Here is a 112,123-nt window from a genome sequence, read left to right on the forward strand (position 1 = left end):
GATCGGCGTCGAAGGCGTGGTCTGGACTTATACCGGCATCTATTTGTTCGGCGCGGTCCTGACGTTTTTCATCAATTTCCGTCAGCCCGGCTTGGAGACACCGCGGCCCGAGGCAACGGATGCACAACAGGTGACTCAAAAATGAATATCTTTGATCAATTTCGTCTCGATAACCGTGTCGCCGTCGTCACTGGTGGCGCCCAGGGCCTCGGTCTGGCCATGGGCGAAGCCCTGCTATCGGCCGGGGCGTATCTGGCCATCGTGGATATCGACGGCGACAAGGCGGCGATCACCGCCGAAAGGCTGTCGGCCGAATATGGCTCTCGGGTTCGGGCCTATGACGTCGATCTAACTGATGAGGCCGCTGTGGTGGCGATGACAGAGCGATTGATTGTCGACCACGGGCGGATCGACATCCTGTTCAATAATGCCGGCATAGCCCATCACGCCCCGTCCGATTCGGACAATTACAACGATTGGAAACGCGTCATTGATATCGATCTGAACGCGGTCTATCTGCTATCGCGCGAGATAGGCCGGCACATGCTTGCTGAAGGCGGTGGTTCAATCGTCAATACTTCCTCAATGTCGGGACTGATCGCCAACGTCCCTCAGCCACAATCAGCCTACAATGCCGCCAAGTCGGGTGTGAACATGCTCACCAAGAGCTTGGCTGCGGAATGGTCTGATCGGGGGGTGCGCGTCAACGCAATTGCCCCTGGGTATATGAAAACCGAAATCACGCGCAAATTTTTTGATGAGGGCGGGCCGATGATCGACCGTTGGATGCAAATGACGCCCATGGGCCGGGCAGGTGAACCGAGCGAGCTGGGCGGTCTGGCGGTTTATCTGGCTTCGAATGCGTCCAGTTTCGTGACTGGCGCAGTATTTCCGGTGGACGGCGGCTATACGGCGATATGAAACCCGGTCTCTCGATATCCCTGCAGCCTGTCCGGAATATGCTTGTCTTCAAGGGGAATAAATACAGCTTTCGCCAAGCAGGCCGAGTAACGCATCACTGCAGTTATAGCACTGACCAATCCGCTTGACCGCCCATATATCCAAAGGAGTCAACGACAGCCGAGATGCATTCAGAACACTGGTTGAGGAAGGCAGCATCCGTGCCGCGTGCCCGTATGTATCTTGACAAGACCGATCCCGTAATCGCCTAAAACAAGTTACCGCGGAGCAAAGCTAGGTTGTTCTACAAGCCGGAGGCTGCCCAGTGGTGTTTCTCGCTTCCGATATAGCGGCCTGTGTTACCGGGGCGCTGCTGGTCAACGGCGAGCACGTGCCCAATCCACCGCCAGCAGGGCCAACCCATCTGCAGGCAGTTGCATCCTGCTACAGCGCGCTCGCCACCGCCGCGCGTCAGTGAGCTAACAAGAAGCCGAAACACAACACTGCAACTCACTGAAGATTACACGCCCATCGATAGGAGCTTCATAATGACCCAAGAGATCAAGCACTATCAAAACTACATCAACGGCGAATTCGTCACCGCTCGTGATCATCTCGACGTCTATAACCCCGCCAACGGGGCCGTGCTCTCCCGCGTGCCGGATTCTTCCTCCGAGGAAGTGGACACCGCTTTGAAGGCAGTGCGCGCAGCGCAGAAATCCTGGGCGGCGCGCCCGGCGGTAGAACGTGCCGGCTATCTGCGCGCGCTGGCCGAGAAGATTCGCGGCGAGGCCAAAAGGATTGCGCAGGTCATCACTCAGGAGCAGGGCAAGATCGCCTCGCTTGCCGAGGTCGAGGTCAACTTCACCGCCGACTATCTGGACTACATGGCCGAGTGGGCGCGGCGCATCGAAGGCGAGATCATTGAGAGCGACCGTCCGGGCGAGAACATCTTCCTGTTTCGCAAGCCGCTCGGCGTGGTGGCGGGCATTCTGCCGTGGAACTTCCCGTTCTTTCTGATCGCCCGCAAGATGGCGCCGGCGCTGGTGACCGGCAACACGGTGGTGATCAAGCCCAGCGAGGAAACCCCCAACAACTGCTTTGAGTTCACCCGCCTGCTCGATGACATCGGCCTGCCGCCAGGGGTATTCAACGTGGTCAGCGGCGGCGGCGCCGGTACCGGCCATGCGCTGAGCGCCAGCCCGCTGGTGGACATGATCAGCTTTACCGGCAGCGTGGCGACCGGCACGGCGATCATGAAAGGGGCGGCGGAGAACATCACCAAGCTCAATCTGGAGCTGGGCGGCAAGGCGCCGGCCATCGTGCTCGATGACGCCGATCTGGACCTGGCCGTCAACGCCATTCGCGCCTCGCGCATCATCAATACCGGGCAGGTGTGCAACTGCGCCGAGCGGGTCTATGTCCAGCGCGGCGTGGCCGAGGCCTTCAGCCGGAAGGTCGCCGAGGCCATGGCCGACACCCGCTACGGCGACCCCTCCGAGCAGTCGGATATCGAGATGGGGCCGCTGATCAACCAGCAGGGGCTCGACAAGGTCGCCGCCATGGTCCGCCGGGCCGTCGACGAGGGCGCCGAGCTGGTGACCGGCGGCGAGGTGGCCGATCTCGGCGCCGGGTTCCATTACAAGCCCACGGTGCTCTCCGGCTGCCGGGCGGACATGGAGATCATGCGCGACGAGATCTTCGGCCCCGTCCTGCCGATCCAGATCGTCGAGGATCTGGATGAGGCGATCGCCCAGGCCAACGACTCCGACTACGGCCTGACCTCGTCGATCTACACCCGCGATCTGGCCAGTGCCATGCGCGCCTGCCGCGAGCTGAATTACGGCGAGACCTACATCAACCGCGAAAACTTCGAGGCGATGCAGGGCTTTCATGCCGGCGCGCGCAAATCGGGTATCGGTGGGGCGGACGGCAAGCACGGCCTCTATGAGTACACCCGCACGCACGTGGTCTATCTCGAGACCTGAGGGCGGTATTTGGGAGACGCTTCCAGAGGACAGCCACGGCTGACGGGCTACTGGTTCAGGGCAGGAGCAGGAGCGGGGTGTTTGAAAGGCCGCGCCTCTTGTTCTGATCCCTTCTGACTATTGTGAAAAAACGCTTTCTGACGACACGCTGGCGCTCGCCATTGTCGATTGTCATCTTCCAACGAGCACTGCCATGATCATTTCCGCCTCGACCGACTACCGCCGCGCTGCCAAACGCCGGCTGCCGCCCTTTCTCTTTCACTACGCCGACGGCGGGTCCTACGCCGAGCACACGCTCGAGCGCAACGTCAGCGATCTGGCTGACATCGCCCTGCGCCAGCGGGTGCTGACCGACATGTCGGAACTCTCCCTTTCGACCGAGCTGTTTGGCCAGCAGCTGCCCATGCCGCTGGCGCTAGGCCCGGTGGGGCTGACGGGGATGTATGCCCGGCGCGGCGAGGTGCAGGCCGCGCGCGCCGCCGAATCGAAGGGCATGCCTTTCACGCTGTCGACGGTCTCGGTCTGTCCGATCGAGGAGGTGGCCCGGGCCACCAATCAGGCCATTTGGTTTCAGCTCTATGTGCTCAAGGACCGCGGCTTCATGCAGCACGTGCTGGAGAAGGCATGGGCGGCCGGCGTCCGCACGCTGGTCTTTACGGTGGACATGCCCACCCCCGGCGCGCGCTATCGTGATGCCCACTCCGGCATGAGCGGGCCCTTTGCCGCCCAGCGGCGCATGTTGCAGGCCGTAACCCATCCGCAGTGGAGCTGGGATGTCGGCATCAACGGCCGCCCGCACGATCTGGGCAACATTTCCGAATACCGCGGCCAGGTGACCGGCCTTGAGGACTACATCGGCTGGCTAAGCAAGAATTTCGACCCGGCGATCTCGTGGAAGGATCTGGAGTGGATTCGCGAGTTCTGGAAGGGGAGCATGATCATCAAGGGCATTCTCGACCCCGAGGATGCCCGCGACGCAGTGCGCTTTGGCGCCGACGGCATCGTCGTCTCCAACCACGGCGGGCGTCAGCTCGACGGCGTGCTCTCGAGTACCCGCGCGTTGCCGCCGATTGCCGATGCCGTCAGCGGCGAGCTGAAAATTCTGGCGGATTCCGGCGTGCGCAACGGCCTGGACGTGGTGCGCATGATTGCCATGGGCGCTGACGCCGTGCTGCTCGGACGCTCGTGGATCTTTGCGCTCGCCGCCGCCGGCGAGGCGGGGGTGACCAATCTGCTCGAGCTGTTCGAAAAGGAGATGCGGGTAGCGATGACCCTGACCAGCAAGCGCTCGATCGAGGAGATCGATGAAAACGCCCTGGCCAGCGCACTGGAAACGCTCAGGCAGTAAGCCGGCGCGCCGCCGTCGCCGCCCGAGGGATTGCTTCGCCATCCATGCCGGCGGCGCTTTATCATGGGGACATCCACGCGCCGCCGGGTTTTGCTCGAATGCCTTTTGACCGAACGTCGGGGCGGCGCTATACCTGGCCCATCATTGATATCGAGACCCCGTCTCAAGGAGAACCCATGCCGGCCCAGTTTCCCCAGGCCCGTCTTCGTCGCCTGCGCTCAAGCGACGCCCTTCGCGACATCGTGCGTGAAACCTCGCTCAAGGCAGAACACCTGGTCTACCCGATCTTTGTCGAAGAAGACACCGATGAATTCACGCCGATCGAAGGCATGCCGGGGCAATACCGCATTCCGGAAAGCCGACTGGCGGATGAAGCCCGACGCCTGAGCGCGCTGGGGCTGAGAAGCATCATGCCGTTCGGCATTTCCCACCACAAGGACGAGACCGGCAGCGACGCCCTGAAAGCCGACGGCATGGTGGCGCGCATGGTGCGCATCATCAAGGAAGCCGCGCCGGAGCTGGTGGTAATTCCGGATGTGTGCTTTTGCGAGTACACCAGCCACGGCCACTGCGGCATTTTGAAGGGCAACACCGTCGATAACGACCGCACCATCAGGAACCTCGGCATTCAGGCCGTGCAGGCGGCGAAGGCTGGCGCCGACATCATCGCGCCGTCGTCGGCACAGGACGGTCAGGTCGCCGCGATTCGCGAGGCGCTGGATGAGGCCGGTTTCAACGAACTTCCCATCATGGCGTACTCCACCAAGCTCGCCTCCGCGCTCTACGGCCCGTTCCGTGAAGCCGCCGGCACCGAGCTGAAAGGGGATCGCAAGACCTACCAGATGGACCCCATGAACCGCCGTGAAGCGCTCAGGGAATCGCTCGCCGATGAGGCCGAAGGCGCGGATTTTCTGATGGTCAAACCGGCGCTGGCGTATCTGGACATCATGGCCGACATCCGCCGCAACAGCCTGCTGCCGCTGGTGGCGTATCAGGTCAGCGGCGAGTACGCGATGATCAAGTTCGCCGCGGCGCAGGGCGTGATCGATGAATCCGCCGTGGTGCGCGAAACGCTCGGCTCCATGCGTCGCGCTGGCGCCGATCTGATCATGACCTACTTCGCCCCGCAGCTGCTGGAAGAGGGGCTGTAAGGTCGGCCGCTATTAATTGACTGAAATCAGAACCGCGCTCCGGCGCGGTTTTTCATGGCGTTGTCTTCGGACAACCCTGACAGGATGATGGGGACGGTGCTGTCTACGCTTGTTTTGATCAGAGCGGGCAGGGGCCCTGTTGTTGGTGCTGACGCGGATGGCGACCCTGGTCTCGATCCGAGAGGGCCAGGCTCACCCCGGTTGGAATGCTCGAAAAGGGCGTTCGGCATCGTCCCGGTGCGCCGCTCCATAACGGCACAGGTGCTGCCCGGGACGCCGTTCCAGCCGGGCGAGCGTCGCCGCTAACCATCTGAACTGTGTTGACTGGCATACGTTCCGGGAAAGCTGAATATTTCCCGGACACTGACGAAGGGATTCATCATGGAAAAGTTGAGAATTGACCTGGTATCCGATGTCGCCTGCCCGTGGTGTGCGATCGGCTACCGTCGCCTGGAGCAGGCACTGGAAACCCTTGATGGCGAGATCGATGTAGAGCTCGTCTGGCAGCCCTTTGAGCTCAACCGGGATATGCCGCCCGAGGGTGAGCCGATTCTGGAGCACCTGTGCCGCAAGTATGGCAAGGACGCGGCCACCATGGAGCAGTCCCAGCGTGAGATCATGGCGGTGGCTGAAGAACTTGGATTGAATTTCCGTGGCGCCGTTGAACGTCGAGCGAACAACACGTTCGATGCCCACCGCGTGCTGGCGTGGGCCGCAACCCAAAACCGAGCGACATCCCTTCAATTGGCACTGTTTGAAGCCTACTTCGGTGAGGCGAAAAACCCGTCAAGCCCGGAGGTTCTGCGCGAGAAGACGATTGCGGTTGGACTTGACGGTGACACTGCCGAGGCTATCGCACGCTCTGATCAGTACGCGGACGAGGTTCGAGCAGCACAGCAGCAATTCATGGAGGCAGGGGTGAGCGCCGTGCCGGGATTCATCCTTGATGGCCGCTACCTGATTTCGGGTGCCCAGCCCGCCGAGGCGCTGGTCGATGCGCTGCGTCAGGTGGCGGAAGAAAACGCTAATCGCCAGTGATCCAGAAGCGCTGACCCCCTCCCAAGACACACCCTCCTCAAATCCGGATAATGGCGGGCAATTCGCCGCGTGCGACACCCGTCACCAATCCGGTTCTGCCTCATGGAAATCAAGGTCAACTATCTCGACAACCTCCGTCAGGAGGCGAAGTTCGATGACTTCACCGTCCTCACCGACCAGCCGATTCGCTACAAGGGCGATGGCTCCGCGCCCGGGCCGTTTGACTACTTTCTGGCCTCCACGGTGCTGTGCGCGGGGCATTTCGTGCGCGTGTACTGCAACGCCCGCGACATCCCGACCGAGAACATCCGGCTGTCCCAGAACAACATCGTCGACCCGGACAACCGCTACAACCAGATTTTCCGCATTCAGGTCGAGCTGCCGAGTGATCTCTCCGAGAAGGATCGCACCGGCATCCTGCGCTCGATCGAGCGCTGCTCGGTCAAGCGGGTGATCCAGAACAACCCCGAGTTCCAGATCGAGGTGGTCGAGAACATCGACGAGGACGCCCAGGCGCTGCTGATGGGCGGCACGGTGGCAGGGGAGAGCACCTGGATCGAGGGCAAGGACCTGCCGCTGGAGCAGACCATTGCCAACATGACCGGCATTCTCGAGCGCCTGGGGATGAAAATCGAGATCGCCTCGTGGCGCAACATCGTGCCCAACGTCTGGTCGCTGCACATCCGCGATGCGGCCTCGCCCATGTGCTTTACCAACGGCAAGGGGTCGACCAGGGAAGCCGCGCTGTGCTCGGCGCTGGGCGAGTTCATCGAGCGGTTGTCGTGCAACTTCTTCTACAACGATCAGTTCTTCGGCCCCGGGATCGCCGGCAGCGAGTTCGTGCACTACCCCAGTGAGCGCTGGTTCCAGCCGGGCGCAGATGATGCCCTGCCGGACGGGCTGCTGGATGATCACTGCCTCGAGATTTTCAACCCGGACGGCGAGCTGCGCGCCTCGCACCTGATCGACACCAACTCCGGCCGTCGTGATCGCGGCATTGTCGCGCTGCCGTACACCCGCCATTCGGACGGTGAGACAGTGTGGTTCCCCTCGAACCTGATCGAGAATCTCTACCTCAGCAACGGCATGAGCGCGGGCAACACGCTGGCGGAAGCCCAGGTGCAGTGCCTGTCGGAAATCTTTGAGCGGGCGGTGAAACGCCGGATCATCGAGCAGGAAATCGCCCTGCCGGACGTACCGGAAGAAGTGCTCGCGCGCTACCCCGGCATCAAGGAAGGCATCGACGCGCTGGAAGCCCAGGGCTTCCCGGTGCTGGTGAAGGATGCCTCTCTTGGCGGGCGCTACCCGGTGGCCTGCGTGACGCTGATGAACCCGCGCACCGGCGGCGTGTTCGCCTCCTTCGGGGCGCATCCGAGCCTGCAGGTCGCGATCGAGCGCAGCCTGACCGAGTTGCTGCAGGGTCGCAGCTTTGACGGCATGGACGACCTGCCCCAGCCGACCTTCAACTCGCAGGCGGTGGCGGAGCCGAACAACTTCGTCGAGCACTTCATCGACTCCTCCGGCGTGGTCTCCTGGCGCTTTTTCAGCGCCCGCGCGGATGTCGAATTCTGCGACTGGGACTTCTCCGGCGAAACGAACGAGGAGGCCGAGCGGCTGTTCGGCATTCTGGCCGAGGACGGCCATGAGGCGTATGTGACCCACCATGAGGATCTGGGCGCGCCGGTGTGCCGCATTCTGGTGCCGGGCTACTCCGAGGTCTATCCGGTGGATGATCTGGTGTGGGACAACACCAACATGGCGCTCAACTACCGCGAGGACATCCTCAACCTGCATTCGCTGGAAGACGATCAGCTCGCGGACCTGCTCGAGCGGCTGGAGGAGAGCGAGCTCGACGAGCAGATGAAGATCGTAACTCTCATCGGCATCGAGTTTGACGACAACACCGTCTGGTCGGAGCTGACGATCGCCGAGCTGAAGCTGCTGATCAGCCTGGCGCTGGGGCAGTACGAGGACGCACTCGACCGCACGCAGATGTTCTTGCAGTTCAACGACAACACCCGCGACCGCGGCCTGTTCTATCAGGCGCTCACCGCGGTGCTCGAGATTGCCCTCGATGACGCACTCGAGTTCGAGGACTACTACAGGAACCTCTCGCGCATGTTCGGCGAGGAAAAAATCCACGCCGCGGTCGGCTCGGTCAACGGCGACGTGCGTTTCTACGGTCTCACCGAGACCAGCATGAACCTGGAAGGTATCGACCGGCACCAGCGGCTGATTACCAGCTATCAGAAGCTCCACGCCTGGCGGGCGGCCAATGCCGAACGCTGATTAGAGCGTCATCGTTGTGTATAGCGCCCACTTCGAGTGGGCGTTTTTTGTTTCCGGTTTTATTGGAATGGGGTTTAGCTGATTTGATTGATGCCATCAGGATGCTTAAAAAAGGAATCAGTTTTGAATGATTTTTGGCTTTGCCATGTATTCGATAAAAAAGGTAGGTTAAAGAAATCTGGCTGAGTGCCGATTTTTAAAATTTGGGCGTTCACCATTCATGGGTGAAATGAACGCTAAATAGAAAATATTAACGGCCTGATGAGGGTAAATATCTTGAAATATACGACCTATTGGCATATGCAGATGCACCCAGATGATAAAAGCGTTGCAGATAAAAACGTATACTGGATTCTGGAGCACAAGCGAATTATCGGACTCGGAACATGGGAGGAAGGTGAGTCAATAATCAATACTTTTCGTAATGAAATGAAAGTCAATGATATTGTAGCAGTAAAAAATGGTAGTCGTTTAATTGCACTGGTTCAGGTGGTTGGCGGAGCCTATGAGGTAAAAAATGATGCTACGGAAAAGGAAAAGGAAAAGGAAAAGGAAAAGGAAAAGGAAAAGGAAAAGGAAAAGGAAAAGGAAAAGGACATCGGATGGATAACGAACCGACGTCCCATTCGGATTTTAGACTGGGAAATTGAGAATAAAAGCCTCCCGCAGCCTCGGGGCACGCTTGCACGCTGTGCCAGCGACGATGCAGAAACTACAAAAGTTATTAAAAGCTGGCACGAACGGGTAAATAAATCACTGGAGCTGCGTGAACTACCTTTAGACGTTTAGAGCTTGGCATCTAATAGGAAGCTTTTAGCTGACGATCATGGCCAGTTCTACCAAGCGCTTACTTCTGTATCTGAAATTGCGTTCGAGGGCGAGCTGGGGTTGAAGGCTATCTTAGAAAAGATCAACGCCGCCGCTAGCCCCGTAAAAGGCGGCGTGATCTTTTATTGCTTTGCCGAGACCAGTATGAACTTGGAAGGCATCGATCGCTACCAGAGGTTGATTATCAGCTACCAAAAGCTGTATGCCTGGCGGACTAAGTGTCACTATCGTAGTAGCAAGTGTTCTACCGAGCATCGACGATGAGGGCCAAAATATTAACAAGCGTTTTGATGCGGAAGGCCGACTTGACGTCCTGAATGGGCTCAATAATGCTTTTGATAACCCAGCTATTCGAATGGCTCGCGAGCTTCAAGATTCGCCGGCCATGCGTGCGGTGCGCGATCTTGAGTCACCGCTGATGAGATTAGTTCGGGAATTTCAGGACTCACCGACAATGCGTGCGGTGCGCGATCTTCAAGAGTCGCCGCTGATGAGGTCAGTTCGGGAATTCCAAGACTCCTCTGCAATGGGCGCGATGAGGGAACTCCAAGACAGTCCCATAACGCGTGCTCTTCGCGGGCTTGAATCTTCCTCACTTATGGCCTCGCTGACGCGGCTTTCGGGGACACCGTTTGACTCTGAACTCATACACCAAGCTGTGGCTATTGCCCATTACGCCGGTCATCAAGGCCAGAGCAGCTACGAGGATGTACCAGAGGAACTAGCAGCGGCAGACGCGGAACTGAACTGCCTGAGTGATGATAACTTTGATTTTTCATCGCTTTCCGAGGGCGGGCGCCGTGCACTGCTTTGGCTATTCTATTGGATAGTCTTGCCGTTCTTGGTAAATATGGCCGCAGCGGCGGCTTGGGAGCAGTTCGAAGAAAGAGCAGCTGTGGGCGGGGATGTCACCACCCCTCACGAAGCCAAGAGGCTTGCCCAGTGTGGCAACGAGCTGGAAAGGGAAATATTCGCTGGATGTCGCGTGGTGACGGGTGGCGAGCTCCGGCTCAGAGCTGCGCCCGGTATGAAAGCGCAAATCATTACTAATCTCCCGCTGGGCAAGCTCTTAGTAATATTGGACTCCTCTGAACGGGCGTGGCTTCTGGTAGAAGTCGATATTGAGGGTGAACTAATCGAGGGGTGGGTCGCGCGCAGGTACACCACACAGTTCAGGTAGTCCTGTGGATTTTGCGGCGGGTAAATTGGCTAGCGTCCTTTGGCGTCGTCTTGAGGTTGCGCCTAGGTGTATGACCCCATGAAGTAACGTCTCGCGTCATGCACTGGCTCCAAGTCCCTACGCTCCGAAGCCCCAGAGCACCAGCCCAACCCCTACCTCGCCGTATACCCCCCATCGATCGGCAGACACACCCCGCTGATCATCCCCGCCCCATCGCTGAGCAGAAAGAGGATCGGTTCGACCACATCGGCAAGCTCCGCAAAGCGGTTGAGCGGAATGGCCGCGAGCATCGGGTCGCGTTTTTCCGGCGCGGACCACACCTTCTGCGCCATGGGCGTGAGCGTGATGGTCGGGTTGACGCTGTTGGCCCTAATGCCGTGCGCGCCCCATTCCAGACACGGCGACCAGGTGATGGCGTCCATCGTCGCCCTGGAGGTAGGCGCTTTGATCGCCCGGGGCTACACCCTTAGCGATCCGCTGGGTGACTGACCCCGTCGTTGACCGGAATCTCGCCCAGATCATACGGATTAATCCCCTCGAGACAGCCGATGTTGTAGCCATACTCATTGGGATTCGAGCGGCGTCGATGATGGGTGTAGATGCCGCAATTGCCACAGAAGTAGTGCTTCGCCGCCATGGTGTTGAACTGATAGCACCGCAGCACGTCCGCCCCCTTGATCACGTGCAACGCCTCCAGCGGCACCCCGGACGTGATGGCGCCCTTGCGTCGGCACAACGAACAGTCGCAGCGATGTGGGTCGACCACACCATTGGGCAGGTCGAGTTCGAGCACCACTGCACCGCAGTGACAGCTCAGGCGGTGGCGCGGCTGGATATCGGTGTCACCGATGCGTGCGAGTCCGGTCTTTTTCGAGCCAGAGGGAATTGTCGTCGTCATGAGTCGCCTGCCGGCCAGGTGTTATGGCTGCGCGATGTCGTGCGCAGGGCGTTCGATGATTATCCACAGAGCGGATGTCTGCACTCCGAAGCTTCTGCCCGGGGCAACAGCCCGACCGCTACCTCGCCGTATACCCCCCATCGATCGGCAGGCACACGCCGCTGATCATTTTCGCACCGTCGCTGAGCAGAAAGAGGATCGGTTCGACCACGTCCTCAAGCTCCGCAAAGCGGTTGAGCGGGATGGCCGCGAGCATCGGGTCGCGCTTTTCCGGCGCGGACCACACCTTCTGCGCCATGGGGGTGAGCGTCACGGTCGGGTTGACGCTGTTGACGCGAATGTCGTGTGCGCCCCATTCCAGACACAGCGCCCGGGTGATGGCGTCCATCGCCGCCTTGGAGGCGCTGTAGGCCAGATGATCATCCAGCCCCACTAATGATGCCTGACTCGAAACGTTGACGATGCTGCCGCTACGGCCATCACCGATCATGCCGCGTGCCACGCAGCGGGCCGCCATGGCGGCGGCGCGGGCGTTGGTCTGGAAGACCTGATCGATGGTCTCCGGCGGCAGAGTGAGCGCGGGTTCCACATGGGTGGTGCCGGCGCTGTTGACCAGGCCATCAAAGGGGCCGTATTCACTGATCGCCTGCTCGAGCGCGTCGGTGTCGGTCAGCTCCAGCGTGCAGGTGGTGCAGCCGGCCTCATTCAGTGCTGCCAGCGCGTCCGGGTTGCGGCCGAGGGCGACGACCTCGGCGTGCTGCTCGCGCAGTGCCAGCGCCACGGCCTGGCCGATGCCGCTGGTGGCGCCGGTGACCAGATAGCGCCGGCCCCTGAGGCCGGCGTATTGCGTGGTAGTCAGAGTCTCGCTCATGGTGTCCTCATCGTTGGCCGGCGTTCAGGCAGGTCACGGCATGCCGGACCTACCAGAGAAAGTTGGGGGCGTTGTCGGCGGTGACCAGGGTGATTGCCACCGAGACATCATCGGGACCCTGTTCACCATGGTATTTCTGCACGGCCAGCGCCAGTGCCCGGGTGGCAATGTCGGCCGGGTGCTGCGCTGCCATGGCGATCAGGGGCGAGTTGGGCCGGGTCAGCATTCTGACCGCCTCCGGGCTGCCATCCACGCCGGCCAGTTTCACGTCCCGGCCGGCGGTCTGGATGGCGACCAGCGCGCCGAGCGAGCCCGTGTCGTTGACGCTGAAAATGCCGGCAAGATCGGGATGGCGTTTCAGCAGCGTTTCGGTGGCGCTCAGGGCCGTGGCGCGTTGTTCATGGCCGTTTTGCCGGTCGACCACCTCGATACCCTCGAAATCGGCCAGTGCCTTCTGACAGCCCTCGATGCGCTGTTGCGACGCCTCACCCATGGGGCCGTCGAGCAGGGCAATCTCGCCCTTGCCGTCAAGCTGTTCGGCCAGATAGTGGCAGGCCTGCCGGCCGGCCTCGAGATTGTTGGAGCCGACCAGACCATCGATCGGCCCCCCGGCCCGGGCGCCAATGGCGATGACCGTGACGCCGGCCTCGTGGGCGGTCGTGACGGCGGGCTGAAGGCCGGCCGGGTCAACCGGGGCGAGCAGCAGGATATCGATATCGCGCTCGAGCATGCCCCGGATGTTATCAAGCTGGCTGTCGAGGTCGTGGCCGGCATCGGTGAATAGCAGCGTGGCGCCCATGTCATTGATCGCCTCCTGCAGCGCGCGCTGCAGGGTCACGAAGTAGACGTTGTCGAGCGTCTGAAAGGACATGCCGATAACAAGCTCGTCATCGCGCTTGTCGTGAGGACTGTCCGCCCGGGCCGCGGGAAAAGTGAACAGCAGGCTGAGCAGTACCATGCACAGCAGCCCCCCTGTGCGTTTGATCATGATGGGCATGGCGGTTTCCCGGCGGTCGTGGCGGCAGCGGCGCTGACGTCGTCATTGATCATTGAGCGAGGTTTTACGCACACTGACAATGCCTCTTTGGGTGATTGAATCAAGAATAGCCCCTGCACGGTGGCAGGGCGCGCCACGCCATTATCAGGAGCCGTCATGAGCGCCTATTACCTGGGAATCGATGTGGGGTCGGCCAGCGTCAGGGCCGGTGTGTTTGACGCGCGCGGGCGCTGTGTGGCGCAGGCGGCATGCGAGATCGCGCAGTATCGACCGCGCCCCGGCTTTGTCGAGCAGTCCAGCGACAACATCTGGTCGCAGTGCGTGGCGGCGGTGCGCGCGGCGGTAAGCGAAGCCGGCATCAACGGCGAGGCGGTGCGGGCGATCGGCTTTGATGCCACCTGCTCACTGGTAGCGCTGAATGATCAGGGCGCGCCGGTGTCGGTGTCGCCGGACAACGACGATGACCACAACATCGTGATGTGGATGGACCATCGCGCCATCGAGGAGGCCAATGAGATTGCCGGGACCGGCCATCCGGCGCTGGACTATATCGGCGGGCAGGTCAGCCCGGAGCTTGAGCTGCCCAAGCTGTTGTGGCTCCACCGTCACCGGCCGGATCAGTTCGAGCGCGCCGCGCTGTTTCTCGATCTGGCCGATTTCATGGTGGCGCGCGCCATCGGCGATCTGGACGGCGCCCATGAGCCGGAGCGCAGCGTCTGCACCCAGGTGTGCAAATGGCTCTATCTGGCCCACGAGGGGCGCTGGCCGGAGGACCTGCTCGAGCGCCTCGGCCTCGATGAGCTGATGTCGCGCCCGGCGATGCAGGGCGAGATTCGTGCGCCCGGCTCCCGGGCCGGCACGCTTTCACCGGAGGCCGCCGAGGCAATGGGGCTGTCACCGGAGACGGCGGTGGCCACCGGGCTGATCGATGCCCACGCGGGGGCGCTGGGTATGCTGGGCGGTGACCCGGAGGGCAGTCTGGCGGTGATTGCCGGTACCTCGGCCTGTCATATCGCCTTCTCGCAGGAGCCCTGCTTCGTGCCCGGCGTCTGGGGGCCCTACTGGGGCGCGGTGCTGCCGGATGGCTGGATTAACGAGGGCGGGCAGAGCGCGGTGGGGGCGCTGATCGATCACGTCATTGCCGACAGCGGGGCCAATGAGGCGCTGATGAGCGAGGCCGAGCGTGACGGGGTCAGCCATTTCGAGCTGCTCAATCGTCGGCTGGACGCGCTGGAAGAGGACAGCCGCGACGAGCTGACCCGGCACCTGCACCTGCTGGACTACCACCACGGCAATCGCTCGCCGCTGGCGGATGCCTCCCTCAAGGGGATGGTCAGCGGGCTGGATCTGGACAATGACATCGATGGCCTCGCGCTGCGCTATCTGGCCACGCTGCAGGCGGTCAGCCTGGGAACGCGTCATATCGTCGAGACGCTCAATGCCCACGGTCATGCCATCAAGCGGCTGCGCCTGTGCGGCGGGGCGCTCAAGAACGCGCGCTGGCTCAAGGAGCTGAGCGATGCCACCGGGCTTGTGATCGAACTGCCCGAGGAGGGCGAGACGGTGCTGCTGGGCAGCGCCATGCTGGCGGCCACGGCCTGCGGCGATCAGTCGGGGCTGCGCGAGGCGGCCGCGACCATGAGCGCCACGGCGCAGACCATTTCGCCGGATACCACCCGGCGCGGTTTTTTTGACGCCAAGTACCGGGTCTATCGCCAGATGCACGCCGATCAGCTGCGCTACCGCGAGCTGATGGACGAACGCGCTGATTGAGACGGCGCGTTGTCAGGTGGCGGCCGGGGCGTTGCCGGCCAGTACCTTGCGCAGGAAGCTGCGGGTGCGCTCATCCTTCGGGTTAGTGAAAAGCTCCGACGGCGGCGCCTGCTCGACAACGCGGCCGCCATCCATGAACACCACCTGATCGGCGACCTCGCGGGCAAACTGCATTTCGTGGGTGACCACGATCATGGTCTGCTGCTCGGCGGCGAGCTGCTTCATCAGGCCCAGCACTTCCTCCACCCACTCCGGGTCGAGCGCCGAGGTCGGCTCGTCAAAGAGGATGACCTCGGCCTTCGCCGCCATGGCGCGGCCGATGCCGATGCGCTGCTGCTGCCCGCCGGACAGCGCCGCCGGGTAAGCCTCGGCCTTGTCGGCCAGGCCGATGCGCTCGAGAATCTCGCGGGCGCGCGCGTGCGCATCGGCCTTTGACAGCCCTTCGACCACGATCATGCGCTCGGCGATGTTCTCCAGCGCCGTCTTGTGAGCAAAAAGCGCATAGTTCTGAAACACGAACGCCGTGCGCCGGCGCAGCCCCAGAATGTCGTCCTTGCTGGCGCGGGCAGCATCCACGCTCAAATCACCCACCTTGAGCTGCCCGGCGTCGGGGCGCTCGAGAAAGTTGACGCAGCGCAAAAGCGTCGACTTGCCGGTGCCGGAGGGGCCGATCACCACGATGATCTCGCCGCGCTCAAGTGACAGGTCGATGCCATCGAGCACGGTGTGCTCGCCAAAGCGTTTGGTAATGCCCTTGAGTGCAATCATCGCTGGTAGGCCCGGTTGAGACGTTGTTCCAGCCGCTTCTGGCACCAGGAGAGCGCCTCGACCACGATCCAGTAGATCACCGCGACGACCAGGAAGGCCTCGAAGTAGAGAAAGCTGCTGGCGGCTTCCTTCTGGGTGGCGCCCATCAGCTCGGTCACGCCCAGCGTAAACGCCAGTGACGTCGACTTGATCATGTCGATGAAGTAGTTCATCAGCGTCGGCGTGGCGACCCGCGTGGCCTGGGGCAGGATGATGCGTCGCATGGTCTGGGCGTTGGTCATGCCGATCGACTGGGCGGCTTCGGTCTGGCTGCGATCGATGCCGGTAATCGCGGCGCGAATGGATTCGGCCATGTAGGCCGAAAAGTGCAGCGTCAGCCCCATGATGGTGGCGGTCACACCGTTGATGGAGACCAGAAAGGAGAGAAACTGCGGCAGCCCGTAATAGAACAGAAAGAGCTGCACCAAAAGCGGCGTGCCGCGAAAGAACGAAATGAACAGCTTCGCGGCCTGATCGAGCCCCGGCAGGCGCGAGACGCGAATGACGGCCAGGGCGCAGGCCAGAATCAGGGCACAGACCATGCCGGCGGCGGCCATGCCCAGGGTCAGCGGGAGATAGCCCAGCAGGACGGGCACCAGCCCGGCCATGTAATCAAGATTGAGTGCTTGCATGGCGATGCGCTTTAAAACGGGCGATTCGCGTCAACGGGTTGCGAACTGCCCGGGAGTGTGAACCACGAAATGCCCCGGACAGGCCGGGGCCGGATGGGCAGAGCGTAGCGTCGATCAGGCGTCGCTGCTGTTGCTGTCTGCGCTTTCTGTCTGCGGGGCTTCGGTGATGTCGCTGTCGAACCACTTCTCGGAAATCTCCTGGAGCGTGCCGCTGTCGCGCAGGGTCTCGAGCGCCTGATTCACGCGGTCGCGCTGGGCGCGGCCTTCTTCGCTATCGCGAAACGGCAGGGCATTTTCGATCTTCGAGAAGGGCTGGCCGGCGAGCTGTAGCGGCAGAGGCTTGTCCTTGATCACCTGGGTGGCGCTGGTGCGGTCCATTACGAAGGCATCGGCGCGGCCCAGGGCGACATCCTGTTCGATGTTGGACTCATAGGTCTTGAGGTTGATCTCGTCGGCGTAGGGCAGCTCCCGGAGCAGCGTTTCATAGTTCGAGCCCAGGTTCATGATGACCGTCCTGCCGCGCAGATCCTCGACGCCGTGAATGTCGTCGTTGCCCTTTCTCACCACCACCTGCGCGCCGTCATACACGTAGGGCTCGGAGAAGGCGTACTTGGCTTGGCGCTCCGGCGTAATGGTGATCTGGTTGGCGATGGTGTCGATCCGGCCGGAATCCAGCATGCCGGCCAGTCCCGAAAAGCTGGCAGTGACGAACTGGATGTCATCGCCGGTCTGCTCGCCGATGGCGTTCATGACATCGACCTCAAAGCCCTGCAGCTTGTCTCGCTCGACAAAGGTGAAGGGGTAGTAGCCCCCGGACATGCCCACGCGCAGCGTATCGGCCTGAACGGCCGTTGCCGTGGCCAGCATCGTGGTCAGTCCCAGCGTGGTGAGGGCCAGCGTCCGGGCCAGTGTCTTGAAAGTCGTCATGCCATACTCCCTGGAAAGCGGATGCGCCCGCGGGCGCCGGATACGCCCAGCGTACCGCAACCTGTCTTAAAGGAATAAGAAAAAGTTTTTATATGCCGGGAAGGTTTTAACCATGATGCAGACGACCAACGGCATGGGGTGCGGGAATACCCTGTTTCCGGGGGCTTTCGCTCGGTGAAAAGCGCCGCGGAAACCGGTGGTCACTGCCGGAGGAAACGAAGGGGCGCGGTCAGAAGGAGGCCAGACTGGGGTCGGATTCGTTGTCGATCTGATTGGCCAGCACCACCTCAATGAAATCCGCGATGATGTCCTGCATCCGGTCCTGGGTGAGATCGCCGCAGGAGATCCAGGATTCCCCCTGCTCTTCATGGCGATGATGCTTCATGAAACTTCGATCGATGCGCAGACCGTCATGATCCGGATCATGGCTGATGCGCAGATGATTGAAGTTGGTGAAGCCCTTTTTCATGGTGACATGCTGCACTGGCAGCAGATGGAACTCCACCGACTCGATGTCACGGCTGTTGGCTTCATCCTGACACTGGACGTGGATTTCGCTGGCGTAATGGTTACTGCCGGCGATATCGCGTGCCCACTCCATCGCCGGGATCAGAACGCGCTGGGCAATTTCATCAAAGCTTGCCGGCTCTTCGGGGTCAGCATCATTGCCCTGCTCCTGAACGGGATGAGGACGCAGGGGGGTCCTGCTGCTGACCTGCTGCTCATAGTGTTTGAATACACGATTCAGGTCTTTCATGTTCCTCTGCCTTCTGTGCCGCGCCCGCGGGTCGAATGTCTGATAGAGAAGTGAGGGGAAACTGCCGGGATCGAACGCTTCAACGCCTGTCGAAGGGAGTGAAGGCTCCCTTCGGGGCACAGGGAGGCGTCCGGGCATTGATAGCACGCTTTGGGGAGAGAGGCTACCGCTAACGGCTTCCGTCATTCCTTAATCCAGGTTATCAAGCCATGTCATATTGAGCGGCATCAAGCACCGCGCACCCGGGAAGATGGGGGCCCTGCGGGCTTTTTCAATTCGAAGGCCTCGATGCCGCAAAAACGGGCGGGCTGGCCGGACTTTTTCAGCTATCAAAGAAGATGGTGATGACATCATCCAGATGCACGGCCATGGCGCGTCGGGCGCGTTCCGGGGCCTGCTGGCGCAGGGCATTGAGAATGCGAAGGTGCTGCTCGCGCGAGCGGGTCTTCATGTCGGTGGTCAGGTAAAGGTCCTGCAGGCGGCGAAACATGGCACCGTACTGGTGCCCGAGTATATGGCGAATGAGCAGGGCATAGGCCGGGTTGCCGCTGGCCTGGGCAATGCGGACATGGAAAAGGCGGTCGCCGGTATGGTTGGCCGTATAGGGAATGCCCTGATGACGCTCGTCGACCTCCGCTTCGTTGTCGGCCACATGACGTTCATAGGCCTCTTCGATCCCCGCGAGTACCTCTGGCGTCATGTTGGTCGCCGCCAGCGCGGCCGCTTCAGGTTCGACCAGACGGCGCGCCTCCAGCAGCGCATAGGGCGGAATCTCTTCATCGCCCTGGGGGGCAAACTCCTGTTCGAGCTCCGGGTCCAGTGACCAGGGATGCTGCTGCACGGCCGTATGCAGAATGGACTCGCCGCCGCGCGGTACCAGCGGATTAACCAGCACGCCGTGGCCGACCCGGACTTCCACCTGACCGATAACCTCCAGGGCGATCAGGGCTTCGCGCACGGAGGCGCGACTGACGCCCAGCGTCTGGGCCAGCTCACGCTCCGGGGGCAGCAGGCTGCCGGGCGGAAACTCGCCGGCCTCGATAAGGTCGTGCAGTTGATCGGCAATCTGACGATACAGGCGCGCGTTACGAATGGTCTTGAGTGGCATCGGAGGAGGGTCGTCCAACAGCAGAAAGCATGAATATAGAATAATAGTACACGACGCTGCGACCAATGGTTAAAGGTCAGTCCATTGGTCGTTTTGCTTTAATCGCTGTGTCATGTCATCTGCGCCGCGGATGACGGGTTCAGGGATGACGGGCCATGAACACAAACAGAATGTCTGCTGCGGGGCGGTTACAGGGCAAAACGGCGCTGGTGACGGCGGCCGGTCAGGGCATCGGTCGCGCCGCGGCGCAGCGCCTGTCGGATGAGGGCGCGCATGTGATTGCGACCGATCTGAACGTCTCGCACCTGAACGGGCTTGACGGGGTAACGTCGCACCAACTGGATGTGCTCGATCGTGACGCCATCAACGCCCTGGCCGCCGAGACGGGGCCGGTCGATGTGCTGTTCAACTGTGCCGGCATCGTGCATCACGGCAGCGTGCTGGCGTGCAGCGACAGCGACTGGCAGATGGCCATGGCACTCAACGTCACGGCCATGTTTCACACCATTCAAGCCTTTCTGCCGGCCATGCTGGCCCACGGCGGCAGCAGTATCATCAACATGGCCTCGCTGGCCTCCAGCGTGAAGGGCGTGGCCGATCGCTGCGCCTACGGCACCACCAAGGCAGCGGTTATCGGGCTGACCAAATCGGTCGCTGCGGATTACATGACCCACAATATTCGCTGCAATGCCATATGCCCAGGCACCGTGGAATCACCCTCCCTGCACGAGCGCATCGAGACGCAGGCGCAAACCCGGGGCCTTGCGGCATCGACGGTGTTGGCCGAGTTCGTGGCGCGCCAGCCCATGGGCCGACTGGGGCGCGTCGACGAAATCGCGGCGCTGGTGGCCTGGCTGGCCTGCGATGAGGCCGCCTTCATTACCGGCACCACTCAGATGATCGATGGCGGCTGGTCCAACTGACCGCTGTCTCACGCGGTATCACTTCACCATGGAGAACGGCATGAAACTATTGCGCTTCGGCCCCCAAGGCGCTGAAAAGCCGGGCATCGTGGCCCCTGATGGCAGCCTGCGGGACCTGTCCGGCCACGTGGACGACATTGCCGGCGAGACCCTCTCGCCTGACCGGCTTGCCGAGCTGTCGCGGCTGGACATGGAGCGTCTGCCCAGGGTGGAAGACAGCGTTCGCATCGGCCCCTGCGTGGGGCGGGTGGGCAAGTTTATCTGTATCGGCCTGAACTACGCCGATCACGCTGCCGAAACCGGCGCCGAGCTACCGGCAGAACCGGTGGTATTTAACAAGTGGACCAGCGCGATCTGCGGGCCCAACGATGACGTCGAGATTCCGCGGGACTCGCGCAGTACCGACTGGGAGGTCGAACTGGGCGTGGTAATCGGCACCCCCGGGCGCTATATCGATGAGGCCGACGCCATGACCCATGTGGCCGGCTACTGCGTCATCAACGATATCTCCGAGCGCGAATTTCAGCTCGAGCGCAGCGGCAGCTGGGACAAGGGCAAGGGTTGTGACACCTTCGGCCCGCTCGGCCCCTGGCTGGTCACGCCCGACGAGATCAGTGATCCGGGCGATCTCGGCATGTGGCTGGAGGTGGACGGCAACCGCTATCAGAATGGTTCGACCAATACCATGGTCTTTGGCGTGGCGCATCTGGTGGCGTATCTCAGCCGCTTCATGAGCCTGCAGGCCGGTGATGTCATCTCGACCGGCACGCCGCCCGGCGTGGGCATGGGGCAGACCCCGAAGGTCTATCTGCGCCCGGGGCAGACCATGCGGCTGGGGATCGACGGGCTGGGGGAGCAGTCTCAGCGCACCGTGCAGGCCTGACGCGGCGCTTGAAAACACGTCTGACAGACGGCGCTTCCTTTCCCGGAAGCGCCTTTTTTATTGCCCGCGTATCGGGTGCCCGCCGCCTCGCACGGGCCTTTTGCTCGCCCGAACCCATAGCCTTCATGCCTTCGTCTCATAGCCTATCGGTGAATTGAGTTTCGAAACGACCAACTTATTATCGGTTTAAAGGTCAGGCCAATGATTATGTGGCCCTGACACCGCTTTGGAATCATCGGGAGAAGGACATGCAGGTACTGGTCTGTGCGGCACCAGGGGAGATGAGACTCGAGGAGACCGATACGCCGCAGTGCGGACCGGGGCAGGCGCTTTTGCGCATTCGCTGCGTGGGTATCTGCGGCACCGACATCCATGCCTACGGCGGCCGCCAGCCCTATTTCAGCTATCCGCGCGTGCTGGGTCATGAGTTCTCCGGCGAGGTGGTGAGCACCAGTGATGACGTGGATGCCGCGCTGGTCGGCCAGCGCGCCTATGTCATTCCCTATCTGCACTGCGGCGAGTGCAATGCCTGCCAGCGCGGGCGCACCAACTGCTGCCAGAACGTTGAAGTGATCGGTGTGCATCGTGATGGTGGCATGGCGGAGTACCTGGTGGTGCCGGCCTCGCATTTGGTGACCTCCGAAATACTGTCGTTTGAACAGCTCGCGCTGGTCGAGTGTCTGGCCATCGGCGCCCACGCCATCCGGCGCAGCCAGCTGGAAGCGGGCGAGCTGGTGGTGGTGGCCGGCGCCGGCCCGATCGGCATGGGCGTGGCGCAGCTGGCGCTGGCGTACGGTGCCCGGGTAATGGTGCTGGATAACCATGACGGGCGGCTGGCGTTTTGCCGCGACACCCTGGGGGTGGAGACCTTTAATGTCACCGAGGGCGACAGCCTCGAGGCCATCGCCGCCTTCTCCGAAGACGCCATGGCCGATGTGGTGTTCGATGCCACCGGCAATCCGCAGGCCATGAACCGCGGCTTTGATTTTGCCGGCCACGGCGGACGCTACGTGCTGGTCAGCGTGGTGCGCGCCGACATTACCTTCAACGACCCGGACTTTCACAAGCGCGAACTGACCCTGCTGGGCAGCCGCAACGCCACGCGGGAAGATTTCGACATGGTGACCCGCCTGATGGAGGCCGGGAAGCTCCATGAGCAAGCCATGATTACCCACCGGGCGCCCCTGGCCGACATGCCGGAGATCATGGCGCATTGGTGCGAGCCGGCCACCGGCGTTATCAAGGGCATGGTGAGCCTGACCGGCAGCACGGAAAGCGACTCCCGGACGCCGGAGGCCCTTCATGAGTGATGTCATCGCCACCCAGCATCTGCGCCGCACGATCAGGATTCATCGCCTGGACAACGTCAGCGTCGCGCTCGTCGATCTGCCCGCAGGGGCAGAGGTGCCGATCGAGGGCGACGCAGCGGTTGTGACCCTGGCCGAGAGCGTGGCGCGCAAGCACAAGTTTACCCACCAGGCGCTGGCCGTTAATGATCTCGTGATCATGTATGGCGTCACGGTCGGGCGCGCCACGCAGGCCATTGCCGCCGGTGGCCGTATTACGACCAACAACGTCGAGCACGTCACCGACAGCGACCGGAGCGAGGTGCGTCGCACCAGCTGGCAGGCGCCGGATGTTACCGCCTTTGAAGGGCGCACCTTTGACGGTTTTCATCGAGGTGATGGCAGCGTGGGCACGGCCAACTACTGGCTGGTGGTGCCGCTGGTGTTCTGCGAAAACCGCAATATCGAGGTGCTGCGGACCTGCATCAACGATGCGCTGGGCAACGATCCGCATCGCCATTACAAGCGCATGGCGCGGGCGCTGCTCAACGGCGAGCCGCTGACCGAAGAGCACATCAGCGAAGAGGTCATGGACACCCCCTTCCCCAATGTCGACGGGGTGCGCTTTCTGACCCACTCGATGGGCTGCGGCGGCACGCGTGAAGACGCGAAAGCGCTGTGCCAGCTGCTGGCGGGCTATATCTGTCATCCCAACGTGGCCGGCGCCACGGTGCTGAGTCTGGGCTGTCAGAATGCCGAGGCCTCGCTGCTGCAGGAGGTCATCGCCGCGCGCGACCCCAACGGCACGCGCGCCGTCCATTTTTTCGAGCAGCAGGCGCTGGGCGATGAACAGACCTTAATGCAAGAGACGCTGAGCGCCATCTTTGACGGCCTGCGACAGGCCAATGAGATCACCCGCCGGCCCGCGCCGCTGTCGAAGCTGGTGCTGGGCGTGGAGTGCGGCGGCTCGGACGGCTTTTCGGGCATTTCGGCCAATCCGCTGGTGGGCGGTGTCATGGACCGGCTGGTGGCGCTGGGCGGGTCGGGCATTCTCAGCGAATTCCCCGAGCTGTGCGGTGTGGAGCACGAGCTGGCGGCGCGCTGCACCAGCGACGAACTCGCTACGCGGTTTCGCGAGCTGATGAGTGCCTATCAGCGCCACGCCGGCGCCGTGGGGGCGGATTTTTCCATGAATCCGTCGCCGGGCAACATTCGCGACGGCCTGATCACTGATGCCATGAAATCGGCAGGCGCCGCCAGAAAGGGCGGCGACAGCCCGATCGTGGACGTGCTCGACTACACCGAGCCGGTCACCCGGCCGGGCTTGAGCCTTCTATGCACGCCCGGCAACGATGTGGAATCCACCACGGCGATGGCCGGCTCCGGCGCCAACCTGATGCTCTTTACCACCGGCCTTGGCACGCCCACTGGCAACCCGGTGACGCCGGTGCTCAAGATTGCCAGCAACAGTGAGCTGGCCCGGCGCATGTTCGATGCCATCGATTTCGATGCCGGTCCGATCGTGGAGGGCAGTTCCTCCATCGATACGCTGGCCGATGCGCTGCTCGAGCGCTGCATCGACACGGCCTCGGGGCGCTATCAAAGCTGCGCCTCCCGACTGGATCAGCAGGACTTCATTCCCTGGAAGCGGGGGGTCTCCCTGTGATCTCTACCGATGACATGACCGGCGTCGACCTGACCGGTATCGATGTGGCCAGTGCCGAAATCCTCCAGTTCGGCACCAGCCGCTTTCTGCTGGCCCACGTTGACGCCTTCGTGAGCGCCTCGCTGGCCGCCGGCCACACGCAAAAACGCGTTGTGGTGGTGCAGTCTTCCCCGCGGCCGGCAGGGCGTGAGAAGGCGTATGCCCTGATGCGTCAGCCCATCTATCCGCTGCGGATCCGCGGTCGCCGGGAGGGTCAGGAGGTTGATGAGACCCATCAGATCGATGCGCTGGCCGGCTGCCTGATTGCCGATGAGCAGTGGGCAACGCTCGAGGCGTTGTTTGTCGGGCATATTACCCACGTGGTCTCCAACACGGCCGATCGCGGCTATGAAGTGCCAGAGGGAGACAGCCCGGTCGAGGCGCTGCCGCGCAGTTTTCCCTGCCGGCTTTTGAAACTGTTACGCGCGCGCTTCGAGGCGGGTGGCGCGGGCGTTACGCTAATGCCGTGCGAGCTGATCAGCGACAACGGGCAGGTCCTGCGCCGGCTGATGCTCGACCTGGCCGCCGAGCATTACGGTGATGACGCCTTTACGGACTGGCTGGAGACGCGCTGTGCCTGGGTGGACACCCTGGTGGATCGCATCGTCTCCGAGGCTATCGAGCCGGTCGGTGCCGTGGCCGAGCCCTACGCGCTGTGGGCGGTGCGTCGCACACCGGGGCTGGAGATGCCCTGCCAGCATCCGGATGTGCATCTGGTCGACGAGGTCGAGCCGTTCGAAAAACAAAAGCTCCACATCCTCAATCTGTCCCACACCTTTCTGGTGCATCGGTGGCAGTCGCTGGCGCTGGTGGATGAGATCACGTTCGTGCGTGAGGCCATTGATGATCCTCGCCTGCGCGCGCCGCTCGAGGCCCTGCTGGAAGAGGTGATGCCGCTTTTGTCGCGGGCATGGCCGGCGCTGGACCCGGCGGCGTACTGCGCTACCACCCTCGAGCGGTTTGAAAACCCCTTTCTGGACCATCGGTTGTCGGATATCGCCGACAACCACGAGGCCAAGTGCCAGCGCCGCGTCATGCCGCTGCTGGCCCTGGCCGAACAACATGACATGAACATTCCGCTTCTGCGTGCCTGGGCGGCGGAGATCGACGGCCGCCGGTAACTGCTGGCGTCTTCACCGATAGGGAGTCTGCATCATGCGTCATTTTATTCTGGGCTGTGTCGCAACACTTGGCGTGGCATCACTGGGCATGAGTGCCACGGCACTGGCGGCGACGGACATTCGCGTGGCCTATGGCAACCAGCCGGGCGAGCCGATCGATGTGGCCGTGAAACAGTGGGCCGAGTGGGTCGAGGAGGAGAGCAACGGCGACCTGGTGCTGCATCCGTTCCCGGCCAGTCAGCTGGGGTCGGAAACCGAAGTCATGGAGCAGGCGCGCTTTGGCTCGGCGCTGATCGGCATCAACGCCTACAGCAACTTCATGGACTCGGTACCGGATCTGAGCGTGCTGGATGCGCCCTATCTCTCCGAGACCTTCGAGGACAAGCTCAAGGTCTTCGAGTCCGACTGGTTTGCCGAGCAGCGTCAGAAACTGAACGCCCAGGGTTATCGCATCGTGGTGCCCAACGTGATCTACGGCGAGCGCCAACTGCTCTCCAGCAACGCCGTGCAGACGCCTGACGACCTGCAGGGTGTGAAGGTGCGGGTGCAGAACTCGCCCATGTATGTGGCCGCCGTTCGCGCCATGGGCGGCATTCCTACACCGATGTCGCTCGGGGATGTCTACCCGGCGCTGGCCCAGGGAATGGTTTCGGGCGTCGAGAATCCGCCATCGGTGCTCTACGGCGGCAAGTTTTATGAGGTGGTCAAGGAGCTCAACCTGACCCGCCACATGCAGACCGTCACCCCGTTCGTGACCGGTGAGGCCTTCTGGCAGAAGCTGGATGACGAGCAGCGCCGCATTCTCACCGAAACGGGTGAGCGCTTTGCCGACTACGCCAGTGAGCTGGTGATGGCGCAGAATGACAAGGATATCGAGCGCATGAGAGAGGCCGGTGTGCAGGTCAACGAGGTTGATATCAAGCCCTTTCAGGAGCGTGCCCGCCGAGAGATTCCCGAGGCCTTCCCGCAGTGGTCGCCCGGGCTTTACGAGCAGATCAGCGACATCATCAATGGCTGAGCCGGTACCGCGCCCCCGCTACCAAGGGGGCGTCGATGCCGTTGATCGCAAACGTTGCATCGCACACAGGCGCCCGGGGTTCGTCGGCTCCGGGGCAGGAGAGAGATGATGAAGACCCTCATGGCCGGGCTGGATCGTCTGATGCATCTGGATGAGGTGGTAGGCAGCCTTGCGCTGTTTGCCCTGTTTCTGATCGCGCTGGCCAATGCCCTGATGCGCTATTTCCTCAACGCGCCGCTGGCCTGGGCCGAAGAGGTGCTGCAGCTTTTGCTGGTGTGGGCCACCTTTCTGGGCGCCAGCGCCCTGGTGCGGCGCAACGAACATGTACTGATCGATCTTTTCGGCGAGCGCCTGCCAAAGCCGCTTGAGCGCTGGCGCGAGCGGATTTTCAACATCGTCATGATCATGATTGCTGCCGGCGCCATGCTCTACTGGGGGCTTCAGTTGCTGCCCTTTTCGGCCTTTCGCAGCACGCCGATGCTCCAGATTCCCTATTTCTGGGTGTATCTCGTCATTCCGCTGAGTGCCGCCATGATGCTCTATCACGGCGCGCGTCGACTGTTTACGCGATAGGAGAGTGACGCCATGGCAGTTCTTGCCGCACTTGGCGCCCTGTTGGTGCTGTTTTTCATGGGCACCCCGGTGGCCTTTGCCCTGTTTCTTTCGACCTTTCTATATTTTCTGATCGGCGCCGAGCAGCCGCTGGTGCTGCTGATTCAGCGCCTGGCCGGCGGCCTTGAATCCGTGTCGCTGCTGGCCATTCCCTTTTTCATCATGGCCGGCGTGTTCATGAACTACTCCGGCATTACCAGCAGGCTTTTGAATCTGGCCGAGCTGTGCACCCGGCGTCTTCACGGCGGGCTGGCCCAGTCCAACGTGCTGTTGAGTACCTTCATGGGCGGGCTGTCGGGCTCCAACATTGCCGATGCTGCCATGAACGCCAAGCTGCTGGTGCCGCAGATGAATGCGCGCGGCTATCCCACGCCCTTTTCATCGGCCATTACCGCGGCGTCATCGCTGATCACCTCGACCATTCCGCCCGGCATCGCGCTGATTATCTACGGCTACGTCAACAATGTCTCGATCGGGCGGCTGTTCATGGCCGGCGTGGTGCCCGGCATCGGCATGGCGCTGGCGATGATGGTGATGGTGTCGATCATGTGTCGGCGCCGGGGCTATCAGCCGCCGCAGCGCGAGAAGGTCTCACGGCATGAATGGATCAGTGTGACCCGCGCCGGACTGATTGCGCTGGCGCTGCCGGTGCTGGTCATCGGCGGGATTCGTATCGGCGTGTTTACGCCGACCGAGGCCGGCGCCATGGCGGTGGCCTATGCCCTGATCGTGGGGGTGTTCGTCTACCGCGAGCTGCGCCCGACAACCATTGCGCTGGCCACGCGCGAGTCGCTGCTGTCGGCGGTGAACGTGCTGTTCATCATCTGCGTGGCCTCCGGCTTTGCCCGCTTTCTCACCTGGGAGCAGGTGCCGCAGACGATCACCACCTTCCTGTCTGCCGAGGTGGGCGGGGCCATCGCCTTTTTGCTGCTGGCCAACCTGATCCTGCTGGTGCTGGGCATGTTTCTGGAGGGCAATGCCATTTTGATCGTGCTGTCACCGCTACTGGCGCCGGTAGCCGCGCAGTTCGGCATCGATCCGGTGCACTTTGGCATCATTTTCATCTTCAATGCCGCGATCGGCACCATCACACCACCGCTCGGGACGGTCATGTTCACCACCGCCAGCATTACAGGCGTGAAGCTGCCCGACTTCATCCGGGCGGTGGTGCCCTTCTGGCTGCTGCTGGTGGCGATGCTGCTGCTGGTGACCTTTATTCCGGCGTTGTCGCTGACGCTGCCGGCGCTGGTGTTCTGACCAGCGCCGTGGCGGGGGCTAGTCGTTGGTGCCGATCTCGATGATCTCGCCCCGGGGCGAGGCGTTATCGGCGGCGTCGGCATGCGGGGAGAGGCATACCACCAGCATCAGGGTCAGGGACGTGATCCAGAGCAGGGCCGCTATCAGAGCGGAAGAGAAGCGGCGACCCGGCAGGGTGCGAACATGCGCGCGTAGCAGTCGAACCATGAGATGTGTTCCATCGCAGATGCATCCGGTCATGGGGACCGGACAAACAGGGTGTCGACGCGCGAGGGTACGCTGATTAAGGCGCGTTGGCGACCCTGCTGATACCAACGATCAAGGCTGGTGTAGTCGCGCCATTCAGCGGGGGCAATGGCGCCCGACCAGCGTCACCGACACTGGTTTATCCACAGGAGGTCATGCGCCATGCGCCATGCTGAACTCTCGAAATACCTGCCCGAGGACCACGACAGCGCTGCCCTGGTCGGGCGCGTCTGGCGCGGCGACGGCCCGCGAATTGTCGCCCTGCGCGGCAGCGAGCTGGTCGATATTACTGCGCATGTGGGCACCATGAGCGCGCTGCTGGACCGCGACGACCGGCTGGCACTGGCGCATGAGGCCAGCGGCATATCGCTGGGCGCGGTCACGCCCTGGCTGTCACAGTCGCTGGCCGACAGTGCCACCACGCCCGATGAGCGCAGCAACCGATTGCTGGCCCCCTGTGACCTGCAGGTCGTGAAAGCCTGCGGGGTGACCTTTGCCGTCAGTCTGCTGGAGCGGGTGATCGAGGAGCAGGCCGCCGGCGATGCCTCAAGGGCCGGCGACATCCGCGCCCGCCTGCGTGAGTTGATCGGTCAGGATCTCTCGAAGATCGTGCCCGGCTCCGAGGCCGCCATGACCCTGCGCAAGGAGCTCATGTCGCGCGGGCAGTGGTCACCCTATCTGGAAGTGGGGCTCGGCCCCGATGCGGAAGTGTTCAGCAAGGCCGCGCCCCTGTCATCCGTAGGCTTTGGTGCCAACGTGGGCCTTCATGCCGGCTCGAACTGGAACAATCCGGAGCCCGAGGTGGTGCTGGCCATGGACGGGCAGGGGACGCCGCGCGGCGCGACACTGGGCAACGATGTCAATCTGCGTGATGTCGAGGGGCGCAGCGCGCTGCTGCTGGGCAAGGCCAAGGACAACAACGGCGCCTGTGCCATCGGCCCGTTCCTTCGCCTGTTTGATGATGACTTCACCATGGATACGATTCGCCGGGCGCAGGTCACCATGCGCATTGAAGGCGGCGATGACGGTTTCGTGCTGGAAAGGCGCAGCGACATGCGCGAGATCAGCCGTGACCCGCTCGACCTGGTCGAGCAGACCTGCGGGCGCCACCACCAGTATCCGGACGGCTTCATGCTGTTTCTGGGTACCATGTTCTCCCCGGGCGAGGACCGTGACGCCCCCGGGCAGGGCTTTACCCATCATGTGGGCGACCGGGTCAGCATTCATACCCCGGCACTGGGCACGCTGGTCAATCGGGTTGATCGCAGTCACGCCATCGCGCCGTGGCAGTTCGGCATCGGCGCGCTGATGCGCTATCTGAACCACTGAGCCGCCTCGACATCCCCATACCAAAAGGCCGCCCGGCGCTGACGCCGGACGGCCCTTCAAGGTCGAGAAGCCCTCACACCACCCGGAACTCGATCTCCTCACCGCTTTCCGAGCAGCGGCCGATCTGGACCCGAAAGAGGCCCGGTTCCTGCACGCGTTCCAGCTCGGCGTTCAAAAAGTGGCGCATGTCGGGGGTGATCCGGAAGATCACGCGCTCGCAGGCGCCGGGTGCCAGTGTGAGGCGCCGAAAGTCCTTGAGCTCGCGGATCGGGCGCACCACGCTGGCGTGCATGTCCTGCAGATAGAGCTGCACCACCTCGATGCCGTCACGCTCGCCGGTGTTGGTGACGGTGAGGCTCACCTCGAGCGTGTCGTCGGGTCCGATCTCTGAACACGTCGTCTCGAGCGCGCCGTATTCGAAGGTGGTGTAGGAGAGCCCGAAGCCGAAGGGGTAGAGCGGGGCGTTGGGGATGTCCAGATACTGCGAGGCGTATTTGGGATCGACGCCCTTGGGACGGCCGGTGTTGAAGGCGTTGTAGTAGACCGGGATCTGGCCGACGCTGACCGGAAAGCTCATCGGCAGCTTGCCGGAAGGGTTCACGTCGCCGAACAGCACGTCCGTGACGGCGTTGCCGGCTTCGGTGCCCGGCCACCAGGCCTCCAGTATGGCGGGGGCCATGTCGTCGAGCTCGGTCAGCGTCAGGGGCCGGCCGTTGAACAGCACCGTGGCGACGGGCGTGTCGCCGGCCTCGGCCAGCACACGGCGGGCGAGTTCGAGCTGCGCGCCGGGCAGGCCGATATCGGCGCGACTGGCGGCCTCGTCGGCGTAATCCTCGTCCTCGCCCAGCGCGAGCACCACGGCGTCGGCCTGGCGCACCAGCTCCAGGGCGTCGTCGATGCCGGTGGTGTCGTTCTCGCCGATCTGGTTGGAAGCACCCTGGGCGTAGAGGATGACCGCGTCCTCGCCGAGGCGGTTGGCCAGGCCGTCACGCAGCGTCACGGTGTCGTCGTGGTCGCCGTCGCCGCGCCAGGAGCCCAGCAGACGCGGCGTGTTGCCCAGCGGCCCGATAAGGGCGACCTTTTTGTGCTGATCGGACAGCGGCAGCACACCGCCGTCGTTTTTCAACAGCACCATCGACTCCGCGGCCTGTTCGCGGGCGGCGCGGCGGTGCTCGTCGGTAAGAATGCACTGCGCCTCGCGCGCCTCATCGGTGTAGCGGTACGGGTCGTCGAAAAGCCCCAGCGCGGCCTTGAGCCACAGAATCCGCCGCACCGCCTCGTCGATGCGCGCCTCCTCGACCTGCCCGCAGCGGACCAGCGCCTCCAGTGTGTCGAGGAAGTAGCCGGACTGCATGTCCATGTCGACGCCGGCGTTGACCGATTTGCGGGCCGCCTCGGCGGCATCCGCCGCCACGCCGTGCTGCTCGAGCTCCATGATGGCGGTGTAGTCGGTGACCACCATGCCCTCGAAGCCCCACTCGCGGCGCAGGATCTGATCCAGCAGCAGCGGGTGGCAGGTGGCCGGAATGGCGTTGAGGGTGTTGAACGCCGTCATGACGCTGGCGCAACCTTCCTCGAGCGCGGCCAGAAAGGGCGGTAGATAGTGCTCGCGCAGGCGCCACTCGGACATGTCCACCGTGTTGTACTCGCGCCCGGCCTCGGCCGCGCCATAGGCAGCGTAGTGCTTGACGCAGGCCGCCAGGGTGTCGGTGGCGCTCGGGTCAGCGCCCTGAATGCCGCGCACCTGGGCGCGGGCGATCAGCGAGGTCAACAGCACATCCTCGCCGGCGCCCTCCATGACCCGGCCCCAGCGCGGGTCGCGGGAGACGTCCACCATCGGCGCGAAGGTCCAGTGCACGCCGGCGGCGGCGCCTTCGACGGTCATGATGCGGGCGGCCTTCTCAATGCCTTCCAGGTGCCAGCTGGCCGCCTGCGCCAGCGGAATCGGGAAGATGGTGCGAAAGCCGTGGATGATGTCGTAACCAAACAGCAGCGGGATGCCCAGGCGTGAATCCTCCAGCGCCTGCTGCTGCAGCTCGCGGGTGAACGCGACGCCGAAGGCGTTGAACACCGAGCCGACCCGGCCGGTGCGCACGTCCGCCTCGATCTCGGTATTGGCCGGTGCCCCGGTGGAATCGCGGCTGCCGGAGACCTGGTTCATCTGGCCGATCTTCTCGGGCAGTGTCATCCGACACAGCAGGGCCTCGACCTGTTCCCGCAGCGCCCGGTTGCGCTCGCGATCCACCCCGAAGGGCAGACCGGCTCCCGGATTTGAACTCATTGCTGACATCCCTTCCTCCTTCAGGCCGCGCGTTCGAAGTAGTGCACGTCAAAGAGCTGCTGATCGTCACACCAGTGATCACGCAGGGTGAAACCGGCCCGGCCGGCCAGCGCCTCGAACCCTTCGCGGCTGTATTTCCACGAGTTTTCGGTGTGGATGTGCTCACCCGCGGTCAGCGCGATGGTCTGATCGTCGAGGCTGAACTGCTGATCGCGCTGGCTGACCAGGTGCATCTCGATGCGCGAGGCGGCCTCGTTGTAAAAGGCCAGATGCTCGAAGTCATCGGGGGAGACCGCGGCGCCCAGTTCATCGCGCAGGCGGTGGATCAGGTTGAGATTGAACGCACGCGTCACGCCCGCGGCGTCGTTGTAGGCGGCCTCCAGCCGGTCGCGATCCTTGATGCGATCCACCCCGATCAGCAGCCCGCCGCCGGGCGGCAGCTGGTCATGCACGCGCTTGAGCAGCTCGCCGGCCTCGCGGGGGGTGAAGTTGCCGATCGACGAGCCGGGGAAGAACACCACCGGACGGGCATCGCCTTCCAGCGCGGGCAGGGCAAACGGTGCGGTGAAGTCGGCGCACAGGGCATGAACCGGCAGCCAGGGGTAGTCATCGGCCAGCCGTCGGGTGCTTTCCAGCAGGAAGTCACGCGAGATATCCACCCCCACATAGTGGTGCGGGCGCAGCGCATCGAGCAGCAGCCGGATCTTGCGGGATGCGCCGCTGCCCAGTTCGATCAGGTCGATATCCGCGCCCACGCGGGCCGCGATGGCCTCCACCGAGCGCTCGAGGATCGCTTCCTCGGTGCGGGTGGGGTAGTACTCCGGCTGCTGACAGATGCGGTCAAACAGCTCGGAGCCGCGGTGATCATAGAAGTGCTTGGGCGAGATCCAGCGCGGCGAGTCGGTCAGCCCGACCGTGAGCGCCTCCAGCAGGCTCTGCTCATGGGTGGCATCGGCAAGCTGGTCGTGAAACTGCACCCGATGACGATTGCTCGGTGAGGAAAACGCAGAGGAAAGTGCCTGTGACATGACGGCCGGTCCTTTGTTCAAAAGCTCCGGTGTTCAAAAGTTGCGGAGCTCAGGGGTTCCAGATCGGGCCACCCTGCAAGGGGCAGCCCGGACAGGGTCAGACATCGCGCGCGAGACGGATGCCGGAAAAGGCCCAGCGCGCCTGGGGCGGGAAGAAGTTGCGATAGCTGGCCCGGATATGGTCGCCGGGCGTGGCGCAACAGCCGCCACGCAGCACCATCTGGCCGGACATGAACTTGCCGTTGTACTCGCCGAGGCTGCCCTCCAGCGGCGTAAAGCCCGGATAGGGCAGAAAGGCGCTGCCGGTCCACTCCCAGACATCGCCATAGAGCTGCTGCGGCCCCTGGCTCGGGGCGTCGGTAGCGCCCAGCGGTTGCAGCGCGCCGTCTTCCACGAAGTGGCCGTCAGTGGGCTGGTCGACGGCGGCGGTTTCCCACTCGGCCTCGGTGGGCAGGCGGGCGCCGGCCCAGCGGGCGTAGGCGTCGGCTTCATAGAAGCTGACATGACACACCGGCGCATCGGGGTCGACCGGCACCAGCCCGCCCAGAGTCATGGTGTGCCAGCGGCCATCGACCTTCTGCCAGTATTCGGGCGCCTGCCAGCCGGTGCTGTGAATCGTGCTCCAGCCATCGGACAGCCACAGCTCGGTGCGCGAGTAGCCGCCATCCTCGATGAAGTCGATGAACTCGGCGTTGGTGACCGGGCGGTCGGCCAGCTCGAACTCGGCCACGTACTGGCGGTGGCGCGGCGTCTCGCTGTCAAAGACGAAGCCGTCACCGTCGTGTTCGCGGGCCGACTCGGTGGGGTAATCCACCCCGATCTGGCGCACGCCAGCGGCATAACGATGCCAGCGCGGTTCGGCGGGCGTCGAGGTCTGCTCGCCGCGGGCCAGCAGCCGCTCGCGAATATCGTCGCGATAGACCGGGTGCAGCGGGTTGCAGGAGAGGATGTGCTTGATGTCCATCACCAGCAGCTCCTGGTGCTGCTGCTCGTGGTGCAGGCCGATCTCGAGACGGTCGATGATCTCGTCAAGATGCTCGGCAGGCGGCGCGCTCAGAAGCCGTTCCATTTCACGATCGATATGGGCGCGAAACTCATACACCTGCGCCACCGTCGGGCGCGAAATGGTGCCACGCAGATGCCGCGGAAAGGGCGTGCCGTGGGTCTCGTAATAGGAGTTGAAGAGGAAGTCATACGCCGGGTCGGGCGTTTGATAATCATCAAGCCAGGGCGAGAGGATAAAGGCTTCAAAGAACCAGCTGACATGGGCCAGATGCCATTTGGGCGGGCTGACGTCCGGCATGCTCTGGACCATGTAGTCCTCGGTCGCAAGCGGCGCACACAGCGTTTCGCTGGCACTGCGCACGCGCTGAAAGCGGCGCAGCCACTCCCGGGTATGCGCATTTTCGGCGCGCTCGATCGGCGCTCGGGTCGTCTGGGTCATGACGGGTCCTCGTAATGCGTTCGCATCAAAAATGAGACGGAAAGCGGCCCGGCGCGGATACCGGCGCGAGGTCGCACTGTTCTTCAGCGTAGCAAGGCCGTCCCGGTGTGCCCGGTCCGGTATCGGAAAATTTGTGACGGTGGGTAAGGTACGCAGCAATGTGCGTGCACACCGGGGTGCTAGACTGCGCCTTTCGTGACTTTTCCTGTCGGTGTTCCAGCGCTCATGTTTCGCACGCCTCGTCTGTCTGTTTCCCTGCTGTGGCTGCTGGTCTTTGGCCTGGCCGCCATCAACCTGCGCGCCCCCATCGTGGTCATCGGCCCGGTGCTGGAGCCGATCATGGCCTCCCTGCATATCGGGGCCGGGGCGGCGAGCCTTTTGACCACCGGCATGATTCTCTGCTTCGGGCTGCTGTCACCGTTTGCCCCGGCGCTGGCCGCCCGGCTGGGACTGGATCGGGCCATTGCACTGGCGCTGGTCGCGGTGGCCATCGGCAGCGTGCTGCGCGGCATCGAGCTCTTTCCCGTCATGCTGGCCGGGACACTGTTCGCCGGTCTGGGCATCGCCTTTGGCAACGTCTTCATGCCGAGTCTGGTCAAGCGCGACCGGCCCGAGCGGCTCGGGCAGACCATGGGGCTCTACACGGTGGTCATGGGCATCGGTGCGACGCTGGCGGCGGGCACGGCGGTGCCACTTTTGCAGGCCAGCGGCCACTGGTCGACGCCGGTGCGGCTGTGGGCGGGACTGGCGGTCGTTGCGGCACTCTGCTGGCTGTGGCGCGCTTTTCGCCAGGGCGCCGAGACCGACGGCGGCGGGGCGGTGCGCATGACGGCGCTGTTCAAAAGCCCGGTGGCGTGGACGCTGACCATCTTCATGGGCATGCAGTCGCTCGGGTTTTACACCCTGCAGACCTGGATGCCGTCGGTGGCCATCAGCGCCGGGGTCTCCACCACCATGGCCGGCAACATGGTGTCGCTGCTCAATCTGGTGAGCATTCCGGCCAGCTACGTGATCGCCCGCATCGCGGCTCGAATGAATCATCACAGCCTGCTGGTGCTGGGCCTGTGCCTTTTGATCGCTGCGGGGCTTGCGGGGCTGTTGCTGGCGCCGACGCTGTCGCCCGCGCTGTGGGCGATGCTGCTGGGTGCCGGACAGGGCGGCTGTTTCAGCTTCGCGCTGACCATGATCGTACTGCGCACGCGCCAGTCGCAGCACGCCGCGATGCTCTCGGGCATGTCGCAGAGCGTGGGTTATCTGCTGGCCGCCAGCGGGCCGCTGCTGTTCGGCGCGCTGCATGGCGCAACCGGCGGCTGGGGCGTGTCGCTGGGGCTGTTGCTGGTACTGCTGGGCGTTCAGACCGTGACCGGCCTTCTGATCGGCCGGCCACGGATGGTGACGCTGCGCGACCGGGATCAGCCCGCCGGTTGAGCGCGGCTGCTCTCGGCGCACTCATCGATGCTGGTGGCGATGTGGGTGATGAGTTCGTCGTAGAGCTCCGGACCGGGGTCGATGCCGGCGCCCAGCGGGTCGAGCACGATCGAGGTGTTGATGGGCATGTCGCCGAAAATGCTGTCGATCATGCGCGGGTTGTACTGCGGCTCGGAGAACACGCACTGCACGTTCAGCGACGTTACCCGGTCCTGCAGCTCGCGGATCCGCGCCGGCCCCGGGCTTGAGGCGTCGCCGATCGAGATGGCACCGGCGGCGTGAACGTCAAAGCGTTCCTCGAAGTACTGATAGGCGTCGTGGAAGACGATAAAGCGGGTGTCATGATCGTCCTGCAGGCGCTGCTCGGTGTCGGCAATCAGCGCATCAAGACGCTGCTGTGCTGCTTGAGCGTTGTGACGATAGGTGTCGGCATGCTCCGGGTCGGCCTCGGCCAGCGTCTCGGCCATGACGGCCAGCCACGCCCGGGCGTTGTGCGGGTCGAGCCAGGCGTGCGGGTTCAGACCGGTATGACTGTGGCCGTGCTCGTCACCATGAGCGTGGCCGCCGTTGTGGGCATGATCATGGTCGTGTCCCTCGGCGTGATCGTGCTCGTCGTCATGGCCATGCCCGTGATGCTCATCGTGATCGTGATCGTGACCGTGGGCCTCGAAGGTCGCGCCGTCGCGGTAGTCGAGACGGTGGGTGCCCGGGGCGTCGAGGAGCATGATGGCGTCGGCATCACCGGCCAGCGTCTGGATCGAATCGGCCAGCCAGGGCGTCAGCGCCGGGCCGATCCAGAACACCACGTCGGCGCTGTCCAGCGTCGAGGCCTCCGAGGGGCGCATCGAGTAGCCGTGCGGCGAGGCGCCGGGCGGCATCACCATTTGTGGCGAGCCCAGATCGCCCATGACCTGCGATACCAGCGAGTGGACGGGGGCGATATCCACCGCCACGCGGGGCACATCGGCCAGTGCCAGGGATGGGACAAACAGCAGCGGCAGCAGCCAGCGACGAGAAAGTGTCATGAAAGGGGCTCTCAATGGACAGTGAAATGGCGTTAAATGTTATGTTATAACATGACACATTAGCGGCCGGCTTATCGAATGACAAGCCCGGCCGACGCATGTTCTGTCATCACCGCAAAGAGGCCTGTCCTTGTTAACGCTTGAAGAGATCGGTGTGGTCCGCAACGGCAACGTCATCCTCGATGACATCAGCCTTGAGCTTGCCAGCGGCGAGATCGTGACCATCGTGGGGCCCAACGGCTCGGGCAAGTTCACCCTGCTCAGGGTGATCATTGGCGCGCTGGCGCCTTCCCGCGGCCGGATCCGCCGCGACGAGCACCTGACCATCGGCTATGTGCCGCAGCGGCTTCAGATCGACCCGACCCTGCCCATGACGGTCGGGCGTTTCATGGCGCTGCCGCGCCGCCGCCGCCAGAGCGACATCGAGGCAGCGCTGACCAGTGCCGGCGCCGGGGAGCTCATCAAACGCCAGCTCTCGGCGCTGTCGGGCGGTCAGCTGCAGAAGGTGCTGCTGGCCCGGGCGCTGCTGGAGCGCCCGAGCCTGCTGGTGCTCGATGAGGCCAACCAGGGGCTGGATCACCGCGCCACGGCGGAGTTCTATCGCCACATTGATCGGGTGCGCACCGAGCTGGGCTGCGCGGTTTTGATGGTCAGCCACGAGCTGCATGTCGTCATGAAGGCCTCGGATCGGGTGATCTGTCTCAACGGCACCATCTGCTGTCAGGGGCGCCCGGAGCGCGTGGCCGCCTCGCCCGAGTGGCAGTCGCTGTTCGGCATCGAGGAGTATGATGCGGTGGCGTTGTATCGTCACAGCGAATCGGGCCATGCCGGCCCGGAACAGGCCATCCGGGACATGCCGCAGCAGGAGAGGGCCTGTCGCCATGCTGGATGATTTCATGATGCGCGCGGCGCTGGCCGGCACCGGTGTGGCGCTGGCAGCGGCGCCGCTGGGCTGTTTCGTGGTGTGGCGGCGCATGGCCTATTTCGGTGATGCCACTGCCCACGCCGCGATGCTGGGCGTGGCGCTGTCGCTGGTGCTGTCGGTGTCGCTGCTGGCCAGCGTGCTGGTGGTGGCGCTGATCATGGCGCTGGTCGTTTCGCTGCTCAGTGACCGGGGCTACACCATGGACACCCTGCTGGGGGTGATGGCGCACGCCGCGCTGGCCTTCGGGCTGGTGGCGGTGTCGCTGGTGCAGGTCGCCCGGCTGGATCTGATGAGCTATCTGATCGGCGACATTCTCGCCGTCGGCCGGCGCGATCTGACCCTGATCTGGGGCGGCGCGATTCTGGTGGTGCTGATCATCGCCCTGCGCTGGTCGGGGCTTCTGGTATCGACGCTGAACCCGGATCTGGCCCGCGCCAGCGGCGTGGATCCCAGGCGCGAGCAGCTGTTGCTGACCCTGTCGCTGGCCGTGGTGGTGGCAGTGGCGCTCAAGGTGGTCGGCGTGCTGCTGATCGCGGCCTTTCTGATCATTCCGGCCGCCGCCGCGCGGCCCTTCAGCCGCACGCCGGAGGGCATGGCGGTGCTGGCCGCCGTGATCGCGATCATCGCCGCCAATGGTGGCCTGGCGATCGCCTGGCAGCTGGATACGCCCGCCGGCCCGTCGATGGTCAGCCTGGCCGCCGTCTGTTTTGTGCTCACGACGCTGGCGGGGCTGGTGCATCGCCGCCTGGGCCAGCGCCACGCTTGAACGCCCTGACAGGCGAACCGTGACACCGCTCGCCGGTACCCTGCCACCAGGGGCTCCGGGCGGGCCGCGACCAAAGACCAGGCGCCAGCGCGGGCGTTATTGATCACGATCAAGTCGGGCCGGTCGGCGCCGCGTCATGCTGGCCGGGTCCGGTGGCGCACTCCGGCGCCACCGCGGTCACTGGAGGATGCGCCATGTTCACGTCACTGCTGGTTCCCGTGGATGGTTCGGTTCATGCCCTCAAGGCCCTGAGCATCGCCGCGCAGCTGGCATCGCCCGGGGCCACCCTCCACCTTCTTCACGTCCGCGAGCTGCTGCCGCACCTGCATTACGGCAGCCTGCTCAGCATTCATGAGGCCATCCAGGCCTCATCACCGGAACATGCCGAAACGGAGATTCTGGCCGTCCTTGAACGGTCACAGGCGCACCTTCGCCGCCGCTTTGACGGGCCCATCGAGACCCATGGCCGCCACGGCGATCCGGCACGGGTGATCGCCCATGAGGCCGAGGCGCTGGGCACACAGGTCATCGTGATCGGCAGCCGCGGCCTGAGCGACTGGAGCGGCATGCTGATGGGCAGCGTCTCCCACAAGGTCAGCCATATCGCCTCCTGCATGGTCATCAGCGTGCATGACGATGAGGATGCCGCCCTGCCGGACGGGATCGATGACACCCCATACCAGGGGCTGTAGTCACACCGGGGCGGCCATGGCGAACAGGCCGATACGGACAGATCCTCAGAGGGTGGGCGCCAGCCCCAGCGCCTCGAGACAGGCGGTGAGCGAGCGTTCGCTGCGGCGCTCGTAGAGGGCAAACTCATCCTCCACTGCCACGCCGAGCGCCGCTTCGAACGCGCTGTGGCTGTCGGTGGCGGCGTAGTGCTGGGCGCTGCTCTCGCCCAGGTTGGACTGGAAGATGCCCGCGGCGCTGACCGGCAGAAAATCCTCGTAGGTGATGGGCCGCGCCCGGATCACGCCCCGGGTAATCAGCGCCTCGATGAGTGTGCGTCGCTCGTTCGGCAGGCTCTGCGCCTCCACAGCGCCTGCCCCTTCGACGAGTTGATACTCGAACCAGGCCAGCCCCTCACGGCGCAGGGTCGCCTCGTCATCGGGGAAGTCCTGAAAGGCGTCACGCAGCGCGCGCTGGTGTGCCGCCCCTTCCAGACCATGGGTCGCCTCGCGGGAAGCGGCCAGCAGCTCGTCATACAGCCGGCGACCGCGCCGGGTGAGGGCGGCGCCGCGCTGCTCGATCTCGCCGAAGCGCGCCGTGTGGGTGCCGGCCTCCTCGCCGTCGCCCGAGGGGAAGAGAATCGGCTCCTCCAGCGCCCTGAAGCTGGTCTGGCGCAAAAGGATCGGACAATTTCGCCGCGGTGGCCCTTCGATGGTGGCCTTCGGGCTGATGCCCCACTCGGGCATGGCCTGCTGGGTGGCGTCGATGTCCAGCGTGCGAGGGGTGAGGTGGTTGATGTGCGGGCCGTGAAAGCACACCACATCGGCGATCAGTCGGTGGGCCTGATGAAAGGCGTGATAGGTGTCGGCATCGACCGTGGCGTGGCGGTGCCAGCGAAAGGTCTCCAGCGCCTCGATCACAAACGCAGTGGCGTCCTCATCGCTTAGCCCGCCGTCGGCATCGAACCGGTCCAGCAGCGTGAGCAGTCGGTCGGTGAAGATCCGGCGCTGCTCGAGAATGGCCGCGGCGCGCTCGCGCAGGTCGTCATCCTCGATCAGCTCCAGACGCAGCAGCGAGGTGAACACCCGAAACGGATTCCGGGCCAGGGCGTCATCATCGACCGGGCGAAACGCCGTGGCGTGCACCGGCATGCCGGCCGGTGCCAGATCGTAATAGCCCACCGGGAACATGCCCATCACCGCGAACACCCGGCGCATGGTGTGAAGCTCGCCCGCCGTGCCCAGGCGAATCGCGCCGTGGCGCTCGATCTCGATGCGCGCCATCTCGCTGCCGCCCCGAGTGGCCAGGGCCTCCTCGTCCGGGGTGTGGTGATAGAGCGTCTGCGCATTGATGTCGGCAACCAGCTTCAACAGCGTGCCGTACTGGGGTACCTCCGAGCGGTACATGTCGGACATGGCGCTGGAAAAGCGGGTGCGAATATCGTCGGGACTGACGTGCCGGGCCATGAGGGTGCTCCGTGGCAGCAAAAAGGGTCTCCCGATTTAACGCCCGAGGGTGGCCGGCATTCAAGCGCCGTGAGGGCGGGCAAGGCCGCTGGTCCGCCCTCATCGGTTACGCTGTTGTCTCGAAAGCCGCCAATGCTGAACAAGGAGTGACCATGACAAGCGTCGAATATTATCTGCTGGATGTGTTTACCGACGCGCCATTTTCGGGCAATCAACTGGCGGTATTCATGGATGCCGAGGGGCTTGAAACCGCCACCATGCAGGCAGTGGCCTGCGAGCTCAATCTGGCCGAAACAGTCTTTCTGGGAACCGCCAGGGCCCCTGGTCACTACCCGATGCGGATCTTTACGACGACCAGAGAGCTGCCATTTGCCGGGCATCCCACCGTCGGTACCGCTCAGCTTCTCGCCGAGCTGGGTCTGGTCAGTCGCGAACAGACGCTGATCCTTCAACCCTCGGTAGGCGAACTGCCCATCGACTACGCGGACAGCAACGCCACCTTCACCACGGCTCGGCCTGCCAGTATTACTTCAAGCGTGCTGGACCAATCCACTGCCGCCGCCCTGCTGGGTCTGCAGGATCATCAGATTGTCGGCACTCCTGTGGTCTCTTCCTGTGGACTGGCGTTTCACCTGATCGAACTCAACGACCTCGCAGCGCTGCAGCACCTGGAGATATCCGAGACCGTATGGACCAACGTGGTGGCGCCGAGTGGGGTCGAGCAGGTGTACCTGTATGTTGCCGGCGTGTCAGCGGGCGAGGACACCGTACTTCGCACCCGGATGTTGTCTAGAGAGCACGGCCTGTGTGAAGACCCTGCCACCGGCAGCGCCGCGGCCGCGCTGAGCGGCTATCTGGCGACGACGGACAAAACCGAAAGCTGGATCATTCATCAGGGGGTGGAAATGGGGCGGCCCAGCGTGATCGAAACCGCCATGAACAACGAGCGAGTGCAGGTCGGCGGCAACGCTGTGCTGGTCGGTAAAGGCGAGATTTATCTACGCGATTAAGGTCGCCCTGCGTAGCAAGCAAAGGCGCATTTGCCGCTCGTATTCAACCACTGTTCAGAGCAGCAGCATGTTGATGCGGGCAAGTAGCTCGCCGTGATAGAGCACGCTCACCGCCAGGCTCAGGCCGATCAGGGCGATGGCCAGCGCCGCCACGCGGATCGCCCAGGTGGCCGGGACGGTGATCGGGGCATGACTGATCGTGATCACCCGCAGGCGCACGCCCGCCCAGGCGTACGTTGCCCCGGTGGCGATCAGCAGCGCCAAACCCGTCCAGGCAAGGCCATGCTCGTGATGGACAAACCCGCCGCGCAGCAACAGCGCCGAGATCAGCAGCATCACAAAGGCGGTGCGCGTCCAGGCAAGGCCCGTACGTTCGGGCTGCAGGCCGGGGTCGCGCTCAGCGGCCGGTTCGGGCCTGGTCATGGCGTCATCCCCACATCAGCAGCACGCCCAGCACCAGCGCCACGACCGTGACAAACAGCGCCAGAATCAATAGAAGCCGCGTGTAGGGCAGGGCATCATCGCTGCGCATGGCGCGCTCGTTGCTCGCCCAGCGGTGATAGGCGGCCAGCGACAGCACCGCCCCGGCCAGCGCCAGCAGCACCGCCACCGCCTCGCGCGCCCAGGGCGTGGCGATGTCCGGCGCGAACTGATAGATGCCCACCGCGCCGGCCATGAAGGCCAGCGCCGTGCGAATCCAGGCCAGGAAGGTGCGCTCGTTGGCCAGCGAGAAGCGATAGTCCGGATGGTGGCCCTGGCGCTGCCAGCGGGGGCGAAAGGCGCGGCGGCGGTTGGGGTCTGAAGACGGTGTGGTCATGGTCGAGACGGCGTGATCGGTGGCGTAAACTGAACGCATGATTCTCATGGGCGCCGGCGGGACGGCGGCGAGCCCTTACGATAACGGTTCACGGTCGCAGGAGACAGGCATGACCCTTCTGACACGAAGCTGCGCCCTCGGCGCACTGATGCTGCTGGCGGGCTATCTCTTTGGCGCCCTGTTGCAGAATGACTGGGCCTTCATGCACTGGCCGCTGCCGGTGCAGCTCACGGTCATCGTGTTTGCCCTCGCCGCCGTTGCGGTGTGGCTGCTGGTGCACTGGTTCGTGCGCGATCAGGACTGAGACTGATACCCCACCATGATAACCAGCGCCCCGGCCAGCGCCAGCCCGCCGCCCAGATAGTCACTCATCTGCAGCGGCTGACCATCCACCAGGCGCAGCCACGCCAGTGCGGTGATGAGATAGACCCCGGCATAGGCGGCATAGATGCGCCCGCTGGCGGCCGGGTGCAGCGTCAAAAGCCAGGCAAACAGCGCCAGCGACACCGCCGCCGGCACCAGCCACCAGGCGCTGCTGGAGAGCACCCACCAGCGATAGACCAGATAGCAGCCGACGATCTCGGCCAGCGCCGTGACGATAAAGAGCAGGGTGGTGATGACGGGGGCCATGGGCGCTCCGAAGTCGAACAAGGGGCGCCTACTCTGACACAGGGGCTGGGCAAGGCCACAAGGGATGGCTAGAATATGGGCCGGGTTCGCCGGTATAGCTCAGTTGGCAGAGCAACGCATTCGTAATGCGTAGGTCGGTGGTTCGAGTCCACTTACCGGCACCCGCAGGATTTTAAAGGCCCGGCGCATATGCGTCGGGCCTTTTTTTGTTTTGTAGGGTGGTATGGTCGTTTTGCTCTTGCTACAGCTGAATCTGAGAGCTTGAGCACTTTTTTTAATTAAGGACTGATCAGTACGTATCCGCTATTCAGTTCCTAAAAGTCTGGCTCATCAAGGCATACAGTCGGGGTTCGATGGCCAATACTATTGATGGGGAAGACGTGATACTGGTCGATCGCTCACGTACGAAGCCTGATGGTGTGTTCCTAGTACAAGTAGGGGGTGCACTGAGGGGCAAGCGTGTGCAGCGGATGATCGGCAGCGCCCTGTCATTGGTGAGCGATAACCGGAAGTACGAGCCTTGATTGATCACACCCGAGATGCTGAGTAGGGGAAAGGTTGAAGTGAGTGGGCAGGTATTTGGGCATTTGGGGCGGGTAAGCTAGTTGTGCTTTTCTCCTTTATCAGATAAAAATAATGCTTAATGTTTTAAGCGTTATGTTTTCGTTTTAGGAGTGTATATGGGCTACGAAAGCTGGAAGCATACAAAAATATCACCTAGCTCTATAGAGCTTGATCCAAAGAATCCAAGACTACCTAATCTTCCAGAAGGGGCGAACCAGCCCGATGTTAGGTCTAACTTGTTAGCATCATGCAAAGTCCGGGAGATGGCAAAGTCTATTTCTACTTCAGGATTTTATCCTGACCAGACTGTCGTTGTGATAAGGAAGCCTAATAAAAATAGTAGATTTATAGCTATCGAAGGGAATAGAAGGGTATGTGCTTGCCAGCTATTGCTAAAGCCAAACTTGGCTCCGGCCGAACATAGTAGGTATATAGAAAGACTTTCTGTTCAAGGCGAAAGTTACAAGGCCAGCTTTGAAAAAATCCCAGTTGTAATTGCACCTGATAGATTGGCAGCGATTCGGTTAGTCGTATCTAGGCATCTGAACCAAGCGCCTGTTATAAGCTGGTCTTTATATGCTCAAGGGCAGTTTGCTATTAATGCTTTTAACGATGGCAAAACTATGGAGCAGGTTATAAATGAAACAGGACTGAGTAGTTCAGATATACGAAAAGCGGTGCAAGATGCTCGTATTATCGATTTGTTTATGGGGCTAAAGTGGGATGAGGGTGAGAAAGAAATAATTTATGACAGCGTCGACGACTTTCCAGTTGGTGTTCTAAGGCGAATACTTACCAGTAGCGTGACAAAAGAAAAATTTGGCAATATTTACTTTGATGACTCTGGATGGCTAAATTTTGAATGGGATCAAGAGATAATAGAAAGTGTCTTGAAGAGATTTATGTATGATTCGTTACCGGCACTTACGGGGAGTAGCAAAAAAGCAGTTTTGACAAGTAGAACTATTAACGATAAAGAGGACGTGAAAAGATATTACAAAGAAGACTTTATTCTCGATGTAAAAAATGTTGGAAATAGTAATGCTGTTTCAGCTAAAGACCTGATTGAGCATGTTGATAGGCCCTCTTCTAATAATGATAGTAAAGGTAAAAATGAAGGTGAATTGGGTGCGAAAAAGCCTAGCCGTCCAAAAAAGAAAGTAAATCCTAGAGCATTGCCTGCCAATCTTGAAATAAATATTAAAAATGACAAAGCAGGGCGAATTCTTCAAGAGTTGCAAATTATTGAGCCGCAAAAATATCCCTATGCGACGGCCTTGCTTTTAAGAAGCTTACTAGAGGTATCTTTGATAGCTAGAATGAAGCATGTGGATGTCTGGAAAGATTTTATGATTCAACATCAGAAAGGCAGTGGTATACCGCCTTTAGAAACTATAGTCAAATTTGCAGGATCTTGCTCTAAAACAGTGCCTGATCAAAGTTTGAGAAACTCTATGAGTAATCAGCATACGGTACCTAGAAAGCTACTCAACTTTGTTACTCATAACGATCAGCATGTTTTTACTTCTACTGATGCTAAAGACGCTGCTGAAAAAATGACTCCATTATTTAGAGCTTTACTTGAGGCAAAATATTAGCGCCTCAATGTTGGTTTATTTTCAAGAAAAAGGTTTCCATAAAAGAGCACTTCTTTAGCTTTTGGGCGTTTTAAGTGAGTTGAGTAGTGGAGAGAAAATTCTTCACACTCAGCTCCTTGATAAAGCGCCTTGATCTCTTCGCAATTGTCGTAAGTAACAAGCCACGGGGTTTCGAGCGCCACCACCTTCTCAGCAATTTCTGCATGATCTTCGGGTTTGTAGAAATTGCGATAGAGCTGGTTGGCTTTATTGTAGTAGGGTGGATCGAGATAAATCAGGGAGCTTTCCGGGGTTTCAAGAAAGCCCGGCTGGATCAGTTCCATGGCGTCTACATCATAAAGCGAAATGTCTTCCCGCCGTGCGGCAATATCCTTGATGCGTTTGCACAGCCCTTCAATGTTGTATCGCGCATCCAGCTTGTAAGTGCCACCTTGGCCTTTCCCGCCGATGACGCCGCCGGAAATAATGCCTGACCGGTTGGTACGGTTCATAAAGAAAGTGGCAAAGCCAAGGATTGTGGTATCAACTTCGCCCGGCACGTCCACGATTGCACGCTGCTGGTACCAGGTATCCATGGTGACAGGTGTTTCTCTGATCAGCGATACAAGACGCTCACTGTCATTAAGTACAGCCCACCAGAAAGCGTAAATCGCTGGATCAGCATCGTTGATCACGATACTGCTCACATGTTCTTTCAGCAGCAGATACATGGCTGCGCCTGCACCACCTGCGTAGGGCTCTACGTAGCAGCCTTCTTGCAGGTCGTTATGCCGGATAACTTCAGCCAGCCATGCGCCAAGTCGTCCTTTGCCGCCTGGGTAGCGTAGAGGGGTAACGAATGAAGAAGACATGGCACTTCCAAATAAAGATGCATCTAATTCTAACTGCTTGTTCATAAGATGGCCACCTCCAAAAAGACATTTATTATCAATAAGATAAATTTTTGATAGATGGCTTGATGTCGGCATTGTACTGGATTTGCATCCAGTAACAAAGTTTGGAAGTAATGTGTGTTTTGCTTTGAACAAATGTTCATGCTTTCGATTGACATGAAGTTCTTTCAAGAGCGGTTTAGCGGCTTCCTATAGATAGTAATTTTTTATTTTATTCTGCTTGTCACCTGTCCGGCAGTAGACGAATTGTACCTCTTGGGTTGGTGCGCAAGTCACGAGAGCGCTCTCCGAGCTTGGTAAGGAGCTTTGCAAATCTTCTACTTGGGTGGCATCGTCCAAGAGATACGTCAGCGTTGAAAACGTCAGGATTATTACCTTTACTCTATCTGCCGGTCACATGGTCGTTAATTCGGCCCGCCCTACGCTTTCCTTCCACTCGCCCCATACACCTCCGTATATCTCGTTGCCCCATCACTCCTGCACGACGCCATCAGTTCCTTCACTACACGCCTCTGCCGGGTCCTGATACTGGTTTCCTTGTCCCGATAGTGCGCGTTGGCCAGCCAGTTGAAGCTGCCAACGATGGCGTACTTCTTGTCCACAATCAGACACTTCTCATGCGTGGCGCGCTGCACAATGGTCAGCCGGCCCTTGCGACTCTGTTCGCCGGTTTTTTTCAGATTCTCCAGTGCCCTGATCGCCGTGTCGGAAAGCCGGTGCTGCCGGTCGCGATCGCTGGCGCCGTAGGCGATGTGAACGTTGACGCCGCGTTTTAGCGCACTCGCCAAAAGATCACAGAACTGATCGTTCACGACCCGATCGGACAGCCAGCCGGAGACGATCATCAGGTCCTTTCGGGCAATCTCAAGCGCGTGGATCAGCTCACTATGATGGTCACGCCCCTGGATCAGCTGGTTTTGGGTCGCGGTGCTTTTGGCGCCGGGCGCCGCCCTGCTGTCGGCAGTTTGAGTCGCCTTGCCGGCTCGCGCTTTCTGCCTGAGGAAAAACCGAGTGCCGTACCAGCTGATCCACGCGGTGAAGGTCTGGACAGCCAGCACGGGCAGCCACCCGAGCGTCATGAGTGACCACAGCGTCCAGCCCAGTGCGGCGACCGCGCCCACCCTGCGATGCAGCCGGGTCAGGCACAGCACCGAGATAAAAATCACCAGCTGGTAATGCAGAAACGTCATCAGAAATGCCTATCAAAAACAGCATGTTATCCGGTGCTGTCGAAACAGGCCATGCCTGACGTTATCCGGGGCGTGAATTTCTCTCTTCACCGCTCGTGACTACACTCCCGTCATGTGCGGACGATACGTATTGTTTACCCAGCGCCGGAAGGCAGCTCGAGAGCTGTCGTTTGACGTGCGCGATCACGTCGATGATGCCGAGCGGCCTCGCTACAACGTGGCGCCCGGCACCCATGTGCCCGTGGTGCTGCATCGCGAAGATGAGGAGGCGGCGAGCTTCGAACACGTCTGGTGGGGCTATCACCCGCACTGGGCGGGCGATGACGCGCCGACGCCGATCAACGCGAAGGCCGAGAAGGTCGCGACGTCGAAGTACTATGCCGGCGCGTTTTCCCGTCACCGCTGCCTGGTGCCGGCCGATGGCTGGTATGAATGGCTCAAGACGGGGGATGGCAAGCAGCCGCATTTCATCTGCCGGGCGGACAGGGCGCTGATCTGGCTGGCCGGCATCTGGTCAACGCGGCCGGATGGCGAGCCGGGGCTGGCCATCATCACCCATGATGCCCGCGGGGCGGCCCGGGACGTCCATGACCGGATGCCGCTGGCACTGGCGGATGACTGCCTCGCGGACTGGCTGGACCCGCACATGACCGAACGGGAGACGATCCGTCAGCTGATCAAGCCGGTGCCGGCAACGGCCATCACCCACTGGGCGGTGTCGAAGGATGCCAACCGGGTCGGCAATGACCACGCCGAGCTGGTCGAGCCGTTGAATCCGGCGTAAAACCGCGACCGGTCATTTTCCCTTTACCCGCTGCAAGGAGGCGTCATGCGCGTGGCGTATCGAATGCCCATGCCCACCATGGTGCCCCGAGGCGAGCAGGACCCGGCCTACACCCCGGGCGCTGACCGCTGGCAGCAGTTTTTGCCCCGCATTCGCATCTCTCCTTTCTGGCAGAAGTGGTGCAGGACGATGACGCTATCGATCCGTGGCAGGAGGGCGACTGGCTGGTCGTCGATCAGATGCGGTCACTGCGCGACGGCGCGCTGGTGGTGGTCAATGTCGACGAGGCGCTGTACGTCTATCGCTATGCCCATCGCATCAACCTGCCCGTGCTGGAGGGGCTGGACGGGCAGCTGTGGACGGGCGATCTGACCAACGTGGATATGGTAGGCGTGGTGTCGCATCAGGTGCGATCGGTGTACTGACGCAGCCCTTGATCGGCGACCGGGCCTGACATGGCGGTATCGGGTCATGACGCCGGGCACTCCCGCTTCTGCTGTCCCGGCTCGATCAGGCCTCCGGCGGGAGGCGATTACTTTCCCGAAGCGCTTTCCGCAGAAACGTTGCCCTCGGCGTCAGCCGGTCAGGCGCTTGTCGGAGGCGGTATCGTTTTCCAGGGGGGAGGTTGTGGTATCGGTATGCTCCCTGTCGGCTTCAACCAGCCGATGAATCTTCACCGCGTGGCGCGCTGTTTCCGACTGTTCTGTTTCCAACAGCTGCTGTTCCGTGCGCCGGGCCTGATCGTCCGCGCGCCGGGACAGGACAAAGGCGCCCAGAAAAAAGCTCACCAGCAGTAGATAAAATGCCCCAAAAATCAGCCAGACCATAAGGCCTCCAATTCAGTCACCATGGGATACGTTAAGTATTAATTCCATAGGTTACCGAATGTAAAGTCCTTGGCCTAAAACTTGTTAAGCGGCAGCCAGGTCTGGAGAAGCAGAGAGATCATTCCTTTTTATGGCCTCACGCATGGGCGGTCACGGACTGTCCTCCTTGTCGGCGGGTGCCTTGCGTTTTTCGAAGTGCCGGTAGAGCCGCCACCAGGCCAGCGCGCCTGTAATGCCGACTATTAATGCAAAAATAATCATCGTCTTTACCTATTGGTTGCCTCGATATTTAACATGGATCACGTTTTTGATTTTGGCAATCAGCGTCGTGCTCGGGTTGTGGCGGGCCGACCTGCTAGATGATGCAGGGAGGGCCGGGTTGAAAACGGGGCAGGCAACGGTAGCGATCCGCTCCGCATCAGGACATGGAGCAGACCTCCTGAAAAATGGCTGCGCGCTCGGGGCGGCAGTCATGCCTGAAAGGAGCGCCGGACGTTCGTTATCTCGCCGGCATCACCCGCAGTACCCGCCCTTCGGGACTATCCGTCAGCAGATACACTGCCCCTTCCGGGCCGGTGCGTACGTCGCGAATGCGCTCGTCGAGCCCGCCAAAGAGCCCCTCGACGTCTTCGGCCTGCGTGGCGTCGTCGGCAAGCGTGACGTGACGGACCTCGCGATCGACCAGTGCGCCGACCAGCAGATCACCCTGCCACTGAGGGAACAGCGCGCCGTCATAGCGCGTCATGCCGGAGGGGGCGATCGAGGGCGTCCATTCCAACAGCGGCGGTTGCGTGCCGGGATAGGTGTCGAAGGGCGTGACGCGGGCGCCGGTGTAATCCAGTCCGGTAGTGGCGATCGGCCAGCCGTAGTTGCCGCCCGGCTGGATGAGGTTGATCTCGTCGCCGCCCTTCGGGCCGTGCTCGTGAATGATGATGCGGTCCTTGTTATCCACGACCAGGCCCTGCACGTTGCGGTGGCCGTAACTCAGAATCTCGGGCCGGGCGGTATCATCACCCACGAAGGGATTGTCTTCCGGGACGCTGCCGTCCGGGTTCAGGCGCACGAGGGTGCCGATGTGGTTGGCGGTGTTCTGGGCCTGCTCGCGGTAGTCGAAGCCGTCACCGAGGGTGAGGATCAGCGTGCCATCCGACAGCCAGGCCAGCCGGCCGCCAAAGTGGGCATCGCCATACTTGGCCGGGTCGACACGAAAGATCTCCTCGACCTGCTCGAGCCTGTTCTCCCCAAGGCGGGCACGCGACAGGCAGGCGTGGTTGGCACTGGGTGTGCCGCAGGCGTAGGCGAGAAACAGCGTCCGGTCCTGCTCGAAATCGGGCGACAGCAGCACGTCGAAAAGCCCGGACTGGCCCGAGGCAAACACCGCCGGCACGCCGTCGAGCGAGGCGGTGAGCGTGTCGCCCTCGGCGCTCAACAGCCGCAGCCGCCCCGGGCGTTCGGTGACCAGCATGCGCCCGTCGGGCAGAAAGGCCAGCGACCAGGGGTGTTCCAGCCCCTCGGCGACGGTCTCGATCCGGTAATCGGTGGCCTCGGGCTGCGCCAGCGCGTCGGGGGCAGGGGCCAGACCGGCAGTGCCGGCCGCCAGTAGCGCCACTGTCATCGTGCCGGTGGCGCGGTTTGCCGTGCGTTGCTGGCCGGCGCCGCGCAGAAACGCCAGCACTACGCCCGCAATACCGGCACTGATCAGCATCGCGATCATGCCGGCGGTGGTGCGGGTGGCGGCGATCAACGTCGGCATGGGGGCGAACAGGTTGACCAGCTGGAAGGTGAGCCACAGCGCCACCATGGCAGCCAGCGCGCAGAGCACGGGACGGTGCTGGCCGCTCCAGAAGTGGTGCGAGATCAAAAGCGCCAGGGCCTGCGAAATCACAAACCCGACCGAGAAGAGCGCGGCATAGACCGGCGCGAACCGGATCAGATCGCCAAGGGTCGTCGTCAGGCGCTGCATGACCGAAATATCCACACCCATTTGCTGCAGGGCCGCCAGGTTCATCTGGGTCTGCACGATGCTGCCCAGCAGCGTGCCGACGAGCAGGGCAATGAGAAAGTGGATGCCAATGGTGAGCCAGGCCGGCCGATTGCGCATGGTGTTGACCCTTGAGCCGTGAGTGGTGACAGGGGCAAGGCCACCTCTGCCGTTAATGGGCTCAAGCGTACCCTGCGTTCCTCAGCTCGGGTTTAAGGCGAGGGGGGCCACCTGCATCGGCGGCCCCGGGCGGGCGCTTAGTGCGCCATCATGGCGTCAACGACCTCCCGGTCGCTATAACTGGTGGGATAGTAGGTCGGCCAGTTGACCACGTTGTCCAGCAGTGCCTGGCGGTCATCGCCCATGTAGAGATGGTAGTGATGGGCATCGGTGGGGGCGATGTCGTGATCGCTGAACTGGATGAAATCCGGTGCCCGGTCGTCGCCTTCGGTCTTTTGAAAGATAAAGCGCACGCCGCGATTGCCTGCTTCGTAGTTCAGAATCTCGTAGCCGTCATCGGCGTAATGGCCGGTATAGGCGTCGCCGTCGGCGTGGAAGGTGACGTCCTGATCGTGAATCTCGATGCGCTCGACGTCGGTGCGATAGCCCTCGCGGTAGTACATCCTGTATTCCTCGACGCTTTTGTCGCCTTCCTCCGCCTTGTGGGCAAGGACTTCATCCAGCGTGCCGTTTTGCAGCAGCGGGTAGACGGACTGCCAGTCGCCTTCCCAGTCGGAAAGCGCCCGCGCCTTGACCTGATCGTCATCGAAATAGCCCGAGTGGATGTCCTCGTCATGATCGTGGCCGTGTTCGTGATCATGGCTTTGGTCGTGATCGTGGCTGTGGTCATGCCCGTGGCCGTGTGTGTCGGATGCGAGCACGGCCTGAGTGCTGCTGGCGGCGAGCAGGCCCGCGGTCATGAGCGCGGTAGCGGTATAGCGAATAAAGACAGGTGTCATGGGGTGCGTTCCGGGTAATGATCGAGTGGTCTTTTATAAAACGTTATAACGTAACATTTAAGAAGTTTTTGGCGATAGGTGTTTTGCACCGGCCTGGCCGGCGCGATCTCTGGCCAGCCCGGATCTGCTATTTTGAGCCGCTTATAAACCGTGACCCGGGGGCTACTGGAACAAGGCAATGAAAATCAACGTGGTCGGGACGACCGGTGCCGGCAAGAGCACGCTGGCGCGCCGGCTGAGCGAGGCGCTGTCACTGCCCCATATCGAAATGGATGCGCTCTTGTTTCTGCCGAACTGGCAGGAGAAGCCTGATGCGCAGTTTCTGGCAGAGATCGAGGAGGTACTGACCACCTCACCCGGCTGGGTGCTGGATGGCAATCTTGATCGCACCCGCGCGATCAAGTGGCGCGACGTGGACATGGTGATCTGGGTCGATACCGGGTTCTGGCGCACGATGGTGCAGGCCGTCACCCGGGCCGTGCATCGCGCCTGGACACAGCAGGAGCTGTGGCCCGGCACCGGCAACCGGGAGAGCTTCAAGGGCACGTTCTTCAGCCGTGACTCTATCCTGCTCTGGACCCTGAAGACCTGGCGACGCAACCGCCGGCGCTACGTTACGGCCATGGCGGACCCGCGATATCGGCATATCCGGTTTGTGCGGCTGTGCCGTCGTAAGGAAATCGACAGGTTTGTCCGGGTGCTCAGCGGGCAGGGCGAGTACATGGATTAATGCGCCTCCCACGGTCGTCTACCTGTTTTCTCGCATGCCGCATGACACGCTTTCCTGACAGTAGCGGATGAGCGTCTGCCTGGATGGCGACTTGTCAGCAGTCATCCCTCGTCTGTAACCCCGTGTCGTCTCCGGTGTCCGTGCGTCATTCAGGGCTTTTGAGTGCGACGCTCAATGTTCCGAGAGCGACGCTTTCAACTAACGGAGGGCGATACATTGTCCATAAAACCGTGTATACGTGTCTGTTAGCGACAAATTAAGAGGCGACTGTTGCAGTAGAAATGATGCATGATGCATGTCATGGCAATCGTGCTTCGACAGATCGCAGACGAGTCTGCCAAAACAATGACAAGAGCAGGAAAAGTTGAGGAGGCATGACGACCATGTTACCTGATCATAAGGCAGGCCCCGTAACGGGAGCCAGCGGCCTGGGCACGCCGCAAACCATTGGCTTCCTGCTGCTTGATAACTTCACGCTGATTTCGCTGGCCTCGGTGATCGAGCCGCTGCGCATGGCGAATCAGCTGGCCGGACGCGAGCTCTATCGCTGGTACACCCTGACCCAGGACGGCGCGCCGGTGCGGGCCAGCGATGGACTGCAGGTGACCCCCGATGTCTCGATCACCGTGCCCCTGTCGCTGGACTGGGTGGTGGTCTGCGGCGGGGTGGGGCCCCAGCACAGCGTTACGCGTGAACACGCGCACTGGCTGCAGGCACAGTCGCGTCAGCTGCGGCGCATCGGTGCCATCTGTACGGGCAGCTGGGCGCTGGCCCGGGCCGGACTACTGGATCATTACGAGGCCAGTATCCACTGGGAGTGTCTGGCGTCCATGCAGGAGGCCTTCCCCAACGTCACGCTGACCACGCGGCTGTTCTCGATCGATCGCGACCGGTTCACCGCCTCCGGCGGGACGGCGCCGATGGACATGATGCTCAATCTGATCGCCCGCGATCACGGTCACGAGCTCTCGGCCGGTATCTCCGAGATGTTCATCTGCGAGCGGGTGCGCAACGAGCAGGATCACCAGCGCGTGCCGCTCAAGCACGTGTTGGGCACTACCCAGCCCAAGCTGCTGGAGATCGTGGCGCTGATGGAGTCCAATCTCGAAGAGCCGATCGAGCTGGATACGCTGGCGCGCTACGTCAATGTCTCCCGGCGTCAGCTGGAGCGGCTGTTCCAGCGCTATCTGCACTGTTCGCCGTCGCGCTACTACCTCAAGCTGCGTCTGGTGCGGGCGCGTCAGCTTCTCAAGCAGACGTCGCTGTCGATCATCGAGGTGGCCTCGGTCTGCGGCTTCGTGTCGACACCCCATTTCTCGAAATGCTATCGCGAATACTTTGGCGTGCCGCCCAGAGGCGAGCGTTCGGGCAGCAACAGCTGGCAGAGTCGCAATGCCAGCGCGGCCAATGCGCTGCAGCAGGGCAAGATCGTGGCGTTCGAGCCGGCCACGAGCGAGCCCATGTCCAGCGCGATGATGTCGCTGATGCACGCCCAGGGAGAACCGACGTTCGCCAGCGTACCGCTGTCACGCTGACCCCCCGTATTCCGCGCTGTTCGCGCCATGAAAGGAGCTGCCCCGACCGGGGCAGCTCCTTTTTCATGCCCGCCTGTCCGGGGGCTGACAGGGGGGAATTACGGCAGTGATCTGATTCGCCGGTAGTTTATCCGTGGGCCGGTGTGCGGGGTCGACTCGTGACGTCGCTCTTTGGCAGGTCATGACGCTTTTGGAATTTTCCCCGTCGTTTCCAGGCGTCGGACGATGTCGGGGCAGGGATATGCTCGTCGCATTAGTCACCATCTGGAGCCTGACCATGACCCCTGCCGAACTGCATGACGACGCCATCGTGATCGACGGCCTGATCATCGCCAAATGGAACCGGGAGCTTTTGGAAGACATGCGCCGCGGCGGTCTGACTGCGGCCAACTGCACCGTCTCGGTCTGGGAAGGGTTCAAGGCAACGGTCGATAACATCGTGGCGTCCAAAAAGCTGATGGACGAGTGCAGCGACCTGGTCCGCCCGGTCCGCACCACCGCGGACATCACCCGTGCCAAGGAAGAGGGCAAGACCGGCATCATCTTCGGTTTCCAGAACGCGCACGCCTTTGAAGACCAGATCGGCTACGTCGAGGTCTTCAAGAACCTGGGCGTGGGCATCGTGCAGATGTGCTACAACACCCAGAACCTGGTCGGTACCGGCTGCTATGAGCGCGACGGCGGGCTGTCCGGCTTCGGTCGCGAAATCGTGGCTGAAATGAACCGTGTCGGCATGATGTGCGATCTCTCCCACGTGGGGGAAAAGACCTCTCAGGAAGTCATTCTCGAATCCAAAAAGCCGGTGTGCTACTCCCACTGCCTGCCGTCAGGCCTCAAGGAGCATCCGCGCAACAAGTCCGATGAAGAGCTCAAGTTCATCGCCGATCACGGCGGCTTCGTGGGTGTGACCATGTTCACGCCGTTTCTCAAAAACGGGGTCGATTCGACCATCGACGACTACTGCGAAGCGATCGAATACATCATGAACATCGTCGGTGAGGACGCCATCGGCATCGGTACCGACTTCACCCAGGGGCACGGTCCGGAGTTCTTCGAGTGGCTGACCCACGACAAGGGCTACGCCCGTCGCCTGACCAACTTCGGCAAGATCATCAATCCCGAAGGCATCCGCACCGTCGGCGAATTCCCCAATCTGACAGAGGCGCTGTTGAAGCGCGGCCTGAGTGAATCCCAGGTCAGAAAGATCATGGGCGAGAACTGGATGAGAACCCTGAAGGACGTCTGGGGCGAATAACCGCCCGACAGGGCCGGGGCGGTGCCTGACCCGCTGCCCCGACCCGGTTTCCCATCGCCTATCGGGACCGACACCGGCCCCTGACCTGAATAACGACAAGCTTGAGGAAGACGACCGTGACGAAACAAGCTCCCGAACTCCCGATTGAAGTCGACAGTGAAACCGGCATCTGGACCACCGATGCCCTGCCGATGCTTTACGTACCGCGTCATTTCTTCATCAACAACCACATGGCCGTCGAAGAGGCCCTGGGTGCCGAGAAATACGCGGAGATTCTCTATCACGCCGGCTACAAGAGCGCCTGGCACTGGTGCGAGAAGGAAGCCGAGCTTCACGGTCTGGAAGGCGTGGATGTCTTCGAGCACTACATGAAGCGACTGTCACAGCGCGGCTGGGGTCTTTTCATTACCGAAGAGATCGACCTGGAGGCCGGCACGGCCCGCGTGCGACTCGAGCACAGCGCCTTCGTCTATCAGATGGGCAAGGTGGATCGCAAGGTCGAGTACATGTTCACCGGCTGGTTTGCCGGCGCCATGGACCAGATTCTGGGCGCCCGTGGCAGTGACCTGCGCACCGTTGCCGTACAGACCCAGAGTGGCGCCCAGCAGGGCCACGATCACGGTCTGTTTGTTGTCACGCCCGCGTAACCGAGGATCCTTGCAATGGCATTCGAAGCTCTGTTCAAGCCGATCCAGATCGGCAAGCACACCATCCGCAACCGTGTGGTCAGCACCGCTCACGCCGAGGTGTACGCCACCGACGGCGGCATGACCACCGACCGCTATGTCAAATACTACGAAGAGAAGGCCAAGGGGGGCTGCGGCCTGTGCATCTGCGGCGGCTCGTCGATCGTGTCCATCGACAGCCCGCAGGCCTGGTGGAGCTCGGTCAACCTGTCGACCGATCGCATCATCCCGCACTTCCAGAATCTGGCGGATGCCGTGCACAAGCATGGCGGCAAGATCATGATCCAGATCACCCACATGGGGCGTCGCTCGCGCTGGGATGGCTTTAACTGGTCAACGCTGGTGTCGCCGTCCGGCATCCGCGAGCCGGTCCACCGCTCGACCTGCAAGACGATCGAGGAAGAGGAGATCTGGCGTATCGTCGGTGACTTCGCCCAGGCCGCGCGCCGGGCGAAGGAAGGCGGCCTTGACGGCGTCGAGCTGTCCGCCGTGCACCAGCACCTGATCGACCAGTTCTGGAGCCCGCGCGTCAACAAGCGAACCGACCAGTGGGGCGGCAGCTTTGAAAACCGCATGCGCTTTGGCATGGAAGTGCTCAAGGCCGTGCGTGAAGAGGTCGGCGATGACTTCGCGGTGGGCCTGCGCATCAGTGGTGACGAGTTCCACCCGGACGGTCTCGATCATGACGAGATGAAGCGCATCGCGGCCTACTACGACGCCACCGGCCAGATCGACTATTTCGGTGTGGTGGGCTCGGGCTGCGATACCCACAACACCCTGGCCAACGTCATCCCCAACATGTCCTATCCGCCGGAGCCGTTTCTGCATCTGGCCGCGGGCATCAAGGAGATCGTCAGCGTTCCGGTCATTCACGCCCAGAACATCAAGGACCCCAACCAGGCGCAGCGTATTCTGGAGGGCGGTCACGTCGACATGGTGGGCATGACGCGCGCCCATATTGCCGACCCGCACCTCATCGCCAAGATCCAGATGGGGCAGGTGGATCAGATCAAGCAGTGTGTCGGCGCCAACTATTGCATCGACCGTCAGTACCAGGGCCTCGATGTCCTGTGTATCCAGAACGCGGCTACCTCGCGCGAATACATGGGCCTGCCGCACATCATCGAGAAAAGCGAAGGGCCAAAGCGCAAGGTCGTGGTGGTCGGCGGTGGCCCCGGTGGCATGGAAGCGGCGCGCGTGTGCGCCGAGCGCGGCCATGATGTCACGCTGTTCGAGGCGCTGGACCAGATCGGCGGTCAGATCACCATTGCTTCGAAAGCACCGCAGCGCGATCAGATTGCCGGCATTACCCGCTGGTATCAGCTCGAGCTGAATCGTCTGGAAGTCGATCAGCGCGTGGGGACGAAGGCCGATGAAGCGACCATCGCCGATCTGCGACCGGACGTGGTGATTCTGGCCACCGGCGGGCAGCCGTTCCTCTCCCAGGTACCGGAGTGGGGCTATGACGAGGACACGGGCAAGAGCCTGGTGGTCAGCACCTGGGCCATCCTCAATGGCGACGTCGAGCCGGGCAAGAACGTGTTGATCTTCGACACGATCTGCGAATTTGCCGGCGTCTCCGCCGCGGATTATCTGGCCGACAAGGGCGCCCGCGTCGAGATCGTGACCGACGACATCAAGCCCGGCGCTGCGGTGGGTGGCACGACCTTCCCGACCTACTACAGAAGCCTGTACGAGAAGGAGGTCATCATGACCTCGGATCTCGCGCTGCATAAGGTCTATCGCGAAGGCGATTCACTGGTGGCTGTGCTGGAAAACGAGTACACCGGCGCCCAGGAAGAGCGGGTCGTGGATCAGGTGGTGGTCGAAAACGGGGTGCGTCCGGACGAGGCGCTGTACTACAGCCTCAAGGAGCAGTCGCGCAACAAGGGTCAGGTCGATCTCGAAGCGCTCTATGCGATCGAGCCCCAGCCCTGCCTGTCCGAGACCGGTGACGGCTTCGTGCTGTTCCGTCTGGGCGATTGCACCGCACCGCGCAACACGCACGCTGCCATCTATGACGCGCTGCGGCTTTGCAAGGACTTCTGAAACAATAACGCTGTAAGAAGCTGAACGTCATGGACCAAAGGGCCCGTGACGTTCGGTGCTTACGGTGTCTCCGAGAGGAGAGACGCCATGCTTGATATCCTTTTGCCGATCCTGTTGTTTTCTGCGCTCGCGCTGGCCGTCATCGGCGCGGTTCGCCGTATCCGTCTGTGGCGCCAGGGGCGGCCCTCTCCCGTGCCCATCGTCAAGGGGCTGATGCAGGTGCCCAGGCGCTATCTGGTCGATCTGCACCACATCGTCGATCGCGACAAGTACATTTCGAAGACCCACGTCGCCACGGCCGGCGGCTTCGTGCTGGCGGCCCTGCTGGCCGTCGTGGTGCACGGCTTCGGGCTGGACAGCGTTATTCTCGCCTGGGTGCTGCTGGTCGCCACGGTCAGCATGTTCGTGGGCAGTCTCTTCGTGGCCAAACGCCGTAATCCGCCGCCCTCGCGACTGTCGAAGGGGCCCTGGATGCGCCTGCCCAAAAGCCTGATGGCCTTCTCCATCGGTGTGTTCATGGTCACGCTGCCCACGGCCGGCGTCCTGCCGGCCGACGCCGGCGGCTGGCTGATCGCACTGGTGCTGGCGGCGGTCGTCACCTGGGGGCTGGGCGAGATGTTCTTCGGCATGACCTGGGGCGGGCCGATGAAGCACGCCTTTGCCGGCGCCCTGCATCTGGCCTGGCATCGTCGTCCCGAGCGCTTCAGCACGCCGCATAACGCCAGTGCCGCGCGCTCCAGTGGCCTCAAGGCGCTGGATCTGGAGGCATCCGACAAGCCGCTGGGCGTTGAAAAGCCCACCGACTTTACCTGGAACCAGCTGCTGGGCTTTGACGCCTGCGTGCAGTGCGGTCGCTGCGAGGCGATGTGCCCGGCCTTCGCTGCCGGTCAGCCGCTCAACCCCAAAAAGCTGATTCAGGACATGATCGTCGGCATGCGCAACAGCACCGACGCCGACTATTACGGCTCACCCTATCCGGGCAAGCCGATCGGCGAGCACGGCGGCAGCCCGAACGGGCCAATCGTGCCCCGCGAGGGTCGCGCGCTGGTGGATGCCGAGACGTTGTGGTCCTGCACCACCTGTCGCGCCTGCGTCGAGGAGTGCCCGATGATGATCGAGCACGTCGATGCCATTGTCGACATGCGCCGCTTTCTGACGCTCGAGCACGGCAACACGCCCAACAAGGGTGCCGAGGTGCTGGACAACCTGATCGCCACCGACAACCCCGGCGGCTTTGACCCGGGCTCGCGCCTGAACTGGGCGGCGGATCTCAATCTGCCGCTGATGGCCGACAAGGGCGAAGCCGAGGTGCTGCTGTGGCTGGGTGACGGTGTCTTTGACATGCGCAACCAGCGCACGCTGCGCTCGCTGGTCAAGGTGCTGCGTGCCGCCGACGTCGATTTCGCGGTGCTCGGCAACGAGGAGCGCGACAGCGGTGACGTGGCGCGCCGTCTGGGCGATGAAGCCACCTTCCAGGCGCTGGCGAAGCGCAATATCCGCACCATGAGCCAGTATCGCTTCTCGCGTATCGTGACCTGTGACCCGCACAGCTTCCACGTGCTGAAAAACGAGTACGGCGAGCTGGGCAGTGCCGACATGCCGGCCGACTACGAGGTCTATCACCACAGCACCTATATCAATGAGCTGGTCAAGGCCGAGCGCCTCACCTTCAAGGCCTGGAAGGGCGGCAGCGTGACCTATCACGATCCGTGCTATCTCGGTCGCTACAACGGCGAATACGAGGCCCCGCGCGATGTGCTCAGGGCGCTGGGGATCGAGGTGCAGGAGATGGCACGCTCCGGTTATCGTTCGCGCTGCTGTGGCGGTGGCGGCGGTGCGCCGATCACCGATATTCCCGGCAAGCAGCGTATCCCGGACATGCGCATGCAGGATGTGCAGGCCACCGGTGCCGAAACGGTCGCGGTAGGCTGTCCGCAGTGCACGGCCATGCTGGAAGGCGTGGTGGAGCCGCGCGCCGACATCAAGGATATCGCCGAGCTGGTGGCCGATGCGCTCCTCGCCGATGCTCAGACGGAGAAGGGCGCGTCGAAGGGTGCCACGCAGACCGAGCGTAATGTCGAGGAGGTAACGTCATGAGCGAGCTTGTTCGTCGCGACCCCCGCAAGGAGTGGATCGCCCGCAACCGTCTGCACCCGCAGCATCTCGAGGTACTGGCCGAGAGCGGCGGCGCAGTAGCCAGTGAATGGATGGGGCCCAACGGGGTGATGCGGCGTAATCCGCACGCCGTCGGCTTCACCGGACCCAACGGCATTCGCCGCATTGACCGCAGCGGTGCCCAGCAGGCGTCGCAGGCGCCGGGGCGCAGTGCCGAGGCGAAGGACAGCCGTCGCCGCGTCACCATCGAGTCGCCGGCCTTCACGGTGGCTGTGGTACCGGACATGGCCGGCGGCCGCCTCTCGGGGCATGATCGCGATGTGCTGGGCCTGGCGCGCCAGCTGGCCGACGCCGATCCGGACAACCCCGGCGCGGTGCTGGCGATCCTCTATGGCGAGCACAAGGAGGTCACCTTTGACGAAGCCGGCATCGATCAGCTGCTGACGCTGGAAGGCGAGCAGTTTGACGGCTACACCCCCGAAAACCGGATTGCGGCCCTTCAGGGCGTGGACCGGGAAATCTCGCCGCGCTACTGGCTGCTGCCCGACTCTACCCAGGGCGGCGGCGAGCTGGGCCGACGCCTGAGCGTGCGGCTGGGCGAGCGGGCGGCCACCCAGGTCTGGCAGGTCGAAGCCGACAGCAACAGCGCCACCGGCTGGCGCTGCACCACCCGCGGGGCGGCCGGCACCACCGATATCGTTCGCGATCTGCCGCGCGTCGTGATTGCCCTGGCCGAATGCGCCGATCCGATCACCGAGACCCGTCACGCCGCCGAGCCCATCGAGCTGTCGCAGCCGTTGCCCAACGTGCTGGGGCGTATCGAGGACGTCGGTGAGGTGGCGGTCGACCCGGCCAGCGTGTCGCTGGCCGAGGCCGAGTTCATTCTCTCCGCCGGCAACGGCGTCAAGGACTGGGACAACTTTCACCACGCCGCCGACGTGCTCGGTGCCACCAAGGGCGCCTCGCGCGTGGCGGTTGACGATGGCTACATGCCGCGCGACCGACAGGTCGGTGCCACGGGCACTTGGGTGTCGGCGAAGGTCTACGTGGCCGTGGGCATCTCCGGGGCCATTCAGCACCTGCAGGGCATTCAGACCTGCGAGAAGGTCGTGGCCATCAACCTCGATGAGGGCTGTGACATGGTCAAGCGCGCCGATCTCGCCGTGATCGGCGATGCCAACGCCATTCTGGCCGCCCTGGTCGAGCGTGTGGAACGCTACCGTGCCGAACAGGAGGGCAGCCGCGATGCCGCTTGAAGCACAGTCCCCCAACGCTGCCGGGCTCAACGTGGCCGTACTGGTGTCGATCGGCCGTCACCCGCTGACGGCCCGCACGCGGCGCGCCGATCAGGATGCCCGCGCCGTGGAAATGGCGCTGGGCCTCAAGGGCGCCTCGGTCAATCTGATGCATGCCGGGCAGCATGACAGCGACCACGAGGAGGCCATCCGCGGCTATCTGGGCATGGGCATCGATGAGGTGCGGCTGCTCGAACAGACGCCTCAGGCCGATGTCGTGCCGGCGCTGACCGATGCCCTGCGCGCTGGTGCGCCCCAGCTGGTACTGACCGGCACGCGTGCCGAGACCGGCGAGGCCTCCGGCATGCTGCCCTACCTGCTGGCCGAGGCACTGGGATGGCCGGTCATCAACGGACTGGCCGCGGTCGAGTCGGTCGAAAAGGGCGTGGCCACGGTGCTGCAGGCCCTGCCCCGGGGCAAGCGCCGCCGCCTGCGGGTGCGTCTGCCGGCGATTGCCACCGTTGATACCAGCGCCCCGGCGGCGCGCCAGAGCGCCTTTGGTCCCGCCAGGCGTGGTGAGCTGGACATCCAGCCACAGACCAGCGAGGCCGATGAGGCCCTGGCCCAGTGGCGCATTCAGCCGGCGCGCAAGCGGCCCAAGCGTCTCAAGGTCGTCAAGTCCTCCTCCGCCCGCGACCGTTTCAAGGCGGCCGCTGCCAAGGCCGAAGGCGGTGGCGGACAGACCCTCAACGATGTGACCCCGGAGCAGGGCGCCGAGGCCATCTTCAAGCTTCTCAGGGAAGAGGGCGTGCTGCGCTGATCGTCTGCCATCGGCAGACACAGGATCGCAGACACCGGTTAAAAAAAGGGATTAAAACGCATTGTGCCCCGCCTTTTGGCGGGGCGTTTTATTGCGTTGAAGAAACGGAAATCGGGCGGCGCTGACAGGCTCGCGCGCCCACGAAGCGACCGGCCCTGGCGGCCGGTCGAAGGCAGGCATCAGGTGGTGCGGGCCGCCTGGTCGCTGTCGGCGGCCGTCTGCCGTCGCTTGCTCACCACCCAGTAGCCTGCGCCGCCGGCGGCCAGCAGCATGGTGCCGCAGCCGATCGCCAGCGCGTAGGCCCCCGTGGTGGCCTGTTCGGAAACGTTGAACTGCCCCGCCAGTGCGGCCAGCGTGTCGGCGTACTGCACCCACAGAAAGATCCCCACGGCGATGCCGGCCAGCATGGTGCAGGCGGCAATGACGCGCGTGCCGGAGATCCAGTTGGCACTGACCTCACGATCGTATTCGTGCAGAAAGTTGCGATACGCCCGCTGAATGTCGGTGACCCGGGTCATTTTGGAGGCCACGATGATCGCCACCAGCGCCGCCAGGGTGCTGAGCACCACCGGGTGCAGATAGACGGGCAGCGAAATCCACTGCGCCTGATCCATTAGCGACAGGGCGATATTGCTGACAAAGCCGACCGTCAGACCCCAGCCGGCACCGGCGGCGGTAATCCGGCGGCTCCAGACGCTCATCAGCGCCACCGGCCCCCAGGAGGAGGCAAAGAGCGTGGCGGCAAACCAGACCACCGCCATGACCGCCGGCGACTGAAACAGCGCAATGATCAGCGATACCACGCCGGCGCCCAGAATCGACAGGCGGCTGGCACGCATGGCGGCCTTCTCGCTGCGATTGGGCGGCAGGATGTCGTTGGAGATGCTGAAGCCGATGATCGACAGAAAGGTCGAGCACGACGACAGCCCGGCGGCAAAGACGCCGGTGAGAATCACCACGCCCAGCCAGGTCGGCAGAACGTTGAGCGAGGCCCAGACCATGGCCCGCTCGCCGTCGAGCCCGCTGTCATACAGATTGACGGCGGCGCCGGTCATCATCATCAGCGCATAGAATACGGCCAGCGCCACGGCGGTGAGCATCGCCGAGCGCATCACCACGTGCTCGTTGCGGGCCATGAGATAGCGGCTCGACTGCCACGGGCTGGCGGCCAGTACGGCGGCCCACACCAGCCCCAGCGTAATGCCCCAGGTCAGCGCCTCGCCCGGCGTCGAGAAGGTGGCGTCCGGTCCGTCCAGCATGCCGTGCCACAGTGCGATATCGGGCTTGTCGGTCTGGGCCAGCAGGCCCTCGATGACGCCGTGCCAGCCGCCCAGGTCCTGCAGGATATAGACCGAGCCGCCAAGGGCGGCCAGCGAGAAGATCACGAACATGATGGTGTCGGTGATCATCACGCCCTGGGAGCCGGAGTAGAGGATAAAGCCGGTATAGGTCAGCCACACCAGTACCAGCCCGGTCCAGTAGGGCAGGCCGGTCAGTTCCGAGAACATGATGCCGGCGCCCTGCATGACCCCGATCAGATAGGCGCCCAGGCCGATGATGGTGGTCAGTCCGGCGATCATCTGCACGCGCCGGGAGTCAAAGCGCTTGCCAAAGAACTCCGGCACCGTCTTCGCCTCGCTGCGCCGCAGGTAGCGGCCGAAGGCCAGCGCCCCCAGCAGACACCCCGAGGTGCTCATGGCGGCGAAGATCAACATCACGAAGGGGTAGCCGTCATAGGCAAAGCCGGTTTCGCCCAGGAAGGCGCTGGTGCTCAGATAGCTGGCCACCAGCGTGCCGAGGATAAAAAAGGTCGGTGCGTTGCGCCCGGCCACCAGGTAGTCGTCGAGATGCTTGACGCGCCGCCCGGCCAGATGACCGATCAGGAAATAGCCGACGAGACTGCACAAAATGGCGATGGTGTAGACCATGGAAGGCTCCAGCGTGGTAGGTCTTGTACTACTTGTCCGAAAAGCATGTCGTGAGACGGCCGGTCACTCATGCTCGCCAGCGTCACGGGAGATGGCATTTACGACATGGCCATGTGGAAAACGACAGGGCCGCCCCGCGGGGCGGCCCTGTCATGTCACGCTGGTTTTTCGGGGCCGGGCTTTCGACCCGGCGCCACGGGCTCATGAGACGGCCGCCGGCCGTCCGGGCGCGGCCGGGCCGTAGTGCTCGCGGTGCAGGCCCATGTAGAGGCTGGCGCACATCAGAAGCAGCACGACGGTAAAGGGCAGTCCGGTGGCGACGGCGCCGGCCTGAAGGGCGCTCATGGCGGTGGTGCCGCCGCCGTAGAGCAGCACCCCGGCAATCGAGCCCTGCATGGTGGCCCAGAACACCCGCTGGCCGCGCGGCGTGTCGGTCTTGCCGCCGGCGGTGATGTTGTCGATGACCAGCGAGCCCGAATCCGACGAGGTGATGAAAAACACCAGCACCAGAACGATCGCAAGCGTTGAGGTCACACCGGACAGGGGCAGCTGCTCGAGCATGTGAAACATGGCCAGCGAGACATCGTCGATACCACCGGCCAGCTTGCCGATGTTGTTGGTGACCTGATACAGCGCCAGCCCACCGAAGGTGCTCATCCAGATCAGGGTGACCAGGGTCGGAATGACCAGTACGGCCACCAGGAATTCACGCACCGTGCGCCCTTTCGAGACGCGCGCGATGAACATGCCGACAAAGGGCGACCATGAGATCCACCACGCCCAGTAGAAGATGGTCCAGCCGTGATACCAGCTGCCATCGTCACGACCGATCCAGTTCGACAGCGGCAGAAGGTGGGTCATGTAGGCCGACGCCGTGGTGCCGATGCCGGCAAGGACGGTCAGCGTCGGGGCGACCGCAATGACAAATGCCAGCAGCAGTGCGGCGATGACCATGTTGAGGTTGGAAAAGAGCTTGACGCCGCCATCGATACCGCGCCAGACCGAGATCAGGGTCAGTACGCTGACCACGATGATAATGGCCAGCTGGGTGCCCAGCGTATTAGGGACATCAAAGAGATAGGCCAGCCCGCCAGCGGCCTGGGAGGCGCCAAAGCCCAGCGAGGTGGCAAGGCCGAAGACCGTCGCCAGCACCGCCAGGATGTCGATGACATGGCCGGTCCAGCCGCGGGTATGCCTGCCGAGGAGGGGATAGAAGGCCGAGCGCAGCGTCAGCGGCAGGCCGCGGTTGTAGGCAAAAAAGGCCAGCGACAGTCCCACCACACCATAGATGGCCCAGGGGTGCAGCCCCCAGTGAAACATGGTGGCGCCCAAGGCTGCGCTCGCCCCTTCGGCGGTGCGGGCCGGGGCGTTGAGCGGGGTACCATACCAGTCGGTGTAGTAGGCTACCGGTTCCGCCACGCTCCAGAACATCAGCCCGATGCCCATGCCGGCGGCAAAGAGCATGGCAAACCAGGACATGCGCGAAAACTCGGGTCTGGCCCCGGGCCCGCCCAGCCGAATACGGCCGACCGGCAGCACGATCAATGCCAGACAAAAGAGGACGAAGACGTTACCGGAGATCATGAACAGCCAGTCGAAATGCGCGATGGACCAGGTCTTCGCCAGTCCCAGCTGTGCGTTGGCCATATCGGGATAGATCAGGGCGTAGACCAGAAAGGCAAGAATGGTGACGGCAGAGAGCGGAAAGACGGGATGGTGAAAGTCCATGCCCATCATCTGTTTGTTGTCCTGGCCCGACGTCAGCAATGGGGCACGGTCATCCATACGCGGTCCTCTTTGTTGTTATACAACCAGCCCCCTTCGGCTGTAGCGCATTCTTGTGCGCTCCTTTAGAAGACATTTGTTTAAAAGCGACGTCGACATATCCATTGCCGCTGGGGCGGGCGCGCCATTGGTCTATTGCCTTTAATATCGACTGGCAGGCAGACCAAAGGGCAACAGGAGGGCGTTGGGATGATGATTGTCGATCTGATCGATGGCGATGATTTTCGGGAGCGGCTGGTAGCGCTTGGCGTCCATATCCCCGAGGGCGCAGGCCCGGATACCTGTGCCCGCATGGCGCTGTGCAAGCACCGGGGCGAGGGAGTTGATGGGCTGAAAGAGCTCGTGGATGAGATGGTCAGACGGTCGGATATTCTATTGCCGTCGGTGCGACAGGCCATCGAGAAATATCTGCTGCCGGCACTGAATTGAAATACCCCTGCTGACATGAAAAAGGGACTGGCGCACAACACGTGGCCAGTCCCTTTACCGTCATGCCCTGTCTTTCAGACGCCTCCGGGGCAGAAAATTACCCCTTGGCCAGATGCAGGGCCGGCGCCTCATGACCCATGTGGGTCAGCATGCGCTCGCTGTACCAGTTAACGAAGTCGATGACACCGAATTCGTAGGTCTCGGAGTAGGGGCCGGGCTGATACGCCTTCGAGTTGATGCCGCGCTGGTTCTCTTCGGCCAGCTGACGATCCTGATCGTTGGTGGCGTCCCAGACGTGGCGCAGGCGTTCGGGATCGTAATCCTCGCCTTCCACGGCGTCCTTGTGCACCAGCCACTTGGTCGTGACCATGGTGCGCTGCGGGCCGAGCGGCAGCACCCGGAACACCACGGCGTGATCGCCCATGAAATGGTTCCATGAGTTGGGCAGGTGCAGAATGCGCAGCGAGCCCATGTCGGGGCTGGTCAGACGACCCATGAGCTTCTTGCTGCCCGGCTTGCCGTCCATGGTCATGGAGACCACGTTATCCAGTAGCGGGGTACGGGTCAGCCGGTTGCGCTTGCCGAAGCGCTTGAGCTGCCAGGGCACCTGTTCGCGGTTCCAGTCGGCCTGCTTGCGGGTGACCAGCTCCTTGTACTTCTCGGTAGCACGCGGGTCTTCGGTGTCGTCAAACTCGATCAGCGAGTTCAAAAGCTCCGGGTGTGCGCCGTTGCAGTGGTAGCACTCGCGGTTGTTCTCGATGACCAGCTTCCAGTTTGCCTGTTCGACGATGGAGCTCTGCGTCGCCACCTTGACGTTGTCCATGTCGTACGGCTCGAGATAGTGCTCGAGCGAGACCAGAAAATCATCGATCGCGGGCGGCTCTTCACTGAGATTGATGAAGATAAAGCCACCGGCCGTGCGGACGTTGACCGGCTTGAGACCGAACTGGTTCAAATCGAAATCGGTGCCCATGTCGCTGCCGGCAAACAGCAGGCGACCGTCGAGTTCATAGGTCCACTGATGGTACGGGCAGACCAGCTTGGCGACCTTGCCCTTTTCACTGGTGCAGAGCCGTGATCCGCGGTGGCGGCAGACGTTGTGGAAGGCATGGATCACGCCTTCGGCACCGCGGACGATGACGATCGGATTGTCGCCGATCTCCAGCGTCATGAAATTGCCCTTGGCGGGAATTTCACAGGTCATGCCGGCGAAAAGCCACTCCTTCTCGTACACCTCCTGCATGTCGAGTGCGAAGAATCGGGCGTCGTTGTAGAACGGCTGAGGCAGTGAGTAGGTGGGGTTTCGGTTCTGAAGCAGGTCGGTTGCGGCCTGGCGTGCCTGATTCAGAGCGTCATCCGGTCCATAAGAAGCTGTCATGTCCATACCAAAAATCCTTTTCATTGTCGCCTGTGCGCGAAAACGACAATACGGTTGAGCGGATATTATTTGTGTTGTCTGACCTGGTATTCATGCATGGAGAAAAAATTCATCCTGATGGTTGGCGATTGTGATACAGGGTCATGCCCCCCCGGTTGTCTACCCGCGACATGAAAGAGTGTCACGACGACCTGACACTCTGGTACGGGAGAAAAAGTGGGGATGAAAGGTATGTGTGTGTCGCTGACAGACAAGCTCGGGGTGGGAGGCGTCACCAGAATGCCAGTTGGAAAGGGTGTCGACCCGTGTCGTCAACACGGATCGACGAGCGCATAGCTGCGGCACTGCCAGGCAGAGATCATCATGACAATGAACTTTTACAACCCGGTTACCACTCAGACCTGGACCAATGGCCGCCATGAGGTGCGTTGCGTCAAGATCATCCAGGAAACCTGGGATGTACGGACCTTCTGCTTCATGGCGGAACAGCCCGTTCTCTTTTTCTTCAAGCCGGGTCAGTTCGTGACTCTGGAGCTTGAGATCGAAGGTGAGCAGATCATGCGCTCCTATACGATCTCCAGTTCACCCTCCATCCCCTACAGCTTCTCGATCACCGTCAAGCAGATTCCCGGCGGCAAGGTCTCCAACTGGCTGCATGCCAATCTGAACGTCGGCGACAAGATTGCCGTACACGGCCCCGTTGGCAACTTCAACTCGATCGATTACCCGGCCGACAAGGTGCTGCTGCTGTCCGGTGGCGTCGGCATCACGCCGCTGATGTCGATGACCCGCTGGTTCTTTGACACCAACGCCAACGTGGATGTCGAGTTTATCCACAGTGCCCGCGCGCCGCGTGATGTCATCTATCACCGCGAGCTGGTGCACATGTTCTCGCGTATTCCGGAGTTCAAGCTGCACATCGTCTGTGAAAAGAAAGAGGATATCGGCGAGGCCTGGGCCGGCTATCGCGGCTTTCTGACCCAGCCCATGCTGGAGCTCATGGCGCCCGATTTCATGGAGCGCGAGATCTTCTGCTGCGGCCCCGTGCCCTACATGAACGCCATCAAGAACATCCTGCGCCAGAACAACTACGACATGGATCACTACCATGAAGAGCTGTTCGGGGCGACGCCGGCCGACGTCAAGGAAGATGCGCTGGAGCTGGCCGAGCGGGCCGAAGAAGCGGCCGAAAACATCGACGAGTCGGATCTGGTCAATATCGAGTTTGCCACCTCCGGCAAGAGCGTCCAGATTCAGCCCGGCGAAACGGTGCACAGCGCCGCCGCCCAGGTGGGGCTGCATATTCCCAAGGCCTGCGGCATGGGCATCTGCGGCACCTGCCGGGTCGGGCTCAAGTCGGGCGAAGTGGACATGGAGCACAACGGCGGAATTACCGACGAAGACATCGAGGAAGGTTACATCCTGTCGTGCTGCAGCCGTCCGAAGGGCGATCTGGTCGTCGATTTCTAGACCGTTTGACCTGCGGGTGGTGGTGCGCCGCCATCCGTCTTTTTATCTTCGGGACATTAAAAAACGCTCATGGTCATGGCCATGAGCGTTTTTGCGTCTGCCTTCAAATGGATCAGGCAGCGCCCAGCATGCCGTGCGGGTCGAGCACAAACTTGCTGGCCACGCCGGCATCAAACTCTTCGTAGCCTTTCGGCGCATCTTCGAGCGTGATGATCTGGGCGTTGACGATTTCGGCAATGTTGAGACGACCGTGCAGGATGGCCTGCATCAGCTGACGGTTGTACTGCACCACCGGGGTCTGACCGGTATGGAAGGAGTGGCCCTTCGCCCAGCCCAGACCAAAGCGCAGGCTCAGACTGCCGGTCTGTGCGGCCTTTTCGGTCGCGCCCGGGTCTTCGGTGACATAAAGCCCCGGGATGCCGATGGAGCCGGCCTCGCGGGTCACTTCCATCATCTGGTTGAGCACCACGGCCGGCTGCTCCTTGCCACCATGACCGACCGCCTCGAAACCGACCGCGTCGATGGCGCTGTCGACCTTGGGCTCGCCGACGACAGCGGCGATCATTTCACCGAGACGGTCGTGCTTGTTCAGGTCGATCGGCTCAAAGCCCATCTTGCGGGCATGCTCCAGACGCTTGTGGTTGAAATCGCCGATCATGACCACGGCGGCACCCAGCAGACGGGCCGAAGCGGCCGCCGCCAGACCCACCGGGCCGGCACCGGCCACATAGACGGTCGAGCCTGCGCCAACGCCGGCCTTCAGTGCGCCGTGGAAGCCGGTCGGGAGGATGTCGCTCAACATGGTCAGGTCGCGAATCTGGTTCATCGCCTGATCGCGGTCCGGGAACTTGAGCAGGTTAAAGTCGGCGTAGGGCACCATGACGTAGCGCGCCTGACCGCCGACCCAGCCGCCCATGTCGACGTAGCCGTAGGCGCCGCCGGCACGGTCATCGTTGACGTGCAGGCACAGGCCGGTATGGCCTTCCTTGCAGGTCCGGCAGCGGCCACAGGCCACGTTGAAGGGCACGGAGACGATGTCACCGATGTCGAGAAACTCGACATCACTGCCCTTTTCGATCACCTCGCCGGTGATCTCGTGACCCAGCACCATGCCCTGGGGCGCCGTGGTACGGCCGCGCACCATGTGCTGGTCGGAGCCACAGATGTTGGTGGACACCACCTTCAGGATGACCCCGTGATCGATGGGCTTGCCGTTGGGCGTTTCCATTTTCGGGTAGGCAATGTCCTGGACCTCGACCTTGCTCGGGCCCATGTAAACCACGCCGCGGTTATCTGACATGCTGGAACCTCCTGGTGCCATCACTTGCGTTTAAAGAGACCAGGCCAGCAGGTCGCGTATTGCACTAGAATGGTGCATTAGAACGGCCTGAACGGATGCCTGGAAGGCTAGAGTGGAACAGGGGGGCCGGGGAGAGTTATCCGTGGGCGACGTTTCAAGGTGCCCGGGCGACCTCGTTATCCCATGGTCTTATGCCCTGTGGCCGATGACAGGCATGTCGCAAATACACCAGGCAGTGACGTGGGCAAGCATTCCGGGGCGGGGGAGCAGCGATACCATCGCTACAGGATAGCGCGCAATGCAGGGTTCCGGCACCGCGCTCGACCGGATTTCGCATAATAAACGACCTGATGACAAGGAGGCGTGATGCTTCATCATGGTTTCTCCCCCAGCGCTCAACTGTCGGAATACGACACGGACCTGGCCGAGGCGATCGCTGAAGAGACACAGCGACAGGAAGCGCATATCGAACTGATCGCTTCCGAAAACTACACCAGCCGCTACGTCATGCAGGCGCAGGGCACCCAGCTCACCAACAAGTACGCCGAGGGCTACCCGGCGCGGCGCTATTACGGCGGCTGCGAGTTCGTCGACAAGGTCGAGGCCATGGCGATCGAGCGCGCCTGCGAACTGTTTGGCTGCCACTACGCCAACGTGCAGCCGCACTCCGGCGCCCAGGCCAACGCCGCGGTGTTCATGGCGCTGGTCAAGCCCGGCGATACCATTCTCGGCATGAGCCTGGCCCACGGCGGTCACCTGACCCACGGTGCGGCGCCGAACTTCTCCGGCAAGTACTACAACGCCGTGCAGTACGGCCTGAACCCGGACAACGGCCAGATCGACTACGACGAAGTGGCCGCGCTGGCCCGCGAGCACCAGCCGAAGATGATCATCGCCGGCTTTTCGGCCTATTCGCGTGTCATCGACTGGCAGCGGTTCCGCGAAATTGCCGATGAAGTCGGGGCTTATCTGATGGTCGACATGGCGCACATCGCCGGTCTGGTCGCCGCGGGTCTCTATCCGAGCCCGCTGCCTCATGCCCACGTCGTGACCACGACCACCCACAAGACCCTGCGCGGCCCGCGCGGCGGATTGATCCTGTCGGCCGACAGTGACGAGACGCTCTACAAAAAGCTCAACGGCGCGGTTTTTCCGGGCCAGCAGGGCGGTCCGCTCATGCACGTGATCGCCGCCAAGGCGGTGGCCTTCAAGGAAGCGATGAGTTCGGATTTCATCGACTACCAGCGTCAGGTGCTTGCCAACGCGCGCGCCATGGCGGATGTCTTCATCGAACGCGGCTTTGACGTGGTCTCCGGCGGCACCGATGACCATCTGTTTCTGGTCTCGCTGATCAAGCAGGGCGTGACCGGCAAGGACGCGGATGCCGCACTCGAGCGCGCTCATATCACCGTCAACAAAAACGCCGTGCCCAACGATCCGCAAAGCCCGTTTGTCACATCGGGGCTGCGTATCGGCACCCCGGCGGTCACCACGCGCGGATTCATGGAGCAGGACTGCCGCGAGCTGGCGTCCTGGATCTGCGACATCCTGGATGTGCTCGAGGCGCAGGAGGATACCGAAGCGGTCGAGAACGAGGTGCGTGCCAGGGTGGAATCCCTGTGTGCCCGGCATCCGGTCTATGGCCAGAGCACCGACCAGGCGGATCAGCGACTCGAGAGTGAAGCCTCCGTAGTCTGAACACGGTCGACAGCAGGCTCCATCGGGGCCGATCAAGGAGAAAGTCATGCAACGTTATTCCGGCTTCGGCCTGGTTAAACATGCACTCGGTCACCATGAGAACTGGGAGCGCCAGTGGCGCAACCCGGAACCCAAGAAGAAATACGACGTCATCATCGTCGGTGGCGGCGGTCATGGTCTGGCCACGGCCTACTACCTGGCCAAGGAATTCGGCGTCAGAAATGTCGCCGTGGTTGAAAAGGGCTGGCTGGGCGGCGGCAACACCGCCCGTAACACCACCATCGTGCGCTCCAACTATCTGTGGGACGAAGCCGCACGCCTTTACAACCACTCGCTGGATCTGTGGAAGGGCCTGTCGCAGGATCTGAACTACAACGTGATGTTTTCCCAGCGCGGTGTGCTCAACCTGGGCCACACCCTGCAGGACATGCGCGACATCCAGCGCCGCGTCAATGCCAACCGTCTCAACGGCGTTGACAGCGAGGTGGTGACACCGCAGCAGATCAAGGAGATCGAGCCCGAGATCGATATCTCCAACCGGGCGCGCTATCCGATCATGGGTGCCTCCTGGCAGAAAAGCGCCGGTGTGGCGCGCCACGATGCGGTCGCCTGGGGCTTCGCCCGCGGCGCCGACTCCTACGGCGTGGACCTTTTGCAGAATACCGAAGTGACCGGCTTCAAGATTCGTGACGGCAAGGTGCTGGGCGTGCACACCAACCGCGGCGACATCGAGGCGCCCACCGTGGGCTGTGTGGCCGCCGGCAACTCGGGCGTACTGGCGGAAATGGCCGGCATCAAGCTGCCGCTGGAGTCGCATCCGCTGCAGGCGCTGGTGTCCGAGCCGCTCAAGCCGATTCTCAATACGGTCACCATGTCCAACCACGTTCACGGTTACGTGAGCCAGTCCGACAAGGGCGATCTGGTCATCGGCGCCGGCATCGACGGCTATCTCGGCTACGGTCAGCGCGGCAGCTACCCGACCATCGAGCACACCCTGCAGGCGATCGTCGAGATGTTCCCGATGTTCTCGCGGGTGCGCATGAACCGTCAGTGGGGCGGCATTGTGGATACCTGCCCGGACGCCTGCCCGATCCTGTCCAAGACGAAGGTGAAGGGGCTGTATTTCAACTGCGGCTGGGGCACCGGCGGCTTCAAGGCCACCCCCGGTTCGGGACACATCTTTGCTGCCAGTCTGGCAAAGGGTGAGATGCATCCCATCGCAGCGCCCTTTTCCATCGACCGTTTCCATACCGGCGCGCTGATCGATGAACACGGCGCGGCCGGCGTGGCGCACTGAGGAGAGCCATCATGTTTTATATCTTATGCCCCTACTGCAAGGAGCACCGCGAGGAAGAGGAGTTCCATCCCCGCGGTCAGGCCCATCTCCTGCGCCCCGAAGATCCGGAAAATGCCAGCGACGAAGAGTGGGGCGACTACCTGTTCTTCCGTGACAATCCGCGCGGCATTCATCACGAGATGTGGGTGCACTCGGTCGGCTGTCGCAAGTTTTTCAACATCACCCGCAACACGGTGACCTACGAAATTCTTGAAACCTATCCGATGGGTGAGCAGCCGACGATCACGGCAGACAATCCCGATGTTCGTCACGAGCAGGGGACCCAGACGGCCGATGGTGGCTGGCAGACCGTTGGTGCCCAGCCCGAGAACAAGGCGCTCAACGAGGAGGCCTCGTCATGACCCAGACCAACCGAATCTCGGCAGGCGGGCGCATCGATCGCTCGCGCGGTCTCGAGTTCACCTTCAACGGGCAGAGTTATCAGGGCTTTGCCGGCGATACTTTGGCCTCGGCACTGCTGGCCAACGGCGTGGATATCGTCAACCGCAGCTTCAAGTATTCGCGTGCCCGCGGCATCGTCGCCGCCGGCGCCGAAGAGCCCAACGCGCTGGTACAGCTGGGCGCACGTCCGGACACCCAGGTGCCCAACGTGCGTGCCACGCAGCAGGCGCTTTACGATGGTCTGGTGGCGCGCAGCACCAACGGCTGGCCCAACGTCCAGCGTGACGTGATGAGCTGGGTCGGCAAGCTGGGCGGCAACTTCATGCCGCCGGGCTTTTACTACAAGACCTTCATGTCGCCGGCCTCGATGTGGATGACCTACGAGAAGTACATCCGCATGGGGGCTGGTCTGGGGCGCGCGCCGACCGAGTCCGACCCGGACATCTACGACCACATGCACCATCACTGTGACGTGATGGTCGTCGGTGCCGGCCCGGCCGGTCTGTCGGCCGCCCTGAGCGCGGCTCGCAGCGGTGCCCGCGTGATTCTCTGCGATGAGCAGGAAGAGATGGGCGGCTCGCTGCTGGACAGCCGCGAAACGCTGGATGATATTGCTGCCGTGCGCTGGGTCGAGCAGACGCTGACCGAGCTGGGCTCGATGGACAACGTGACGCTGCTGCCGCGCACCACCGCCAACGGCTATCACGATCACAACTTCATCACGCTGCACGAGCGTCGTACCGAGCATCTGGCCGATACCGCCAGCGATGCCGGCTTCCCCGGCATGCCGCGTGCCCGCATGCATCGCGTCCGCGCTACTCGTGTGGTGCTGGCCACCGGCACCCACGAGCGTCCGCTGGTGTATGCCAACAACGACCTGCCCGGCAACATGGTCGCCGGCGCCGTGTCGAACTTTATCCGTCGCTATGCGGTCGTGCCCGGCAACAGCCTGGTGCTCACCACCAGCAACGATCATGCCTACCGGGCCGCGCTGGACTGGCAGGAAGCCGGGCGCAAGGTCGTGGCCATCGTCGATGCGCGTTCCAACCCCGACGGCGACCTGGTCCGTCAGGCCCGCGACAGCGGCATCCGCGTCATCACCGGCAGCGCGGTGATCGAGGCGAAGGGCACCCAGCGCGTCAGCGGCGCCCGCGTCTCGGCGATCGATCTGGATCACTTTGTAATCACCGGCCGGATCGAGGACCTGGAGTGCGACACCATCGCCAGCTCCGGCGGCTACAGCCCGGTGGTTCACCTGGCCTCGCACACCGGTACCCGTCCGCAGTGGGACGACAAGCTGCTGGGCTTTGTGCCCGGTGAGGTCAAGGGCATGTTGACCGCCGGCGGCGTGGCAGGGCACTACGGTCTGGGCGAGACGCTGGCCGACGGCGCCCGCGCCGGTCGTCAGGCCGCCATCGACAGCGGTATCGAGGATGCCGAGGAGCTCAAGCTGCCGACGACCCGATCGCGTCGTGATGGCCCGGCCTGCGCCATCTATCAGGTGCCGCACGAGAAGAAGGGCCTGCGCGTTCCCAAGCAGTTCGTCGACATGCAAAACGACGTGACGGCCTCGGCCATCGAACTGGCCATCCGGGAAGGCTTCGAGTCCATCGAGCACGTCAAGCGTTACACCGCGCTGGGCTTTGGTACCGATCAGGGCAAACTGGGCAACATCAACGGCATGGCCATCGCCGCGCGCTGCCTGGGCCGGTCGATCCCCGAGGTGGGCACCACGGTCTTCCGCCCGAACTACACACCGATCACCTTCGGTGCCATTGTGGGGCGTCACTGCGACGAGCTGTTCGATCCCAAGCGCTACACCGCGCTGCATCAGTGGCACGTCGAGCACGGCGCCGAGTTCGAGGATGTCGGCCAGTGGAAGCGCCCTTGGTACTTCCCGCGTCATGCCAACGGCAAGAAGGAGAGCATGCACGACGCGGTCGCCCGTGAGTGTCTCGCCGTGCGCCAGGGCGTGGGCATTCTGGACGCCTCGACGCTGGGCAAGATCGACATTCAGGGCCCCGATGCGCGTGAGTTCCTGGGCCGCGTCTACACCAACAAGTGGGCCAAGCTGGCACCCGGCCGCGTGCGTTACGGCCTGATGTGCAAGGACGACGGCATGCTGATGGACGACGGGACCACCAGCTGCCTGGGCGACAACCACTTTCTGATGACCACTACCACCGGCGGGGCGGCCTCCGTACTGGAGTGGCTGGAAGTCTGGCACCAGACCGAATGGCCGGAGCTGCAGGTCTACTTCAACTCGGTGACCGACCACTGGGCCACCATGACCGTGACCGGGCCGGACGCGCGCAAGCTGATGTCGGAAGTCACCGACATCGACCTTGATCGCGAACAGTTCAAGTTCATGGACTGGAAGGAAGGCAACGTGGCCGGTGTCCCGGCGCGCGTGTTCCGAATCTCGTTCACCGGCGAGCTGGCCTACGAGATCAACGTCCAGGCCAACTACGCCATGCAGGTCTGGAAGACCCTGTTCGAGCACGGCGAGAAGTACGATCTGACCCCCTACGGCACGGAAACCATGCACGTGCTGCGCGCCGAGAAGGGTCTGATCATCGTCGGTCAGGACACCGATGGTTCGGTCACGCCCGAGGATCTGGGCATGCACTGGGCGATCGGCTACGACAAGCCGTTTCACTGGATCGGCAAGCGCGCCCTGAGTCGCCCGGACACCATGCGCGGTGACCGCAAGCAGCTGGTGGGCCTGAAGCCGAAGGATGCCAGCGTGGTACTGGAAGAGGGCGCGCAGATCGTGCTCGACCCCAGCGAGGGCATTCCCATGAGCATGGTGGGCCATGTGACCTCGAGCTACTACAGCCCGGAACTCGAGAGCGGTTTCGCGCTGGCCGTGCTGAAAAAGGGCCGCGAGCGCATGGGGGAAACGGTGTATCTGCCCATGTCCGACGGCAAGGTGCACGAGGCCGAAGTGGTCAGCACTGTCTTTATCGACCCCAAGGGAGAGCGCCAGAATGTCTGACGTCCAGCAATTCCAGAGTCGCCCGGCCGACACCTCAAGGGCAGAGTCCCCGCTGGAGTGGTCGCTGCACGAACAGAAATCGCTGCCGCACGCCTCCAATCCGGGCGTGATCCTGAGCGAAAAGCCCTTCATGGGCCATCTGATCCTGCGCGGCGGCGCCATCGTGCTCGACGAGGCGGTGCGCGAGGTGATGGACCTGGCCCTGCCGTCGAAGCCGCTGGCACTGGTCAGCGATGACAGCGGCGAGCGCTCGATCCAGTGGCTCTCCCCGGATGAGTGGCTGGTCATCGTACCCGGTGGCGAGGAGTTCGAGCTGGAGCAGAAGCTGCGCAAATCGCTGGGCCAGGCGCATTTCAGCATCGTCAACGTCAGCGGCGGTCAGACGGTACTGTCGCTGACGGGCAATCGGGCCCGTGAGGTGCTGATGAAGTCCATCTCCTACGACGTGCATCCGCACGCGTTCCCGGTCGGCAAGGGCGTCTCGACGACCTTTGCCAAGGCCACCATCATCCTGCGCCGGGCGCGGGAGGATGGCTGGGAGCTGGTGGTGCGCCGCAGCTTTGCCGACTACTGCTACCGCTGGCTGCTGGATGCCTCGAAGGAATACGGGGTCAGCGTCACCCGCTAATCAGGCATGAAAGGGCCGGAGGCACTCGCCTCCGGCCCTTTTTCATGGGCTCCATAGAAACCAACAAGAGAAACGCCATGACCCGAACCGCCGATACCTGGATCCTTGCGGCGCAGTGCCCCAGCCTGCTGGGCACCGTTGATGTCGTCACGCGCTTTCTCAAGGAGCAGCGCTGCTATATCACCGAGCTCAGTTCCTTTGACGATCGCCTCAACGAAGGGTTTTTCATCCGCGCCGAGTTTCGTCCGCTGGAAGACGGCTTCAGCAGCGAGGCCTTCGAAAAGGAGTTTGGCGAGCGCGCGCAGGCGTTCGACATGTCGTTTGAACTCACACCGCCCAACAAGCGGACAAAAGTCGTGATCATGGTCTCGAAGGCCGATCACTGCCTGAACGATCTGCTCTATCGCTACCGCACCGATCAGCTGCCGATGGAGATCTGCGCGGTGGTCTCCAACCATCCCGATCTGGAACCGCTGGCGCAGTGGCACGGCCTGCCCTGGTATCATCTACCGGTCACGCCGGAGACGCGCGAGCAGCAGGAGCGCGAGATCCTGCAGATCGTCGAACAGACCGGCGCCGAGCTGGTGATCCTGGCGCGCTACATGCAGGTGCTTTCGGCGCACATGTGTGACGTGCTGGCCGGACGGGCCATCAATATCCATCACTCCCTGCTGCCCGGCTTCAAGGGCGCCAGGCCCTACCATCAGGCCTACGAGAAGGGCGTCAAGCTGGTGGGGGCCACGGCGCACTACATCAACAACGACCTTGATGAAGGGCCCATCATCGCCCAGGGGGTCGAGCCGGTGGATCACGCCCACTACCCGGAAGACCTGGTGGCCAAGGGGCGCGATATCGAATGCCTGACGCTGGCGCGCGCGGTGGGCTATCACCTCGAGCGGCGCGTGTTTCTCTACTCGGGGCGCACGGTGGTACTCGGCCACTGACGGGTTGCCAAAAAAGCCGTCTGGCGGAGTCATGCCGGACGGCCTTGGATAGCCCTGATCACTTATTCGCTGTCGGGCACATCTTCCAGCTCACGCCGCCAGCGCTGCAGGGTGCGACGCTGGCGGCGCTGCCGGTACTGCTCGGTACGGGCGTCATCCGGCACCAGCAGGACGCGACCGTCATCGTCGCTTTTCTTGATATAAAACGTCCGGCGCGCCCCGACCTGATGGCTTTCCGAGCCAAAGATGGCGATCAGACTGATTTCGATGGCAACCAGCTCGTCTTCACCGGCAATATCGTAGTTCTCGTCAAGTTCGACGCCCTGTGCCATGCCGGCCTGGCGAATCATGTTGCCGAAGGTGCCGGCCTCCATGTGCCCCCCTGATACCATGGGGCCCTGGCGGGTGAACTCGTTGAGATTGGCATCGACCCCTTCTTCCTGACGAACGATCGCTACCGGCTTGCCGGTGTTGTCCACGATGTCGGTGACATTGCAGACCCACTGCGTCTTCGAGGTGGTGACACGCACCATGACAAGGTCAATAAAGACGCTCTGCTGGCTCATGTTGCTGAACAGACAGACCGAATTGATATCACGCCCCTTGCCGCGATTGATGATGATCTGCGAGCGGCGCTGAAGGCGGAAGTTATGCAGCAGCAGCTGCAGGTAGGTCGCCCAGATGATCAGCATGCCCACGCTGGTGATACCGCTGAACGTGGAGGCGTTTTCGGTCGTCCACTGCCACAGGCCATCCAGCGAGGAAAACATTCAGAGGCTCTTCGGGTTATGGAGTGTAAGGCAGAGACATCATGACGCCAGCCGCAGGCTGGTCGGCGGCGTCCCGCCAAGGTGTAGATAATTATTGTCGAAACCGGCAAATTCGGCCAGCTGCGGCCAGTCCATGATGGTCAATGTCCTGCGACACAGCGATATCAGCTTCCTGCGCCTGAGAAGCTGCAGCGAGCGGTTGAGATGCACGGGCGACAGCCCCAGGGCTTCGCTCAGGGCGACCTGGGTCAGCGGAAAGTACATGCTGTTGCCCTCGGTCCTGCCGATGATGGCGCAGCGGGCAAACAGCTCACACAGCAGATGGGCCAGACGCATGACCGCCGGGCGACGGGTCACGTTCAAAAGCCACTCGCCCATGATGGACCGGTCCACGGCCGAGGCCCAGGCCAGCCCCTGTGCCAGACCGGAATCCGGCGTCAGCTGTGACAGAAGCCTGCGGCGGTCAAGGCGGGTAATACGAATATCCGACAGCGCCCTGATGCCGTGATCGAAGCGGCAGGGGACGGGGGAAAGATCGTCACACAGATCGCCCGGCAAAACGAAGGCGATGACCTGGTCGCTGCCGTCATGGGCGCTTTTCAGGCGACAGGCCCAGCCTTCGGTAACGATATCGACACTTTCCGGCGTGTCGCCGGGTCGGGCCAGCGTCTGGCCTCTGGAAAAATGATGCTTGCTCTCCACGCACTCCTGCAGGGCGGCCTTCTCGTCATGGGTGAGGGCGGTGTAAAAATTCATTTTATTGATGAATGGATACATGAACCGACGGCCTCCTGAGCCCTTGAAGGATATTTGTTTGAGTAGAGCGAGTCAGCGTCTTCTTTTATTGGACTGATCCCGCTATCCATTGCTGCCCCGGGCGTTATCGGATATGACCGCCCGGGAAGTCATCGCTTTTGCCACGCTGGATACCGTGTCAGCATCGCCTGAATCGCCGCCGGGTCCAGCCCGGGGTAGCGCCTTCTGATGCGGCCATCATGCCGTCAGCACCTCGATTCAATGTATTGTTCAAGGCGTGAATCGTGCGGTTCCAGCCCTGATCGATGGCGTTATGGCGCACGACTGTCAGCATCCAGTATAACTTTCGGTCGGTATTTCATATCCATAACGCATGTTGTTGATGAGTGCCCTGCGGTGCTTTCTGGACCTTTAATTTGTAAGGTAAACAGGGTGTTGTGTAAGTATTGATGCGAAAGGGCGTCATTATTATTACTTCACGACTGTCATTGATGACGAGATGATTCAGGTTAATTTTTAATGGCCATCGATCGGCAGCAAGATAACGGGTCGCCGTTCTTTGAATCGTTGATTCGGGTTATTTTTCGAGAAAAATGATCGTCAAACTCGAGGCAAAACATGCTTTTATTATTATGGCATTCATGTTGCAATGATCGGAATTTTTCAGGGTGTTTCCGATGATCGAGCCACTGGTTGCCAGGCTTCAGCACTACACGGAACTGAAAAAGGACGACGTCAATATGCTGCGTTCGATACCGGAGCGCACGACGCGTTTTGACAGGGGCGAGTACATCATTACCGAGGGCGATGACCCCGTTGCGGTTCATTTGATGCTCGAGGGGTGGGCCTGTCGCTGCAAGATGCTGTCCGACGGGCGCGAGCAGATCATGGGCTATCTGATGGATGGCGATCTCTGCGATCTTCATGTCACGCTGCTGTCGCACATGGATCACTCCATACGTACCCTGACCCCCGCCACCGTCGCCATGATTCCCGAAGAGAGCATCAACCGGATTTTTGAAGATTATCCGCGTCTGGCTCGAGCGCTTTCATGGTATACGACGGTGGATGAAGCCATTACCCGACACTGGCTTCTCAATGTCGGATTGCGCAGTGCCGAGGCGCGCGTGGCGCATCTTTTCTGTGAAATGGTGGTGCGATTTCAGGCGGCCGGCCTGACAGAAAACACAACCATTGCCATGCCTCTGACACAGGTCAATCTGGCCGAAACGCTCGGTTTGACTTCCGTTCATGTCAACCGGGTACTTCAGCGGCTTCGTCAGAAAAATCTCATTACACTGGCGCAAAAAAGACTGGTCGTGCTGGATTTCGAGGGACTCAAGGCAGTGGCCGAATTCGACGCTGGCTATCTGCATCTCAAAAAATAACCCAGGGTGTCAAAAGAAGCCGATCCTTCGATCCGTCCGACATGGGTTGTCATTTTTCCTCGCTCGATATTTACCGCAATAATCCTGTATTTCGTGAAATAATGAATTATATGGCGTTGCCGGGCCTGGTAAAAAGCAGTAAAAAAGGGCGAATCCTTTCGCCCGAATGTTGATCATCCCTGATACACCTGCCGTATCGCCGTTTTGTGCCGACTCACCTATAAAGCAGGTCAGTTTTGCATCATTATTGTCTGCTGACAGTCAATTATTTGATGCAAACCAGCGGGTGGCGCGGTGTCGCTTGCTCAATGTTGAAGCGACAGCATTGCCTGAGTGCCTGTACGCCTATCCCCGCTATCAGGTGGCTTGTGCTGATGGAACGTCTCAGGCGCGCTGGGCCCGCCAGGCTCTGGCGCCCAGGATCACCAGTGTGACCGCGGTCAGGGGCAGGGCGTACAACAACACGGCGTCGGCCAGCAGGGCGGCGCTGTCCTGCCCCGTGGAGTACAGCACCAGGTAGGCGGTGTAGGCGACGTAATAGGCAAAGAACAAAAGCCCCTCCCAGCGCTCGATTCGATAACCGGTAAAGAAGATCGGCAGACAGGCCAGCGACACGGCAATCATCACCGGGAAGTCGAACACCAGCGCGTTGGCGGGTACGGGGATGCCGTTGGGCGCTACCAGCGAGGCCAGGCCCAGCACGCACAGCAGATTGAACAGCCCGCTGCCCACCACGTTGCCCACGGCGATATCGCGCTCGCCCCGTGCGGCAGCCATGATCGAGGTGGCAAGCTCCGGCAGGGAGGTCCCCACCGCCACGACCGTCAGCCCGATGACCAGATCGGACAGTCCCAGCGCCCGCGCCAGGGCCGTGGCGCCCTCGACCAGAAAGTGGGAGCCGGCCACCAGCAGCACCAGACCGGCCACGATCATGACCAGATACAAAAGCCAGGCCATTGGCGCGCGCGAGGGGGCCGGTTCGGCATCGGGATTTTCCGAGGCTGACTCTTTTCTGCTTTCGCGCAGGCTGCTGATTACCATGTACAGCGTGTAGGTCACGATGCAGGTAAAGAGCAGCGCGCCATCGAGTCGGCTCAACACGCCATTGGCGCCCAGCGCCCAGACCAGCAGCCCGGCGACGATCAAAATCGGCACATCCAGTCGAATCAGCTGACGCGACACGATCAAGGGCGCCACCATCGCCGTCAGGCCCAGAATCAGCAGCACGTTGGCGATATTGCTGCCCACCACGTTGCCCAGTGCCAGATCACCGCTGCCGCTGAACGCCGATTGAACGCTGACCGCGGTTTCCGGCGCGCTGGTGCCAAAGGCCACCACCGTCAGGCCGATCACCAGCGAGGGGATGCCAAACAGGGCGGCCAGTTTCGACGCGCCGCGCACCAGCACTTCGGCTCCGCCCATCAAAAGCACAAGGCCGGCAACAAGGTAGACAAGGGTCATCAACGTCATGGAAGGCACTCCCGGCAGAGAATTGTCACGGTTCGATCCTGATACGGCGATCGTGGCTGCGATAATGGTCGAGGCGCGCCGGATACGCCAGAAGATGACGCCTTTATTGACGGGGCGCCCGGGTCGATGGCGCAGGACCGACAGGGAAAGTGGGGCTGCCGGGAAAGCAGGGCTGACAGAAAAAGGGGCCCGATACCGTGGTATCGGAACCCCGAGTGCACCGGCTGACAGAAAGGACGTCAGCGTTTGGCGGTGGTGTCGTCCTGTTCGGCGCGCTCCAGGAAGGCCTGTGTGATCGAGGGAAGATGGTCTTCCAGCCACTTCGCCATGGCCTCTTCCTCCTTGAGAATGCGCTCAAGCGTTGCGCGCACCTCGGGTTCGCCCAGATAGTCGGCTGCGCCGATCAGCGCGCGATAGTTGGCGATTTCGAAGTGCTCGAAGGCATAGCTGGCCGCGCCGCCCTTGACCACTTCATCACTGGTGAACATGCCGCCCATGCCCTGGGCGGTCGCCGCCATCTTGCCGCCCATGTCCTTGACGCCGGACGTGCTGCCATCGAGGCGCTCGATGCACTCTTCCAGCAGCGCCGACTGGCCCCGGGTCTCCTCGATATGCTGCTCGATGCGCTCATGGAGTTCCGGGTAGTGCTCGATACGTTTGGCCTGCGCCTTGAGCATGGTTTCTGCCTGCTGCTCCATGGCATGGGCATCACGCAGCCAGTCCATGAAGTGGGCTCTTGCATCCGTTGCCATGTTACTTCTCCTTGTTTCTGACCAGATACCTGACCAAAAGGTGACTGCCGGGCTGACGCCGATATCGCCGTCAGGCGGCGATATCGGTTTTCAGACATCTTCGCGGTCTTTAGAGCTGCTCTTTCTGCGCGCCCGAGCCGGGTCTGGCCTTGCCCAGGCTCGGCACCTGTCCCAGCGGTTCGGGCTGCTGCTTGAAGCTGAAGCTGCTGCGACCATCCAGCGACGGGCCTTCGCTCCAGCGCCCCTGCGGCGCTTCCTTGTCGAGCAGCGTGTTGAGGAAGTAGTACGAGTGCTCGGTGGCCTCGTGTTCTTCCGGCGTGCTGTTGGGAATCGGCAGGTTCTCCTGCAGACCGCCAAGATCCTCGATCACCGCCAGCCACTGCTGCTGGTGATAGGTGTCGCGGGCGATCAAAAACGACAAAAAGTCCTTCATGCCCTTGTCATCGGTCCAGTTGTATAGACGGCTGGCCAGCACGCGGCCGCCGGCCTCGGCGGCCACGTTGGCCTGCATGTCGGCGGCGATGTTGCCGGTGGCGTAGACATGGCTCATGTCAAAGGGCACGCCGTTGGCGTTGACCGGCATGGCCGAGAGCCCGGAAGAAAGCAGGTGACGCGGGTTGGCACCGCCCAGGATGGCATTGATGACCGGGTCCTTGGCGGATTCTTCCTGATAGGAGACCGGTGCGCCCTCCAGGTTGAGCGCCACGGCATGGCCCAGCATCTCGATGTGGGCGAGCTCTTCGGTGGCCGTGGACATCAGGAGATCGCGAATCCGGTCATCGCCCCGGGCGCCCATGGCCTGGAAGAAATACTGCATGGCGACACGGATTTCCCCTTCGATGCCACCGATCGCCTGCTGCAGCAGCATGGCAAACTGCGGATCGGGCGTATCGACCCGAACGGGATATTGAAGCTTTGAAGAGTGATGAAACATGGATGCCTCCCTGCATGAATGGTCAGGTCACAAAAGACCCGCTGGTGTCATCGATAAGCCCGTATGGCAGCTCATGTTCCAGTGTGATGACACGGCAGAACCGGGCCGCCTGCAGGGGCATGAATGCCCTCATGGCGGTGCGGGCTGCTGTATCAAGCGTGAGCAGAAAGGCAGGAAACAGCAAAAAATACAGGGTGTTTTAATATGATGAAATGTGTCGTTTTGAACCGGATTAACCGATATCAAGGCGCGTTTGACAAAACGGGCTACGCCGCCTGTGTCATCGGCAAATGCATGAGAATTGTCTGAAAAAGGCAGGCGTGATCTGCCGGATCGAGCCGGCGATGCCGGTGGCGCATGGGGTGATGCCGGACACGGCAATGGCCGAAGCGAGCGTGCCCCTACAGGCCCCTGATGGTAATGTCCTGTCGCCAGCGGTCGAGCCGGCGGCGCGCGCGCCGGGAGGTGAGCAGGTGGGTGTGGTCCCTTTCCGGAGCCAGCATCAGCTGGTTGTCATCGCCGCGCACCAGATTGAAACGGCGCCGCGCGCCGATGGGGCGTTTTTCCGTGGCCTGAATGACGATCAGATTGATCTCGATGGCCTTCAGGGTCTCGTCACTGTTGTTGAAGGTGTAGTCGCGGTTGAGCGTCAGGCCGTACTGCTGCGCGGCGTGGGCAATGATGCGGTCAAAGCGGCTGGCCTGCATGTACTGCATCGAGTGGAGCGGCCCCAGGCGGCTGACCAGCTCGCCTTCCTCTTCACCGCCGCCCTTGTCGGTGTCGCCCTCGTCGGTGGTGTCTTCATCGGCGGCGGGCTGTTGCTGCCGGGTATCTTCATCCGTGAGTTCGGTGATATCGCAGGCCAGCGTCTGCCGATCGGTCTCCAGACGCGCCAGAACGGACTCCACGAAAATGACGCCATGGCCCATGTTGCTGACCAGGCAGGGGCCTTCGACTCGACGGGCCTTGCCGTGCTTGATCAGGATGGACGGCTGACGCAGGGCGCGGGCCGTGCTGACGGCAACCTGCATGGCGATGCCCCAGATCAGCACGTGGCCGACACTGGCCAGCCCGCTGACAGCGGTCGCATTGTCGGTAATCCAGGCCCACAGGGCACTTGACTGGCTGATCATGCCGTTCTCTCCCGACAGGCATGGAGGGTATTGAAAGACAAGGGTAGCAGAGCCCGCCGGTCGGCCCGTTATTGATCACACGCGCTTTTGATTCGATGCCGGGGCGGGCGATGGGCAGCACTGCGATGAGCAAGGGCATTTCGATAGTAAAACCTCATCAGGTCAGGGCTATCGAGCCATCCGGTTTCGACTGATTCTGGATGGCGGCTTCAGGATCGTTTCAACTGGAGGTCAACAAAACGTCAAGGATGCACCACTAAAGTGCAAGCCGGCACCGGGGGATTACATTTGATCCAGGTGTTAACCTGGGCTAATTTCAAATTGTCTTCAGGCTGGTTTCAGTTATCGCCGTGTCAGCGTCATGGCGCGCCTGCAGGGCATCTTCCGATACCAGTGATGACGATCTCAATGAAAAGCAAAGGAGTGCCTGCCCATGTCATCCGGCGTACAACTGTCCTTTACCATTGGCTGGATCGCGATGCTGTTGGGGGGCGTGCTGTTCTGGCTCACCAGTCGCCGCCTGCCAACGTTTGAAAAACGTCATGGCATTGCTGCCATGACCATCGTCTTCGTGGCCTTTGCCAACTATTTCGCCATGGCGCTGGGTCAGGGCGATCTCTTCTTCAATGACCGAACGGTGTATTTTGCCCGTTATATCGATTGGGCCATCACCACGCCCATTCTGCTGGCCAGTCTTGCCATGTTTGCCGGTCGCTCGCTGGGTCGCATCTCGACGTTGCTGGCGGCGCTGGTCGCGGCCGATGTCTACATGATCGTGACCGGTCTGGTCGGCAATCTCTCCAGTGCGCCCTACAACTATTACTGGTGGGTGATCAGCATGGCGGCCTTTCTTGTCGTGCTGGCGCTGGTGTGGGGGCCACTGCGTCGTCAGGCCAGCGAAGAAGGACAGATCGCGCCCTACTCGAAGCTGGCCGGCATGCTGACCGCGCTGTGGGTGTGCTATCCCATTGTCTGGCTGGTGGGCAGCTCCGGCGCCGACATGATCTCGGTAACCGTCGAAAGCTGGCTCTATCTGGTGCTGGACGTGACGGCCAAGGTCGGTTTTGGTGCCGTCGCCCTCAACGCCGCTCGTCAGGGCCAGGCGCGCTGAGGTCATGACCGGGCCGCCCCGTGCGGCCCGGCCGGTACGCTTTTGGCGTTCAAAAGGGGATAGAATCATGACCTCCATCAGAGCGCTGCACGCCTCAAATACCGAGACCGGTGCCCTGCGCGGGAGACTCGTCTGGCTGATGGCCGCTGCCCTGGTACTGGCGCTGCTGGGAGAGCAGGGGGCCTCTGCCGGTGTGCTGTCGCTGCTGGTGCTGACGCTTGGCGTGGCGCTGCTGGGACTGCCTCATGGTGCCTTTGATCATCTGACCGGAGCGCGGCTGATCGATCACTACCTGCCGGGTGCGCGGCATCCGCGTGCCTGTCTTGGTGTGTTCATGCTGGGCTATGGGCTATTGTCGATCTCGCTGCTGTGGTGCTGGTACCACTGGCCCACGCTGGGTCTGACCGTGTTTGTGCTGCTGTCGGCGGCGCATTTCGGCACCGACTGGCGCGGCCAGCAGTCGCTGATCTGTCGGCTGTGCTGGGGCGCGCTGGTGATTGCGCTGCCGTTTTTCTGGCGCCCGGATGAGGTGGCCGACATCGTGCAGAAACTGGCCGTTCCCGAGCCTGCGCCCTTTCTTCTGGCGGCGCGCCCGGTGGTGGCGCTGGCGCTGGGCATCGTGCTTGTGGGTGTTCGACATCGCGGCGTCGCGTTTTTATCAGCGACCGGAGTGTTGCTGCTGGGCGCGGCACTGCTCAATCCGCTGGCCTACTTTGTCTGCTATTTCTGCTGCTTTCATAGCCCGCTGCATCTATCCGCCATTCGACGCGAACACGACCTGGCCGGGCGCCGGCAGATGCTGACGGTGGCGGCGCCGGTAGTGCTGTTGACCTGGCTGGCAGCCGGCGGTGGCTACCTCTGGATGACCCACGAGCATGTGGCGGGTGCTCTGGTCAAGACGATCTTTATCGGGCTGGCCTGTCTGACGGTGCCGCACATGCTGGTCGAGTGGCTGGGCGAGCGTGTTCAGCGCCCGGCAGCGACAGCATCGGGTCCGGGATACCCATCGCGTTGAGGGCACCCCTGCATGCAGGGGCGTACATCATGAGCCATCATGAAGGTCTCATCATGGCTTGACGCCTCGCAGACGCAACGGAAACAACAGCTCATGACGCAGGATCACCACCACGACCCCCATCATCACGGTCACGGCCATCACCACCACGGCACGGACAACGAGCGGCGCCTGCTCTGGGCGATGGTGCTGACCGGCGGCTTCATGGCACTCGAGGTGGTGGGCGGTGTGGTCACGGGGTCGCTGGCCCTGCTGGCGGATGCCGGCCACATGCTGACCGACAGCGCCTCGCTGGCGCTGGCCTGGGTGGCTGCCCGGCTGACGCAGCGCCCGCCCAACGCCCGCAAGACCTACGGCTATCACCGCGTGCAGGTGCTGGCCGCGTTCGTCAACGGGCTGGCGCTGCTTCTGATCGTGGCCTGGATTCTGTTTGAAGCCGTGCGTCGACTGCTGGCACCGCCCGAAGTGGCCGGCACCGGCATGCTGGGGGTTGCCGTGGTCGGCCTTCTGGTCAATATCGGCGTGTTCTGGCTGTTGCACAGCGGTGATCGGGGCAACATCAATATTCGCGGCGCGCTGCTCCACGTGCTGGGCGATCTGCTGGGGTCGGTGGCGGCCATTGTCGCGGCGGTGATCATCATGGTGACCGGCTGGATGCCGATCGATCCGCTGCTCTCGCTGCTGGCGGCGGCACTGATCGCCCGCAGTGCGTGGAAGATTACCGCCCAGTCGGCGCACATTCTGCTCGAGGGCGCGCCCGCCCATATCGACAGCGAGCAGCTGGTCCATGATATCCCGCACGCGCTGGACGATATCCACAGCGTGCATCATGTCCACATCTGGTCGCTGACGCCGGAGCGGGTGATGGTCACCCTGCACGCCGTACCCCATGAGGGCGTGGACCCGGACCGGGCGATCGTGGCCATCCGGACCTGGCTCAAGACACATTGTGATGCCGACCACGTTACGGTCCAGATCGAGCGCCGGGTGCCCTGCGTCGAGCAGGGCCGCAACGAGTCTCACCACGCGCCCCTGTCCTGATCACGGCAGATGAGCGGCTCGGGCGCACCATCAGGCGTTCCGGATAACCCAGGTGATGGATGATGGCCGGCCGGTTGTTTTTGAATGCGCGCCACCTTGATGCGCCAGGCAACGCATCGAAGGTCCATCAACCGTGCGGCGACCGGATGTCGCGGCATGACCATCATCATGAAAGGAACGAGATACCGTGTCTGAAAGTGGCCAGAGCGCCAAATGGGACAGGATCGCCGGACAGCTCAAGGAGACGTGGGGCGTCGTTGCCAACGACCTCTCGGCCTATGAGCACGGCGAGGTGCAGCGCATCGCCGGCCTGCTCAAGGAGCAAAAGGGTTTGAGCGACGAAGACGCCAAACGCGAAGCCGAGCGCATTATGCGCAACTCCTGATCCGTGTGATGTGTGTCACACTGCATGGCGCAACCGATAAAGCCCGGCGTTTGCCGGGCTTCTTGCGTTTACGGGTGCCGGGGCGCAGATTCAGCAAGGGCAACGGTGGCGTAATGGAGGGCGAGACAATGAGTGAGATCAATACCCTGAACACGGCGACAACGACACGCCCGGCGCCGGTGACGCTGGTGTGGATCGTGCTGGTCGTGGCCTGGGGCGCGTTTCTGCTGCCCCGGGCGGGCTCCGGGCTGCTGGTCGGCTGGCCGTTGAATCTGGTCGCCTTTTGCCTGGCCATCGTGATCGTGGCGCGCGGACGCACGGTAGCCGGCATTCTGGCCCTGGCGGCCTCCGTGGTGGTGTCGCCACTGATCTATCTGCTGGGGCTGGTGCTTTTGATGCTCACCACCGCCTTCAGCGATGTCGAGATCGACATTCAGGAGTCCGGCCCGGTGCCCGAGCATCACGCGCCGCCGCCCCGGACTGACAACACGCCACCGCTGCAGATGACCGCGCTGTCACCGGAGCGAAACGTGACATGACAACAGGCGCCATATCGATGGCGCCTGTTGGCTCACCTCACTTGGCAGGAGCGGGACGTCACTGCTCGTCAACGGGATAGTCCGTGTTGGCGCTCACTTCGCACCACTGCTCGCTTCCGGTGACATCCAGCCTGCCGATGCATCCCTGTCTTGACGCCGACCACATCGAGCGGATCTGTCAGGCCGTCAAGGAGGCCAGCCATGTACGCTAGCCCGCGGCACACCCTGCACGTGGCGGTGGCCGGGAGAGGGTGCCAACGTTCCCGGCGGGCGCCGCTGCGTTGTATCGTACGGTAATACTACATGGCGTGCTTGATGCCCCGCCGGACCAGCCACTCGTTGGCCGGACAAGAGGTCAGAAGCCCCACCAGCATGGCGATCTGCATCATGAACCAGAATGTTGGCGTGGTGGCATCCATTCGCCCTCCCAGAAACAGCGGTGTGGCGATCAGCATCCAGAGAACCATGCCGGCCTGAAACGCGATCAGCGACAGCGTATCGGCCTTGATGGCGTTGAACAGCGCACGTTTCGGCGAGGCCTCGCCCATCTCGCGAATGGGCAGATACTGAAACAGGATGCCGAAGGCGTAGGCGGCCACAAACGCCAGCAGAAAATGGCCGGCCATGTGTGAGCCGAGCAGGGTGAAACCCAGCGCCGTGGCAAGCGGCGCGGCGATGATATCGCCCAGGGTGCAGCCGCCGCCGCAGTGGGTGGCAGAGACCAGCACCCCCTGCCATCGAGGCTTGTCGCCGTGGTGATGATGGTCGGAAGTTTCACGGTTCTGATGGGCAGGGGCTGCCCGCCCCAGCTTCTGATAGACCCACCAGCCCACCACCGGCATGTAAAGCCCGGTGATCGGCCAGGTCACGTTCATGATGGCCATGTGCTGCGGGCGTCGGCGCACATCCACGGCGATCAGCGCGCAGGTCACCACACCCAGCAGCAGAACACTCCATGACAGAACGGTCAGCATTGGCACACTCCCTGTTGCCTTCAGTTTGAATTCACCTGATGACACAAGGGTCTAGCGCAGTCGGGGGAATCGAGCAAACCCTGGGGTAGGGCGCGGCTGAGGCTGAAGGTGTGTTCGGAGGTCACTTCTCAGGCTGTCCCCACCCGCCGCTGCGCCCGCAGGGTATCCAGGGTATAAAGCGCCAGGCCGGCCCAGATGCAGGCAAAGGTGACAAGACTTGCCTGGTTGAAGGGTTCGCCAAACAGGAACACACCGGTGAGCAGGTGCAGGGTGGGGGTCAGGTACTGGATCAGCCCCAGCGTGCCGAGCTTGAGCCGCCGTGCGCCCATGGCAAAGAGGACCAGCGGCAGCACAGTAATCAGGCCGCAGCCGATCAGCAGCGCATCGGTGCCGACGCTGCCCTGCAGAAACACCGCCTGCTGCTGCATGTAGAGCGCGCCCAGCCACAAAAGGGCAAACGGCAGCAGCAGCATGGTTTCGATATAAAGTCCGGTGATGCTGTCGACGCCGATGCGCTTTCGGATCGCGCCGTAGAAGCCGAAGCTGCCGGCCAGCATCAGCGACACCCACGGTACCCGCCCGAAGCCCACCACCATGATCATCACGCCGGCCGCCGCCAGCAGTACGGCGGCCATCTGCAGCGGGCGCAGTCGTTCGCGAAAAAAGACCACGCCCAGCACGACGTTGAGCAGCGGGTTGATGTAGTAGCCAAGGCTGGCCTGCAGGACGTGATGGCTCGATACCGCCCAGATGAACAGCCCCCAGTTGGCGCTGATCAACAAGGCCGTGGCCACCAGGGCCAGCAGCAGGCGGCGATTGCGCAAGACGGCCATGGTGCGTGCCCCGCGATGGGTGAGCACCACAAACAGCGTCAGCAGGACAGCGGCCCAGATCATTCGATGAGCCAGGATTTCCCAGGGCGTGACCGACGGGCCGATCAGGTGAAAGTAGAGCGGCAGCACGCCCCATATCGAAAAACAGCCCAGCGCGGCCAGCAGTCCCGCACTCTGTTCACGCTTGTCCGTCATCGCACCGGCCCTTCAGGTAAAGAACAGCATCATACGCGGGATGGCACGCGGCGGCGACGCCTGGTGGTTGACTTGTAATAAATATGTCTATATTTTTGGACATATGGACAAGACAAGTGCTATCGAACTATTTTCGGCCCTGGCCCAAGAGACGCGTCTGGACGCCTTTCGCCTGCTGGTGCGCCATGAACCCGACGGCCTCGCAGCAGGGGAGCTGGCGCGCTGTCTGGACGTGCCGCACAACACGCTGTCGGCCCATCTGAATGTGCTGTCACGGGCGGGTCTGGTGGTCTCGCAGCGTCAGAGCCGCTCGATCATCTACCGCGCCAGCCTTGAGCAGATGCAGGCCATGATGGCCTTTCTGGCCCACGACTGCTGCGCCGGGCGTCCCGAACTCTGTGCGCCGCTGCTGGACGCCCTGTCATCCGAAAGCTGTTCCGATCAGGAGACCCCCTCATGAGCTGCGTGATCTATCACAACCCCGCCTGCGGCACCTCGCGCAATGTACTCGAGATGCTGCGCCAGTCCGGCGAGACGCCGGAGATCATCGAGTATCTGGAAACGCCGCCCACGCGGGCACGGCTGGTCGAGCTGCTGGCGGCGATGAACATGACGCCCCGCGAGCTGCTGCGCCGCAAGGAGCCGGTTTGCGCCGAGCTGGAGCTCGAGGACCCGACAGTGAGTGACGAGCAGCTGATCGATGCCATGATGGCGCATCCGATCCTGATCAATCGGCCCATCGTGGTCACCGACCGGGGCGCGCGGCTGTGCCGGCCTTCCGAGCGGGTGCTGACGCTGCTGGATCATCCGGTCAGCGAATTCACCAAGGAAGATGGCGAGGTCGTACGCCCGGGAGCGCCTGACGCATGAGTGACACGCTGCCCCATGTCGACAGGGACCGGCTCCAGCCCATCGATATCGAAACGTTGATCGGCCCCGACGAGCCGCGCCATGCGCCGCGCATTCTGGTGCTGTACGGCTCGCTGCGCGAGCGATCCTACTCCCGGCTGGTCGCCGAAGAGGTCGGCCGGCTGCTGCGATGGTTCGGCTGCGAGGTCAGGACCTTCAACCCCTCCGGACTGCCGCTGCCGGACGATGCCGAGGCCGATCATCCGAAGGTGACCGAGCTGCGCGAGCTGGCGCAGTGGTCGGAGGGCATGGTGTGGATCAGCCCCGAGCGCCACGGCGCGATGACCGGCATCATGAAAACCCAGATCGACTGGATTCCGCTGTCACTGGGCGGCGTGCGCCCGACCCAGGGCAAGACGCTGGCCGTCATGGAGGTCTCCGGCGGCAGCCAGAGCTTCAACGCGGTCAACCAGCTGCGCGTGCTGGGGCGCTGGATGCGCATGCTGACCATCCCCAACCAGTCCTCGGTGCCGAAAGCCTTCAACGAGTTCGACGAGGCGGGGCGCATGCACCCCTCACCGCTTTACAACCGCATCGTCGATGTCTGTGAGGAGCTGGTGAAGTTCAGCTGGCTCACGCGCGGTCGGGCAGCGTATCTGACCGATCGCTACTCCGAGCGGGTCGAAAGCGCCGAAGAAGTGTCGAAACGCGTCAATCAGCGCCCCCACCGCGCATGAATCAATAGGCGAGAGTCAACATGCTGGCACTGATTATCTTCGTGATCACCCTGGTGCTGGTGATCTGGCAGCCGCGGGGGCTGGGCATCGGCTGGAGCGCGCTGGGCGGTGCGGCCGTGGCACTTGCCACCGGCGTGGTGGGGTGGGGCGATGTCGCCACCGTCTGGGAGATCGTCTGGGACGCCACCTTCACGTTCGTGGCGCTGATCATCATTTCACTGATTCTCGACGAGGCGGGCTTTTTCAGCTGGGCGGCGCTGCATATCGCCCGCTGGGGCAACGGGCGCGGGCCGCTGCTTTTCATGCTGATCGTGATGCTCGGCGCGATGATTGCAGCGCTGTTTGCCAACGATGGCGCGGCGCTGTTGCTCACGCCGATCGTGCTGGCGATTCTGGTGCGTCTCGAGTTCACTCCACAGGCGGCGCTGGCCTTTATCATCGCCACCGGCTTCGTCGCCGATACCACCAGCCTGCCGCTGGTGACCTCCAATCTGGTCAACATCGTCACCGCCAACTATTTCAACATCGGCTTTGGCGAATACGCTCTGGTGATGGTGCCGGTCAACCTGGTCTCGCTTATCGCCACGCTTGCCGTGCTGTGGCTCTACTTCCGCCGCGAGGTGCCACGCCGCTACGACCGCGACCGGCTGGAAGCGCCCGCCGATGCCATTGTGGATATTCGGGTCTTTCGCGCCGCCTTTCCACTGCTGGCAGTGCTTTTGATCGCCCTGTTCGTGACCGCCCGCTGGCACGTGCCCTTTGCCCTCATCATGGGCACGGCCGCGCTGGTGCTGATGGCCATCGCCGGGCGCTGGGGCAGCGCCGGCACGCCCGTGGTGTCGCTGAACCGGGTGCTCAAAAATGCCCCCTGGCAGATCGTGCTCTTCTCGCTGGGCATGTATCTGGTGGTGTTTGGTCTCGGCAATGCGGGGCTGACCGCTGATGCCGCCGGCGTGCTGAGCTGGCTGGCGGCGCAGGGCACGCTGGTGGCCACCCTGGGCACCGGCATGGCGCTGGCGGTACTGGCCTCGGTCGTCAACAACATGCCCTCGACCCTGATCGGTGCGCTGGCGATCGATCAGGCCCATGTCCCCGAGCTCACCCGGCAGCTGATGGCCTATGCCAGCGTCATCGGCAACGACCTGGGGCCCAAGTTCACTCCGATCGGCAGCCTGGCCACACTGCTGTGGCTGCACGTGCTCGCCGGCAAGGGGTATCGCATCGGCTGGGGGCAGTACATGAAGGTGGGGTTGGTCATCACACCGCCGGTGCTTTTGGTCACGCTGATTGCGCTGGCGCTGTGGGGGCCGCTGGCGATCCGGCTCGGCGGGTAGCTATCGGGAGGCCATCAAGCGGGGGTGGCCGCTTGAGCGCGCCATATCAGGTCGGGCTCAAGAAGCAAGTGCTGCAGGTCGATATTGTCGGTATCGATGATTTGGGCAGCGGACCAGGGGCACCCGTTCCACTGCCGATGGCTGGAGTGCTCCATGTTCCGATATACCCCTTCTTCCCGGCAGGTGCCGCTGGTGGATGCCATCCATCGTGCCATGGCCGTGATCGAGTTTGACCCGCAGGGCACGGTGCTGTGCGCCAATCCGATCTTTTTCGAGACCACCGGCTACCGCGCCGAGGCGCTGGTGGGCCGGCATCACAGCGTGCTGTGCCCGCAAGAGCTTGTGGAAAGCGCCGAATACGCGGCCTTCTGGTCCCGACTGCGGGACGGCGAGTTCATCAGCGGGCGCTGCAAACGGCTGCGTCAGGATGGCACCCCGCTTTGGCTGGAGGCGACCTATAACCCCATCCGCGACCGGCGCGGACAGGTGGTGCGCGTAATCAAGCTCGCCACCGATATCACCGCGCAGGTGCGTGCCGAGCAGGAGATGAACAGCCGACTGGTCGCCATCGACCGCTCGATGGCCGTCATCGAATTCACCCCGGACGGGCACATTCTTACCGCCAATCAGAACTTTCTGGACACGGTGGGCTATCGGCTCGAGGAGATCGAAGGCGAACACCACCGCATCTTCTGCGGCAAGACGCTGGCGGCCAGCCCCGAGTACCGGGCGTTCTGGGCCCGGCTTAACGCCGGCGAGTTCATGGCCGGCCAGTTCAAAAGGTTCGATAAACAGGGGCGCACCCTGTGGCTGGAGGCCACCTACAACCCGATCTTCGATGACGACGGCCGGCTCTACAAGGTCATCAAGCTTGCCAGCAATATTACCGAGCGCGTCGAGCGGGAAGCCGACAGTCTGCGCCTGGCCTGTCGCATCTCGACCGAGACGGAAACGACCGCCACCGACGGCAGCCGCATCATCGACGACACCGTGCGCGAGATTCGCAGTATCGCCGATCGGGTCGAGGCCACTTCCAGACTGCTCAATGATCTGACGGCGCAGACGGCGAGCATCACGGCCGTGGTTGAAACCATCCAGTCGATCGCCTCCCAGACCAATCTGCTCTCCCTGAACGCCGCCATTGAAGCCGCCCGCGCCGGCGAACACGGCCGCGGCTTTTCGGTGGTGGCCCATGAGGTGCGGGCGCTGGCCCGCCGCACCGCTGATGCCACCAGCGAAATTGCCGGCACGATCGAGGCCCTGCAGACGCTCTCCCGCAGCGCCAGCACCAGCATGCATACCTGTCAGGAGAGCGTCGAAAAGGGGGTTGGCATGGCCGGCAATGCCGGCGAGGCGATCGTGCGGATCAGCGCCTGCACCGGTGACATGGTCACGGCCGTGCGCCAGATGGCCTCTACCGCGGAGATCAACGACGAGCCCGGTGTGGCGGATGGCGGGTCGCGGGCCGCCCTTCGCCGTGATGAGCGTCGGGGCACGCCCGTACCGGCGGCATCATGAGCCCCCGGTAATTGTGGCGCTGGCGGCGTCCGGGCTTTCGGCGTCATCGGCAGGGCCCGTGATACCCCGGGTGACCGGTCTCTTGCCAATATAAAATAGAATATAAAAATTTCTTTTTATTCTTTTAAAGAATTAAAAGGCGTGGGGTAATCTCTGCCAAACCCTATTGGAGGCGTTGCCCCATGCCCCTGCTGTCCTTCCCGCGCTGGTGGTCATCCGTGGCCCTGACGGCGCTGCTGCTGCCCGGTGCGGCCTTCGCCGAGCAGATTCGTCTGCTCAACGTCTCCTTCGATCCGACCCGCGAGCTTTACGCCGACTACAATCAGGCCTTCAGCCGGTGGTATGAAGCGCAGTCGGGGGATCAGGTCAGCGTGCAGCAGAGCCACGGCGGCTCGGGGCGCCAGGCGCGCTCGGTCATCGAGGGCAACCCGGCCGATATCGTCACACTGGCACTGGCGGCCGATATCGATGTGATCGCCGAACGGGGCAGGCTTCTGCCCGAAAACTGGCAAAAGGCGTTTGCCCATGACAGCACGCCCTATACCTCCTCGATTGTCTTTCTGGTACGCAAGGGCAACCCGAAAGGCATCCATGACTGGGACGATCTGACCCGGGACGGCATCGCGGTGATCTCGCCCAATCCGAAGACCTCCGGCGGGGCGCGCTGGAACTATCTGGCCGCCTGGACCTGGGCGCTCAAGCGCGAGCTGGGGGATCTGGATCGGCTGCAGGACGCCGGGGCAGCAGATGACGTGGCGAAGGCGCAGCAGGCCGCCGAAGATTATGTGAAGGCGCTCTATCAGCACGTACCGGTGCTCGACACCGGCGCGCGCGGCGCCACCAATACCTTTGTTCAGCGCGGTCTGGGCGATGTCCTGCTGGCCTGGGAGAGCGAGGCGCTGCTGGCGTTCAATGAGCTGGGCACGGACGACTACGAGATCGTGACGCCCTCGGTGAGCATTCTCACCCAGCCGCCGATCGCCATCGTCGAGGACAACGTGAAGAAAAAGGGCCCGGCCGCCGAAAGGGCCGCCCGCGCCTATCTGGACCACCTCTACTCACCGGAAGGTCAGCAGCTGGTGGCACAGCACTACTATCGCCCCATCAACGATGACGGTGTGGATCCGACGCTGCTCGAGCAGTTTCCGGCCATGGATCTCTACAACATCAACGACGTGTTTGGTGGCTGGGGCGAGGCACAGCAGACCCACTTTGCCAACGGCGGTGTTTTTGACCGCATCACGCGGCCGGGGGCGTGAGAAGGGTGTCCCGGTGATGACAGTGGCCATGTCCTGACCGTCGCCGGAATGTCGGCCTGCCGTTATGCTGGCCAACGTGAATGCCCCTTGCGCCGTTCAGGAGGCCGACGTGCCCAGTATTGACATCACCCTCAACCTCAGCGTCGAGCAGTGCCGCGCCCACTACGCCGGTGCCGCCGACAGCATCCGTACCCGCACGCTGGATGGGCGCAGCGTATTGCTGCCCTCGCGCGTGCTGCACCACGTCATCGGTCGCGATGGCGTGCATGGCACCTGGCGCGTCACCTTCGATGACAATGGCCGGTTCGTCTCGATTCGCCCGCTTTGAAGGCGTTCTCTCTTTTCGGCGCATGAAAGGCTCGCCTTCGAGCGCCTTCCCCGCACCCGCGGGGATATATCGAATATCAGGACGCCTGCATTGCCCGATGCCGCGCCACCAGTGCGTTCCACGCCGTGAACACCGCGCCGACCGCCAGCATGGCGGCAATGGCCAGCAGGGCGTGGCGGCCCAGATGGTCATTGAGCGGAATGGCCAGCGCGGCTCCGGTGACCAGCGCGCTCCAGCGCACCAGACCGTCCAGCCCGGCCCGGAAATTGCCTTCGGCCAGCGCCCGGCCGGTCCTGACCAGCATGCCGGTGAGAAACGTGACCCCCGATTCGTTGCCGCTGACCTGATTGAGGGTGCCCATGGCGGCGGCGATGAACAGCACGGTGGTAAAGGGGTAGTCATCGCTGTGGGCAAAGGGCATCGAGGCACTCATTAAAAGCGCGGTCAGCAGCAGGATCACCGTGGGTCGCCAGTGGCCCACCTGCCGGGCGATCCAGGCGCCGAGGGTAGTGGCGGTAAAAAAGGCGGCGATCACGGCGGCCAGAGGGGCGATGCCGGCCCAGGCGCCTTCGCCGATATGACGCCCGATATGCGAGGTGTTGCCGGTCATGTAGACCGCCAGCAGATCGCGACTGTGCAGATAGATCAGCGCATCCGTGGCGCCGGCGACCATGAACAGCAGGGCAAAGGCCGGGAAGGGAATCTTTCTGTCGAGCATGCTGGACCCCGAGCGCGATCATGAGAAGGGGAGGTGGCGTGCCGAACAGGGTGGGCGCCGGGCGCACTATACTACGGGATATGCCTGTAACGCCTGGAGGAGGTGATCATGGCTTATCGTCTCGAGATGTCCGAAACAACCTCAAGGGGGCTGGCGCGGATTGCCGCCGAGCAGATCGATCGGGCGCGCCGCGATATTGCAAAGCGCGATACGGTGGCCGGCATTCACAAGCTGCGTCAGCGCTGCAAGCGCGTTCGGGCCATTCTGCGCCTGGCGCGGCCGGCACTGGGCAAGCACTACGCCCGGGAGAACCGGCGCTTTCGCGATCTGGCCCGGGCGGTGGGCGGCCCGCGCGATGAGCAGGTACTGATCGATACCTTCGATGCGCTGATGGTCGCCCACAAGGGGCGTCTGGACCGGCGGCAGTTCACGCCGACACGCCAGCAGCTGCTCGGACGCCATCAGCGGGCGCTGGCGGCCACCGCTCTGCCGGAGATGGCGTGGATCGATGCCGAGCTGGTCAGAGCGCGTGAGGCGATCGATGACTGGGCGCCGGCCATTGATCGCTTCAAGGCGCTGCGCGACGGGCTGACGCAGACCGGCGCCCGGGCGCGTCAGGCGATGCAGCGCGCCGATGGTGCCAGCGATGAGGCCTGCTTTCACGAATGGCGCAAGCAGGTGAAGTACCATCGCCATCACTGCGAGCTGCTGGTCAATGTCTGGAAGGCGCCCATGAAGGCACGCGCCGGAGAGGCCCATCGGCTGGCGGACCTGCTCGGCGAGGAGCACGACCTGGCCATGCTGGCGCAGGCGTTGAGCGACCCCGAGGCGGCGGCACAGGGTCGGGACAAGACTGCCACGCTGCTGGAGATGATCGCCGAGCGCCGCGAAGGGCTTCAACGGGAAGCACTGCTGCTGGGCCGGCGCCTGTTCGCCGAAAAGCCCGAGGCGCTGGGCAAGCGGATCAAGCGCTATCGACAGATCGCGCGCCGGGAGGCGCGCGAAAGCGCCGTCGTGTCATGATCGACGCGGCCGGTCAAAATGGCGATGATGAGCCATCACTCATGAAAGCGGAGTCGAGGTATGGCGGGACAGCAGCATCACTATCGGGTCACGGTACAGTGGCAGGGCAGTCGTGACACCGGTACCACCGGCTATCGCGACTACGGCCGCGAACATCAGCTGAGTGCGCCCGGCAAGGCGCCCATCGACGGCTCCGCCGATCCGGCCTTTCTGGGCGACAGCGATCGCTGGAACCCGGAGGAGCTGCTCCTCGGCTCGCTGTCAGCCTGTCACAAGCTCTGGTATCTGCATCTGTGCGCCGAGGCGGGCGTGGTGGTGCTGGCCTATGAGGATCACGCCGAGGGCGAGATGGATGCCGCTCTGGGGCGCTTCACCCGGGTGATTCTGCGCCCGCACATTACCCTGAGCCGTGACAGCAGTGAACAGCGCGCCCATGCGCTGCACGACAGGGCCCACGACAAGTGCTTCATTGCCGCCTCGGTCAACTTCGAGGTGAACTGTCAGCCGACATTTGCCCGCCAGGACGCCGCTCATGGGTGAGCAGACCATCTGGTATCTGGAGATGCGCGACCCGAGTGATCATCACGCCCGGGCGCTGCCGGAGACGCTCACGGTCACCGAGTGCGAAATGCCGCAGTTTGCGCTCAATCGCTTTCTCTATGAGCTGGTGGGGGCGTCGTGGCAGTGGCGTGAGAAGCTTGAGGGTGACCAGAACGCGTGGCAGGCGATGGTCGAAAGTGACGCCCATCGCACCTTCGTGGCGTATCACCGTGGTGCGATCGCCGGCTACTTCGAGCTCTATCGGCCCGATGGCGTCAACGTCGAGATGCTCTATTTCGGGCTGGTGTCGGACTTCATCGGCATGGGATTTGGCGGCGGACTCCTGAGCCACGCCATCGAGCAGGCCTGGCGCTGGCCGGGCACCGAGCGGGTGTGGCTCCATACCTGCTCGCTGGATCATCCGGCGGCGCTGGACAACTATCAAAAGCGCGGCTTTACGATCTTTGATGAAGAGACCGCGCCCTGTTGAGTGCCGGCAACCACGGCCCCGGCAGGGCCGTTATCATGGGGCGCAGGGTCCGGCCCCGGGCGGCCTGCCACGCGCTGCCCCTCAATGACCGTTCTGGAATGCATCGCCATGTCGTCTGCGCGCGCCCTTGTCGTTCAACGTCTGCTCCCGGTGGCCCTGCTGCTGGTGGCCATGTCCTCGATCCAGAGCGGCGCCTCCATTGCCCAGCAGCTCTTTCCCGTAGTGGGTGCCTCCGGGGCCACTTCCATTCGCCTGCTGCTGGCCGCCGCCCTGATGCTGGTCATCTTTCGACCGTGGCGCCGGCCGGTGACGCGCCGCGCCTTCAAGGCGATTGCCGTCTACGGCGTGGCGATGGGAATGATGAACTTTCTGCTCTATCAGGCGCTGGTCACCGTGCCGCTGGGGATTGCGGTGGCGCTCGAGTTTACCGGGCCGCTGGCGGTGGCGGTATTCACCTCGCGGCGGCCGCGCGATCTGATCTGGATTGCGCTGGCCATCGCGGGGCTGGCGGTGCTGCTGTGGCCGGGCAGGAGCCTCGAGCACGGCATCGATCCGCGCGGGGCGCTGTGTGCGCTGGGCGCCGGCGCCTGCTGGGCGCTCTACATTCTGTTCGGGCGCCGGGCCGGCAGCGGCAACGGCACCCAGAGCGCGGCGCTGGGCATCACCATTGCTGCCGTGGTCATGGCGCCGATCGGGCTGATCGAGGCCGGTACGGCGATCTTCTCGCCGGCGGTGCTGCCCGTGGGGCTGACCATCGCGGTGCTCTCCACGGCGCTGCCCTATACGCTGGAGATGTTTGCCCTGTCGCGCATGCCGACCCACGTGTTTGGCACTCTGATGAGCCTGGAGCCGGCCATCGGTGCGCTGTCGGGGCTGCTCTTTCTGGGCCAGCAGTTAACGTCTTTGCAGTGGCTGGCGATTGGTACCGTCATCGTGGCCTCGATGGGCACCACGCTGACGGCGCGTTCGGCGGCCCCGGGCCAGAGCTGATACACCCTTGCCATCATCGACCGCCACCCCGCCGGAGGGCCTCATGAGTACCGCACTGCCCGTCTCCCTGCCGCTGATTCAGGCCCCCATGGCCGGTGTTTCCACACCCGAGCTGGCCGCTGCGGTCAGCAACGCCGGCGCGCTGGGCTCGATCGCCATCGGCGCGGCCACGGTCGATGCGGCGCGATCGATGATCGAGCGCACCCGGTCGCTGACGGATCGCCCCTTCAACGTCAACGTGTTCTGCCATCGCACGCCGCAGGTGGATGATGCGTGCGAGACAACCTGGCTGGCAGGACTGGCGCCGCTGTTTGCTCGCTTCGACGCCGAACCGCCCAAGCGGCTCGAGACGATCTACCAAAGCTTCAATGACGATACGGCCATGCAGGCGCTGTTGTGCGAACAGCGCCCGGCGGTGGTGAGCTTTCATTTCGGGCTGCCGCCGCAGCCGGTCATCGAGGCGCTCAAGGCGCGCGGTATCACGCTTTTGGCCACGGCGACCACCCTGGCCGAAGGTCGGACTATCGAGGCCGCCGGGGTCGATGTGATCGTGGCCCAGGGCAGCGAGGCGGGCGGCCATCGCGGCGTGTTCGAGCCCGAGCGCGGCGATGCCCTGCTGGGCGTTGTGCCGCTGGTACGAGCGCTGGTGCAGGGCACCTCCCTGCCCGTCATCGCCGCCGGCGGCGTGATGGATGGCGCCGGCATCGATGCGCTGCTGGCGGCGGGCGCCCGCGGTGTGCAGCTGGGCACGGCCTTTATTGCCTGCCCGGAATCCTCGGCCAGCGACACACATCGCGCCTGGCTGGCCGGGGCGCATTCGCTCGAGACGGTGGTGACCTCGGTGATTTCCGGGCGGCCGGCGCGGGCGCTGGTCAACGGCCATACCCGCGAGATCACCTCAACGGCTATCCCCGACTATCCGCGGACCTATTCGGCCGGCAAGGCACTGACCGCCGCGGCCTCACGGGCGGGCGATGACACCTTCAGCGTGTGCTGGGCGGGGCAGGGGGCGGCGCTGTCCCGTGCGCTGCCGGCGGCCGAGCTGATCGAGCGGCTGCGCCGGGAAAGCCGCCAGCCCGGGTTTGTATAAGTATTTATTGAATAAACAAAAATTCATGAAACAATGTCATTTCGACAAAGGTCGGTGTCAAGGCAGTGTCTCGTCGCGAGGATGGCATCGGCGTTGTTGAAGCGTCCTATTCGACAGTGCAGGAGGGAGCATGACAGGCCAGACCCCAGAGGCCCGGGAAGCCCGCCACGACGTTATTGTCATCGGTGGCGGCGCCGCCGGCATCGCCATTGCTCAGGGGCTTCGCCGGCGCGAGCCGCGCCTCGGGGTGGCCATCATCGATCCGGCCGAGCATCACGATTACCAGCCGGGCTGGACGCTGGTCGGCGGCGGGGTGTTCGACGCCGAAAGGACCCGAAAGACAATGGAGGCGGTACTGCCCGACGGCGTGGTCCGTTACGCGCAGGCGGCTGACGCGATCGATCCTGACCGGGGCGAGGTGCAGCTTTGTGATGGCCGCATGCTGCATTACCGGGCGCTGGTGGTGGCGCCGGGGCTCGAGCTTCACTGGGACGGCATCGATGGCCTCTCCGAGTCACTGGGCGCGCACGGCGTGACCTCCAATTATCGCTTTGACCTGGCGCCCTATACCTGGTCACTGGTGCAGGGGCTTCGCCAGGGCCGGGCGCTCTTTACCCAGCCGGCGATGCCGATCAAGTGTGCCGGGGCGCCGCAGAAGGCGATGTATCTGGCCTGCGATCACTGGCAGCGCCGCGGCGTGCTGGATGACATCAATGTGCAGTTTCATAACGCTGGCGGCGCGCTGTTCGGCGTGCCGGCCTATCTGCCGGCCCTGATGGACCATGTCGAGCGCTACGGCATCGGTCTCGAGTTTCATCAGCAGCTGGTGGCGGTAGACGGCCCCGGTGGGCAGGCCCACTTTCTGATTCACGGCGCCGATGGCCGCCAGCGCGAGCACGTTGAACCCTTTGATATGCTCCACGTGGTGCCGCCGCAGCGCGCCCCTGCACTGATCCGCGACAGCCGGCTGGCCAACGACGCCGGCTGGCTCGATCTGCACCCCCATACCCTGCAGCACCGTGATCACCCGGCCGTTTTCGGCGCCGGCGACGTCAGCGCCACACCCAATGCCAAGACGGCCGCTGCCGTGCGGGTGCAGGCGCCGATCGTGGCGGATAATGTCGTGGCGTATCTGCAGGGCGAGGCGCTGTCGGCGCGCTATCAGGGCTACGGGGCCTGTCCGCTGACGGTCGCCCGCGGCCGGGTGGTGCTCGCCGAGTTCGGCTATGGCGGCGAACTGATGCCGACCCTGCCGACGTGGCTCAACGACGGCCAGCGCGCCACGGCACTGGCCTGGCGGCTCAAGGCGCATCTGATGCCGGTCATCTACTGGCAGATGATGCTGAAAGGGCGCGAATGGCTGGTGTCATGATGCTGGCGCGGCATCGGCGTCATCCGTATTGAAACGACTCAACAGGACAGGAGAGAGCCCATGACCATGCCCGATAGCGTTGTGCCGGAAAGAGACGAGCTTGATGCCGACACCGGACCGGTAGTGGTGGAGTTCGGCACGCCCTGGTGTGGCTACTGCCGGGCCGCGCAGCCGTTGATCACCGAGGTGATCGATCGGGCGCCCGGCGTGCGCCATGTGCGCGTCGAGGATGGCAAGGGCAAGCGGCTGGGGCGGTCGTATCAGGTCAGGCTCTGGCCGACGCTGATCTTTTTAAAGGATGGCCGGGAGCGCGCGCGCTGCGTGCGTCCGGCGGATCGCGAGGCGCTTGAGCAGGCGCTTGCACACATTGTGTAGCCACGACCGCAGTGCGGTTCGCGAGAGGACCCGGCAGTGCCATCACTGGCATCCATGGCCTCCTGCCATGGGGCTCGTTCCTGAGCCCTGCCGGGTCGACGCGGGTATCGTCCCTGGCGCGTCCTGTCTTCCCTGGCGGTGGCCTGTCGGTTCTCCGGGCAGGCGCCGGGCCCGGGCGGCATGATTCCCTTCATCGGACAGGTCCGTCTGTCCGGGCGCCTTCCTGGCACCGTCCCGAGCCATGGCTACTATAGAAGGCGCGGTCATCGCCCCAATAGATGCAGATGCACGGATGGCCCGGGTGCATTTGCAGGGCGCGCCCCCTATCCCTTCGTCGGAGCGTGATCCAGCCCCTGGCGTCGCGCGACAATGATCGCTTCGCTGCGACTGTGGACTTCCAGCTTGCGATACAGCGAGGCGACATAGTTGCGCACGGTGCTGTGGGCCAGCGACAGCTCGCCGGCAATGCGCTTGTCGGACAGGCCCTGACACAGCAGGGCCAGCACGTCGCGCTCGCGCAGGCTGAGGCTGAGGCTGATGGTCGGTGACGCCGTGTCGGGGGCGGGTGCGTGAGAGAGGCGTACGCTGGCGAGCTTGTCGACCAGTGTACGGGTAAACCAGGAGGCGTCCTGCATGACGGTATCGATGGCGCTGAAAAGTTCTGCCTCGCTGCGCTTGCGCTCGGTAATGTCCACCAGCGTCAGCAGTACCCGGTCGCGCTCCTCGAGGCTGACCATGGTCGCCGAGATCAGCCAGGTCAGGTGCTCGCCGCCCGGACCGACCATGTTGCTCTCCAGCCCCTGGAGACGCTCGCCGGCCTCCAGCGCTGCGAGGATGCGGCGCCGCACGGCGGGCGGCAGGGGCGCATGGGCCTCCAGCGCGCCGGTGGCCGGAACGCCCGGGGCATACCCCAGGGCCTTGTTGAAGGCGTCGTTGACCTCCAGCAGCGCCAGGGTGTGATGGTCGGCCAGCACCGTGGGCACCGGCGACATGTGAAACAGCGTGGAAAACTGCGCTTCGCTGCGGCGCAGGGCGCTGCGGGCGCGCCGCGCCGGCTCGAGGTCGGTGAAGGTCAGCAGCATGCAGGTCTGCTGCTCGACCTCGATGGGCTGACCGGCCACCACCACGCACTTGCTCTCCCCGGTGGTGCCCGGGTGCAGCACCGCCTCCATGGGCGCAATCATCAGCCCCGCCTCCAGCCGGCGAATGGCCCGGTCGCGCTGGTCAGCGCCGGCAAAGACATCCAGCTCATAGAGTGAGCGACCCAGTACCGCCTCGCGGGCCAGACCGGTCATCTCCAGAAAGCCGTCGTTGACGCGGACAAAGCGCTGATCACGCAGACGACAGATCAGGGCCGGCGCCGGGTTGATGCTGAAAGACGTCTCGAAGCGCTCCTCGGCGCTGGCAAGCTCGGTAATGTCCTCGATGATCAGGGCGGCCACATGGGTGGTGGCATCCAGACTCAGCACCCGGCCGCGGACGCGATGCACCCGGCGCTGGTCCGGCGTTTCGGACAGGGCGATGTCGACGACGACATCGTCGAAGGGCTCGCCTGCCAGCAGGCGGGCGACCGGCGTGCGCCGTCGGTCATGCGGCGTTTTAAAGCGCAGCTGAAAGCGCTGGCGATACACCTCGAGGCTGGCGCCCAGGGCGTCGACGCGCGTGATCCCGTGCATGGCCAGCGCGGCCCGGTTGGCCCAGCGCAGCGCGCCGTCGCGGTCGAGCAGCATGACCCCTTCCCGCATCTCCTCGATCAGCGGCGACAGCGGCGAGGCGAAAAGATCGTCGGTGCAGGGCACATCGGTAATGGCGAGCTGATCGGACACGGCAACTCCCGGCGCATGAAAAACATCATGATGCAACGCGGCGGCGAGGCTGAACAGCACGCGATTGGTCGATATGCCCGCTATGCTTGAAACGCCTCGCCCGGCAGGGCGACCCATCTTCAGGAGCGGCATGACCATGACACAACAGGGCGAACGTCTCTGGCAGCATCGACTGAGCGATTTTCGTGACACCGTGGCCCGGGAGCCGATGCCCGGCTGTGGCGCCACGTCCGTGGTCAGTGCCGATCTGGGCCTGGCGCTGGTGCTCAAGGGGCTGCATCTGAGTCAGGACCATGACGCCAGCGCGCCGCGGCAGGCGCTGATCGAGGAGGGCGATTCGCTTAAAAAACGTCTCGCGCCGCTGGCCCAGAAGGATGTGGATGCCTTCGAGGCCTTCATGGCTGCCGTTGGCCGCGACAAGGGCGACGAGGGCCGTACGCAGGCCATTCATGACGCGGCTGATCACGCCGTTGAAGTGCCGCTCGAGACCGCGCAGCTGTGTGACGCGGCGCTGGCGCTGGCGCAGCAGGCCGGTGATCACATCGAAGCGCAGTTTGTCAGCGACGCCGTGGCCGGTGCCCGGCTGATCCACGCCGCGCTGCACGGCGTGCTGCTCAACGTGGGTGCCAACGCCGGTCAGCTCGGCAGCGACGCCGCCCGTGACCGGGCGCTGCACGCCCGCGATGGCCTGGCCCATCGCGCCGATGCCCTGCTGGCAACCATCACGACGGGCGCGTCGGACTGAGCCCCGGTCAACCCGTGGCCCGGGCGCGTCGTCGGCGCTGGGCCAGCGCGACCGCCCCGTCGATCACAATCAGCAGCACCAGACTGGCCCCCAGTACCGGCAGGGCCAGCCCCAGCAGCACGGCGGCGACGATGACCCCCAGTGCCGCCGGCCGCGGCGCCCGGGCCAGCGCCTGGATCAACGTGACCGGTGTCATGGCAGCGCTCGCCCGGGTCGGGCGGCGGCGCCACCACATGGCATAGCCCAGCACCAGCATGACCACCAGCGCACTGGCAAACACCACCAGCACCAGCTGGTTGATCACGCCGAACAGCACGCCCATGTGCAGATCAATGCCCCAGCGGGTCAGTTTGGCCGCCAGCGGGAAGGTCTCGAAACGGGTGCGATCGATCACGCTCATGGTGGCCGGATCGATGGCGGCTTCATCCACCTCGGTGGGCCATTCGCGGCCGATCTCTCGCACCTTCCAGGCGCTGCCCGGTCCGGCGGCCGGGGTAATCTCGATCCTGCCGGCCTCGAGGCCCTCATTGCGTGCGGCCGCCAGGACGCGGTCATACAGCGCCGGGTCGGAGGCGTGCTGCACCATTGCCATGCTGTGGTCGGCGTGGTCGGCGTGATCGGCGTGCGGTCCCTGATTGGCCGGCGTCACGCCGTCCAGATGGGTCGACACCGTCGGCGTCTGCCAGCCGAACATGTGGCGCAGCTCGCCGATGTTGTCGCCGGCATATTTCGACCAGGTCAGCCCCGTGGCGGAGAAGAACACGAAGCCGATCAGCGCCCAGGGGCCCAGTCGACTGTGCCAGTGACTGGCGCGCCGGCCGGTGGCCTGTTGGCCGGCACGCGCGGCGCTGCGCCGTCGCTTGAACCACAGCGCCAGCCCGCCGAGGGCGGCGATCCACAGCCAGGAGGCGGCCAGTTCGCTGTAGAACCGGCCCGGCTCGCCCAGCAGCAGGCTGCGGTGGAACTTGTCGATGGTGATGCGAAACGCTGAAATACCGCTGGTGCCGTAGACCGGCAGGGCGCCGCGCACCTCATTGGTGACCGGGTCGACAAACAGCGCCAGATGTTCCCACTGGCCCACGTCCGGGTCGGAGAACATGACGCGAGTGGTTTCGCCCGGGGCGGGCGCCGGGCGGACCGCCATGGGGGAGGCGTCACGGCCCAGCGCCTGTTGGGCAGCGCGGATCTGATCGGCCAGCGGCAGCGGCGTGCCATCCTCATGGCCGGTATAAAACTGCTCGTGATAGAGCGCTTGTTCGATCTGCGGGGTCAGGGCATAGACAATGCCGCTGAGCGCGACCACCAGCAGAAACGGCCCGACCAGCAGGCCGATGTAGAAATGCAGGCGGGCGATAAAGGCCCAGCCCCACGGTTTGCGGGCGGGTGATGAAACAGTAGCGGAATGTGTCATGACGGCACCTGTCAGGGCCATGGGCAGCGCGCCCATGGCATGACTCTGATCGGTCTCGCCTCGCGAAGGGCGGGGCGAAACGACGCGGTAGCGGATCAACGATCAGGCAGACAGGGGCGGGGCGCGCGACAGGGCGTTGGGAAAGTACGGATGGCGGGCGTGGCCGGCCAGGCGGGGCAGAACGGGCGCGGCTTCCGGCCCGGCCCGGCCGGGCGGCAGCACCAGCGCCGTCTCGACCATCAGCGGGCTGTGGGAGAGCAGCGAACAGTAGCCGCACTGGGCCAGATCGACATGGCCGGCCGGATGGGTCTCGCGCTGCTGGCCGGCGGTGGCCTGCTGGCTGTCATGCGCCTGCAGGGCCGTCATGACATGGCCGGCATGCATGCCGGCGGTGCGATCCTGCCAGGGCGGGAAGGCGGTGGCGCGCTCACGCTCGTGGGCCAGCGCCAGTGTCTGCGACAGCACCGGGGCCAGAAAGATCACCAGCATGGCGGCCAGGGCCAGCCAGGCCGGAAACGAGCAGCGCAGACGAGTCATGAGGGGGCGAGGGTCGCGTCTGGAAATGGATCGTTCACGATCCGTAACCTTAACGCAAACCGGCACCGGAGAACATCCCGGGCGGGCAGGGGTGACCTGGGTGGCGCTGAATGGCGGCAGGCGGGTGACCGGTAATGCCGACGGGCAACATCACGGCCCGGCAGCGGCAAGCGTGGCCTAATCGGCCAGGGGAGTGGCGCTGATTGTCAGCGGTACTGTCGTCGGCGTCTCGCTGTCATCGATGCCCCTGAGCGTTGCCGGGGCATGAAGGGGCACGGTATTGGGCGAGGCATCGAACGATTCGTTGGCCGCGCCGATGATCAGGCGACGGCGTTCGAAGGCGAGATCGCTGCGACGCCCCAGATAGGTCTCGCAGTCCCGGCAGTACACGGGATCCTCGACCGGGCGCATATGGCCGGATCGGACGGTAATGCGTCGGCTGCCACAGTGGAAACAGCGGACATTGATGTCTGTGGGCCTCATGAAATACCTCTGTCATTTAGTTACACATGTTATTTGATAATGCGCACTCTCCCCAGCATGAAATTGCCTTTTCATACTTCGAGCTCAGGCCCCTGAACCGTTCATTTCAAGTCTTTAATGCTCGGGGCGGGCGGGGCCCTGATTGTCGGTCATGTCCGAACGCATGAGATGCCCATCCGGTGCCGGCACGCCGTTGCGAATCATGGCGGAAAAGCCGGGAGCGGTGTGGCCCTGGTTATCGGCCGCCTGCGCCCGAAAGTTGATATATCCACGCGACTTTAGTTCATCCATCGAGCGGGAGGTGTCCAGTGCATCAAGGTCATACAGATAGCCGGGCAGATAGCCCGACAGCAGCAGGCGGTAGTCACCCGGCAGGCCGGGGATGATGCGCTGGACCATGTCAAAGACCAGGGTGGTGCAGTTGCTGGTCAGCGTGTTGTAGAAGGCCGGTGTATCGCGCAGTTCATCGGCCTGGTCGAGATAGGCGAGAAAGAGCTTTCGGGCGGCGTCATCGGGCAGGGCCACCCGATAGAGATAGACGTCCTCATGACGCACGTTGGAGCGGGTGCGCACGATGTCGCGCTCGTCGGCAGCGATCAGCGCCAGCTCGAACTGCTTGAAAAAACCGCCGATGGCGGAGAAGGTTTCACCGCGCTGGCGGCGGATCTCGACCGAGAACACCAGTTGGCGGCCGTCCGCGAAGCCGAAGCTGACCAGCGTATGGGCGATGGCCGGCCCCATCCAGTAGGAGACGATCAGGTCGGTGGATTCAAGCTCGGAGAGATCGTAGGTACGCTGCTCCCATCGCTGGGTGTAGCGATCCCGGGTGTGCCAGTCGAAGTGGCGTACGTTGTCGATCGTGACCCGATCGCCCTGAATCTCGGCGCGCGGCAGGTGCGCCATGTCATCGGCCCAGTCCCGATCGCCGTGCGGGGGAATGGTCTGCCACCAGAGCAGCAGGATCAGGCTCGCCACGAGCCATGCGCCCTGCACGGCGTGCACTCGGCGCCGGGTGGCGGCAACGCTCAGCGTGGCCAGCGCCGCGGCCGGACCGAGAAGCCCCCAGCCGGCAATGACTGCCATCACCACGGGCGCGGGGCCGGGCAGCTGGTACCACAGCGCCAGCGCGCCCCACAGGGTGGCCAGCACGATAAACAGCGCGGCGACAGCGCGCCATGTCCAGCGCAGGACAGGGCGCCACCCGCGTCGTAAGGGGGAGAGCATGACAGGGCTCCGATCAGCGACAACAGTCAAATTTTTGCGCCGCGCATGATGTCGGATCTGCCGTCATGCGCCAGGCTTGAGGCGAGAATAACGCATTGCCCGGATCAGAGCCTGTCAGGAGAGCGCCATGGCCGTACAGTCCCCCGTTGCCCCGGATATTCGCCGCACCATGATCGCCGCCATTCTGCTGGGCATCGGCTTCATGGCAGCCATCGATGAGATCATCTTTCACCAGATACTGGCCTGGCATCACTTCATCGATACCGGTTCGACCGCGCTGGCGCTGGCCTCCGATGGCATCCTGCATACCATGGAGCTGGTGCTTTTTATCGTGGGCGCGTTCATGATGATCGAACTGCATGGACGGCGCGCCCAGGCCCCCGGCTATCGCAACCCCGGTTTTTTGCTGGGCATGGGCGGTTTTCAGACCTTTGACGGCATCGTCGATCACAAGATTCTGGGGCTGCACCAGGTGCGCTACGTCGAGCATGTCTGGCTCTATGACATCGCCTGGATCGGCACGGGCCTGATCCTGCTGGTGATCGGCTGGAAGCTGTTGCAGCGCGCCCGTCAGGGGCAGGCGACCAGCCAGCACTGATCCGCTGACATCATTACGCCATGAACGCCCCTTCGACGGCGCACGACGCCATGGCCATGGGCGCGACCGCCGCGGTCGCGCTGCCGGTGATCGCGCTGTTATGGCTGGCCTATCTCGCCGGCGTGTGGCGCACGCGCCGGCAAAAGCCCTGGCCCCGGTGGCGCACTGCACTGTTCACTGCCGGCTGTGCCACGCTGGCCGTGGCGTTTGCGCCTGATCTCATGCACGCCGCGCACCAGGACGTGCGCATGCACATGGTGGTGCATCTGCTGCTGGGCATGTTCGCCCCGCTCGGGCTGGTGTTTGCCGCACCCATGACGCTGCTTTTGCGCAACCTGCCGCCCGGCGGCGCCCGGGCGCTGGTGCGCTTTCTGGGCACCCGGCCAGTTCGCGTGCTGACCCATCCCGTCACGGCCGCGATACTCGATATCGGCGGCATGTACCTGCTCTACATGACCTCGCTGTACGCGCAGAGCCTGCACAGTCTCTGGCTGGCCAACTT

The 112,123-nt window shown here is 63.0% G+C and carries 111 protein-coding genes and 1 tRNA gene (2 of these 112 only partly in view); 71 read left to right on the top strand and 41 right to left on the bottom strand.

All coding sequences use genetic code 11. The annotated features are described in order from the left end of the window. The 11 genes from M1D97_RS02080 to M1D97_RS02130 all read left to right on the top strand — a co-directional run. Positions 1-145, top strand: the 3' end of a protein-coding gene (locus M1D97_RS02080; protein ID WP_456269090.1) for an MFS transporter. Its footprint begins 1,109 nt before the window's first position; the window shows 145 of its 1,254 coding nt (coding positions 1,110-1,254); its start codon lies beyond the left edge, outside the window; its stop codon occupies positions 143-145. Next, complete coding sequence (locus tag M1D97_RS02085) at positions 142-921, top strand: SDR family oxidoreductase (protein WP_456269091.1); 780 nt, start codon at positions 142-144, stop codon at positions 919-921. Before M1D97_RS02080 ends, M1D97_RS02085 begins: the two co-directional genes overlap by 4 nt. A gap of 304 nt (positions 922-1,225) precedes the next feature. Beyond that, the gene (locus tag M1D97_RS02090; RefSeq protein WP_456269092.1) at positions 1,226-1,378 is read left to right on the top strand and encodes a hypothetical protein; all 153 of its coding nucleotides are present in this window, start codon (positions 1,226-1,228) and stop codon (positions 1,376-1,378) included. A 70-nt stretch (positions 1,379-1,448) separates the two neighbouring features. After that, positions 1,449-2,888 carry an aldehyde dehydrogenase gene (aldA, locus tag M1D97_RS02095; protein ID WP_456269093.1) on the top strand — a complete coding sequence of 480 codons (1,440 nt, stop codon included), beginning with the start codon at positions 1,449-1,451 and terminating at the stop codon, positions 2,886-2,888. A 193-nt stretch (positions 2,889-3,081) separates the two neighbouring features. Further along, entirely contained in the window at positions 3,082-4,236 is a 1,155-nt protein-coding gene (gene lldD / locus M1D97_RS02100) for an FMN-dependent L-lactate dehydrogenase LldD (RefSeq protein ID WP_456269094.1), read from the top strand. Between the two features lie 176 nt (positions 4,237-4,412). Continuing rightward, positions 4,413-5,387 carry a porphobilinogen synthase gene (hemB, locus tag M1D97_RS02105; protein ID WP_456269095.1) on the top strand — a complete coding sequence of 325 codons (975 nt, stop codon included), beginning with the start codon at positions 4,413-4,415 and terminating at the stop codon, positions 5,385-5,387. A gap of 381 nt (positions 5,388-5,768) precedes the next feature. Further along, positions 5,769-6,425 (top strand): DsbA family oxidoreductase, encoded by a 657-nt coding sequence (locus M1D97_RS02110; protein ID WP_456269096.1) that lies wholly within the window; start codon positions 5,769-5,771, stop codon positions 6,423-6,425. Positions 6,426-6,527: 102 nt separating this feature from the next. After that, positions 6,528-8,714 (top strand): OsmC domain/YcaO domain-containing protein, encoded by a 2,187-nt coding sequence (locus M1D97_RS02115; RefSeq protein WP_456269097.1) that lies wholly within the window; start codon positions 6,528-6,530, stop codon positions 8,712-8,714. A 276-nt stretch (positions 8,715-8,990) separates the two neighbouring features. Next, positions 8,991-9,503, top strand: a complete 513-nt coding sequence (locus tag M1D97_RS02120; RefSeq protein WP_456269098.1) for a hypothetical protein — start codon at positions 8,991-8,993, stop codon at positions 9,501-9,503. Positions 9,504-9,506: 3 nt separating this feature from the next. Continuing rightward, the gene (locus M1D97_RS02125) at positions 9,507-9,806 is read left to right on the top strand and encodes a hypothetical protein (RefSeq protein ID WP_456269099.1); all 300 of its coding nucleotides are present in this window, start codon (positions 9,507-9,509) and stop codon (positions 9,804-9,806) included. Continuing rightward, positions 9,745-10,722, top strand: coding sequence for an SH3 domain-containing protein (locus M1D97_RS02130; RefSeq protein ID WP_456269100.1), 978 nt, complete (start codon positions 9,745-9,747; stop codon positions 10,720-10,722). The genes M1D97_RS02125 and M1D97_RS02130 overlap by 62 nt, the downstream gene beginning before the upstream one ends. A 152-nt stretch (positions 10,723-10,874) precedes the next feature. Here M1D97_RS02130 and M1D97_RS02135 read toward each other — a convergent pair whose 3' ends face one another. The 4 genes from M1D97_RS02135 to M1D97_RS02150 form a co-directional block, all read right to left on the bottom strand. Then, on the bottom strand, positions 10,875-11,144 hold the full coding sequence (locus M1D97_RS02135; protein WP_456269101.1) for an SDR family oxidoreductase: 270 nt from the start codon (positions 11,142-11,144) through the stop codon (positions 10,875-10,877). A 44-nt stretch (positions 11,145-11,188) separates the two neighbouring features. Continuing rightward, complete coding sequence (locus M1D97_RS02140) at positions 11,189-11,620, bottom strand: GFA family protein (protein WP_456269102.1); 432 nt, start codon at positions 11,618-11,620, stop codon at positions 11,189-11,191. 118 nt (positions 11,621-11,738) lie between these two features. Next, complete coding sequence (locus M1D97_RS02145) at positions 11,739-12,491, bottom strand: SDR family oxidoreductase (RefSeq protein ID WP_456269103.1); 753 nt, start codon at positions 12,489-12,491, stop codon at positions 11,739-11,741. Between the two features lie 49 nt (positions 12,492-12,540). Then, positions 12,541-13,488, bottom strand: a complete 948-nt coding sequence (locus tag M1D97_RS02150; RefSeq protein WP_456269104.1) for a substrate-binding domain-containing protein — start codon at positions 13,486-13,488, stop codon at positions 12,541-12,543. Between the two features lie 156 nt (positions 13,489-13,644). On the opposite strand from M1D97_RS02150, the gene M1D97_RS02155 reads away from it, so the two are divergent. Further along, entirely contained in the window at positions 13,645-15,261 is a 1,617-nt protein-coding gene (locus tag M1D97_RS02155) for an FGGY-family carbohydrate kinase (protein ID WP_456269105.1), read from the top strand. 12 nt (positions 15,262-15,273) lie between these two features. Here M1D97_RS02155 and M1D97_RS02160 read toward each other — a convergent pair whose 3' ends face one another. The 5 genes from M1D97_RS02160 to M1D97_RS02180 all read right to left on the bottom strand — a co-directional run bounded on the left by M1D97_RS02160 (position 15,274) and on the right by M1D97_RS02180 (position 19,492). Then, a complete protein-coding gene (locus tag M1D97_RS02160) occupies positions 15,274-16,029 on the bottom strand; it encodes an amino acid ABC transporter ATP-binding protein (protein WP_456269106.1) in 756 nt (251 codons plus the stop codon). Then, positions 16,026-16,700: an amino acid ABC transporter permease gene (locus M1D97_RS02165; protein WP_456269107.1), complete on the bottom strand. Its 675-nt coding sequence runs from the start codon at positions 16,698-16,700 to the stop codon at positions 16,026-16,028. Before M1D97_RS02165 ends, M1D97_RS02160 begins: the two co-directional genes overlap by 4 nt. A 114-nt stretch (positions 16,701-16,814) precedes the next feature. After that, positions 16,815-17,627 carry an amino acid ABC transporter substrate-binding protein gene (locus M1D97_RS02170; RefSeq protein ID WP_456269108.1) on the bottom strand — a complete coding sequence of 271 codons (813 nt, stop codon included), beginning with the start codon at positions 17,625-17,627 and terminating at the stop codon, positions 16,815-16,817. A 229-nt stretch (positions 17,628-17,856) separates the two neighbouring features. Then, on the bottom strand, positions 17,857-18,384 hold the full coding sequence (locus M1D97_RS02175) for a hypothetical protein (RefSeq protein ID WP_456269109.1): 528 nt from the start codon (positions 18,382-18,384) through the stop codon (positions 17,857-17,859). A gap of 322 nt (positions 18,385-18,706) precedes the next feature. After that, the gene (locus tag M1D97_RS02180) at positions 18,707-19,492 is read right to left on the bottom strand and encodes a FadR/GntR family transcriptional regulator (protein WP_456269110.1); all 786 of its coding nucleotides are present in this window, start codon (positions 19,490-19,492) and stop codon (positions 18,707-18,709) included. Positions 19,493-19,647: 155 nt separating this feature from the next. Between M1D97_RS02180 and M1D97_RS02185 the strand changes: the two genes are divergently transcribed. The 8 genes from M1D97_RS02185 to M1D97_RS02220 all read left to right on the top strand — a co-directional run bounded on the left by M1D97_RS02185 (position 19,648) and on the right by M1D97_RS02220 (position 28,297). Beyond that, entirely contained in the window at positions 19,648-20,415 is a 768-nt protein-coding gene (locus M1D97_RS02185) for an SDR family oxidoreductase (RefSeq protein ID WP_456269111.1), read from the top strand. A 40-nt stretch (positions 20,416-20,455) separates the two neighbouring features. Beyond that, the gene (locus M1D97_RS02190; protein WP_456269112.1) at positions 20,456-21,298 is read left to right on the top strand and encodes a fumarylacetoacetate hydrolase family protein; all 843 of its coding nucleotides are present in this window, start codon (positions 20,456-20,458) and stop codon (positions 21,296-21,298) included. Positions 21,299-21,546: 248 nt separating this feature from the next. Beyond that, positions 21,547-22,608: a zinc-binding alcohol dehydrogenase family protein gene (locus M1D97_RS02195; RefSeq protein WP_456269113.1), complete on the top strand. Its 1,062-nt coding sequence runs from the start codon at positions 21,547-21,549 to the stop codon at positions 22,606-22,608. Beyond that, positions 22,601-24,250, top strand: coding sequence for a UxaA family hydrolase (locus M1D97_RS02200; RefSeq protein WP_456269114.1), 1,650 nt, complete (start codon positions 22,601-22,603; stop codon positions 24,248-24,250). The genes M1D97_RS02195 and M1D97_RS02200 overlap by 8 nt, the downstream gene beginning before the upstream one ends. Beyond that, on the top strand, positions 24,247-25,410 hold the full coding sequence (locus M1D97_RS02205) for a mannitol dehydrogenase family protein (RefSeq protein WP_456269115.1): 1,164 nt from the start codon (positions 24,247-24,249) through the stop codon (positions 25,408-25,410). The genes M1D97_RS02200 and M1D97_RS02205 overlap by 4 nt, the downstream gene beginning before the upstream one ends. 34 nt (positions 25,411-25,444) lie before the next feature. Further along, the gene (locus M1D97_RS02210) at positions 25,445-26,428 is read left to right on the top strand and encodes a C4-dicarboxylate TRAP transporter substrate-binding protein (protein ID WP_456269116.1); all 984 of its coding nucleotides are present in this window, start codon (positions 25,445-25,447) and stop codon (positions 26,426-26,428) included. 105 nt (positions 26,429-26,533) lie between these two features. Then, on the top strand, positions 26,534-27,001 hold the full coding sequence (locus M1D97_RS02215; RefSeq protein WP_456269117.1) for a TRAP transporter small permease: 468 nt from the start codon (positions 26,534-26,536) through the stop codon (positions 26,999-27,001). 12 nt (positions 27,002-27,013) lie between these two features. Next, positions 27,014-28,297, top strand: coding sequence for a TRAP transporter large permease (locus M1D97_RS02220; RefSeq protein ID WP_456269118.1), 1,284 nt, complete (start codon positions 27,014-27,016; stop codon positions 28,295-28,297). Between the two features lie 18 nt (positions 28,298-28,315). Here M1D97_RS02220 and M1D97_RS02225 read toward each other — a convergent pair whose 3' ends face one another. Continuing rightward, on the bottom strand, positions 28,316-28,504 hold the full coding sequence (locus tag M1D97_RS02225) for a hypothetical protein (protein ID WP_456269119.1): 189 nt from the start codon (positions 28,502-28,504) through the stop codon (positions 28,316-28,318). A 201-nt stretch (positions 28,505-28,705) separates the two neighbouring features. On the opposite strand from M1D97_RS02225, the gene M1D97_RS02230 reads away from it, so the two are divergent. Further along, complete coding sequence (locus tag M1D97_RS02230) at positions 28,706-29,872, top strand: fumarylacetoacetate hydrolase family protein (protein WP_456269120.1); 1,167 nt, start codon at positions 28,706-28,708, stop codon at positions 29,870-29,872. A gap of 73 nt (positions 29,873-29,945) precedes the next feature. Here the strand turns inward: M1D97_RS02230 and bglX are convergent, their stop codons facing one another. The 3 genes from bglX to egtB all read right to left on the bottom strand — a co-directional run bounded on the left by bglX (position 29,946) and on the right by egtB (position 34,625). Then, the gene (gene bglX / locus M1D97_RS02235) at positions 29,946-32,153 is read right to left on the bottom strand and encodes a beta-glucosidase BglX (RefSeq protein WP_456269121.1); all 2,208 of its coding nucleotides are present in this window, start codon (positions 32,151-32,153) and stop codon (positions 29,946-29,948) included. Positions 32,154-32,173: 20 nt separating this feature from the next. After that, positions 32,174-33,181, bottom strand: a complete 1,008-nt coding sequence (egtD, locus tag M1D97_RS02240) for an L-histidine N(alpha)-methyltransferase (RefSeq protein ID WP_456269122.1) — start codon at positions 33,179-33,181, stop codon at positions 32,174-32,176. A 97-nt stretch (positions 33,182-33,278) separates the two neighbouring features. Then, positions 33,279-34,625, bottom strand: a complete 1,347-nt coding sequence (gene egtB, locus M1D97_RS02245) for an ergothioneine biosynthesis protein EgtB (RefSeq protein ID WP_456269123.1) — start codon at positions 34,623-34,625, stop codon at positions 33,279-33,281. 225 nt (positions 34,626-34,850) lie between these two features. Here egtB and M1D97_RS02250 point away from each other — a divergent pair, with 225 nt between their 5' ends. Further along, positions 34,851-36,053, top strand: a complete 1,203-nt coding sequence (locus M1D97_RS02250; RefSeq protein WP_456269124.1) for a CynX/NimT family MFS transporter — start codon at positions 34,851-34,853, stop codon at positions 36,051-36,053. Here M1D97_RS02250 and M1D97_RS02255 read toward each other — a convergent pair. Further along, positions 36,038-37,078, bottom strand: coding sequence for a zinc ABC transporter substrate-binding protein (locus M1D97_RS02255; RefSeq protein ID WP_456269125.1), 1,041 nt, complete (start codon positions 37,076-37,078; stop codon positions 36,038-36,040). The two genes, M1D97_RS02250 and M1D97_RS02255, sit on opposite strands and share 16 nt — an antisense overlap. A gap of 130 nt (positions 37,079-37,208) precedes the next feature. Between M1D97_RS02255 and M1D97_RS02260 the strand changes: the two genes are divergently transcribed. The 3 genes from M1D97_RS02260 to M1D97_RS02270 all read left to right on the top strand — a co-directional run bounded on the left by M1D97_RS02260 (position 37,209) and on the right by M1D97_RS02270 (position 39,461). Beyond that, positions 37,209-37,970, top strand: a complete 762-nt coding sequence (locus tag M1D97_RS02260; protein ID WP_456269126.1) for an ATP-binding cassette domain-containing protein — start codon at positions 37,209-37,211, stop codon at positions 37,968-37,970. Next, positions 37,960-38,769, top strand: coding sequence for a metal ABC transporter permease (locus M1D97_RS02265; RefSeq protein WP_456269127.1), 810 nt, complete (start codon positions 37,960-37,962; stop codon positions 38,767-38,769). The genes M1D97_RS02260 and M1D97_RS02265 overlap by 11 nt, the downstream gene beginning before the upstream one ends. Before the next feature lie 194 nt (positions 38,770-38,963). Beyond that, positions 38,964-39,461, top strand: coding sequence for a universal stress protein (locus M1D97_RS02270; RefSeq protein ID WP_456269128.1), 498 nt, complete (start codon positions 38,964-38,966; stop codon positions 39,459-39,461). A gap of 45 nt (positions 39,462-39,506) precedes the next feature. Here the strand turns inward: M1D97_RS02270 and hglS are convergent, their stop codons facing one another. Next, positions 39,507-40,904, bottom strand: coding sequence for a 2-oxoadipate dioxygenase/decarboxylase HglS (gene hglS / locus M1D97_RS02275; RefSeq protein WP_456269129.1), 1,398 nt, complete (start codon positions 40,902-40,904; stop codon positions 39,507-39,509). A gap of 152 nt (positions 40,905-41,056) precedes the next feature. Here hglS and M1D97_RS02280 point away from each other — a divergent pair, with 152 nt between their 5' ends. Further along, entirely contained in the window at positions 41,057-41,914 is an 858-nt protein-coding gene (locus M1D97_RS02280) for a PhzF family phenazine biosynthesis protein (protein ID WP_456269130.1), read from the top strand. 54 nt (positions 41,915-41,968) lie between these two features. Here the strand turns inward: M1D97_RS02280 and M1D97_RS02285 are convergent, their stop codons facing one another. Together M1D97_RS02285 and M1D97_RS02290 are read right to left on the bottom strand one after the other, a co-directional pair. Continuing rightward, the gene (locus M1D97_RS02285; RefSeq protein WP_456269131.1) at positions 41,969-42,337 is read right to left on the bottom strand and encodes a DUF202 domain-containing protein; all 369 of its coding nucleotides are present in this window, start codon (positions 42,335-42,337) and stop codon (positions 41,969-41,971) included. Between the two features lie 4 nt (positions 42,338-42,341). After that, entirely contained in the window at positions 42,342-42,770 is a 429-nt protein-coding gene (locus M1D97_RS02290; RefSeq protein WP_456269132.1) for a YidH family protein, read from the bottom strand. A 70-nt stretch (positions 42,771-42,840) separates the two neighbouring features. Here M1D97_RS02290 and M1D97_RS02295 point away from each other — a divergent pair, with 70 nt between their 5' ends. After that, complete coding sequence (locus tag M1D97_RS02295; protein WP_456269133.1) at positions 42,841-43,035, top strand: hypothetical protein; 195 nt, start codon at positions 42,841-42,843, stop codon at positions 43,033-43,035. On the opposite strand, the gene M1D97_RS02300 is transcribed toward M1D97_RS02295, so the two are convergent. Then, on the bottom strand, positions 43,026-43,361 hold the full coding sequence (locus M1D97_RS02300; RefSeq protein ID WP_456269134.1) for a YnfA family protein: 336 nt from the start codon (positions 43,359-43,361) through the stop codon (positions 43,026-43,028). The two genes, M1D97_RS02295 and M1D97_RS02300, sit on opposite strands and share 10 nt — an antisense overlap. Positions 43,362-43,449: 88 nt before the next feature. On the opposite strand from M1D97_RS02300, the gene M1D97_RS02305 reads away from it, so the two are divergent. From M1D97_RS02305 to M1D97_RS02315, 3 genes are all read left to right on the top strand, one after another. Then, positions 43,450-43,522: transfer RNA gene (locus M1D97_RS02305), tRNA-Thr, on the top strand. A gap of 192 nt (positions 43,523-43,714) precedes the next feature. Continuing rightward, on the top strand, positions 43,715-43,885 hold the full coding sequence (locus M1D97_RS02310) for a S24 family peptidase (protein ID WP_456269135.1): 171 nt from the start codon (positions 43,715-43,717) through the stop codon (positions 43,883-43,885). A gap of 156 nt (positions 43,886-44,041) precedes the next feature. Next, positions 44,042-45,523: a hypothetical protein gene (locus tag M1D97_RS02315; protein WP_456269136.1), complete on the top strand. Its 1,482-nt coding sequence runs from the start codon at positions 44,042-44,044 to the stop codon at positions 45,521-45,523. On the opposite strand, the gene M1D97_RS02320 is transcribed toward M1D97_RS02315, so the two are convergent. Together M1D97_RS02320 and M1D97_RS02325 are read right to left on the bottom strand one after the other, a co-directional pair. Continuing rightward, complete coding sequence (locus tag M1D97_RS02320) at positions 45,520-46,419, bottom strand: DNA adenine methylase (RefSeq protein ID WP_456269137.1); 900 nt, start codon at positions 46,417-46,419, stop codon at positions 45,520-45,522. The two genes, M1D97_RS02315 and M1D97_RS02320, sit on opposite strands and share 4 nt — an antisense overlap. Positions 46,420-46,835: 416 nt before the next feature. Then, the gene (locus tag M1D97_RS02325; protein ID WP_456269138.1) at positions 46,836-47,606 is read right to left on the bottom strand and encodes a phospholipase D-like domain-containing protein; all 771 of its coding nucleotides are present in this window, start codon (positions 47,604-47,606) and stop codon (positions 46,836-46,838) included. A 130-nt stretch (positions 47,607-47,736) separates the two neighbouring features. On the opposite strand from M1D97_RS02325, the gene M1D97_RS02330 reads away from it, so the two are divergent. Continuing rightward, entirely contained in the window at positions 47,737-48,390 is a 654-nt protein-coding gene (locus tag M1D97_RS02330) for an SOS response-associated peptidase (protein ID WP_456269139.1), read from the top strand. 179 nt (positions 48,391-48,569) lie between these two features. Beyond that, a complete protein-coding gene (locus tag M1D97_RS02335; protein ID WP_456269140.1) occupies positions 48,570-48,815 on the top strand; it encodes a S24 family peptidase in 246 nt (81 codons plus the stop codon). A 150-nt stretch (positions 48,816-48,965) separates the two neighbouring features. Here the strand turns inward: M1D97_RS02335 and M1D97_RS02340 are convergent, their stop codons facing one another. The 3 genes from M1D97_RS02340 to M1D97_RS02350 form a co-directional block, all read right to left on the bottom strand. Next, positions 48,966-49,217 carry a hypothetical protein gene (locus M1D97_RS02340; RefSeq protein ID WP_456269141.1) on the bottom strand — a complete coding sequence of 84 codons (252 nt, stop codon included), beginning with the start codon at positions 49,215-49,217 and terminating at the stop codon, positions 48,966-48,968. 499 nt (positions 49,218-49,716) lie between these two features. After that, on the bottom strand, positions 49,717-51,318 hold the full coding sequence (locus M1D97_RS02345; protein WP_456269142.1) for a PQQ-dependent sugar dehydrogenase: 1,602 nt from the start codon (positions 51,316-51,318) through the stop codon (positions 49,717-49,719). 137 nt (positions 51,319-51,455) lie between these two features. After that, the gene (locus M1D97_RS02350; RefSeq protein WP_456269143.1) at positions 51,456-52,157 is read right to left on the bottom strand and encodes a metal-binding protein ZinT; all 702 of its coding nucleotides are present in this window, start codon (positions 52,155-52,157) and stop codon (positions 51,456-51,458) included. A gap of 178 nt (positions 52,158-52,335) precedes the next feature. Here M1D97_RS02350 and M1D97_RS02355 point away from each other — a divergent pair, with 178 nt between their 5' ends. From M1D97_RS02355 to etfB, 8 genes are all read left to right on the top strand, one after another. Beyond that, on the top strand, positions 52,336-52,887 hold the full coding sequence (locus M1D97_RS02355) for an adenylate kinase (RefSeq protein ID WP_456269144.1): 552 nt from the start codon (positions 52,336-52,338) through the stop codon (positions 52,885-52,887). A gap of 383 nt (positions 52,888-53,270) precedes the next feature. After that, positions 53,271-54,422 (top strand): choline metabolism transcriptional regulator GbdR, encoded by a 1,152-nt coding sequence (gene gbdR / locus M1D97_RS02360; RefSeq protein ID WP_456269145.1) that lies wholly within the window; start codon positions 53,271-53,273, stop codon positions 54,420-54,422. A gap of 277 nt (positions 54,423-54,699) precedes the next feature. Then, positions 54,700-55,677, top strand: a complete 978-nt coding sequence (locus M1D97_RS02365) for a dipeptidase (RefSeq protein WP_456269146.1) — start codon at positions 54,700-54,702, stop codon at positions 55,675-55,677. Between the two features lie 116 nt (positions 55,678-55,793). Continuing rightward, on the top strand, positions 55,794-56,324 hold the full coding sequence (locus M1D97_RS02370; RefSeq protein WP_456269147.1) for a DUF5943 domain-containing protein: 531 nt from the start codon (positions 55,794-55,796) through the stop codon (positions 56,322-56,324). Between the two features lie 15 nt (positions 56,325-56,339). Then, complete coding sequence (gene dgcA / locus M1D97_RS02375) at positions 56,340-58,412, top strand: dimethylglycine demethylation protein DgcA (RefSeq protein ID WP_456269148.1); 2,073 nt, start codon at positions 56,340-56,342, stop codon at positions 58,410-58,412. An 87-nt stretch (positions 58,413-58,499) separates the two neighbouring features. Next, a complete protein-coding gene (locus tag M1D97_RS02380; protein ID WP_456269149.1) occupies positions 58,500-60,509 on the top strand; it encodes a (Fe-S)-binding protein in 2,010 nt (669 codons plus the stop codon). After that, entirely contained in the window at positions 60,506-61,783 is a 1,278-nt protein-coding gene (etfA, locus tag M1D97_RS02385; RefSeq protein ID WP_456269150.1) for an electron transfer flavoprotein subunit alpha, read from the top strand. The genes M1D97_RS02380 and etfA overlap by 4 nt, the downstream gene beginning before the upstream one ends. Continuing rightward, positions 61,773-62,582, top strand: coding sequence for an electron transfer flavoprotein subunit beta (etfB, locus tag M1D97_RS02390; protein ID WP_456269151.1), 810 nt, complete (start codon positions 61,773-61,775; stop codon positions 62,580-62,582). The genes etfA and etfB overlap by 11 nt, the downstream gene beginning before the upstream one ends. A 179-nt stretch (positions 62,583-62,761) precedes the next feature. On the opposite strand, the gene M1D97_RS02395 is transcribed toward etfB, so the two are convergent. Together M1D97_RS02395 and M1D97_RS02400 are read right to left on the bottom strand one after the other, a co-directional pair. Then, a complete protein-coding gene (locus tag M1D97_RS02395; protein ID WP_456269152.1) occupies positions 62,762-64,510 on the bottom strand; it encodes a sodium:solute symporter family protein in 1,749 nt (582 codons plus the stop codon). A gap of 201 nt (positions 64,511-64,711) precedes the next feature. Beyond that, positions 64,712-66,295: a BCCT family transporter gene (locus M1D97_RS02400; protein ID WP_456269153.1), complete on the bottom strand. Its 1,584-nt coding sequence runs from the start codon at positions 66,293-66,295 to the stop codon at positions 64,712-64,714. Between the two features lie 189 nt (positions 66,296-66,484). Between M1D97_RS02400 and M1D97_RS02405 the strand changes: the two genes are divergently transcribed. Further along, entirely contained in the window at positions 66,485-66,724 is a 240-nt protein-coding gene (locus tag M1D97_RS02405) for a hypothetical protein (RefSeq protein ID WP_456269154.1), read from the top strand. Positions 66,725-66,821: 97 nt separating this feature from the next. Here the strand turns inward: M1D97_RS02405 and M1D97_RS02410 are convergent, their stop codons facing one another. Further along, on the bottom strand, positions 66,822-68,108 hold the full coding sequence (locus M1D97_RS02410) for an aromatic ring-hydroxylating oxygenase subunit alpha (protein ID WP_456269155.1): 1,287 nt from the start codon (positions 68,106-68,108) through the stop codon (positions 66,822-66,824). Between the two features lie 357 nt (positions 68,109-68,465). On the opposite strand from M1D97_RS02410, the gene M1D97_RS02415 reads away from it, so the two are divergent. Continuing rightward, positions 68,466-69,572 (top strand): FAD-binding oxidoreductase, encoded by a 1,107-nt coding sequence (locus M1D97_RS02415; RefSeq protein WP_456269156.1) that lies wholly within the window; start codon positions 68,466-68,468, stop codon positions 69,570-69,572. 112 nt (positions 69,573-69,684) lie between these two features. Here the strand turns inward: M1D97_RS02415 and fdhA are convergent, their stop codons facing one another. Continuing rightward, positions 69,685-70,872, bottom strand: a complete 1,188-nt coding sequence (fdhA, locus tag M1D97_RS02420; protein ID WP_456269157.1) for a formaldehyde dehydrogenase, glutathione-independent — start codon at positions 70,870-70,872, stop codon at positions 69,685-69,687. A 366-nt stretch (positions 70,873-71,238) separates the two neighbouring features. Here fdhA and glyA point away from each other — a divergent pair, with 366 nt between their 5' ends. The 6 genes from glyA (at position 71,239) to purU (ending at position 78,878) form a co-directional block, all read left to right on the top strand. Beyond that, a complete protein-coding gene (gene glyA, locus M1D97_RS02425) occupies positions 71,239-72,570 on the top strand; it encodes a serine hydroxymethyltransferase (protein WP_456269158.1) in 1,332 nt (443 codons plus the stop codon). 46 nt (positions 72,571-72,616) lie between these two features. Beyond that, on the top strand, positions 72,617-73,867 hold the full coding sequence (locus M1D97_RS02430) for a sarcosine oxidase subunit beta family protein (protein WP_456269159.1): 1,251 nt from the start codon (positions 72,617-72,619) through the stop codon (positions 73,865-73,867). An 11-nt stretch (positions 73,868-73,878) separates the two neighbouring features. Beyond that, entirely contained in the window at positions 73,879-74,268 is a 390-nt protein-coding gene (locus tag M1D97_RS02435; RefSeq protein ID WP_456269160.1) for a sarcosine oxidase subunit delta, read from the top strand. After that, positions 74,265-77,306 (top strand): sarcosine oxidase subunit alpha, encoded by a 3,042-nt coding sequence (locus M1D97_RS02440; protein WP_456269161.1) that lies wholly within the window; start codon positions 74,265-74,267, stop codon positions 77,304-77,306. The genes M1D97_RS02435 and M1D97_RS02440 overlap by 4 nt, the downstream gene beginning before the upstream one ends. Continuing rightward, positions 77,299-77,934 (top strand): sarcosine oxidase subunit gamma, encoded by a 636-nt coding sequence (locus M1D97_RS02445; RefSeq protein WP_456269162.1) that lies wholly within the window; start codon positions 77,299-77,301, stop codon positions 77,932-77,934. Before M1D97_RS02440 ends, M1D97_RS02445 begins: the two co-directional genes overlap by 8 nt. Positions 77,935-78,011: 77 nt before the next feature. After that, positions 78,012-78,878 (top strand): formyltetrahydrofolate deformylase, encoded by an 867-nt coding sequence (purU, locus tag M1D97_RS02450; protein ID WP_456269163.1) that lies wholly within the window; start codon positions 78,012-78,014, stop codon positions 78,876-78,878. Between the two features lie 62 nt (positions 78,879-78,940). Here purU and M1D97_RS02455 read toward each other — a convergent pair whose 3' ends face one another. After that, a complete protein-coding gene (locus tag M1D97_RS02455; protein WP_456269164.1) occupies positions 78,941-79,648 on the bottom strand; it encodes a hypothetical protein in 708 nt (235 codons plus the stop codon). Between the two features lie 39 nt (positions 79,649-79,687). Further along, a complete protein-coding gene (locus M1D97_RS02460) occupies positions 79,688-80,425 on the bottom strand; it encodes a Crp/Fnr family transcriptional regulator (RefSeq protein ID WP_456269165.1) in 738 nt (245 codons plus the stop codon). 656 nt (positions 80,426-81,081) lie between these two features. Here M1D97_RS02460 and M1D97_RS02465 point away from each other — a divergent pair. Then, the gene (locus M1D97_RS02465; protein WP_456269166.1) at positions 81,082-81,792 is read left to right on the top strand and encodes a Crp/Fnr family transcriptional regulator; all 711 of its coding nucleotides are present in this window, start codon (positions 81,082-81,084) and stop codon (positions 81,790-81,792) included. Between the two features lie 384 nt (positions 81,793-82,176). On the opposite strand, the gene M1D97_RS02470 is transcribed toward M1D97_RS02465, so the two are convergent. From M1D97_RS02470 to M1D97_RS02485, 4 genes are all read right to left on the bottom strand, one after another. After that, positions 82,177-83,262, bottom strand: coding sequence for a calcium/sodium antiporter (locus M1D97_RS02470; RefSeq protein WP_456269167.1), 1,086 nt, complete (start codon positions 83,260-83,262; stop codon positions 82,177-82,179). A gap of 239 nt (positions 83,263-83,501) precedes the next feature. Further along, the gene (locus M1D97_RS02475) at positions 83,502-84,014 is read right to left on the bottom strand and encodes a ferritin-like domain-containing protein (RefSeq protein ID WP_456269168.1); all 513 of its coding nucleotides are present in this window, start codon (positions 84,012-84,014) and stop codon (positions 83,502-83,504) included. A gap of 109 nt (positions 84,015-84,123) precedes the next feature. Then, on the bottom strand, positions 84,124-84,948 hold the full coding sequence (locus tag M1D97_RS02480; protein WP_456269169.1) for a manganese catalase family protein: 825 nt from the start codon (positions 84,946-84,948) through the stop codon (positions 84,124-84,126). A 401-nt stretch (positions 84,949-85,349) separates the two neighbouring features. Further along, complete coding sequence (locus M1D97_RS02485; RefSeq protein ID WP_456269170.1) at positions 85,350-86,081, bottom strand: hypothetical protein; 732 nt, start codon at positions 86,079-86,081, stop codon at positions 85,350-85,352. A gap of 433 nt (positions 86,082-86,514) precedes the next feature. Here M1D97_RS02485 and M1D97_RS02490 point away from each other — a divergent pair, with 433 nt between their 5' ends. The 5 genes from M1D97_RS02490 to M1D97_RS02510 all read left to right on the top strand — a co-directional run bounded on the left by M1D97_RS02490 (position 86,515) and on the right by M1D97_RS02510 (position 90,172). Next, on the top strand, positions 86,515-87,192 hold the full coding sequence (locus M1D97_RS02490; RefSeq protein ID WP_456269171.1) for a bacteriorhodopsin: 678 nt from the start codon (positions 86,515-86,517) through the stop codon (positions 87,190-87,192). A 67-nt stretch (positions 87,193-87,259) separates the two neighbouring features. Beyond that, positions 87,260-88,207, top strand: coding sequence for a Brp/Blh family beta-carotene 15,15'-dioxygenase (locus tag M1D97_RS02495; RefSeq protein ID WP_456269172.1), 948 nt, complete (start codon positions 87,260-87,262; stop codon positions 88,205-88,207). Positions 88,208-88,300: 93 nt separating this feature from the next. Continuing rightward, positions 88,301-89,248 carry a cation diffusion facilitator family transporter gene (locus tag M1D97_RS02500; protein ID WP_456269173.1) on the top strand — a complete coding sequence of 316 codons (948 nt, stop codon included), beginning with the start codon at positions 88,301-88,303 and terminating at the stop codon, positions 89,246-89,248. Positions 89,249-89,435: 187 nt separating this feature from the next. Further along, the gene (locus M1D97_RS02505) at positions 89,436-89,633 is read left to right on the top strand and encodes a CsbD family protein (protein ID WP_456269174.1); all 198 of its coding nucleotides are present in this window, start codon (positions 89,436-89,438) and stop codon (positions 89,631-89,633) included. 128 nt (positions 89,634-89,761) lie between these two features. Next, positions 89,762-90,172, top strand: a complete 411-nt coding sequence (locus M1D97_RS02510) for a hypothetical protein (RefSeq protein ID WP_456269175.1) — start codon at positions 89,762-89,764, stop codon at positions 90,170-90,172. A gap of 299 nt (positions 90,173-90,471) precedes the next feature. On the opposite strand, the gene M1D97_RS02515 is transcribed toward M1D97_RS02510, so the two are convergent. Both M1D97_RS02515 and rarD read right to left on the bottom strand, forming a co-directional pair. Next, complete coding sequence (locus M1D97_RS02515) at positions 90,472-91,146, bottom strand: DUF4396 domain-containing protein (RefSeq protein WP_456269176.1); 675 nt, start codon at positions 91,144-91,146, stop codon at positions 90,472-90,474. Positions 91,147-91,274: 128 nt separating this feature from the next. After that, positions 91,275-92,174 carry an EamA family transporter RarD gene (gene rarD, locus M1D97_RS02520; RefSeq protein WP_456269177.1) on the bottom strand — a complete coding sequence of 300 codons (900 nt, stop codon included), beginning with the start codon at positions 92,172-92,174 and terminating at the stop codon, positions 91,275-91,277. 103 nt (positions 92,175-92,277) lie between these two features. Here rarD and M1D97_RS02525 point away from each other — a divergent pair, with 103 nt between their 5' ends. The 7 genes from M1D97_RS02525 to M1D97_RS02555 all read left to right on the top strand — a co-directional run bounded on the left by M1D97_RS02525 (position 92,278) and on the right by M1D97_RS02555 (position 98,199). Continuing rightward, positions 92,278-92,634, top strand: coding sequence for an ArsR/SmtB family transcription factor (locus M1D97_RS02525; RefSeq protein WP_456269178.1), 357 nt, complete (start codon positions 92,278-92,280; stop codon positions 92,632-92,634). After that, the gene (gene arsC / locus M1D97_RS02530; protein ID WP_456269179.1) at positions 92,631-93,044 is read left to right on the top strand and encodes an arsenate reductase (glutaredoxin); all 414 of its coding nucleotides are present in this window, start codon (positions 92,631-92,633) and stop codon (positions 93,042-93,044) included. The genes M1D97_RS02525 and arsC overlap by 4 nt, the downstream gene beginning before the upstream one ends. Then, positions 93,041-93,760 carry an arsenical resistance protein ArsH gene (gene arsH / locus M1D97_RS02535; protein ID WP_456269180.1) on the top strand — a complete coding sequence of 240 codons (720 nt, stop codon included), beginning with the start codon at positions 93,041-93,043 and terminating at the stop codon, positions 93,758-93,760. Before arsC ends, arsH begins: the two co-directional genes overlap by 4 nt. Positions 93,761-93,780: 20 nt before the next feature. Continuing rightward, the gene (locus M1D97_RS02540; RefSeq protein ID WP_456269181.1) at positions 93,781-95,094 is read left to right on the top strand and encodes an arsenic transporter; all 1,314 of its coding nucleotides are present in this window, start codon (positions 93,781-93,783) and stop codon (positions 95,092-95,094) included. 153 nt (positions 95,095-95,247) lie between these two features. After that, positions 95,248-96,612, top strand: coding sequence for a methyl-accepting chemotaxis protein (locus tag M1D97_RS02545; RefSeq protein ID WP_456269182.1), 1,365 nt, complete (start codon positions 95,248-95,250; stop codon positions 96,610-96,612). A 182-nt stretch (positions 96,613-96,794) separates the two neighbouring features. Beyond that, positions 96,795-97,871, top strand: coding sequence for a sulfate ABC transporter substrate-binding protein (locus M1D97_RS02550; RefSeq protein WP_456269183.1), 1,077 nt, complete (start codon positions 96,795-96,797; stop codon positions 97,869-97,871). A 109-nt stretch (positions 97,872-97,980) separates the two neighbouring features. Continuing rightward, positions 97,981-98,199 (top strand): DUF2835 family protein, encoded by a 219-nt coding sequence (locus tag M1D97_RS02555; RefSeq protein ID WP_456269184.1) that lies wholly within the window; start codon positions 97,981-97,983, stop codon positions 98,197-98,199. 76 nt (positions 98,200-98,275) lie between these two features. Here the strand turns inward: M1D97_RS02555 and M1D97_RS02560 are convergent, their stop codons facing one another. Beyond that, positions 98,276-98,917, bottom strand: a complete 642-nt coding sequence (locus M1D97_RS02560; protein WP_456269185.1) for a YoaK family protein — start codon at positions 98,915-98,917, stop codon at positions 98,276-98,278. A gap of 108 nt (positions 98,918-99,025) precedes the next feature. On the opposite strand from M1D97_RS02560, the gene M1D97_RS02565 reads away from it, so the two are divergent. From M1D97_RS02565 to M1D97_RS02595, 7 genes are all read left to right on the top strand, one after another. Further along, positions 99,026-99,940: a CHAD domain-containing protein gene (locus M1D97_RS02565; RefSeq protein ID WP_456269186.1), complete on the top strand. Its 915-nt coding sequence runs from the start codon at positions 99,026-99,028 to the stop codon at positions 99,938-99,940. Positions 99,941-100,000: 60 nt separating this feature from the next. Next, on the top strand, positions 100,001-100,480 hold the full coding sequence (locus M1D97_RS02570; protein ID WP_456269187.1) for an OsmC family protein: 480 nt from the start codon (positions 100,001-100,003) through the stop codon (positions 100,478-100,480). Continuing rightward, entirely contained in the window at positions 100,473-100,970 is a 498-nt protein-coding gene (locus tag M1D97_RS02575) for a GNAT family N-acetyltransferase (RefSeq protein WP_456269188.1), read from the top strand. Before M1D97_RS02570 ends, M1D97_RS02575 begins: the two co-directional genes overlap by 8 nt. A gap of 108 nt (positions 100,971-101,078) precedes the next feature. Continuing rightward, a complete protein-coding gene (gene rhtA, locus M1D97_RS02580; RefSeq protein ID WP_456269189.1) occupies positions 101,079-101,960 on the top strand; it encodes a threonine/homoserine exporter RhtA in 882 nt (293 codons plus the stop codon). A 43-nt stretch (positions 101,961-102,003) separates the two neighbouring features. Next, positions 102,004-103,050 carry an NAD(P)H-dependent flavin oxidoreductase gene (locus M1D97_RS02585; protein ID WP_456269190.1) on the top strand — a complete coding sequence of 349 codons (1,047 nt, stop codon included), beginning with the start codon at positions 102,004-102,006 and terminating at the stop codon, positions 103,048-103,050. Positions 103,051-103,180: 130 nt separating this feature from the next. Beyond that, positions 103,181-104,422 (top strand): NAD(P)/FAD-dependent oxidoreductase, encoded by a 1,242-nt coding sequence (locus M1D97_RS02590; protein WP_456269191.1) that lies wholly within the window; start codon positions 103,181-103,183, stop codon positions 104,420-104,422. Positions 104,423-104,482: 60 nt separating this feature from the next. Continuing rightward, the gene (locus tag M1D97_RS02595) at positions 104,483-104,797 is read left to right on the top strand and encodes a thioredoxin family protein (protein WP_456269192.1); all 315 of its coding nucleotides are present in this window, start codon (positions 104,483-104,485) and stop codon (positions 104,795-104,797) included. Positions 104,798-105,120: 323 nt separating this feature from the next. Here the strand turns inward: M1D97_RS02595 and M1D97_RS02600 are convergent, their stop codons facing one another. After that, on the bottom strand, positions 105,121-106,623 hold the full coding sequence (locus M1D97_RS02600; RefSeq protein ID WP_456269193.1) for a PAS domain S-box protein: 1,503 nt from the start codon (positions 106,621-106,623) through the stop codon (positions 105,121-105,123). A 130-nt stretch (positions 106,624-106,753) separates the two neighbouring features. Between M1D97_RS02600 and M1D97_RS02605 the strand changes: the two genes are divergently transcribed. Next, entirely contained in the window at positions 106,754-107,368 is a 615-nt protein-coding gene (locus M1D97_RS02605) for a cyclodeaminase/cyclohydrolase family protein (protein ID WP_456269194.1), read from the top strand. Between the two features lie 7 nt (positions 107,369-107,375). Here M1D97_RS02605 and M1D97_RS02610 read toward each other — a convergent pair whose 3' ends face one another. The 4 genes from M1D97_RS02610 to M1D97_RS02625 form a co-directional block, all read right to left on the bottom strand. Further along, positions 107,376-108,779 (bottom strand): PepSY-associated TM helix domain-containing protein, encoded by a 1,404-nt coding sequence (locus tag M1D97_RS02610; RefSeq protein ID WP_456269195.1) that lies wholly within the window; start codon positions 108,777-108,779, stop codon positions 107,376-107,378. 102 nt (positions 108,780-108,881) lie between these two features. Then, entirely contained in the window at positions 108,882-109,316 is a 435-nt protein-coding gene (locus tag M1D97_RS02615; RefSeq protein WP_456269196.1) for a DUF2946 domain-containing protein, read from the bottom strand. A gap of 177 nt (positions 109,317-109,493) precedes the next feature. Next, positions 109,494-109,799, bottom strand: coding sequence for a hypothetical protein (locus tag M1D97_RS02620; RefSeq protein WP_456269197.1), 306 nt, complete (start codon positions 109,797-109,799; stop codon positions 109,494-109,496). Positions 109,800-109,913: 114 nt separating this feature from the next. Then, positions 109,914-111,023, bottom strand: a complete 1,110-nt coding sequence (locus M1D97_RS02625) for a lipoprotein N-acyltransferase Lnb domain-containing protein (protein ID WP_456269198.1) — start codon at positions 111,021-111,023, stop codon at positions 109,914-109,916. A 127-nt stretch (positions 111,024-111,150) separates the two neighbouring features. On the opposite strand from M1D97_RS02625, the gene M1D97_RS02630 reads away from it, so the two are divergent. Further along, on the top strand, positions 111,151-111,621 hold the full coding sequence (locus tag M1D97_RS02630; RefSeq protein WP_456269199.1) for a DUF2243 domain-containing protein: 471 nt from the start codon (positions 111,151-111,153) through the stop codon (positions 111,619-111,621). Between the two features lie 20 nt (positions 111,622-111,641). Further along, positions 111,642-112,123 carry the 5' portion of a cytochrome c oxidase assembly protein gene (locus M1D97_RS02635; protein WP_456269200.1) on the top strand. It continues 331 nt past the right edge of the window, so the window shows 482 of its 813 coding nt (coding positions 1-482); it begins with the start codon at positions 111,642-111,644; the stop codon falls past the right edge of the window.

The organism is Kushneria sp. AK178, assembly GCF_053903105.1.

Excerpts from the sequence above, each read along its gene's own strand:
- M1D97_RS02250 (WP_456269124.1), top strand. The coding sequence starts at position 34,851 with ATGTTTCGCACGCCTCGTCTGTCTGTTTCCCTGCTGTGGCTGCTGGTC.
- M1D97_RS02525 (WP_456269178.1), top strand. The coding sequence starts at position 92,278 with ATGGACAAGACAAGTGCTATCGAACTATTTTCGGCCCTGGCCCAAGAG.
- M1D97_RS02625 (WP_456269198.1), bottom strand. The coding sequence starts at position 111,023 with ATGCTCTCCCCCTTACGACGCGGGTGGCGCCCTGTCCTGCGCTGGACA.
- M1D97_RS02185 (WP_456269111.1), top strand. The coding sequence starts at position 19,648 with ATGAACACAAACAGAATGTCTGCTGCGGGGCGGTTACAGGGCAAAACG.
- rhtA (WP_456269189.1), top strand. The coding sequence starts at position 101,079 with ATGTCGTCTGCGCGCGCCCTTGTCGTTCAACGTCTGCTCCCGGTGGCC.
- gbdR (WP_456269145.1), top strand. The coding sequence starts at position 53,271 with ATGTTACCTGATCATAAGGCAGGCCCCGTAACGGGAGCCAGCGGCCTG.
- M1D97_RS02160 (WP_456269106.1), bottom strand. The coding sequence starts at position 16,029 with ATGATTGCACTCAAGGGCATTACCAAACGCTTTGGCGAGCACACCGTG.
- M1D97_RS02575 (WP_456269188.1), top strand. The coding sequence starts at position 100,473 with ATGGGTGAGCAGACCATCTGGTATCTGGAGATGCGCGACCCGAGTGAT.
- M1D97_RS02130 (WP_456269100.1), top strand. The coding sequence starts at position 9,745 with ATGCCTGGCGGACTAAGTGTCACTATCGTAGTAGCAAGTGTTCTACCG.
- M1D97_RS02570 (WP_456269187.1), top strand. The coding sequence starts at position 100,001 with ATGGCGGGACAGCAGCATCACTATCGGGTCACGGTACAGTGGCAGGGC.
- dgcA (WP_456269148.1), top strand. The coding sequence starts at position 56,340 with ATGGCATTCGAAGCTCTGTTCAAGCCGATCCAGATCGGCAAGCACACC.
- M1D97_RS02320 (WP_456269137.1), bottom strand. The coding sequence starts at position 46,419 with ATGAACAAGCAGTTAGAATTAGATGCATCTTTATTTGGAAGTGCCATG.
- M1D97_RS02440 (WP_456269161.1), top strand. The coding sequence starts at position 74,265 with ATGACCCAGACCAACCGAATCTCGGCAGGCGGGCGCATCGATCGCTCG.
- M1D97_RS02345 (WP_456269142.1), bottom strand. The coding sequence starts at position 51,318 with ATGCGCAATCGGCCGGCCTGGCTCACCATTGGCATCCACTTTCTCATT.
- M1D97_RS02590 (WP_456269191.1), top strand. The coding sequence starts at position 103,181 with ATGACAGGCCAGACCCCAGAGGCCCGGGAAGCCCGCCACGACGTTATT.
- M1D97_RS02410 (WP_456269155.1), bottom strand. The coding sequence starts at position 68,108 with ATGGACATGACAGCTTCTTATGGACCGGATGACGCTCTGAATCAGGCA.
- M1D97_RS02265 (WP_456269127.1), top strand. The coding sequence starts at position 37,960 with ATGCTGGATGATTTCATGATGCGCGCGGCGCTGGCCGGCACCGGTGTG.
- M1D97_RS02605 (WP_456269194.1), top strand. The coding sequence starts at position 106,754 with ATGACCATGACACAACAGGGCGAACGTCTCTGGCAGCATCGACTGAGC.
- M1D97_RS02365 (WP_456269146.1), top strand. The coding sequence starts at position 54,700 with ATGACCCCTGCCGAACTGCATGACGACGCCATCGTGATCGACGGCCTG.
- M1D97_RS02295 (WP_456269133.1), top strand. The coding sequence starts at position 42,841 with ATGACCCTTCTGACACGAAGCTGCGCCCTCGGCGCACTGATGCTGCTG.
- M1D97_RS02255 (WP_456269125.1), bottom strand. The coding sequence starts at position 37,078 with ATGACACTTTCTCGTCGCTGGCTGCTGCCGCTGCTGTTTGTCCCATCC.
- M1D97_RS02140 (WP_456269102.1), bottom strand. The coding sequence starts at position 11,620 with ATGACGACGACAATTCCCTCTGGCTCGAAAAAGACCGGACTCGCACGC.
- M1D97_RS02285 (WP_456269131.1), bottom strand. The coding sequence starts at position 42,337 with ATGACCAGGCCCGAACCGGCCGCTGAGCGCGACCCCGGCCTGCAGCCC.
- aldA (WP_456269093.1), top strand. The coding sequence starts at position 1,449 with ATGACCCAAGAGATCAAGCACTATCAAAACTACATCAACGGCGAATTC.
- M1D97_RS02230 (WP_456269120.1), top strand. The coding sequence starts at position 28,706 with ATGCGCCATGCTGAACTCTCGAAATACCTGCCCGAGGACCACGACAGC.
- M1D97_RS02630 (WP_456269199.1), top strand. The coding sequence starts at position 111,151 with ATGGCCGTACAGTCCCCCGTTGCCCCGGATATTCGCCGCACCATGATC.
- M1D97_RS02150 (WP_456269104.1), bottom strand. The coding sequence starts at position 13,488 with ATGCCCATCATGATCAAACGCACAGGGGGGCTGCTGTGCATGGTACTG.
- M1D97_RS02400 (WP_456269153.1), bottom strand. The coding sequence starts at position 66,295 with ATGGATGACCGTGCCCCATTGCTGACGTCGGGCCAGGACAACAAACAG.
- arsC (WP_456269179.1), top strand. The coding sequence starts at position 92,631 with ATGAGCTGCGTGATCTATCACAACCCCGCCTGCGGCACCTCGCGCAAT.
- M1D97_RS02615 (WP_456269196.1), bottom strand. The coding sequence starts at position 109,316 with ATGACTCGTCTGCGCTGCTCGTTTCCGGCCTGGCTGGCCCTGGCCGCC.
- hemB (WP_456269095.1), top strand. The coding sequence starts at position 4,413 with ATGCCGGCCCAGTTTCCCCAGGCCCGTCTTCGTCGCCTGCGCTCAAGC.
- M1D97_RS02355 (WP_456269144.1), top strand. The coding sequence starts at position 52,336 with ATGAAAATCAACGTGGTCGGGACGACCGGTGCCGGCAAGAGCACGCTG.
- egtB (WP_456269123.1), bottom strand. The coding sequence starts at position 34,625 with ATGACCCAGACGACCCGAGCGCCGATCGAGCGCGCCGAAAATGCGCAT.
- M1D97_RS02290 (WP_456269132.1), bottom strand. The coding sequence starts at position 42,770 with ATGCGTTCAGTTTACGCCACCGATCACGCCGTCTCGACCATGACCACA.
- M1D97_RS02445 (WP_456269162.1), top strand. The coding sequence starts at position 77,299 with ATGTCTGACGTCCAGCAATTCCAGAGTCGCCCGGCCGACACCTCAAGG.
- M1D97_RS02180 (WP_456269110.1), bottom strand. The coding sequence starts at position 19,492 with ATGCCACTCAAGACCATTCGTAACGCGCGCCTGTATCGTCAGATTGCC.
- M1D97_RS02545 (WP_456269182.1), top strand. The coding sequence starts at position 95,248 with ATGTTCCGATATACCCCTTCTTCCCGGCAGGTGCCGCTGGTGGATGCC.
- bglX (WP_456269121.1), bottom strand. The coding sequence starts at position 32,153 with ATGAGTTCAAATCCGGGAGCCGGTCTGCCCTTCGGGGTGGATCGCGAG.
- M1D97_RS02380 (WP_456269149.1), top strand. The coding sequence starts at position 58,500 with ATGCTTGATATCCTTTTGCCGATCCTGTTGTTTTCTGCGCTCGCGCTG.
- M1D97_RS02455 (WP_456269164.1), bottom strand. The coding sequence starts at position 79,648 with ATGTTTTCCTCGCTGGATGGCCTGTGGCAGTGGACGACCGAAAACGCC.
- M1D97_RS02515 (WP_456269176.1), bottom strand. The coding sequence starts at position 91,146 with ATGCTGACCGTTCTGTCATGGAGTGTTCTGCTGCTGGGTGTGGTGACC.
- M1D97_RS02485 (WP_456269170.1), bottom strand. The coding sequence starts at position 86,081 with ATGATCAGCCAGTCAAGTGCCCTGTGGGCCTGGATTACCGACAATGCG.
- M1D97_RS02460 (WP_456269165.1), bottom strand. The coding sequence starts at position 80,425 with ATGTATCCATTCATCAATAAAATGAATTTTTACACCGCCCTCACCCAT.
- M1D97_RS02395 (WP_456269152.1), bottom strand. The coding sequence starts at position 64,510 with ATGGTCTACACCATCGCCATTTTGTGCAGTCTCGTCGGCTATTTCCTG.
- M1D97_RS02565 (WP_456269186.1), top strand. The coding sequence starts at position 99,026 with ATGGCTTATCGTCTCGAGATGTCCGAAACAACCTCAAGGGGGCTGGCG.
- M1D97_RS02350 (WP_456269143.1), bottom strand. The coding sequence starts at position 52,157 with ATGACACCTGTCTTTATTCGCTATACCGCTACCGCGCTCATGACCGCG.
- rarD (WP_456269177.1), bottom strand. The coding sequence starts at position 92,174 with ATGACGGACAAGCGTGAACAGAGTGCGGGACTGCTGGCCGCGCTGGGC.
- M1D97_RS02595 (WP_456269192.1), top strand. The coding sequence starts at position 104,483 with ATGACCATGCCCGATAGCGTTGTGCCGGAAAGAGACGAGCTTGATGCC.
- M1D97_RS02135 (WP_456269101.1), bottom strand. The coding sequence starts at position 11,144 with ATGGACGCCATCACCTGGTCGCCGTGTCTGGAATGGGGCGCGCACGGC.
- M1D97_RS02315 (WP_456269136.1), top strand. The coding sequence starts at position 44,042 with ATGGGCTACGAAAGCTGGAAGCATACAAAAATATCACCTAGCTCTATA.
- M1D97_RS02145 (WP_456269103.1), bottom strand. The coding sequence starts at position 12,491 with ATGAGCGAGACTCTGACTACCACGCAATACGCCGGCCTCAGGGGCCGG.
- M1D97_RS02165 (WP_456269107.1), bottom strand. The coding sequence starts at position 16,700 with ATGCAAGCACTCAATCTTGATTACATGGCCGGGCTGGTGCCCGTCCTG.
- M1D97_RS02115 (WP_456269097.1), top strand. The coding sequence starts at position 6,528 with ATGGAAATCAAGGTCAACTATCTCGACAACCTCCGTCAGGAGGCGAAG.
- arsH (WP_456269180.1), top strand. The coding sequence starts at position 93,041 with ATGAGTGACACGCTGCCCCATGTCGACAGGGACCGGCTCCAGCCCATC.
- M1D97_RS02490 (WP_456269171.1), top strand. The coding sequence starts at position 86,515 with ATGTCATCCGGCGTACAACTGTCCTTTACCATTGGCTGGATCGCGATG.
- M1D97_RS02195 (WP_456269113.1), top strand. The coding sequence starts at position 21,547 with ATGCAGGTACTGGTCTGTGCGGCACCAGGGGAGATGAGACTCGAGGAG.
- M1D97_RS02480 (WP_456269169.1), bottom strand. The coding sequence starts at position 84,948 with ATGTTTCATCACTCTTCAAAGCTTCAATATCCCGTTCGGGTCGATACG.
- M1D97_RS02550 (WP_456269183.1), top strand. The coding sequence starts at position 96,795 with ATGCCCCTGCTGTCCTTCCCGCGCTGGTGGTCATCCGTGGCCCTGACG.
- hglS (WP_456269129.1), bottom strand. The coding sequence starts at position 40,904 with ATGGCCCGGCACGTCAGTCCCGACGATATTCGCACCCGCTTTTCCAGC.
- M1D97_RS02210 (WP_456269116.1), top strand. The coding sequence starts at position 25,445 with ATGCGTCATTTTATTCTGGGCTGTGTCGCAACACTTGGCGTGGCATCA.
- etfA (WP_456269150.1), top strand. The coding sequence starts at position 60,506 with ATGAGCGAGCTTGTTCGTCGCGACCCCCGCAAGGAGTGGATCGCCCGC.
- M1D97_RS02220 (WP_456269118.1), top strand. The coding sequence starts at position 27,014 with ATGGCAGTTCTTGCCGCACTTGGCGCCCTGTTGGTGCTGTTTTTCATG.
- M1D97_RS02190 (WP_456269112.1), top strand. The coding sequence starts at position 20,456 with ATGAAACTATTGCGCTTCGGCCCCCAAGGCGCTGAAAAGCCGGGCATC.
- M1D97_RS02430 (WP_456269159.1), top strand. The coding sequence starts at position 72,617 with ATGCAACGTTATTCCGGCTTCGGCCTGGTTAAACATGCACTCGGTCAC.
- M1D97_RS02405 (WP_456269154.1), top strand. The coding sequence starts at position 66,485 with ATGATGATTGTCGATCTGATCGATGGCGATGATTTTCGGGAGCGGCTG.
- M1D97_RS02200 (WP_456269114.1), top strand. The coding sequence starts at position 22,601 with ATGAGTGATGTCATCGCCACCCAGCATCTGCGCCGCACGATCAGGATT.
- M1D97_RS02560 (WP_456269185.1), bottom strand. The coding sequence starts at position 98,917 with ATGCTCGACAGAAAGATTCCCTTCCCGGCCTTTGCCCTGCTGTTCATG.
- egtD (WP_456269122.1), bottom strand. The coding sequence starts at position 33,181 with ATGTCACAGGCACTTTCCTCTGCGTTTTCCTCACCGAGCAATCGTCAT.
- M1D97_RS02510 (WP_456269175.1), top strand. The coding sequence starts at position 89,762 with ATGAGTGAGATCAATACCCTGAACACGGCGACAACGACACGCCCGGCG.
- M1D97_RS02495 (WP_456269172.1), top strand. The coding sequence starts at position 87,260 with ATGACCTCCATCAGAGCGCTGCACGCCTCAAATACCGAGACCGGTGCC.
- M1D97_RS02465 (WP_456269166.1), top strand. The coding sequence starts at position 81,082 with ATGATCGAGCCACTGGTTGCCAGGCTTCAGCACTACACGGAACTGAAA.
- lldD (WP_456269094.1), top strand. The coding sequence starts at position 3,082 with ATGATCATTTCCGCCTCGACCGACTACCGCCGCGCTGCCAAACGCCGG.
- M1D97_RS02175 (WP_456269109.1), bottom strand. The coding sequence starts at position 18,384 with ATGAAAGACCTGAATCGTGTATTCAAACACTATGAGCAGCAGGTCAGC.
- M1D97_RS02110 (WP_456269096.1), top strand. The coding sequence starts at position 5,769 with ATGGAAAAGTTGAGAATTGACCTGGTATCCGATGTCGCCTGCCCGTGG.
- M1D97_RS02610 (WP_456269195.1), bottom strand. The coding sequence starts at position 108,779 with ATGACACATTCCGCTACTGTTTCATCACCCGCCCGCAAACCGTGGGGC.
- M1D97_RS02325 (WP_456269138.1), bottom strand. The coding sequence starts at position 47,606 with ATGACGTTTCTGCATTACCAGCTGGTGATTTTTATCTCGGTGCTGTGC.
- M1D97_RS02540 (WP_456269181.1), top strand. The coding sequence starts at position 93,781 with ATGCTGGCACTGATTATCTTCGTGATCACCCTGGTGCTGGTGATCTGG.
- M1D97_RS02415 (WP_456269156.1), top strand. The coding sequence starts at position 68,466 with ATGACAATGAACTTTTACAACCCGGTTACCACTCAGACCTGGACCAAT.
- M1D97_RS02620 (WP_456269197.1), bottom strand. The coding sequence starts at position 109,799 with ATGAGGCCCACAGACATCAATGTCCGCTGTTTCCACTGTGGCAGCCGA.
- M1D97_RS02310 (WP_456269135.1), top strand. The coding sequence starts at position 43,715 with ATGGCCAATACTATTGATGGGGAAGACGTGATACTGGTCGATCGCTCA.
- M1D97_RS02225 (WP_456269119.1), bottom strand. The coding sequence starts at position 28,504 with ATGGTTCGACTGCTACGCGCGCATGTTCGCACCCTGCCGGGTCGCCGC.
- M1D97_RS02170 (WP_456269108.1), bottom strand. The coding sequence starts at position 17,627 with ATGACGACTTTCAAGACACTGGCCCGGACGCTGGCCCTCACCACGCTG.
- etfB (WP_456269151.1), top strand. The coding sequence starts at position 61,773 with ATGCCGCTTGAAGCACAGTCCCCCAACGCTGCCGGGCTCAACGTGGCC.
- M1D97_RS02270 (WP_456269128.1), top strand. The coding sequence starts at position 38,964 with ATGTTCACGTCACTGCTGGTTCCCGTGGATGGTTCGGTTCATGCCCTC.
- M1D97_RS02340 (WP_456269141.1), bottom strand. The coding sequence starts at position 49,217 with ATGGTCTGGCTGATTTTTGGGGCATTTTATCTACTGCTGGTGAGCTTT.
- M1D97_RS02215 (WP_456269117.1), top strand. The coding sequence starts at position 26,534 with ATGATGAAGACCCTCATGGCCGGGCTGGATCGTCTGATGCATCTGGAT.
- M1D97_RS02435 (WP_456269160.1), top strand. The coding sequence starts at position 73,879 with ATGTTTTATATCTTATGCCCCTACTGCAAGGAGCACCGCGAGGAAGAG.
- M1D97_RS02500 (WP_456269173.1), top strand. The coding sequence starts at position 88,301 with ATGACGCAGGATCACCACCACGACCCCCATCATCACGGTCACGGCCAT.
- M1D97_RS02155 (WP_456269105.1), top strand. The coding sequence starts at position 13,645 with ATGAGCGCCTATTACCTGGGAATCGATGTGGGGTCGGCCAGCGTCAGG.
- glyA (WP_456269158.1), top strand. The coding sequence starts at position 71,239 with ATGCTTCATCATGGTTTCTCCCCCAGCGCTCAACTGTCGGAATACGAC.
- M1D97_RS02300 (WP_456269134.1), bottom strand. The coding sequence starts at position 43,361 with ATGGCCCCCGTCATCACCACCCTGCTCTTTATCGTCACGGCGCTGGCC.
- M1D97_RS02280 (WP_456269130.1), top strand. The coding sequence starts at position 41,057 with ATGACAAGCGTCGAATATTATCTGCTGGATGTGTTTACCGACGCGCCA.
- M1D97_RS02470 (WP_456269167.1), bottom strand. The coding sequence starts at position 83,262 with ATGACGTTGATGACCCTTGTCTACCTTGTTGCCGGCCTTGTGCTTTTG.
- M1D97_RS02085 (WP_456269091.1), top strand. The coding sequence starts at position 142 with ATGAATATCTTTGATCAATTTCGTCTCGATAACCGTGTCGCCGTCGTC.
- M1D97_RS02585 (WP_456269190.1), top strand. The coding sequence starts at position 102,004 with ATGAGTACCGCACTGCCCGTCTCCCTGCCGCTGATTCAGGCCCCCATG.
- M1D97_RS02475 (WP_456269168.1), bottom strand. The coding sequence starts at position 84,014 with ATGGCAACGGATGCAAGAGCCCACTTCATGGACTGGCTGCGTGATGCC.
- purU (WP_456269163.1), top strand. The coding sequence starts at position 78,012 with ATGACCCGAACCGCCGATACCTGGATCCTTGCGGCGCAGTGCCCCAGC.
- fdhA (WP_456269157.1), bottom strand. The coding sequence starts at position 70,872 with ATGTCAGATAACCGCGGCGTGGTTTACATGGGCCCGAGCAAGGTCGAG.